General features: G+C 51.9%; 111 protein-coding genes, 1 tRNA gene and 1 riboswitch (2 of these 113 running past the window's edge). Of the genes, 57 read left to right on the forward strand and 55 right to left on the reverse strand.

Going from position 1 to position 115,343, the window contains the following annotated elements:
• Both ftsI and rlmA read left to right on the forward strand, forming a co-directional pair.
• Positions 1 to 719: the 3' portion of a peptidoglycan glycosyltransferase FtsI gene (ftsI, locus tag FHD02_RS05640; protein ID WP_137371182.1), read on the forward strand. It extends 1,027 nt beyond the left edge of the window; 719 of the gene's 1,746 nt are visible here — the last part of the coding sequence; the start codon falls outside the window, past its left edge; the stop codon is at positions 717 to 719.
• Between the two features lie 63 nt (positions 720 to 782).
• On the forward strand, positions 783 to 1,592 hold the full coding sequence (rlmA, locus tag FHD02_RS05645; protein ID WP_220393676.1) for a 23S rRNA (guanine(745)-N(1))-methyltransferase: 810 nt from the start codon (positions 783 to 785) through the stop codon (positions 1,590 to 1,592).
• Here the strand turns inward: rlmA and mntP are convergent.
• The 5 genes from mntP to manX all read right to left on the reverse strand — a co-directional run bounded on the left by mntP (position 1,589) and on the right by manX (position 5,792).
• On the reverse strand, positions 1,589 to 2,155 hold the full coding sequence (mntP, locus tag FHD02_RS05650) for a manganese efflux pump MntP (RefSeq protein WP_020996621.1): 567 nt from the start codon (positions 2,153 to 2,155) through the stop codon (positions 1,589 to 1,591). The two genes, rlmA and mntP, sit on opposite strands and share 4 nt — an antisense overlap.
• Positions 2,156 to 2,290: 135 nt before the next feature.
• Positions 2,291 to 2,390: riboswitch (yybP-ykoY riboswitch) on the reverse strand.
• Between the two features lie 197 nt (positions 2,391 to 2,587).
• The gene (locus FHD02_RS05655) at positions 2,588 to 3,046 is read right to left on the reverse strand and encodes a DUF986 family protein (protein ID WP_042307852.1); all 459 of its coding nucleotides are present in this window, start codon (positions 3,044 to 3,046) and stop codon (positions 2,588 to 2,590) included.
• Between the two features lie 60 nt (positions 3,047 to 3,106).
• Positions 3,107 to 3,958, reverse strand: a complete 852-nt coding sequence (locus FHD02_RS05660; RefSeq protein ID WP_003833769.1) for a PTS mannose transporter subunit IID — start codon at positions 3,956 to 3,958, stop codon at positions 3,107 to 3,109.
• Between the two features lie 12 nt (positions 3,959 to 3,970).
• Entirely contained in the window at positions 3,971 to 4,771 is an 801-nt protein-coding gene (locus FHD02_RS05665; RefSeq protein WP_005122174.1) for a PTS mannose/fructose/sorbose transporter subunit IIC, read from the reverse strand.
• A 58-nt stretch (positions 4,772 to 4,829) separates the two neighbouring features.
• Positions 4,830 to 5,792, reverse strand: a complete 963-nt coding sequence (gene manX / locus FHD02_RS05670) for a PTS mannose transporter subunit IIAB (RefSeq protein ID WP_005122176.1) — start codon at positions 5,790 to 5,792, stop codon at positions 4,830 to 4,832.
• 313 nt (positions 5,793 to 6,105) lie between these two features.
• Between manX and FHD02_RS24850 the strand changes: the two genes are divergently transcribed.
• Both FHD02_RS24850 and yoaE read left to right on the forward strand, forming a co-directional pair.
• The gene (locus FHD02_RS24850) at positions 6,106 to 6,264 is read left to right on the forward strand and encodes a hypothetical protein (RefSeq protein ID WP_371924024.1); all 159 of its coding nucleotides are present in this window, start codon (positions 6,106 to 6,108) and stop codon (positions 6,262 to 6,264) included.
• On the forward strand, positions 6,252 to 7,811 hold the full coding sequence (gene yoaE, locus FHD02_RS05675) for a CNNM family cation transport protein YoaE (protein ID WP_042307853.1): 1,560 nt from the start codon (positions 6,252 to 6,254) through the stop codon (positions 7,809 to 7,811). Before FHD02_RS24850 ends, yoaE begins: the two co-directional genes overlap by 13 nt.
• Positions 7,812 to 7,816: 5 nt before the next feature.
• Here the strand turns inward: yoaE and FHD02_RS05680 are convergent, their stop codons facing one another.
• The 4 genes from FHD02_RS05680 to pabB all read right to left on the reverse strand — a co-directional run bounded on the left by FHD02_RS05680 (position 7,817) and on the right by pabB (position 13,043).
• Positions 7,817 to 9,418: an EAL domain-containing protein gene (locus FHD02_RS05680; RefSeq protein ID WP_061381168.1), complete on the reverse strand. Its 1,602-nt coding sequence runs from the start codon at positions 9,416 to 9,418 to the stop codon at positions 7,817 to 7,819.
• Positions 9,419 to 9,548: 130 nt separating this feature from the next.
• Positions 9,549 to 10,913: an L-serine ammonia-lyase gene (gene sdaA, locus FHD02_RS05685; RefSeq protein WP_042307858.1), complete on the reverse strand. Its 1,365-nt coding sequence runs from the start codon at positions 10,911 to 10,913 to the stop codon at positions 9,549 to 9,551.
• Between the two features lie 183 nt (positions 10,914 to 11,096).
• Positions 11,097 to 11,675: a CoA pyrophosphatase gene (locus FHD02_RS05690; protein WP_038641269.1), complete on the reverse strand. Its 579-nt coding sequence runs from the start codon at positions 11,673 to 11,675 to the stop codon at positions 11,097 to 11,099.
• Between the two features lie 3 nt (positions 11,676 to 11,678).
• Complete coding sequence (pabB, locus tag FHD02_RS05695; RefSeq protein WP_220393717.1) at positions 11,679 to 13,043, reverse strand: aminodeoxychorismate synthase component 1; 1,365 nt, start codon at positions 13,041 to 13,043, stop codon at positions 11,679 to 11,681.
• An 80-nt stretch (positions 13,044 to 13,123) separates the two neighbouring features.
• Between pabB and FHD02_RS05700 the strand changes: the two genes are divergently transcribed.
• Positions 13,124 to 13,303: a YoaH family protein gene (locus FHD02_RS05700; RefSeq protein WP_003020986.1), complete on the forward strand. Its 180-nt coding sequence runs from the start codon at positions 13,124 to 13,126 to the stop codon at positions 13,301 to 13,303.
• 6 nt (positions 13,304 to 13,309) lie between these two features.
• Here FHD02_RS05700 and FHD02_RS05705 read toward each other — a convergent pair whose 3' ends face one another.
• Entirely contained in the window at positions 13,310 to 13,654 is a 345-nt protein-coding gene (locus FHD02_RS05705) for a RidA family protein (RefSeq protein ID WP_042307863.1), read from the reverse strand.
• A 140-nt stretch (positions 13,655 to 13,794) separates the two neighbouring features.
• Here FHD02_RS05705 and FHD02_RS05710 point away from each other — a divergent pair, with 140 nt between their 5' ends.
• The 5 genes from FHD02_RS05710 to rnd all read left to right on the forward strand — a co-directional run bounded on the left by FHD02_RS05710 (position 13,795) and on the right by rnd (position 20,228).
• Complete coding sequence (locus FHD02_RS05710) at positions 13,795 to 15,705, forward strand: ATP-dependent DNA helicase (RefSeq protein ID WP_061381170.1); 1,911 nt, start codon at positions 13,795 to 13,797, stop codon at positions 15,703 to 15,705.
• Positions 15,706 to 15,763: 58 nt separating this feature from the next.
• Positions 15,764 to 16,459 (forward strand): tRNA (adenosine(37)-N6)-threonylcarbamoyltransferase complex dimerization subunit type 1 TsaB, encoded by a 696-nt coding sequence (gene tsaB / locus FHD02_RS05715; protein ID WP_079223765.1) that lies wholly within the window; start codon positions 15,764 to 15,766, stop codon positions 16,457 to 16,459.
• A 94-nt stretch (positions 16,460 to 16,553) separates the two neighbouring features.
• Entirely contained in the window at positions 16,554 to 17,138 is a 585-nt protein-coding gene (locus FHD02_RS05720; protein ID WP_042307869.1) for a Slp family lipoprotein, read from the forward strand.
• 204 nt (positions 17,139 to 17,342) lie between these two features.
• A complete protein-coding gene (gene fadD, locus FHD02_RS05725; RefSeq protein ID WP_123261005.1) occupies positions 17,343 to 19,028 on the forward strand; it encodes a long-chain-fatty-acid--CoA ligase FadD in 1,686 nt (561 codons plus the stop codon).
• 84 nt (positions 19,029 to 19,112) lie between these two features.
• Entirely contained in the window at positions 19,113 to 20,228 is a 1,116-nt protein-coding gene (rnd, locus tag FHD02_RS05730; protein ID WP_038641255.1) for a ribonuclease D, read from the forward strand.
• 48 nt (positions 20,229 to 20,276) lie between these two features.
• Here rnd and FHD02_RS05735 read toward each other — a convergent pair whose 3' ends face one another.
• Positions 20,277 to 21,362 carry a tartrate dehydrogenase gene (locus tag FHD02_RS05735; RefSeq protein WP_220393677.1) on the reverse strand — a complete coding sequence of 362 codons (1,086 nt, stop codon included), beginning with the start codon at positions 21,360 to 21,362 and terminating at the stop codon, positions 20,277 to 20,279.
• Between the two features lie 103 nt (positions 21,363 to 21,465).
• Here FHD02_RS05735 and FHD02_RS05740 point away from each other — a divergent pair, with 103 nt between their 5' ends.
• A complete protein-coding gene (locus FHD02_RS05740; protein WP_042307874.1) occupies positions 21,466 to 22,383 on the forward strand; it encodes a LysR family transcriptional regulator in 918 nt (305 codons plus the stop codon).
• 86 nt (positions 22,384 to 22,469) lie between these two features.
• On the opposite strand, the gene minE is transcribed toward FHD02_RS05740, so the two are convergent.
• From minE to minC, 3 genes are read right to left on the reverse strand one after another with little or no spacing between them, the layout of a single operon-like run.
• Positions 22,470 to 22,736, reverse strand: a complete 267-nt coding sequence (minE, locus tag FHD02_RS05745) for a cell division topological specificity factor MinE (RefSeq protein ID WP_003833739.1) — start codon at positions 22,734 to 22,736, stop codon at positions 22,470 to 22,472.
• Between the two features lie 3 nt (positions 22,737 to 22,739).
• The gene (minD, locus tag FHD02_RS05750) at positions 22,740 to 23,552 is read right to left on the reverse strand and encodes a septum site-determining protein MinD (protein ID WP_042307876.1); all 813 of its coding nucleotides are present in this window, start codon (positions 23,550 to 23,552) and stop codon (positions 22,740 to 22,742) included.
• A 23-nt stretch (positions 23,553 to 23,575) separates the two neighbouring features.
• Positions 23,576 to 24,283, reverse strand: a complete 708-nt coding sequence (gene minC / locus FHD02_RS05755; RefSeq protein ID WP_042307878.1) for a septum site-determining protein MinC — start codon at positions 24,281 to 24,283, stop codon at positions 23,576 to 23,578.
• 126 nt (positions 24,284 to 24,409) lie between these two features.
• Here minC and FHD02_RS05760 point away from each other — a divergent pair, with 126 nt between their 5' ends.
• From FHD02_RS05760 to FHD02_RS05770, 3 genes are all read left to right on the forward strand, one after another.
• Positions 24,410 to 24,703, forward strand: coding sequence for a YcgL domain-containing protein (locus FHD02_RS05760; protein WP_220393678.1), 294 nt, complete (start codon positions 24,410 to 24,412; stop codon positions 24,701 to 24,703).
• 69 nt (positions 24,704 to 24,772) lie between these two features.
• Positions 24,773 to 25,432 (forward strand): fumarylacetoacetate hydrolase family protein, encoded by a 660-nt coding sequence (locus FHD02_RS05765; RefSeq protein WP_042307880.1) that lies wholly within the window; start codon positions 24,773 to 24,775, stop codon positions 25,430 to 25,432.
• A gap of 92 nt (positions 25,433 to 25,524) precedes the next feature.
• Positions 25,525 to 25,971, forward strand: a complete 447-nt coding sequence (locus FHD02_RS05770; protein WP_003020944.1) for a YcgN family cysteine cluster protein — start codon at positions 25,525 to 25,527, stop codon at positions 25,969 to 25,971.
• Between the two features lie 29 nt (positions 25,972 to 26,000).
• On the opposite strand, the gene FHD02_RS05775 is transcribed toward FHD02_RS05770, so the two are convergent.
• The 3 genes from FHD02_RS05775 to nhaB form a co-directional block, all read right to left on the reverse strand.
• Positions 26,001 to 26,342: a DUF1971 domain-containing protein gene (locus tag FHD02_RS05775; protein ID WP_042307882.1), complete on the reverse strand. Its 342-nt coding sequence runs from the start codon at positions 26,340 to 26,342 to the stop codon at positions 26,001 to 26,003.
• Positions 26,343 to 26,452: 110 nt separating this feature from the next.
• Entirely contained in the window at positions 26,453 to 26,983 is a 531-nt protein-coding gene (gene dsbB, locus FHD02_RS05780) for a disulfide bond formation protein DsbB (protein WP_137348913.1), read from the reverse strand.
• A 141-nt stretch (positions 26,984 to 27,124) separates the two neighbouring features.
• The gene (nhaB, locus tag FHD02_RS05785; RefSeq protein ID WP_137370532.1) at positions 27,125 to 28,669 is read right to left on the reverse strand and encodes a Na(+)/H(+) antiporter NhaB; all 1,545 of its coding nucleotides are present in this window, start codon (positions 28,667 to 28,669) and stop codon (positions 27,125 to 27,127) included.
• Positions 28,670 to 28,905: 236 nt separating this feature from the next.
• Between nhaB and fadR the strand changes: the two genes are divergently transcribed.
• Positions 28,906 to 29,625, forward strand: coding sequence for a fatty acid metabolism transcriptional regulator FadR (gene fadR / locus FHD02_RS05790; protein ID WP_038641229.1), 720 nt, complete (start codon positions 28,906 to 28,908; stop codon positions 29,623 to 29,625).
• Positions 29,626 to 29,656: 31 nt separating this feature from the next.
• Here fadR and FHD02_RS05795 read toward each other — a convergent pair whose 3' ends face one another.
• Complete coding sequence (locus tag FHD02_RS05795; RefSeq protein WP_006684212.1) at positions 29,657 to 31,189, reverse strand: SpoVR family protein; 1,533 nt, start codon at positions 31,187 to 31,189, stop codon at positions 29,657 to 29,659.
• A 322-nt stretch (positions 31,190 to 31,511) separates the two neighbouring features.
• Between FHD02_RS05795 and FHD02_RS05800 the strand changes: the two genes are divergently transcribed.
• Positions 31,512 to 32,810: a D-amino acid dehydrogenase gene (locus FHD02_RS05800; RefSeq protein WP_220393679.1), complete on the forward strand. Its 1,299-nt coding sequence runs from the start codon at positions 31,512 to 31,514 to the stop codon at positions 32,808 to 32,810.
• Positions 32,811 to 32,822: 12 nt separating this feature from the next.
• Positions 32,823 to 33,893, forward strand: a complete 1,071-nt coding sequence (gene dadX / locus FHD02_RS05805; RefSeq protein ID WP_137350167.1) for a catabolic alanine racemase DadX — start codon at positions 32,823 to 32,825, stop codon at positions 33,891 to 33,893.
• 101 nt (positions 33,894 to 33,994) lie between these two features.
• Here dadX and FHD02_RS05810 read toward each other — a convergent pair whose 3' ends face one another.
• Positions 33,995 to 35,728, reverse strand: a complete 1,734-nt coding sequence (locus FHD02_RS05810) for a potassium/proton antiporter (protein ID WP_220393680.1) — start codon at positions 35,726 to 35,728, stop codon at positions 33,995 to 33,997.
• 97 nt (positions 35,729 to 35,825) lie between these two features.
• Positions 35,826 to 36,740: a muramoyltetrapeptide carboxypeptidase gene (ldcA, locus tag FHD02_RS05815; protein ID WP_220393681.1), complete on the reverse strand. Its 915-nt coding sequence runs from the start codon at positions 36,738 to 36,740 to the stop codon at positions 35,826 to 35,828.
• 98 nt (positions 36,741 to 36,838) lie between these two features.
• On the opposite strand from ldcA, the gene emtA reads away from it, so the two are divergent.
• On the forward strand, positions 36,839 to 37,450 hold the full coding sequence (gene emtA, locus FHD02_RS05820; protein WP_151225551.1) for a membrane-bound lytic murein transglycosylase EmtA: 612 nt from the start codon (positions 36,839 to 36,841) through the stop codon (positions 37,448 to 37,450).
• Positions 37,451 to 37,461: 11 nt separating this feature from the next.
• On the opposite strand, the gene FHD02_RS05825 is transcribed toward emtA, so the two are convergent.
• Entirely contained in the window at positions 37,462 to 38,196 is a 735-nt protein-coding gene (locus FHD02_RS05825) for a flagellar brake protein (protein WP_220393682.1), read from the reverse strand.
• 198 nt (positions 38,197 to 38,394) lie between these two features.
• Here FHD02_RS05825 and FHD02_RS05830 point away from each other — a divergent pair, with 198 nt between their 5' ends.
• On the forward strand, positions 38,395 to 38,649 hold the full coding sequence (locus tag FHD02_RS05830) for a GlsB/YeaQ/YmgE family stress response membrane protein (RefSeq protein ID WP_006684222.1): 255 nt from the start codon (positions 38,395 to 38,397) through the stop codon (positions 38,647 to 38,649).
• 780 nt (positions 38,650 to 39,429) lie between these two features.
• On the opposite strand, the gene FHD02_RS05835 is transcribed toward FHD02_RS05830, so the two are convergent.
• The 13 genes from FHD02_RS05835 to FHD02_RS05895 all read right to left on the reverse strand — a co-directional run bounded on the left by FHD02_RS05835 (position 39,430) and on the right by FHD02_RS05895 (position 55,205).
• Positions 39,430 to 41,400, reverse strand: a complete 1,971-nt coding sequence (locus FHD02_RS05835) for a TonB-dependent siderophore receptor (RefSeq protein ID WP_220393683.1) — start codon at positions 41,398 to 41,400, stop codon at positions 39,430 to 39,432.
• A 22-nt stretch (positions 41,401 to 41,422) separates the two neighbouring features.
• The gene (gene modD / locus FHD02_RS05840) at positions 41,423 to 42,280 is read right to left on the reverse strand and encodes a ModD protein (RefSeq protein WP_137370528.1); all 858 of its coding nucleotides are present in this window, start codon (positions 42,278 to 42,280) and stop codon (positions 41,423 to 41,425) included.
• Positions 42,277 to 43,089, reverse strand: coding sequence for a class I SAM-dependent methyltransferase (locus tag FHD02_RS05845; RefSeq protein WP_220393684.1), 813 nt, complete (start codon positions 43,087 to 43,089; stop codon positions 42,277 to 42,279). The genes modD and FHD02_RS05845 overlap by 4 nt, the downstream gene beginning before the upstream one ends.
• Before the next feature lie 9 nt (positions 43,090 to 43,098).
• Positions 43,099 to 43,860, reverse strand: coding sequence for an ABC transporter ATP-binding protein (locus FHD02_RS05850; RefSeq protein ID WP_043016073.1), 762 nt, complete (start codon positions 43,858 to 43,860; stop codon positions 43,099 to 43,101).
• The gene (locus FHD02_RS05855; protein WP_370867277.1) at positions 43,857 to 44,816 is read right to left on the reverse strand and encodes a FecCD family ABC transporter permease; all 960 of its coding nucleotides are present in this window, start codon (positions 44,814 to 44,816) and stop codon (positions 43,857 to 43,859) included. The genes FHD02_RS05850 and FHD02_RS05855 overlap by 4 nt, the downstream gene beginning before the upstream one ends.
• Positions 44,817 to 44,842: 26 nt before the next feature.
• Entirely contained in the window at positions 44,843 to 45,865 is a 1,023-nt protein-coding gene (locus FHD02_RS05860; RefSeq protein ID WP_137370526.1) for an ABC transporter substrate-binding protein, read from the reverse strand.
• Positions 45,866 to 46,073: 208 nt separating this feature from the next.
• Complete coding sequence (locus tag FHD02_RS05865; protein WP_137370525.1) at positions 46,074 to 47,786, reverse strand: alpha,alpha-trehalase; 1,713 nt, start codon at positions 47,784 to 47,786, stop codon at positions 46,074 to 46,076.
• Between the two features lie 167 nt (positions 47,787 to 47,953).
• Positions 47,954 to 49,384 carry a dihydroxyacetone kinase phosphoryl donor subunit DhaM gene (dhaM, locus tag FHD02_RS05870; RefSeq protein WP_137370524.1) on the reverse strand — a complete coding sequence of 477 codons (1,431 nt, stop codon included), beginning with the start codon at positions 49,382 to 49,384 and terminating at the stop codon, positions 47,954 to 47,956.
• Positions 49,385 to 49,394: 10 nt separating this feature from the next.
• Entirely contained in the window at positions 49,395 to 50,027 is a 633-nt protein-coding gene (gene dhaL, locus FHD02_RS05875; RefSeq protein ID WP_137370534.1) for a dihydroxyacetone kinase subunit DhaL, read from the reverse strand.
• Positions 50,028 to 50,038: 11 nt separating this feature from the next.
• On the reverse strand, positions 50,039 to 51,109 hold the full coding sequence (gene dhaK / locus FHD02_RS05880; RefSeq protein ID WP_061381208.1) for a dihydroxyacetone kinase subunit DhaK: 1,071 nt from the start codon (positions 51,107 to 51,109) through the stop codon (positions 50,039 to 50,041).
• A gap of 326 nt (positions 51,110 to 51,435) precedes the next feature.
• Positions 51,436 to 52,710 (reverse strand): Glu/Leu/Phe/Val dehydrogenase, encoded by a 1,275-nt coding sequence (locus FHD02_RS05885; protein WP_042307917.1) that lies wholly within the window; start codon positions 52,708 to 52,710, stop codon positions 51,436 to 51,438.
• A 330-nt stretch (positions 52,711 to 53,040) separates the two neighbouring features.
• Positions 53,041 to 53,772: a MerR family transcriptional regulator gene (locus tag FHD02_RS05890; RefSeq protein WP_042307920.1), complete on the reverse strand. Its 732-nt coding sequence runs from the start codon at positions 53,770 to 53,772 to the stop codon at positions 53,041 to 53,043.
• 221 nt (positions 53,773 to 53,993) lie between these two features.
• Entirely contained in the window at positions 53,994 to 55,205 is a 1,212-nt protein-coding gene (locus tag FHD02_RS05895) for a diguanylate phosphodiesterase (protein WP_137370523.1), read from the reverse strand.
• A gap of 311 nt (positions 55,206 to 55,516) precedes the next feature.
• Here FHD02_RS05895 and ycgZ point away from each other — a divergent pair, with 311 nt between their 5' ends.
• The 5 genes from ycgZ to FHD02_RS05920 all read left to right on the forward strand — a co-directional run bounded on the left by ycgZ (position 55,517) and on the right by FHD02_RS05920 (position 57,290).
• The gene (ycgZ, locus tag FHD02_RS05900; protein ID WP_042307924.1) at positions 55,517 to 55,753 is read left to right on the forward strand and encodes a regulatory protein YcgZ; all 237 of its coding nucleotides are present in this window, start codon (positions 55,517 to 55,519) and stop codon (positions 55,751 to 55,753) included.
• A gap of 45 nt (positions 55,754 to 55,798) precedes the next feature.
• Positions 55,799 to 56,071 carry a hypothetical protein gene (locus tag FHD02_RS05905; protein ID WP_042307926.1) on the forward strand — a complete coding sequence of 91 codons (273 nt, stop codon included), beginning with the start codon at positions 55,799 to 55,801 and terminating at the stop codon, positions 56,069 to 56,071.
• A 34-nt stretch (positions 56,072 to 56,105) separates the two neighbouring features.
• Entirely contained in the window at positions 56,106 to 56,372 is a 267-nt protein-coding gene (locus FHD02_RS05910; protein WP_038641176.1) for a biofilm/acid-resistance regulator YmgB/AriR, read from the forward strand.
• Positions 56,373 to 56,494: 122 nt separating this feature from the next.
• On the forward strand, positions 56,495 to 56,788 hold the full coding sequence (locus FHD02_RS05915; protein WP_042307929.1) for a hypothetical protein: 294 nt from the start codon (positions 56,495 to 56,497) through the stop codon (positions 56,786 to 56,788).
• Positions 56,742 to 57,290 (forward strand): LuxR C-terminal-related transcriptional regulator, encoded by a 549-nt coding sequence (locus tag FHD02_RS05920; RefSeq protein ID WP_227255169.1) that lies wholly within the window; start codon positions 56,742 to 56,744, stop codon positions 57,288 to 57,290. Before FHD02_RS05915 ends, FHD02_RS05920 begins: the two co-directional genes overlap by 47 nt.
• 90 nt (positions 57,291 to 57,380) lie before the next feature.
• On the opposite strand, the gene ychF is transcribed toward FHD02_RS05920, so the two are convergent.
• Together ychF and pth are read right to left on the reverse strand one after the other, a co-directional pair.
• Positions 57,381 to 58,475, reverse strand: a complete 1,095-nt coding sequence (ychF, locus tag FHD02_RS05925) for a redox-regulated ATPase YchF (protein ID WP_061381215.1) — start codon at positions 58,473 to 58,475, stop codon at positions 57,381 to 57,383.
• 115 nt (positions 58,476 to 58,590) lie between these two features.
• Positions 58,591 to 59,175 (reverse strand): aminoacyl-tRNA hydrolase, encoded by a 585-nt coding sequence (gene pth, locus FHD02_RS05930; RefSeq protein ID WP_016153302.1) that lies wholly within the window; start codon positions 59,173 to 59,175, stop codon positions 58,591 to 58,593.
• Between the two features lie 274 nt (positions 59,176 to 59,449).
• On the opposite strand from pth, the gene ychH reads away from it, so the two are divergent.
• Positions 59,450 to 59,731, forward strand: coding sequence for a stress-induced protein YchH (gene ychH, locus FHD02_RS05935; protein WP_003833480.1), 282 nt, complete (start codon positions 59,450 to 59,452; stop codon positions 59,729 to 59,731).
• Between the two features lie 123 nt (positions 59,732 to 59,854).
• Here the strand turns inward: ychH and lysC are convergent, their stop codons facing one another.
• Positions 59,855 to 61,216 carry a lysine-sensitive aspartokinase 3 gene (gene lysC / locus FHD02_RS05940; protein ID WP_220393685.1) on the reverse strand — a complete coding sequence of 454 codons (1,362 nt, stop codon included), beginning with the start codon at positions 61,214 to 61,216 and terminating at the stop codon, positions 59,855 to 59,857.
• 608 nt (positions 61,217 to 61,824) lie between these two features.
• Between lysC and FHD02_RS05945 the strand changes: the two genes are divergently transcribed.
• Complete coding sequence (locus FHD02_RS05945) at positions 61,825 to 63,210, forward strand: diaminobutyrate--2-oxoglutarate transaminase (RefSeq protein WP_220393686.1); 1,386 nt, start codon at positions 61,825 to 61,827, stop codon at positions 63,208 to 63,210.
• Positions 63,211 to 63,225: 15 nt separating this feature from the next.
• The gene (locus FHD02_RS05950; protein WP_137370519.1) at positions 63,226 to 64,689 is read left to right on the forward strand and encodes an aspartate aminotransferase family protein; all 1,464 of its coding nucleotides are present in this window, start codon (positions 63,226 to 63,228) and stop codon (positions 64,687 to 64,689) included.
• 99 nt (positions 64,690 to 64,788) lie between these two features.
• On the opposite strand, the gene dauA is transcribed toward FHD02_RS05950, so the two are convergent.
• The 4 genes from dauA to lolB form a co-directional block, all read right to left on the reverse strand.
• Positions 64,789 to 66,471, reverse strand: coding sequence for a C4-dicarboxylic acid transporter DauA (dauA, locus tag FHD02_RS05955; RefSeq protein ID WP_137370608.1), 1,683 nt, complete (start codon positions 66,469 to 66,471; stop codon positions 64,789 to 64,791).
• A 124-nt stretch (positions 66,472 to 66,595) separates the two neighbouring features.
• Positions 66,596 to 67,543 carry a ribose-phosphate diphosphokinase gene (gene prs, locus FHD02_RS05960; RefSeq protein WP_001518537.1) on the reverse strand — a complete coding sequence of 316 codons (948 nt, stop codon included), beginning with the start codon at positions 67,541 to 67,543 and terminating at the stop codon, positions 66,596 to 66,598.
• A gap of 265 nt (positions 67,544 to 67,808) precedes the next feature.
• Positions 67,809 to 68,660: a 4-(cytidine 5'-diphospho)-2-C-methyl-D-erythritol kinase gene (ispE, locus tag FHD02_RS05965; RefSeq protein WP_061381218.1), complete on the reverse strand. Its 852-nt coding sequence runs from the start codon at positions 68,658 to 68,660 to the stop codon at positions 67,809 to 67,811.
• Positions 68,657 to 69,280 carry a lipoprotein insertase outer membrane protein LolB gene (gene lolB / locus FHD02_RS05970; RefSeq protein WP_137370609.1) on the reverse strand — a complete coding sequence of 208 codons (624 nt, stop codon included), beginning with the start codon at positions 69,278 to 69,280 and terminating at the stop codon, positions 68,657 to 68,659. The genes ispE and lolB overlap by 4 nt, the downstream gene beginning before the upstream one ends.
• 211 nt (positions 69,281 to 69,491) lie before the next feature.
• On the opposite strand from lolB, the gene hemA reads away from it, so the two are divergent.
• From hemA to kdsA, 6 genes are read left to right on the forward strand one after another with little or no spacing between them, the layout of a single operon-like run.
• Positions 69,492 to 70,748: a glutamyl-tRNA reductase gene (gene hemA / locus FHD02_RS05975; RefSeq protein WP_042307946.1), complete on the forward strand. Its 1,257-nt coding sequence runs from the start codon at positions 69,492 to 69,494 to the stop codon at positions 70,746 to 70,748.
• 41 nt (positions 70,749 to 70,789) lie between these two features.
• On the forward strand, positions 70,790 to 71,872 hold the full coding sequence (prfA, locus tag FHD02_RS05980) for a peptide chain release factor 1 (protein ID WP_003020786.1): 1,083 nt from the start codon (positions 70,790 to 70,792) through the stop codon (positions 71,870 to 71,872).
• Positions 71,872 to 72,705 carry a peptide chain release factor N(5)-glutamine methyltransferase gene (prmC, locus tag FHD02_RS05985; protein WP_220393687.1) on the forward strand — a complete coding sequence of 278 codons (834 nt, stop codon included), beginning with the start codon at positions 71,872 to 71,874 and terminating at the stop codon, positions 72,703 to 72,705. Before prfA ends, prmC begins: the two co-directional genes overlap by 1 nt.
• Positions 72,702 to 73,094: an invasion regulator SirB2 gene (gene sirB2, locus FHD02_RS05990; protein WP_079223840.1), complete on the forward strand. Its 393-nt coding sequence runs from the start codon at positions 72,702 to 72,704 to the stop codon at positions 73,092 to 73,094. Before prmC ends, sirB2 begins: the two co-directional genes overlap by 4 nt.
• Before the next feature lie 3 nt (positions 73,095 to 73,097).
• Positions 73,098 to 73,907, forward strand: a complete 810-nt coding sequence (gene sirB1, locus FHD02_RS05995; RefSeq protein WP_006684256.1) for an invasion regulator SirB1 — start codon at positions 73,098 to 73,100, stop codon at positions 73,905 to 73,907.
• Between the two features lie 35 nt (positions 73,908 to 73,942).
• Positions 73,943 to 74,797, forward strand: a complete 855-nt coding sequence (kdsA, locus tag FHD02_RS06000; RefSeq protein ID WP_038641145.1) for a 3-deoxy-8-phosphooctulonate synthase — start codon at positions 73,943 to 73,945, stop codon at positions 74,795 to 74,797.
• A gap of 46 nt (positions 74,798 to 74,843) precedes the next feature.
• On the opposite strand, the gene bdcA is transcribed toward kdsA, so the two are convergent.
• The gene (bdcA, locus tag FHD02_RS06005) at positions 74,844 to 75,557 is read right to left on the reverse strand and encodes an SDR family oxidoreductase (RefSeq protein WP_220393688.1); all 714 of its coding nucleotides are present in this window, start codon (positions 75,555 to 75,557) and stop codon (positions 74,844 to 74,846) included.
• A gap of 72 nt (positions 75,558 to 75,629) precedes the next feature.
• Here bdcA and FHD02_RS06010 point away from each other — a divergent pair, with 72 nt between their 5' ends.
• Both FHD02_RS06010 and FHD02_RS06015 read left to right on the forward strand, forming a co-directional pair.
• Positions 75,630 to 76,220: a TetR/AcrR family transcriptional regulator gene (locus FHD02_RS06010; protein WP_137365415.1), complete on the forward strand. Its 591-nt coding sequence runs from the start codon at positions 75,630 to 75,632 to the stop codon at positions 76,218 to 76,220.
• A 28-nt stretch (positions 76,221 to 76,248) separates the two neighbouring features.
• Positions 76,249 to 77,940 (forward strand): amidohydrolase, encoded by a 1,692-nt coding sequence (locus FHD02_RS06015; protein WP_220393689.1) that lies wholly within the window; start codon positions 76,249 to 76,251, stop codon positions 77,938 to 77,940.
• 56 nt (positions 77,941 to 77,996) lie between these two features.
• Here FHD02_RS06015 and chaA read toward each other — a convergent pair whose 3' ends face one another.
• Entirely contained in the window at positions 77,997 to 79,097 is a 1,101-nt protein-coding gene (gene chaA, locus FHD02_RS06020) for a sodium-potassium/proton antiporter ChaA (RefSeq protein ID WP_042307955.1), read from the reverse strand.
• A gap of 274 nt (positions 79,098 to 79,371) precedes the next feature.
• On the opposite strand from chaA, the gene chaB reads away from it, so the two are divergent.
• Both chaB and FHD02_RS06030 read left to right on the forward strand, forming a co-directional pair.
• Positions 79,372 to 79,602 (forward strand): putative cation transport regulator ChaB, encoded by a 231-nt coding sequence (gene chaB / locus FHD02_RS06025; protein ID WP_038641135.1) that lies wholly within the window; start codon positions 79,372 to 79,374, stop codon positions 79,600 to 79,602.
• Positions 79,603 to 79,798: 196 nt separating this feature from the next.
• Positions 79,799 to 80,494, forward strand: a complete 696-nt coding sequence (locus FHD02_RS06030; RefSeq protein ID WP_038641133.1) for a gamma-glutamylcyclotransferase — start codon at positions 79,799 to 79,801, stop codon at positions 80,492 to 80,494.
• A gap of 54 nt (positions 80,495 to 80,548) precedes the next feature.
• On the opposite strand, the gene FHD02_RS06035 is transcribed toward FHD02_RS06030, so the two are convergent.
• Both FHD02_RS06035 and FHD02_RS06040 read right to left on the reverse strand, forming a co-directional pair.
• Positions 80,549 to 80,794 (reverse strand): DUF1883 domain-containing protein, encoded by a 246-nt coding sequence (locus FHD02_RS06035; RefSeq protein WP_038641131.1) that lies wholly within the window; start codon positions 80,792 to 80,794, stop codon positions 80,549 to 80,551.
• 260 nt (positions 80,795 to 81,054) lie between these two features.
• A complete protein-coding gene (locus tag FHD02_RS06040) occupies positions 81,055 to 81,408 on the reverse strand; it encodes a DsrE/DsrF/TusD sulfur relay family protein (protein ID WP_220393690.1) in 354 nt (117 codons plus the stop codon).
• A 204-nt stretch (positions 81,409 to 81,612) separates the two neighbouring features.
• Here FHD02_RS06040 and FHD02_RS06045 point away from each other — a divergent pair, with 204 nt between their 5' ends.
• Complete coding sequence (locus FHD02_RS06045; protein WP_220393691.1) at positions 81,613 to 82,998, forward strand: YchO/YchP family invasin; 1,386 nt, start codon at positions 81,613 to 81,615, stop codon at positions 82,996 to 82,998.
• A gap of 21 nt (positions 82,999 to 83,019) precedes the next feature.
• On the opposite strand, the gene narL is transcribed toward FHD02_RS06045, so the two are convergent.
• A complete protein-coding gene (gene narL / locus FHD02_RS06050) occupies positions 83,020 to 83,670 on the reverse strand; it encodes a two-component system response regulator NarL (RefSeq protein WP_038641125.1) in 651 nt (216 codons plus the stop codon).
• Entirely contained in the window at positions 83,663 to 85,459 is a 1,797-nt protein-coding gene (gene narX / locus FHD02_RS06055) for a nitrate/nitrite two-component system sensor histidine kinase NarX (RefSeq protein WP_137370615.1), read from the reverse strand. Before narX ends, narL begins: the two co-directional genes overlap by 8 nt.
• A 339-nt stretch (positions 85,460 to 85,798) precedes the next feature.
• On the opposite strand from narX, the gene FHD02_RS06060 reads away from it, so the two are divergent.
• From FHD02_RS06060 to narI, 5 genes are all read left to right on the forward strand, one after another.
• Complete coding sequence (locus FHD02_RS06060; protein ID WP_042307965.1) at positions 85,799 to 87,190, forward strand: NarK family nitrate/nitrite MFS transporter; 1,392 nt, start codon at positions 85,799 to 85,801, stop codon at positions 87,188 to 87,190.
• A gap of 395 nt (positions 87,191 to 87,585) precedes the next feature.
• Entirely contained in the window at positions 87,586 to 91,329 is a 3,744-nt protein-coding gene (locus FHD02_RS06065) for a nitrate reductase subunit alpha (RefSeq protein ID WP_220393692.1), read from the forward strand.
• The gene (gene narH, locus FHD02_RS06070; RefSeq protein WP_061381228.1) at positions 91,326 to 92,864 is read left to right on the forward strand and encodes a nitrate reductase subunit beta; all 1,539 of its coding nucleotides are present in this window, start codon (positions 91,326 to 91,328) and stop codon (positions 92,862 to 92,864) included. The genes FHD02_RS06065 and narH overlap by 4 nt, the downstream gene beginning before the upstream one ends.
• On the forward strand, positions 92,861 to 93,571 hold the full coding sequence (narJ, locus tag FHD02_RS06075) for a nitrate reductase molybdenum cofactor assembly chaperone (protein ID WP_137370617.1): 711 nt from the start codon (positions 92,861 to 92,863) through the stop codon (positions 93,569 to 93,571). Before narH ends, narJ begins: the two co-directional genes overlap by 4 nt.
• Positions 93,571 to 94,248, forward strand: a complete 678-nt coding sequence (gene narI, locus FHD02_RS06080) for a respiratory nitrate reductase subunit gamma (protein WP_038641116.1) — start codon at positions 93,571 to 93,573, stop codon at positions 94,246 to 94,248. Before narJ ends, narI begins: the two co-directional genes overlap by 1 nt.
• Positions 94,249 to 94,459: 211 nt before the next feature.
• On the opposite strand, the gene FHD02_RS06085 is transcribed toward narI, so the two are convergent.
• From FHD02_RS06085 to FHD02_RS06095, 3 genes are all read right to left on the reverse strand, one after another.
• A tRNA-Tyr gene (locus FHD02_RS06085) sits at positions 94,460 to 94,544 on the reverse strand.
• A 156-nt stretch (positions 94,545 to 94,700) separates the two neighbouring features.
• On the reverse strand, positions 94,701 to 95,543 hold the full coding sequence (gene purU / locus FHD02_RS06090) for a formyltetrahydrofolate deformylase (protein ID WP_003020737.1): 843 nt from the start codon (positions 95,541 to 95,543) through the stop codon (positions 94,701 to 94,703).
• A 55-nt stretch (positions 95,544 to 95,598) separates the two neighbouring features.
• Entirely contained in the window at positions 95,599 to 96,054 is a 456-nt protein-coding gene (locus FHD02_RS06095; protein WP_137370618.1) for a YchJ family protein, read from the reverse strand.
• A gap of 111 nt (positions 96,055 to 96,165) precedes the next feature.
• Between FHD02_RS06095 and rssA the strand changes: the two genes are divergently transcribed.
• The 3 genes from rssA to galU all read left to right on the forward strand — a co-directional run bounded on the left by rssA (position 96,166) and on the right by galU (position 99,293).
• The gene (rssA, locus tag FHD02_RS06100) at positions 96,166 to 97,077 is read left to right on the forward strand and encodes a patatin-like phospholipase RssA (protein WP_061381231.1); all 912 of its coding nucleotides are present in this window, start codon (positions 96,166 to 96,168) and stop codon (positions 97,075 to 97,077) included.
• A gap of 89 nt (positions 97,078 to 97,166) precedes the next feature.
• On the forward strand, positions 97,167 to 98,180 hold the full coding sequence (gene rssB, locus FHD02_RS06105) for a two-component system response regulator RssB (protein WP_038641109.1): 1,014 nt from the start codon (positions 97,167 to 97,169) through the stop codon (positions 98,178 to 98,180).
• Positions 98,181 to 98,384: 204 nt separating this feature from the next.
• Positions 98,385 to 99,293: a UTP--glucose-1-phosphate uridylyltransferase GalU gene (gene galU, locus FHD02_RS06110; protein WP_038641107.1), complete on the forward strand. Its 909-nt coding sequence runs from the start codon at positions 98,385 to 98,387 to the stop codon at positions 99,291 to 99,293.
• Positions 99,294 to 99,430: 137 nt separating this feature from the next.
• Here the strand turns inward: galU and hns are convergent, their stop codons facing one another.
• Positions 99,431 to 99,844, reverse strand: coding sequence for a histone-like nucleoid-structuring protein H-NS (gene hns / locus FHD02_RS06115; protein ID WP_003020723.1), 414 nt, complete (start codon positions 99,842 to 99,844; stop codon positions 99,431 to 99,433).
• A 629-nt stretch (positions 99,845 to 100,473) separates the two neighbouring features.
• Between hns and tdk the strand changes: the two genes are divergently transcribed.
• Positions 100,474 to 101,091 (forward strand): thymidine kinase, encoded by a 618-nt coding sequence (tdk, locus tag FHD02_RS06120; RefSeq protein ID WP_220393718.1) that lies wholly within the window; start codon positions 100,474 to 100,476, stop codon positions 101,089 to 101,091.
• Positions 101,092 to 101,330: 239 nt separating this feature from the next.
• On the opposite strand, the gene adhE is transcribed toward tdk, so the two are convergent.
• Positions 101,331 to 104,009: a bifunctional acetaldehyde-CoA/alcohol dehydrogenase gene (gene adhE / locus FHD02_RS06125; RefSeq protein ID WP_038641104.1), complete on the reverse strand. Its 2,679-nt coding sequence runs from the start codon at positions 104,007 to 104,009 to the stop codon at positions 101,331 to 101,333.
• Positions 104,010 to 104,496: 487 nt separating this feature from the next.
• Here adhE and ychE point away from each other — a divergent pair, with 487 nt between their 5' ends.
• The 8 genes from ychE to FHD02_RS06165 all read left to right on the forward strand — a co-directional run bounded on the left by ychE (position 104,497) and on the right by FHD02_RS06165 (position 112,422).
• Positions 104,497 to 105,144 (forward strand): NAAT family transporter YchE, encoded by a 648-nt coding sequence (ychE, locus tag FHD02_RS06130; RefSeq protein ID WP_038643209.1) that lies wholly within the window; start codon positions 104,497 to 104,499, stop codon positions 105,142 to 105,144.
• A 364-nt stretch (positions 105,145 to 105,508) separates the two neighbouring features.
• Positions 105,509 to 105,808 carry a hypothetical protein gene (locus tag FHD02_RS06135; RefSeq protein ID WP_220393693.1) on the forward strand — a complete coding sequence of 100 codons (300 nt, stop codon included), beginning with the start codon at positions 105,509 to 105,511 and terminating at the stop codon, positions 105,806 to 105,808.
• A 109-nt stretch (positions 105,809 to 105,917) separates the two neighbouring features.
• Positions 105,918 to 107,549, forward strand: coding sequence for an oligopeptide ABC transporter substrate-binding protein OppA (gene oppA / locus FHD02_RS06140; RefSeq protein ID WP_137370621.1), 1,632 nt, complete (start codon positions 105,918 to 105,920; stop codon positions 107,547 to 107,549).
• A gap of 120 nt (positions 107,550 to 107,669) precedes the next feature.
• On the forward strand, positions 107,670 to 108,590 hold the full coding sequence (gene oppB / locus FHD02_RS06145) for an oligopeptide ABC transporter permease OppB (protein WP_061381234.1): 921 nt from the start codon (positions 107,670 to 107,672) through the stop codon (positions 108,588 to 108,590).
• A gap of 14 nt (positions 108,591 to 108,604) precedes the next feature.
• Entirely contained in the window at positions 108,605 to 109,513 is a 909-nt protein-coding gene (oppC, locus tag FHD02_RS06150; protein ID WP_008784950.1) for an oligopeptide ABC transporter permease OppC, read from the forward strand.
• 11 nt (positions 109,514 to 109,524) lie between these two features.
• A complete protein-coding gene (oppD, locus tag FHD02_RS06155; RefSeq protein ID WP_038641097.1) occupies positions 109,525 to 110,538 on the forward strand; it encodes a murein tripeptide/oligopeptide ABC transporter ATP-binding protein OppD in 1,014 nt (337 codons plus the stop codon).
• Positions 110,535 to 111,539: a murein tripeptide/oligopeptide ABC transporter ATP-binding protein OppF gene (gene oppF / locus FHD02_RS06160; RefSeq protein ID WP_061381235.1), complete on the forward strand. Its 1,005-nt coding sequence runs from the start codon at positions 110,535 to 110,537 to the stop codon at positions 111,537 to 111,539. The genes oppD and oppF overlap by 4 nt, the downstream gene beginning before the upstream one ends.
• Positions 111,540 to 111,585: 46 nt before the next feature.
• Positions 111,586 to 112,422, forward strand: coding sequence for an ion transporter (locus tag FHD02_RS06165; protein ID WP_042308053.1), 837 nt, complete (start codon positions 111,586 to 111,588; stop codon positions 112,420 to 112,422).
• A 33-nt stretch (positions 112,423 to 112,455) separates the two neighbouring features.
• Here FHD02_RS06165 and FHD02_RS06170 read toward each other — a convergent pair whose 3' ends face one another.
• A complete protein-coding gene (locus FHD02_RS06170; protein WP_003020691.1) occupies positions 112,456 to 112,785 on the reverse strand; it encodes an HI1450 family dsDNA-mimic protein in 330 nt (109 codons plus the stop codon).
• Between the two features lie 34 nt (positions 112,786 to 112,819).
• The gene (gene cls / locus FHD02_RS06175) at positions 112,820 to 114,280 is read right to left on the reverse strand and encodes a cardiolipin synthase (RefSeq protein ID WP_220393694.1); all 1,461 of its coding nucleotides are present in this window, start codon (positions 114,278 to 114,280) and stop codon (positions 112,820 to 112,822) included.
• Between the two features lie 142 nt (positions 114,281 to 114,422).
• Between cls and FHD02_RS06180 the strand changes: the two genes are divergently transcribed.
• Positions 114,423 to 114,596: a YciY family protein gene (locus FHD02_RS06180; RefSeq protein WP_094301000.1), complete on the forward strand. Its 174-nt coding sequence runs from the start codon at positions 114,423 to 114,425 to the stop codon at positions 114,594 to 114,596.
• 50 nt (positions 114,597 to 114,646) lie between these two features.
• Here the strand turns inward: FHD02_RS06180 and FHD02_RS06185 are convergent, their stop codons facing one another.
• On the reverse strand, positions 114,647 to 114,943 hold the full coding sequence (locus tag FHD02_RS06185) for a YciI family protein (RefSeq protein WP_006684292.1): 297 nt from the start codon (positions 114,941 to 114,943) through the stop codon (positions 114,647 to 114,649).
• A gap of 352 nt (positions 114,944 to 115,295) precedes the next feature.
• Between FHD02_RS06185 and FHD02_RS06190 the strand changes: the two genes are divergently transcribed.
• Positions 115,296 to 115,343, forward strand: partial view of a hypothetical protein gene (locus FHD02_RS06190; protein ID WP_220393695.1) — the beginning only. Its footprint extends 630 nt past the window's final position; only the first 48 of its 678 coding nucleotides appear in the window; its start codon is at positions 115,296 to 115,298; the stop codon falls past the right edge of the window.

Consider the following 115,343-nt stretch of genomic DNA (forward strand, 5'->3'; position numbering starts at 1 on the left):
TGTCGCTTACCGGCATTTTGCAGAAATCAAGCGATACGGGAGTATCACACCTGTCGTTAGCTATGCCGGTGCAGAAATTGCTGGATACCTATAAACGTTTTGGCTTTGGCGATCCAACCGGGTTGGGATTAACTGGTGAAAGCAGTGGTTTAATGCCCCAACGCCGCTACTGGAGCGATTTGGATCGCGCGACCTTCGCATTCGGTTATGGGCTGATGGTGACGCCGCTCCAGTTGGCACATGTCTACGCCACTATCGGTAGCTTTGGCATCTATCGGCCTCTTTCTATAACGCGTATTGATCCGCCGGTAATAGGAACGCGGGTGATGCCAGAGGCTCTGGTTCATCAGGTTGAACATATGATGGAAAGCGTTGCGTTACCCGGCGGTGGGGGAACTAAGGCGGCGGTCAGGGATTATCGGGTTGCGGTGAAGACCGGGACGGCGAAAAAAATTGGCGATGATGGTAAATATGTTGATAAATACGTGGCTTATACGGCAGGCGTTGCGCCAGCGAGCGACCCGAAATTCGCCTTAGTCGTGGTTATTAATAATCCACAAAACGGTGCTTACTATGGGGGCGCCGTCTCCGCGCCGGTATTCAGCCAGATTATGGGAGATGTTTTACGCCTGGAAAATGTTAAACCAGACGGCATGCCTGCCGACTCCGATCACCTGCTGGTGATGCATGGCGACAGCGTATCCTCGCCGACGCTGTAAGTTATTTTCCCGGGGCGCAATTCGCGTTACACTTGCGCCCTCAAATCACCTGCCGGAGTTGTCATGTCGTTTTCCTGTCCTCTTTGCCACCAGCCTCTTACTCAAACGAAAAACAGTTTTATCTGCCCTGAGCGGCACCAGTTTGATGTGGCGAAAGAAGGGTATGTCAACTTACTGCCGGTTCAGCATAAGCGGTCGCGCGATCCGGGTGACAGCGCTGAGATGATGCAGGCGCGCCGGGCGTTTCTTGATGCCGGACACTATCAACCGCTGCGTGACGCGATTGTGAATGTGCTTGCGCAGACGCTGAGTTCAGCGAACGCGGCGATTCTGGATATCGGCTGTGGAGAAGGGTATTACACCCATGCCTTTGCCGATACGCTGACTGGCGGCAAAACCGTTGGCCTCGACGTCTCTAAAGTGGCGATTAAGGCCGCAGCCCGCCGTTATCCGCAGGTCACCTTTTGCGTGGCTTCCAGCCATCGTCTGCCGTTTGCCGATGCGTCCATGGATGCCATCATCAGGATCTACGCGCCCTGTAAAGCGCAAGAGCTGGCTCGCGTGGTTAAACCGGGTGGATGGGTAATCACCGCCACACCAGGGCCGCGGCATTTAATGGAGCTGAAAGGGCTGATTTATGATGAGGTGCGTTTGCATGCGCCACATACCGAACAGCTGGAAGGTTTTGTTCTGCAGCAGAGTATTGCGCTGGGCTATCAGATGCAGCTCCAGGGCAGCGAAGCCGTTGCATTACTGCAAATGACACCGTTCGCCTGGCGGGCAAAACCGGAAGTGTGGGAAACGCTGGCAGGAAAGACGAAGTTTGACTGCCAGACAGATTTTAGTATTCATATCTGGCAGCGCCTGAATTAACCGTGGAAGTGTGCCCAGAGGATCTGGGCGCCGATACCAATCAGTACCACCCCGCCCAAAATTTCAGCTCGTTTGCCCAGCATCGGACCAATAAAACGACCGATCATCATGCCGAGCGTGGACATAATTAACGTGGCGCAGCCGATGGCCAGCGCAGTCGCAATGATGTTAACTTGCAGGAAAGCCAGACCCACCCCGACGGCCATCGCGTCGAGACTGGTGGCAATGGCGGTTGTGACCAGCAGCCAGAATCCATGACGACGCTGCGGCTCTTCATCTTCATCACCGTTGTCGCGAAAACCTTCGATTATCATTCGCCCACCTAAGAAAATCAGCAGAATGAAAGCGATCCAGTGGTTCCACTCCAGTACAAATTTGCTGGCCAGCATGCCCATACCCCAGCCAATCAGCGGGGTCAGGGTTTCAACTGCGCCGAAAATAAGACCGGTGCGCAGCGCTTCAGAAAATTTGGGTTTATGCAGAGTGGCACCTTTGCCAATTGACGCAGCGAAAGCATCCATCGACATGCCAAAAGCGAGAAGTACAGTAGCGGTGAGATTCATAACAGCGTCCTGACCGGGGTATCCATAAAACACATCACTGCCCCCAGTAACCATGCATACAGATTGAAAACACGAAATATATCGTGCCATTCAGGTATGCATTGCAGTTGATGTGCCTATGGTCTCGCCTGACTGAAACTGTATGTTCAGTCCGTACGCGCCACGTTTTTCAACGAGTATGTTGACACGTACATTTCCGGAGTCTGGAAATCGGCTACTCCCCAACGACGGGCGCAACCTTAACATATTTTGAGAATATAAAACAAGAAACAGGGAAATAATATTTGACTTTTAATTGAAAACGATTTTCATTTAGATTTATTTATAAATAGAACGTTAAAATAAATAACATTACGGGCGGGGTAATATAGCCTTAGCTATGTTTTGTTTTCATTAATATATGAAAAACATAGTTCAGGCTATCTTGTTAACTTACTGATTTGAAATAAGAAGCTTATATATTTTTTCGAGATCGTCTATATTTCGTACGCGAACAAGCAATCTACGCTGTTCTAATTGCATCACCAGCACGCCGTCTTCTGATAAATTCATCTCTTTAATGCGGTTATATTCAATCCAGACGTTAGCAAAGAAAAAACCTTTTTGCTTGAAGATGATTTTCGGCGTACGGATCCAGAACAGATACAACCCCATCAACACCAGTGCACATAATAACCATGTGGTGAATTGCGCCCCGTGACTGGTGACGTTGTTGTAGATAAGAATAGCTACCAGGCCAATGAAGATAACACTGTCAACACGGCTGCGAGGAAGCAGGGCGACCGTCAGCAGAGTGGGGCCATTACGGCGGGGCATGATGAACTGATCGTAAATGGCATACGCCAGCAGCGAAAAGATAAAAAGAACCAGCACCAGGTCCGTGATAGTCATGAATCCTCAACCCTCTAAATAGAAAAACCGGGGGCAAGCCCCCGGTGATGTACAACAGTCTTACAGGCCGAGCAGGCCGACAGCGTAGCCCGCGATACCGATGACGAAGAAGCCAACGATAATCCACAGCGGGTTCACTTTCTTACGCAGTAGCCACATACAAGCGAAAGTCAGCAGCAGAGGAACCAGGCCCGGCATCAGCTGGTCAAGGATAGTCTGCACGGTGGTAACGCGAGTCTGGCCATCCTGACCGGTGATAGTGGAGACCACCAACGGGATGTTCACGTGCGTCCACTTGTTAACCAATGCCCCCATGACAAACAGGCCGAGGATTGACGCCCCCTCAGTCAGTTTCTGCAGGAAGCCGCCGCCCATATCTTTAACGATATCGACACCTTTACGGTAGCCGTATGCCACACCGTAGTAACGGGTAGCCAGACGCACCAGGTTAAACAGGATGAAGAACAGCAGTGGCCCAAGCAGGCTGCCGCTCATCGCGATACCTGCACCAAGCGCGGCAAATACCGGACGTACGGTACCCCAGAAGATTGGATCGCCAACGCCTGCCAGCGGTCCCATCAGACCCACTTTGATACCGTTGATAGCACCATCGTCAATCTCTGCGCCGTTGGCACGCTGTTCTTCCATCGCCAGCGTAACGCCCAGCACAGGTGCGGCTACGTACGGATGGGTGTTAAAGAATTCCAGGTGACGCTTAATAGCCTGCTTACGTGCATCGTTGTTTTCCGGGTACAAACGGCGGATAGCCGGTACCATGGAGAAACAAAAACCCAGCGCCTGCATACGTTCGAAGTTCCATGAACCCTGAAACAGGTTAGAACGAATGAACACGCCACGAATGTCACTCGGAGTGAGTTTTTTCTCGGTGGTAGTTTTAGTCATATCAACCATTTCGCTCACCTGCTAGTCCAGTTCGTTATCAAGATCGTTGTTACCAGCTGCCTGAACTGGCGCACCGGCGACGCGGTTATATTTCGGGCTCAGCTGAATGTAGAGGATTGCCATCACAGCGCCAATCACACCCAGAGCAACCAGGTTGAAGTTAGTAAATGCCGCGGTGACGAAGCCGAGATAGAAGAACGGCATCAGGTAGCCCGCGCGCATCATATTGATGACCATCGCATAACCAACCACTACGATCATGCCACCTGCGATGTTCAGGCCGCCGGTGACGACTTCCGGAATGGCGTTAAGCATGCTCTGAACTTCACTGGTACCTACAGAAATCGCCACGATTACCGCCGGGATAGCGATACGCATAGCCTGCAGGAACAGTGAGGATACGTGCAGCCAGGAGAGCGCCGTCAGGTTGCCGTTTTCGGCCGCCTTATCCGCTGCGTGCTGGAATGCTACGGTGATAGTACGAACGATGATGGTCAGAACCTGGCCTGCAGCTGCCAGCGGGATAGCCAGCGCGATACCGGCACCAATACTTTGGTGACCCGCGATAACCAGAACGGTAGAGATAATTGACGCCAGTGCGGCATCTGGTGCAACCGCAGCACCGATGTTCATCCAGCCCAGGGCGATCATTTCCAGGGTACCACCGATGATAATACCGGTTTTCATATCCCCGAGAACGGCGCCAATAAGCGTACAGGCCACCAACGGACGGTGGAACTGAAATTCATCGAGTACCGACTCCATACCCGCGATACATGCGACGATGAACACCAGCACAATCTGAAGAGTGGTAATCTCCATTGTACTTCTCCTATTGCTATACAGACTTAAGTGTGAAAACTAAGTAAATGCCAGGGAATTATTTCGCCTTGGCAATCAAATCCATCATTTTCAGTTTCTGATCGGTCGAAACTTTACGCGCTTCGAGCTCAATACCGCGTTCGTTGAGTTTTTTGAAGGCTTCGATGTCTTTTTCATCAACAGAAATTGCGTTGTTTACCTGTGTTTTACCCTGACGGAAAGCCATACCGCCAATATTTACAGAGGTAATTTTCACACCGCCTTCAACGATACGTTCCACATCGGTCGGGTTGGTGAACAACAGCATCACACGCTCGCCTGCATATTTCGGGTTGTTGTAGACGCGGATCATTTTCGCGACATCAACCACATGCGCCGTCACACCCGGAGGTGCTACCTGAGTCAGCAACGTTTTACGCACGGTATCGGCGGCAACTTCATCGCTGACGACGATAATGCGTGTTACGTTGGTTTCTTTGGTCCAGCGAGTGGCTACCTGACCATGAATTAAACGGTCATCGATACGCGCCAGGCCGATCTGCATATAATCGTTCGGGCCCATCGGTTTCGCCGGTGCTGCTGCTTTGGGTGCCGCAACGGGGGCAGGAGCGGCTTTTTCCACTGGTTTCGCTTTCAGCGCTTTCACGCCTTCGCTACCGGTTTCAACGGCCAGTGCCACTAATTCATCGAAGCTCGGGTTGTCATCACGCGCCATGAAGGTCTCGACCAGCATGGGAATGTTCACACCGGCGATAACTTCGTAATGCTCTTTATCGACGACAATGCGGCTCGCAGCGTTAAACGGGCTGCCTCCCCATGTGTCAACGAGAAACAGCACGCCTTTACTGGTATCGAGTTTTGCCAACTGAGCGTTGTACTTTTCGATCAGCGTTTCGGCATTTTCGCCTGGAACGAAATCGATCCAGCCGACGTTTTCCTGCTCGCCTAACAGCATCTCTGCTGTCTTAAGTAACTGCTCTGCAGCCCAACCATGTGTGCCTATTACAATAGCAATGGTCACTTGCTACCTCCTTTATTATCGTTAACACATCAACGTGAAGATGTATTTGAATCGTCGTCCGCAATCGAATCGATTCAGATAAGGGTTACAAAGAAAAACCTATGATTTTCGTGAATTATTTTAGATATCGAAAAAAATATTTTATGTGATGAAGATCCGTAATTTAACTTCCGATGAAAAGAAATTTCGAAGGGTAAAATATCTCCGAAACAACTTATTGCAAAGGAAGGTAAATCTTTGCTAAAAACCGGTTGTCTCTGTTATGTTTAGCATCTGTTTAATTACTCAGGAGTATAGGGCAGTAGCCCACCATATGGATCGTCACCGACGTCATTTCACCCTCAGGCCGCTTTGCGCCTGTCAGATTGGCACTTTTTGCCACAAATTTTCTCTGCATAATGCTTTAACGCCTGAGATCCTCAGCGCGCAGTTTGGTCATTCCTTAAGCAGGAGCTTGTCATGGAATTATTAATGGACCCGCAGATTTGGGTGGGTTTGCTCACGCTTGTCGTTCTCGAAATTGTTCTGGGTATTGATAACCTGGTCTTCATTGCGATCCTGGCTGATAAGCTGCCGCCGAAACAGCGAGATAAAGCGCGTTTAATCGGTTTATCACTGGCACTGATTATGCGTCTGGGCTTGTTGTCCGTGATTTCGTGGATGGTGACGCTGACAAAGCCGCTGTTTACGGTAATGGACTATGCGTTTTCAGGGCGCGATCTGATTATGCTGCTGGGCGGTATCTTCCTCTTGTTCAAGGCTACGACAGAGCTGCATGAGCGGCTGGAAAACCGTGAACATGATACCGGGCAGACGAAAGGGTATGCGAGCTTTTGGGTTGTCGTGACGCAGATTGTCATCCTCGATGCGGTGTTCTCGCTGGATGCGGTGATTACTGCGGTCGGTATGGTCAACCATCTGCCGGTCATGATGGCGGCGGTCGTGATTGCTATGGCCGTGATGCTGCTGGCGTCCAAGCCGTTGACGCGATTTGTGAACCAACATCCGACGGTGGTGGTGCTGTGTCTGAGCTTCCTGTTGATGATTGGTCTGAGTCTGGTTGCCGAAGGGTTTGGCTTCCACATTCCGAAAGGCTATCTGTATGCGGCGATTGGCTTCTCGATCATTATCGAGTTGTTTAACCAGATTGCGCGTCGTAACTTTATTCGCCACCAGTCGGCACTACCGCTGCGTGCGCGGACTGCCGATGCAATCCTGCGTCTGATGGGGGGTAAACGTCAGGCCAGCGCGCAGATGGAATCCGACAATCCGGTACCTGTGCCCGTTCCGGAAGGCGCATTCGTGGAAGAAGAACGCTATATGATCAACGGCGTACTCTCCCTGGCCTCGCGTTCATTACGTGGCATTATGACGCCTCGTGGCGAGATTAGCTGGGTTGATGCGGACCTGAGCGTAGCGGAAATTCGTGAGCAATTGCTTTCGTCACCGCACAGCCTGTTCCCGGTATGTCGCGGTGAGCTGGACGAAATTATCGGTATCGTCCGTGCCAAAGAACTGCTGGTAGCGCTGGAAGAGGGTGTGGATGTGGCGGCGATTGCCTCTGCTTCTCCGGCTATCGTGGTCCCGGAAACGCTGGACCCGATTAATCTGTTAGGCGTTCTGCGTCGTGCCCGCGGCAGTTTCGTGATCGTCACTAACGAATTTGGTGTCGTGCAGGGGTTGGTTACTCCGCTGGACGTATTAGAAGCTATCGCCGGTGAGTTCCCGGATGCCGATGAAACGCCTGAAATTATTGCTGATGCAGGCGGTTGGTTGGTGAAAGGCGGTACCGATCTGCATGCGTTGCAACAGGCGCTGGACGTGGATACGCTGGTGAATGAAGACGAAGATATCGCGACGGTGGCAGGTTTAGTCATCGCGGCTAACGGTCATATTCCACGCGTCGGCGATGTTATCGAGGTTGCGCCGCTGAGCATTACGATTGTCGAAGCGAATGACTATCGTGTGGATTTAGTTCGCATTGTTAAAGAACGACCCGCTCACGACGAAGACGAGTAACCGGGCTAGCGAAACGGCATAACGGGCATACTATGTCGCCCGTTATGCCGGGCGGGCGGCGGGGTGCTGCCCGCCAGCCATTTCGGAAAATCTCGTAGCGGCATTGGCTTCGCATACAGAAAACCTTGCAATAAATGTACACCGTGCCGGCGCAAATGCTGTGCCTGCGCCTGCGTTTCAACCCCTTCTGCCACCAGTTCTATATTCAGTCTTTTTCCCAGCGCGATGATGATGTCTGTAACGGTTGAGTTCACGGCATCGGTACCGATTGCAGAAGTAAATGATTTATCAATTTTCAGTACATCCGGGCGGAGTTTTTCCAGCCAGGAGAGCGAGCTGTTGCCGGTGCCAAAATCGTCAATCGCCAGTTTTACGCCAAGGCGATTTAGCTCGCGTACAATCCGATAATCCACATCCAGTAACGCATCTCGCTCGGTAAGTTCGATGACTAACTGCTGAATGGGATGCTGGCTAAACCAATACTGGTTGAGATCTTTTAACAGCGTGCCATGGCGAAAATGGCTGGCGGCGACATTGATCCCGATATGAAACTGACTGCTCATGGGGAAGACGTGTCGCTGCTGAATGGTTTCTGCGATGACATGACGCGTCAGGGGCACGATCAGGTTGTGCTCCTCGGCGATGGGAATAAACACTTCGGGAGAGATCCAACCCTGACGCGGATTATTCCAGCGTAAAAGGATTTCCACCCCCATGCATTGCTGCGTTTGCGCATTGAGCAGCGGCTGGCAGAACAGCTCGAATTCTCGGGCGGCAAGGGCCAGATTAATCTCCCAGGAGAAACTCATTCTGTTGGCGGTTGCCAGCCACGCCAGGTACCCCATTAACAGACTGAGGATCACCGCCAGCGGCAGCTGTGTGGGCAGATGCTTAATCGCCAGTTCGCTGGCGCCCGGACCGGTAACGCTGATAGTAAACGGGAAATGCTGTGATGAAAGCTGGTAGCGTTTTTCATTCTTTAGCTCAGGTAGCGTATCGACAACACCTTGTCCGTAGAGCAGATGGCGATTGCCGACGCTTAAGCTGGCATGGGTGATTTGTGGCGGTTGGGGTTCAAGCAGCATCGACGACAATAAATCAATATTAACGATCTCCAGCACGCCATCTTCACCATCGGCAGAGGATGGATACCATTGCGCCAGAATCGGACTGCCTTTAATTAGCGAATGGTCGGTAGACAGCAGCAGCTGCGGCTCCCGGCTGGGTAATTCAGGCTCCAGTTGACGAACAGGCACATTGCGATAACCAAAAATGCTGGAGCAATACAGAATCCCGCTTTGAATAAGGCTGATAGAGCGTACCGTTTGCAGCCTGGCAGCATGCTTGCTCAGCGGTAAACGCGCAACTGAGCAGGGAAGACCAATCAATGGCAACAGCACATCGCGTCCGGTCTGTAGGGGCAAAAGTACATGATCCAACTCTTCAACGGCGTGGTTGGCAAAGGTTACGGTATTCCGATGATTTAAATTACGCTCCGAAATAAATCGGGCCGTTAAAGTGAGGATAAGCGTCAGTAGGGCACATAGTGTGCAAACAATTAAGCGATTCCGGCGATAGTTTTTAATGATCCGTTGTGCTGTATGCATGCGGGCCGCCCGATAAGCCGTTGGTCACAAAAGCCAAAAGCAACAGAGCAAGTGTAGTGGGGAAAATTACAGTAGACGAGGAAGGGGAGATAAATTCGCCCATCCGTCGCAGATGGGCGAAAATTAAGTATTAGTCACATTGAACTTTGATTGCCAGACCACCACGTGACGTTTCGCGGTATTTGGCGTTCATGTCTTTACCCGTTTCGTACATGGTCTCAATGACTTTATCCAGCGAGACGCGTGGCGCACTGGTACGGCGCATTGCCATACGTGCGGCGTTAATCGCTTTCACGGAAGCAATGGCGTTACGTTCGATGCACGGAACCTGAACCTGACCGGCAACCGGGTCACAGGTTAAACCGAGGTTATGCTCCATACCGATTTCTGCCGCAACACACACCTGTTCAGGACTTGCACCCAGCAGTTCAGCCAGACCGGCAGCCGCCATGGAGCAGGCCACGCCCACTTCACCCTGACAACCTACTTCTGCACCGGAGATTGAGGCGTTCATTTTGTACAGCGCGCCAATTGCACCGGCCGCCAGGAAATAGCGGGTGTAGATATCCGGGCTGACGGACTCAATGAAATGATCGTAATAAGCAAGGACCGCAGGTACGATACCGCAGGCACCGTTAGTTGGCGCAGTGACAACGCGACCACCCGCGGCGTTTTCTTCGTTAACAGCCAGCGCAAACATGTTCACCCAGTCGATTACGTTCATCGGATCGTTGGAGAGCTTGTCGCTGGAGACCAACATACGACGCAGGGCAGAGGCGCGACGCGGAACGCGTAGCGGACCTGGCAGCACACCTTCGGTGTTCATCCCACGATCGATACAGGCCTGCATGGTTTGCCAGACATGGCCAAAGTACTCTTCAATCTCTTTTTTGCTGTGCAGAGCAAGTTCGTTCTGCATCGCCATGCCAGAGAGAGACAGGCCGGTGCTGTTGCAGTATTCCAGCATTTCGGTCGCGGATTTGAACGGATAAGGGACGCTGACCTCGCCCGCGGTATCCTGACCAAAATGTTCTTCATCAACGATGAATCCACCGCCGATTGAGTAGTAGGTTTTGCTATAAATGACGGTTTCGCCATTGTACGCATGGATCTGCATGCCGTTTTCATGCAGCGGCAGGTTGCCGTTGTGAAAACGCATTCCGTCATTCTGCGGGAAATCCACTTCGTGTTGACCCTGCGCAAGCAGCAGGCGTCCACGCGTTTCTACGTCGCGGATAAATCCGGGAATGCTGTCAATGTCTACGGTAGCAGGCTCGTTGCCCGCCAGACCCATAATAATGGCGATATCGGTGTGGTGACCTTTACCCGTGAGCGACAGTGAACCATACACGTCGACGGCAACACGAGTAACGCTGTCCAGTAATCCTTTTTCGACCAGGTCATCGACGAACTGTTTACCCGCCTTCATAGGCCCTACGGTATGGGAAGATGAGGGACCAATCCCCACCTTAAACATGTCGAATAGACTAATCACGATAATACTCCTACAGGGCGACTGGGCTTTCCAGTAACGATGTTATAACTGCGCATAGTGTAAGAGGGAACGCGGCGATCGGCTTAACTATTCACATGAATTAAACTAATAGATAACCGCGGTTTTACTAATGTTGTGACCTGAGTTTCAAGTTGTCTATGGCGTGCGTAAAGATAAGTATAGTCAGGGCTTGACGCCAATTTGCAGAGCCAGCTCACGAATTATTCCGGCGGTCATTCCCCAGACGAAATATTGCTCATACCAGGAAAGCCAAACGCGGTGTGAATCACCACGGCGATAAATATCGAGCGGATGGTAACGCCCTAAATGCAGAGCCTGCGCCAGCGGCATTTCAAACACCGCGGAAACCTCATCTTCACTGGCGCGATACGGCAGATTAGGCGGGATAATGCCGACGACCGGGGTAACCTGGAAACCGGTGACGCTGTCGACCGGCGGCAGGACGCCGATCACCTCAACGCATGACGGCGGAATTGCCACTTCTTCATGCGCCTCGCGAAGGGCGGCGGCGATCAACGAGGCATCGGTGCTGTCCACCGCGCCGCCGGGAAAGGCGACCTGGCCGGCATGTTTGCGTAGATGAACGGATCGCTGGGTTAGCAGCAGACCCGGCTGTGGTCGGCGGACGACTGGGATCAGTACGGCCGCCTGACGCTGGTTTAACGCGGCATGATTGACCTGCGGGCGCAGGAGTTGGAAGCGCGATAAAAAATCATCAAGCGTCAGGCTGCTGTATTCCACGTGTCAATTCTCCAGTTGGTGCAAAATACGATTCACTTTATCAAATGTTTCCTGATACTCCGCGTCTTCCTGACTGTCCGCCACAATGCCACCACCTGCGGAACAATAAATGTGTCCGTTTGTGGCCGTCAGGGTGCGAATGGTGATGCTGGTGTCCATATTGCCGCAAAAGCTCAGGTAACCAATGCTGCCACACCAGGCATTACGTCTGTGCGGCTCCAGCTCATCTATAATTTCCATCGCCCGCACCTTCGGCGCGCCGGTAATGGAGCCGCCGGGGAAGGCGGCGCGCAGCAGGTCGCTGGCGTGCAAAGATTCTGGCAGACGTGCGGTAATGGTGCTGACTAAATGATGAACGGCAGGGAATGGCTCGACCACAAACAGCTCAGGGACCTGTACCGACCCCGGCACGGCAACGCGACCGATATCATTGCGCATTAAATCCACGATCATCAGGTTTTCCGCACGATCCTTTGGTGAATTCGCCAGCAGTTGGGCCTGCTCACGATCGGCATCAGCATCTTCACGTCTTGGCAGCGTCCCTTTAATAGGACGCGTCTGGATGTGCTGGTTTTCCAACAGAATAAACCGTTCGGGTGAAAGGCTGAGGATTGCGCCTTCCTCAAGACGAATGAACGCACTAAACGGCGCTCGATTAGCGTGATTGAGTCGTACAAATGCCAGCCACTCATCGCCCTGATAATGCGCCTGAAAACGCTGGGCGAGATTGACCTGATAACAGTCGCCGCTGTGCAGATAGCGCTGTACCTGGCGGAATTTTTCGCCATACTGCGCGCGACTCATATTGGATTGCCACGCAGAGGTTAAGGCAAACGGTTCACGCGTTGGCGGTTGTTGTGTGTTGAGCCACTTCCGCCGCGCCTCGACATCGGTATGGCTGAGCAGGGATACGGTTTGCAACTGATGATCGACAATCAGCGCCCAGTCGTAAATGCCGACGGCCATATCCGGCAGGGCAATATCGCGCGTGGCAATCGTGGGCAGCGATTCAAATCTTCTGCCAAGATCGTAGCCAAACAGACCTAACGCGCCGCCCTGAAACGGCAGATTGGGGTGATTGCTCGGCTGAATCCCCCGTGCGCTGAGCGCTGAATGTAATACCGTCATTGGGTCATCAAGCGTGCGTACGGTTGCGTGTCCGTCATGGACAACGGTCTCTTCAGCGTGCGTAACCAGCGTGGCGACGGGATCCGCCACCAGAATATCAAAACGGTTATGTGGATGGTCAGCATGACCCGAATGCAACAGCATCGCCCAGGGGAGATGGCTTAAGGTCGAAAAATAGCGTTCAGCGGCGTCCTGACGCCAGGGTAAAGTGATTACAGCGGGAGATAACGTCTTCATCAGTCCTGACTCGTTGCTACTCTACTGGCTAACTGCCCGGTAGCATGAAATAATTAGCGCAGACAATTTAGCAGGAGTTAACAATGTTTGCAGGTTTACCTTCACTCAGTCATGAGCAGCAGCAAAAAGCGGTCGAGCGTATTCAGGAACTGATGTCGCAGGGGATGAGCAGCGGACAAGCGATTGCTCTGGTAGCTGAAGAGTTACGCGCCAGCCATACCGGCGAGCGGATCGTGGCGCGTTTCGAAGATGAAGACGAGTAACGTTGCTTAAACTGCAGCGATAATCTTGATCTCTACTTTGTATTTCGGGTTCATCAACCCGGCCTGGACCGTACAACGTACTGGCGCATGACCGGCAACGACCCACGCGTCCCAGGCTTTGTTCATCGCGGCAAAGTCACTTTTGTCTGCCAGAAAAAGGGTGGCATCAAGAATACGTGACTTGTTGCTGCCCTGTTTTTCCAGAACTGCGTCAATTTGCGCCAGCGTATTCGCCGTTTGTTCAAAGGCGTCAGCATCCAGGTTTTCCGGTACACCGGTGTAATACAACGTGTTGTTATGGATAACCACGTCGGACCAACGCGCTTCGGCATCAATGCGCACAATCGTCATAAATCATTCCTCATTTACGTTTTTCATAATGGCTTCAGGTTGCGCCAAGACTGCCATAATGTTGTGCCTACGTCACCTCTTCAACTGGCGAAAGACCCGCTGGCCTGACATAATCCCTGTTCAAATGAACAGGGGGCAGTGTGACGGACGATTTTGCAGCAGACGGTCAGTTGGCTAAAGCGATACCGGGTTTTAAACCGCGTGAACCACAGCGGCAGATGGCCTTCGCCGTTAGCCATGCCATTGAAAAATCACAGCCGCTTGTTGTCGAAGCCGGAACCGGAACGGGGAAAACCTACGCTTATCTTGCACCTGCGCTGCGTGCGGGTAAGAAAGTCATCGTCTCTACCGGTTCAAAAGCGTTGCAGGATCAGCTTTACAGCCGCGATCTCCCGACCGTCGCTAAGGCGCTGGAATTTACCGGCAAATTGGCGCTGCTGAAAGGGCGCTCCAACTATCTGTGTCTGGAACGCCTTGAACAGCAGGCGCTGGCGGGCGGCGACCTGCCGGTACAAACTTTAAGCGACGTCATCCTGCTGCGCTCCTGGTCAAATCAAACCCTTGATGGCGACATCAGTACCTGCGTCAGCGTGGCGGAAGATTCTCAAGCCTGGCCGCTGGTAACCAGCACTAACGACAATTGTCTGGGCAGCGACTGCCCACTGTACAAAGAGTGTTTTGTCGTCAAAGCGCGTAAAAAAGCGATGGATGCAGATGTGGTAGTGGTCAATCACCATCTGTTTCTCGCTGATATGGTGGTGAAAGAGAGCGGGTTTGGCGAACTGATCCCCGAAGCTGACGTGATGATTTTCGATGAAGCGCATCAGTTACCGGATATCGCCAGCCAGTATTTTGGTCAATCGCTCTCCAGTCGTCAGCTGTTAGACCTGGCGAAAGACATCACCATCGCCTATCGCACCGAGCTGAAAGACACTCAGCAGTTGCAGAAATGCGCCGACCGCCTGGCACAAAGCGCCCAGGATTTCCGCCTGCAACTTGGCGAGCCGGGCTATCGCGGCAATCTGCGCGAACTGCTGGCTGACCAGCGCGTACAGCGCGCGTTTTTGCTGCTCGATGACACGCTGGAACTGTGTTACGACGTGGCGAAACTGTCTCTTGGGCGTTCGGCGTTGTTGGATGCCGCGTTTGAGCGCGCCACGCTTTATCGCACCCGTTTGAAGCGCCTGAAAGAGATTAACCAGCCAGGCTTCAGCTATTGGTATGAATGCACCTCCCGCCATTTCACCCTCGCGCTGACGCCGCTCACCGTGGCGGATAAATTCAAAGAAGTGATGGAACAAAAGCCGGGCTGCTGGATTTTTACCTCCGCGACGCTATCGGTAAACGATGATCTTCATCATTTCACCGCGCGGCTGGGTATAGATGACGCCGAATCGATGCTGTTGCCGAGTCCTTTTGATTACACACGTCAGGCGTTGCTCTGCGTGCCGCGCAATCTTCCGCAAACCAACCAGCCGGGAGCCGCGCGCCAGTTAGCGTCTATGCTGCGTCCCATTATCGAAGCAAACAATGGTCGCTGCTTTATGCTGTGTACCTCACACGCGATGATGCGCGATCTGGCAGAACAATTTCGCGCCACCATGACGCTGCCGGTCCTGTTGCAGGGTGAAACCAGTAAAGGGCAACTGTTACAGCAGTTTGTCAGCGCAGGGAATGCGTTACTGGTTGCCACCAGCAGTTTCTGGGAGGGGGTAGACGTGCGTGGCGATACACTGTCGCTGGTGATTATCGATAAACTGCCGTTCACTTCGCCGGATGACCCGCTGTTAAAAGCCCGGATGGAAGACTGTCGCCTGCGTGGCGGCGATCCCTTCGACGAGGTTCAACTCCCGGATGCGGTGATCACCCTGAAACAGGGGGTAGGGCGACTGATTCGTGACGCAGACGATCGCGGTGTGCTGGTAATTTGCGACAACCGCCTGGTGATGCGGCCCTATGGTGCTACCTTCCTGGCGAGTCTTCCGCCTGCGCCACGAACGCGTGACATTGCGCGCGCGGTTCGTTTTCTTGCCATACCATCGACTGAGTAATTTGTTACGGAGTGTGGTAAGATGCGCGCCAAATTTATTGATCTGATCACAAACACCCATGCGAATTCTGGCTATCGATACCGCCACAGAGGCGTGCTCTGTTGCCCTGTGGAATGACGGTACTATCAAGGCTCATTTCGAGCTTTGCCCACGAGAACATACCCAACGAATTTTACCGATGGTTCAGGAGATCCTGTCCGCTGGCGAATTAGCCTTATCCGATATCGACGCCCTGGCGTTTGGTCGCGGTCCCGGCAGTTTCACCGGCGTACGTATCGGAATTGGCATTGCTCAGGGGTTGGCGCTAGGCGCGAATTTACCGATGATCGGCGTCTCCACCCTGGCGACCATGGCGCAGGGGGCCTGGCGTAAGTCTGGCGCCACCCGCGTACTGGCGGCGATTGATGCGCGAATGGGCGAGGTTTACTGGGCCGAATACCAGCGTGATGAAAATGGCATCTGGCGCGGTGAAGAGACCGAAGCCGTGTTAACGCCTGAACAAGTACATGAACGCTTGCTGCAACTATCTGGCCAATGGGTCACTGTCGGGACGGGCTGGCCTGCCTGGCCTGAACTCGGTAAAGACAGCGGCCTGACGCTGAGCGATGGCGGTGTTCTGCTGCCGGCGGCTGAAGACATGCTGCCTGTCGCCACGCAAATGCTGGCTGCCGGTAAGACCGTGGCGGTTGAACATGCTGAACCGGTTTATTTACGTAACACCGTAGCGTGGAAGAAACTTCCCGGTAAAGAATGAATCTTAGTAGTACATCCCCGGTTAATTCGCGCAGTCGTCAGTGACCCGCATTGTGAGTTTCCCGGGGCAGGCGCTAAGAAGAGGGAGTCGCAATATGGCGGTGCAAAAGCAGGTAGTGAAAGGTGTGTTGGCGGGCGTATTGGCGTTAATGCTAAGCGGCTGCGTCACCATCCCGGATGCGATCAAAGGCTCAAGCCCTACGCCGCAGCAGGATCTGGTGCGGGTGATGAATGCGCCGCAGCTGTATGTCGGACAGGAAGCGCGCTTCGGCGGCAAAGTGGTGGATATTCAGAACCAGCAGGGGAAATCCCGTCTGGAAATCGCCACCGTGCCTCTCGATAGCGGTGCGCGACCCGTGCTGGGCGAAGCCTCTCGCGGGCGAATTTATGCTGATGTAAACGGCTTTCTCGACCCGGTGGATTTCCGGGGTCAACTGGTTACCGTCGTCGGTCCGATTAGCGGTACAGTGGACGGAAAAATTGGCAGTACGCCGTATAAATTCATGCTGATGCAGGTAACCGGTTATAAACGCTGGCATATTACTCAGCAGATTATTATGCCGCCTCAGCCGATCGACCCTTGGTTCTACGGTGCGCGTGGCTGGCCTTACGGTGGCTACGGCGGCTGGGGATGGTACAATCCCGGCCCGGCACAGGTTCAGACCATAGTAACCGAGTAACTCTTTGTTTTATTAGTAAAAGAAACAGCGGCTCGTCCGCTGTTTCTGCATTAACGTGGATATAAGAAAAATAAATAGTGACGTGCTTCGCAACCTTGTCGTTGTGTAATAAACAAACTGGTACGCTGAGTTAATATTATGTTAACAGTTTGTTTATTGCCTGGGGTTGTGATGACGACGAATATGCATTTTAGAGGTGATGTATTGAAAAAGGTTTGGCTTAACCGTTATCCCGCTGGTGTCCCTGCGGAGATCAATCCTGACCGTTATCAATCCCTGGTGGAACTCTTTGAACACTCAGTAAGGCGCTATGCCGATCAGCCCGCGTTTGTAAACATGGGGGAGGTGATGACCTTCCGCAAGCTTGAAGAGCGCAGCCGGGCGTTTGCGGCCTATTTGCAACAAGGGCTCGGGCTGAAAAAGGGCGATCGCGTCGCGCTGATGATGCCGAACCTGCTGCAATATCCGGTCGCCCTGTTTGGGATTTTACGTGCCGGCATGATCGTCGTGAATGTGAATCCCCTGTACACGCCGCGCGAGCTGGAACATCAGCTCAATGACAGCGGCGCGTCGGCGATTGTCATCGTGTCTAACTTTGCTCACACGCTGGAAAAGGTGGTCGATAAAACGTCGGTGCAACATGTGATTCTGACGCGTATGGGCGATCAACTTTCTACCGCCAAAGGGACGCTGGTTAACTTTGTCGTCAAGTACATTAAACGCCTGGTGCCGAAATATCACCTGCCGGATGCCATCTCGTTTCGCAGTGCGCTGCAAAACGGTTATCGCATGCAGTATGTGAAGCCCGAAGTGGTGTCGGAAGATCTGGCGTTCCTGCAATATACCGGCGGGACAACCGGTGTGGCGAAAGGCGCGATGCTCACGCACCGCAACATGCTGGCTAACCTTGAACAGGTTAACGCCACCTATGGACCGTTGCTGCATCCGGGTAAAGAGTTGGTGGTAACGGCCTTACCGCTGTATCACATTTTCGCGCTGACAATGAACTGCCTGCTGTTTATTGAGCTGGGTGGTCAAAACCTGCTGATTACTAATCCGCGTGATATTCCGGGACTGGTAAAAGAGCTGGCGAAATATCCATTCACCGCGATGACCGGCGTCAACACGCTGTTTAACGCGCTGCTGAATAACAAAGAGTTCCAGCAACTGGATTTCTCCTCGCTACATCTTTCGGCAGGCGGTGGCATGCCGGTTCAACAGGCGGTGGCCGAGCGTTGGGTGAAGCTGACGGGTCAGTATCTGCTGGAAGGCTATGGCCTGACGGAGTGCGCCCCGCTGGTGAGTGTTAACCCTCACGATATCGACTATCACAGCGGCAGTATCGGTTTACCGGTTCCTTCCACCGAGGTCAAACTGGTGGATGACGACGATAACGAAGTGCCGCCGGGTGAGCCGGGCGAACTGTGCGTGAAAGGCCCACAGGTGATGCTGGGTTACTGGCAGCGACCGGATGCGACCGATGAAATCGTCAAAGACGGCTGGTTGCACACTGGCGATATTGCGGTGATGGATGATGAAGGCTTCCTGCGGATTGTCGATCGTAAGAAAGATATGATCCTGGTGTCCGGCTTTAACGTTTATCCGAATGAAATTGAAGACGTGGTGATGCAACATTCTGGCGTACAGGAAGTCGCTGCGGTTGGCGTTCCATCGGGCAGCAGCGGTGAGGCGGTAAAAATCTTCGTGGTGAAGAAAGATGCCTCATTAACCGAAGAAGCGCTGGTCACTTTTTGTCGTCGCCATCTGACGGGCTATAAAGTACCGAAGCTGGTGGAGTTTCGTGATGAGTTGCCAAAATCTAACGTTGGTAAGATTTTGCGACGAGAATTACGTGACGAAGCACGCGCCAAAGTGGACAATAAAGGCTGAGCGTTAAGTCAGCCAGCAGAAAACGCCGGGTAATCCGGCGTTTTTTTTGGCGTAAACCTAAGAGAGCACGATTTGAATTATCAAATGATCACTACGGACGACGCGTTGGCCACGCTGTGCGAAGCCGTCCGTGAATTTCCGGCGATAGCCCTGGATACCGAATTTGTTCGCACGCGTACCTATTATCCGCAGTTGGGGTTGATCCAGCTGTTTGATGGCAAACACGTTGCTCTGATTGACCCACAGGGGATCACTGACTGGTCACCACTACGCGATATTTTACGTGATACGGCGATAACCAAGTTTCTGCATGCCGGTAGTGAAGATCTGGAGGTGTTTCTCAATGCCTTTGGGGAACTCCCTCAGCCATTGATTGACACACAAATCCTCGCCGCTTTTTGCGGTCGTCCGCTGTCGTGGGGGTTTGCCGCGATGGTGGAAGAGTTTACCGGCATAGCCCTGGACAAAAGCGAATCCCGTACCGACTGGCTGGCCAGGCCGCTGACCGAGCGCCAGTGTGAATATGCGGCGGCTGACGTCTGGTATCTGTTACCGATCACCACAACGCTGATGGCTGAAACCGAAGCCAGCGGTTGGCTGCCCGCCGCGCTGGACGAATGTCGCTTAATGCAGCAGCGTCGCCAGGAGATTCTGGCACCCGAGGATGCCTGGCGCGAGATCACCAACGCCTGGCAACTGCGTACCCGTCAGTTGGCCTGTCTGCAACTGCTTGCCGACTGGCGGCTGCGTAAAGCGCGCGAGCGCGATCTGGCGGTAAACTTTGTGGTGCGTGAAGAACACTTATGGGCGGTGGCGCGTTATATGCCGGGCAGTCTGGGCGAACTGGACAGCCTGGGTCTTTCGGGCAGCGAAATTCGCTTCCACGGCAAGACGCTGATTTCTCTTGTCGAGAAAGCACAGGCTTTACCGGAAGCGTCGCTGCCGCAACCGCTACTGAATTTGATGGATATGCCAGGCTACCGCAAGGCGTTCAAAGCCATTAAGGCGCTGGTTGCCGAAGTCAGTGCGGAGCAAAATCTCAGCGTCGAACTGCTGGCTTCACGCCGCCAGATCAACCAGTTGCTCAACTGGCACTGGAAATTAAAGCCGCAGCAATCCCTGCCTGAGCTGATTTCCGGCTGGCGTGGCGAACTGATGGCTGAGCGTCTCAACGCGCTGCTGTTGGAGTATCCGCAGTAAGCAAGCTAAAACGGGAGCCAGGTGCTCCCGTATTTAATGGCACGGAGGTTAACCGCGCAGTGCCCGACTAATGGCCTCGCCAACCTGCTGTGTGGTGGCGTTACCTTTCATATCTGGCGTTTTCGGACCGCTGGCAATAACTTGCTCAATTGCCGCCAGAATGCCGTCGTGGGCGGCCTTATAGTTGGCATCACCGTTGCCAAGAAAGTCGAGCATCATCGCGCCAGCCCAGATTGTCGCGATTGGGTTGGCGATATTTTTACCGTAGATATCAGGGGCTGAACCATGTACCGGCTCGAACAGTGACGGAAAGGTGCGTTCCGGGTTTAAGTTGGCAGATGGCGCAATGCCAATTGTACCAGTACAGGCCGGACCGAGATCGGAGAGAATATCGCCAAACAGATTGGAAGCAACTACGACGTCAAAACGTTCCGGCTGCATCACAAAGCGAGCACAGAGAATATCAATATGCTGTTTATCCCAGCGGATCTCGGGATAGTTAGCCGCCATCGCTTCGACACGCTCGTCCCAGTAGGGCATGCTGATGGCAAGACCGTTTGATTTAGTCGCTGAAGTTAGCGTTTTGCGCGGGCGGCTTTGCGCCAGTTCAAAGGCATAACGCAGTATACGATCGACACCACGACGAGTGAAGACCGACTCCTGGATCACCATCTCGTGTTCGGTACCTTCGCTCACGCGTCCGCCGAGGGAAGAGTACTCCCCCTCGGTGTTCTCACGCACGACATAGAAATCAATGTCGCCCGGCTTTTTGCCTGCCAGCGGACAAGGGACGCCGGGGAACAGCCGCACCGGGCGCAGGTTAACGTACTGATCGAATTCACGGCGAAACTTAAGCAGCGAACCCCAGAGTGAGATGTGGTCCGGGACGGTGTCCGGCCAGCCCACGGCACCAAAATAGATAGCATCGAAGGATTGCAACTGTTCACGCCAGTCATCCGGCATCATCTTGCCGTAATGTGCATAGTATTCGCAACTGGCCCATTCCATTTGTTCAAAGCTGAGCGACAAACCCCAGCGTTCGGCGGCTGCCTGTAACACATGAATGCCTTCAGGCAGGACTTCTTTACCAATGCCATCTCCGGGGATAGCGGCAATACGACAGGTTTTCTTCATAGCAGCTCTCACTTGTACGCCATCAAAATTGACTTTCCCCTCATCCTATAATTGACTGAACGATAGTTAATCCCCCTAACTGGTGAAACATAAAACACAGATCATGAATAATCTGCCGCTGTTAAATGATTTGCGCGTCTTTATGCTAGTTGCGCGTCGCGCGGGTTTTGCTGCCGTCGCCGAAGAGTTGGGTGTATCACCGGCTTATATCAGTAAGCGTGTAGCGATGCTGGAGCTGACGCTGAACGTGGTGCTGTTACACCGCACAACACGGCGGGTGACCATCACAGAAGAGGGAGAGCGGATATACGAATGGGCGCAGCGGATCCTGCAGGATGTCGATCAGATGATGGATGAGCTGTCCGATGTCAGGCAGATCCCGCAAGGGATGTTACGTATTATCAGTAGCTTTGGTTTTGGCCGCCGGGTGGTGGCTCCTGCGTTGTCTGCGCTGGCGAAAGAGTACCCACAGCTGGAGCTGAGGTTCGATGTTGAAGACCGTCTGGTGGATCTGGTGAATGAGGGAGTCGATCTTGATATTCGTATCGGGGATGATATCGCACCTAATCTGATTGCCCGTAAACTGGCGACAAACTATCGCATTCTTTGCGCCTCGCCGGAGTTTGTGGCGCAGCATGGAATGCCGAAGCAACTGAACGATCTCTCTACTTTTCCCTGTCTGGTCATTAAAGAGCGTGACCATCCGTTTGGTATCTGGCAAATGCGCAATAAAGAGGGGACTCACTCAATTAAAGTCACGGGACCTCTGTCATCTAATCATGGCGAAGTGGTGCATCAATGGTGTCTTGACGGTCAGGGAATTGCTCTGCGTTCATGGTGGGATGTCTGTAACAACATTGCCAGCGGACATCTGATACACATATTGCCTGAGTATTATCAACCAGCAAATATTTGGGCGGTTTATGTTTCACGTCTGGCAACGTCGGCAAAAATCCGTATTACCGTTGAGTATTTACGCCGCTATTTTGCCGAAAACTACCCGAAGTTTACTTTGGAATAAATGTGTTGCTGGTTGGCAAAGGACTGAAATTAAAAAAGGCAGAATACTCTGCCTTTTTTGCAATCATGACGTAGTTACACAAAAGGTTATTTAGACTCTTCTGCTTCCGGTAATGTCACGTTGAGTTCAAGGATCGAAATATCGCCGTCTTTTTGTTCAAGCTGTACGGTGACCATTTCTGGATCGATTTGTACATACTTGCAGATAACGTCGAGAATATCCTTCCTCAGTTGCGGTAAATAATGTGGCTCGGCGTCACTACGACGGCGTTCCGCAACAATAATCTGCAGTCGCTCTTTAGCGATGTTTGCTGTGCTCTTTTTCCGCGAGAGAAAAAAATCCAGTAATGCCATAACTTATCCTCCGAACAGGCGTTTGAGGAAACCTTTCTTCTCTTCTTCAATGAAGCGGAAAGGACGTTCTTCTCCCAACAGACGGTCTACGGTATCAGCATAGGCTTTACCGGCATCAGCATTGATGTCGAGAATAACCGGCTCACCCTGGTTAGACGCGCGCAGGACTGACTGATCTTCAGGAATCACGCCAACCAGCTTGATTCGCAGAATTTCCAGTACGTCTTCCATGCTCAGCATGTCACCTTTATTTACGCGGCCAGGGTTGTAGCGCGTAAGCAACAGATGTTCTTTAATCGGCTCTTCACTGTTTTCTGCGCGACGGGATTTCGACGCCAGAATACCCAGAATACGGTCAGAGTCACGTACAGAAGAGACTTCCGGGTTAGTGGTGATAATGGCTTCATCGGCAAAATACAGGGCCATCAGCGCGCCGGTTTCAATACCCGCCGGGGAATCGCAGACGATGAAGTCAAAGTCCATCGCTTTCAGATCGTCGAGAACTTTTGCGACGCCTTCACGGGTCAGCGCGTCTTTATCGCGGGTCTGTGAGGCCGGAAGAATAAAGAGATTCTCGGTACGCTTATCTTTGATTAACGCCTGATTTAACGACGCATCGCCCTGAATAACATTGACGAAGTCGTAAACGACGCGGCGTTCACAACCCATAATCAGATCAAGGTTACGCAGGCCGATATCAAAATCAATAACGACAGTTTTCTTTCCCTTCTGGGCCAAACCTGTAGCGATGGCCGCGCTGGAGGTGGTTTTGCCAACGCCCCCTTTACCCGAAGTAACAACAATAATGCGTGCCATAGAAATTCCTTGTTAAAAAGGGATCAATTCAACGGTTGAACTGTCAAAGCGTTCTCTGCTAATTGCAGACGAGCCGCTTTGCCATAAAATTCTGCTGGGATTTTATCACTCAGCCAATAAACACCTGCGATAGACACCAGTTCTGCCGTCAGATGGGTACAAAAAATTTGCGCTTCCCGGTCACCGCTTGCCCCTGCCAGCGCACGGCCTCTCATCATCCCATAAACATGAATATTGCCATCAGCGATAAGCTCTGCGCCCGCACTGACGTGGCTTGTAACAATCAGATCACATTGTGGAGCATAAATGCGCTGACCGGAACGAACCGGTACATTTATTAATCGTGTTTTTGTGACGGGAGTAACGTTTTGCGGCGGCGGGACGGGAACGGGAGCCTCAACAGGCGCGGGACGAAGAGCTTTTTCTTTACCTTCAGTCAGTAAAGGAAGTCCCATTTCGTCAATTTCAGCCTTTAATCGGGCGTCTTTGCATCCGCTAACGCCGATAATGCGCAAGCCGGTAGACGCGACAACTTCCTGCAGCGCCGACCAGTTTACCGGGCTTTCGAGACCACTCACGTTAATCACCACGGGAGCATGTTTTAAAAATGCAGGTGCCTGCGCGATTTTGTCTTCCAACGCCTGACGAATAACCTCGGGTTCTGCTTCATGTAAATGAACCACTGATAAGGTGAAGCTACTGCCTTTAAGCTCGATTGGCGTGTTTGACATCCTGGCCTTACTCAATTTGCTATTTATCATCCCCAGTGCGGGGTGATATTCCGAAGACTATAAGGCATGTTATAGTCAGTATTATATTGAGGCAAGCCACCATTCCGTGAATTCAGAGTAAAAGATATGTTTTGTGTGATCTACCGAAGCAGCAAACGTGACCAGACTTATTTATATGTCGAAAAAAAAGACGATTTCTCGCGAGTTCCTGAAGAACTGATGAAAGGATTTGGGCAGCCAACGCTGGCGATGATGCTGCCGCTTGATGGTCGAAAAAAACTGGTTAATGCCGATCTTGAAAAAGTAAAACAGGCGCTAACCGAGCAGGGCTATTATTTACAAATACCGCCAGCGCCAGAAGATTTACTCAAACAACATCTGGCAGCGGCCAAACAAAATACATCAGACGCTAAACGTTAAACTGCATCCGGCAGCAGCACGTTCCATCGATGCAGTACCTGAAATCTATGACTACGTTAGGGGAAAGTAATGTATCAACATCACAACTGGCATGGTGCTCTGCTGGATTATCCGGTGAGTAAGGTAGTTTGTGTAGGCAGTAACTATGCCAACCATATAAAAGAGATGGGGGGAACCACCCCAGAAGAGCCGGTACTGTTTATCAAACCGGAAACTGCGCTGTGTGATTTGCGTCAACCGCTGGTGATCCCATCCGATATGGGGGCGGTTCACCATGAGGTTGAGCTGGCCGTACTGATTGGCGCGACCTTGCGTCAGGCGACCGAAGAACATGTGCGTAAAGCCATTGCTGGCTATGGTGTAGCGCTGGATCTGACTCTGCGCGATATTCAGGGGAAAATGAAGAAAGCCGGGCAGCCGTGGGAAAAAGCCAAGGGCTTTGATAACTCTTGTCCGCTGTCAGGATTTATCCCTGTGGCAGAATTTGATGGTGATCCGCAGGATACGATGCTCGGCCTGACGGTAAACGGCGAAACGCGCCAGCACGGCTCGACGGCAGATATGATCCATCCCATTGTTCCTTTGATTGCCTATATGAGCCGTTTCTTTACGCTCAAAGCGGGCGATGTTGTGCTGACGGGGACGCCAGCAGGTGTTGGGCCGTTAAGCAGTGGTGATGAACTGGCTATCAGTTTCCACGGACAAACTCTGACCACCCGCGTGCTGTAATCTCTGCTTGCCGCCTTTTTGGGCGGCAAAACTTGCATCAGCGTGCCAGACTGGTTATAAGGTGCAGCTTTATTACGATAGCGGATACCCTGATGAGCGACATACCTTTCTGGCAAAGTAAAACCCTTGATGAAATGACCGATGCCGAGTGGGAGTCATTATGTGATGGGTGTGGTCAATGCTGCCTGCATAAGCTGATGGATGAAGACACCGACGAAATCTATTTTACCAACGTCGCCTGTAAGCAGCTCAATATTAAAACCTGTCAGTGCCGTAACTACGAACGTCGGTTCGAATACGAGCCGGACTGCATCAAGCTCACGCGTGATAATCTGCCTACCTTTGAATGGTTGCCGATGACCTGCGCCTATCGTCTGCTGGCGGAAGGAAAAGGGTTGCCAGAATGGCATCCGTTGCTGACCGGGTCGAAAGCGGCAATGCATGGCGAACGTATTTCGGTACGTCATATAGCGGTGAAAGAATCAGAAGTGCGTGACTGGCAGGATCATATTTTGAACAAACCTTCATGGGCGGACTGAGCCGCCCATCGATTAGCAGGTGTTAAGGGTTAAGCCTTTTTCGCCTGATACATCTCATCTCCATGGTTGTCGTCTTCAACCCAAAAATTGATGTTGAACTGCGCATCGTCGCTTAATTCAACGCGATGCCAGTACTGCGGTGGGCTGGTCGCGAACTGACCGGCATTAATCACTACTTTCACTTCGGGCTCTTTTGCGTCTTCATTGGCAAAGCCATAATACGTTACCGTACCTTCCATTACACAGAGCTGACCAAACACGCCTGCTGCGGTGTTATGGTGAGAAAGAAGTGCTGCCGGGACGTTGTCTTTGGTAAAGAAGGGAGTAGAACGTTTCACTTTCCAGTTTGCCGGGATGCGTAAATGGGACATAAGACATCTCCTTCGTGTGGCATCCATAAGATGTATTTAATATACATCTTATGGATGCCAGCAGGCAATGGATTTAAGGCAAAAAAAACGCTCCCGGAGGAGCGTCTCTGTTAGCGACCGAAAAGGTCACGTTTTTTCGGTTTGAACGGTTGTGCTATGACGACCAGTATTGCCACAACAAGATATGCGGCGAAGATCCCTAGCAGCCACTGCGGCATTTCGAGGGTTAAAAACGACCACTGACGCTCAGCGCAGTCGCCGGATGCCACAAACACCTGCGGCAGCCATTTATCCAGCGGTAACCAGCTCGGGAAGCGCGCGGCAAAATCACAGGTCATAAATGGTGACGGGTGAAGCTGAATCATGGTGTGCTCATATGCTAACTGAAGACCGCGCCAGGCACTGTAAATCCAGATAACCATCGCCACATAGCGCAGCGGTGTTTTTGGCGCGACAGCCCCCACCAGTCCCGCACCCATTACGCCAAATAATGCGCTACGTTCGTAAATACACAACACGCAAGGTTTTAGCAGCATGACGTGCTGGAACCACAGCGCGACGAGTTCCAGCGCAAAGGCGGTAAACGCCAACAATAACCATGCTCCACGACCACGGGAACACTGGTTTAAAAATCGCAACATAATAATTTCCCTGCAACATGCGTAGAGACCGCAGTTTAAACCAATTCACTTTATGCGCCACTAGCGGGAATTGAAAATTTGCGTAATCGGATAATTATCATGCAAAAAGTCAAACCGGGCAGTGATTTGCCCGGCTAATTGTTATGAAAGTGTAGCTAACCAGCCCGACTGGGTCATCCATTCTGTCATTGGTACAAGCGTGAACTCCACGCAAAGCAACCCGACGAGCGTCAGGACAAGGGTATAAGGTAGAGCCATCCATACCATGCGACCATAAGAGAGGCGAATCAACGGTGCCAGGGCGGAAGTCAGCAGAAACAGGAACGCCGCCTGACCGTTTGGCGTGGCCACGGAAGGCAGGTTGGTCCCGGTGTTAATCGCCACCGCTAACAGTTCATACTGATTAAGGCTGATGGTCCCATGCTCCAGGGCTGCTTTGGCTTCGTTGATGTAGATAGTGCCGACAAAAACGTTATCAGAAATAGACGACAGCAGACCGTTAAACAGATAGAACAGCGTTAATTGCGCGTGCTCAGAGGCTTGTAAAACGAACTGAATAATCGGAGAAAAGAGCTGCTGATCGATGATCACCGCAACAACAGAGAAGAACACGGTCAGCAGGGCGGTGAAGGGCAGCGACTCGGTAAAGGCTTTGCCAATAGCATGTTCGTCGGTAACGCCGGTTAACGATGTTGCCAGAATAATCACTGACAGACCAATTAATCCCACTTCCGCCAGATGCAGTGCCAGGGCGACCACCAGCCAGACGCCGATAATCGCCTGGATAATCAGTTTGATCTTGTCCTGGCGGGTTCTCTGCTGACGGCTCTGATCGTCAAATTTTTGCAGGACATCGCGGACGGTCTCCGGCAGCGTTTCGCCATAGCCAAACCAACGTAACTTCTCGACCAGCACGCAGGTTAGCAGACCGCAAATCAGTACCGGAACGGTGACTGGCGACATGCGCAGGAAGAAGTCGCCAAAGTGCCAGCCAGCTGCTTTGGCGATAATCAGGTTTTGCGGTTCGCCAACCATGGTCATTACGCCGCCTAACGCTGTACCGACGCCTGCGTGCATCATCAGACTACGCAGAAAACCACGGAACTGCTCCAGAACGACCTTATTGTGCTGATCGATATGGCTGTCATCGAGCATATTGTTATCTTCCCCTCGGGAAGAGGCCACGCGATGGTAGATGCCATAAAAACCGACCGCTACGCTTATCACCACGGCAACGACGGTCAACGCGTCAAGGAACGCGGAGAGGAAAGCGGCAGCAATACAAAAGGAGAGCGACAGCAGTGACTTGGAACGAATGCTGAGCAGAAGACGGGTGAAAATAAACAACAGCAGCTGCTTCATAAAGTAGATGCCTGCCACCATAAACATCAGCAGCAATAACACCTCAAGGTTGGCGGCAACTTCTTCGCGCACATGCGCGGCGCTGGTCATGCCAATGATGACGGCTTCGATGGCTAACAGCCCACCCGGCAGCAACGGATAACACTTGAGTGCCATCGCCAGCGTAAAAATGAACTCGGCCACCAACAGCCAGCCAGCAATAAAGGGATTGATGAAAAAGATAATCGGGTTAACGACTAAGAAGACGAGCAGTGCAAGTTTGTACCAGTCTGGCGACTGGCCTAAAAAATTGCGCCACATCGCGCGGCTCCATGATAGCTCCATGGTGATTTCCCTACCTTTAAAAATGAAATCATGTTGTTATGTTTGACCGCAAAGCTTAGCGGGAGGAGGGAGCACAGGCAAGCTCTTCACGTGAATGGCAAGGGTGAGTGTGCATCAGCGTTATCTGTAAAATGAAGCCTTGATCCACTTTTTCTTCATTTCGTCAGCTATCAGCTATGAAACCCGTCTGGTATGATAACTGTAACTATGTTTTGCTGTGTAATGGAATTATTACTATGGTCATTAAGGCGCAAAGCCCGGCGGGGTTCGCGGAAGAGTACATCATTGAGAGTATCTGGAATAACCGCTTCCCACCTGGCACTATTTTGCCCGCTGAACGTGAACTCTCTGAACTGATCGGAGTGACACGTACTACGTTGCGCGAAGTATTACAGCGTCTGGCGCGGGACGGCTGGTTGACCATTCAACACGGCAAACCGACGAAGGTGAATAACTTCTGGGAAACCTCCGGGTTGAATATTCTTGAAACGCTGGCGCGCCTCGATCACGAGAGCGTACCGCAGTTGATCGATAATCTGCTGTCTGTGCGCACCAACATTTCAACCATCTTTATCCGCACCGCGTTTCGCCAGCATCCTGATAAAGCGCAAGAGGTGTTGGCGACAGCTAATCAGGTAGCTGACCATGCTGATGCGTTCGCTGATCTGGACTATAACATTTTCCGCGGTCTGGCATTTGCGTCCGGTAATCCGATTTACGGTCTGATCCTCAACGGAATGAAAGGGTTATATACCCGCATTGGTCGTCATTATTTTGCCAATCCAGAAGCGCGTGGTCTGGCGCTGAGCTTCTATCGTAAGCTGTCAGAACTGTGCGAGCAGGGTGCTCATGAGCAGGTTTATGAAACGGTGCGCCGCTACGGTCACGATAGCGGCGAGATTTGGCATCGCATGCAGAAGAACCTGCCGGGCGATTTAGCTATTCAGGGACGCTAATTAAAAACCCCTCATTCGAGGGGTTTTGTTTTTACAGACCGTTCATCCTCGGCGGGCAACGCTCCAGCAGCTCCACGCTGCCATCTTCATTCTGCTGCTCCAGCATCACGTCAAAACCCCATAACCGGTGCACATGTTTCAACACCTCTTTGCGGCCTTTATCCAGCGGGGCGCGGTTATGCGGAATATAACGCAAGGTGAGTGACCGGTCGCCACGCAGATCAACATTCCAGATTTGAATATTCGGCTCCAGATTGCTGAGGTTATATTGCGACGACAGTCGGCTACGAATTTCACGATATCCTTCCTCATTATGGATAGCGGAAATCTCCAGGTAATTGTGGCGATCGTCATCCAGCACGGTGAACAGGCGGAAATCGCGCATCACTTTTGGTGACAGGAACTGACTGATAAAGCTCTCATCTTTAAAATCGCGCATTGCGAAATGCAGGGTTTCCAGCCAGTCGGAACCGGCAATATCCGGGAACCAGTATCTGTCTTCTTCGGTGGGGGACTGACAGATACGCTTGATATCCTGGAACATCGCAAAGCCCAGCGCGTAAGGGTTTATCCCGCTATACCACGGGCTATTGTACGGCGGCTGGAATACCACGTTGGTGTGGCTATGCAGAAACTCCAGCATAAAACGTTCGGTAACTTTACCTTCATCATAAAGGTGGTTCAGAATGGTGTAATGCCAGAAGGTGGCCCAGCCTTCGTTCATCACCTGCGTTTGTTTCTGCGGATAAAAATACTGGCTGACCTTGCGCACGATGCGTAACACCTCACGCTGCCAGGATTCCAGCAGCGGCGCGTTTTTCTCCATAAAATACAGCAGGTTTTCTTGTGGCTCGGAAGGATATCGCCGCGCTTCGGAAATGGTTTTCTCTTCCTCTTTTTTCGGCAGCGTGCGCCACAGCATATTCACCTGGCTTTGCAGATACTCTTCACGGCTTTTCTGCCGGGCTTTCTCTTCCTGTAGCGAGATTTTTTGCGGTCGTTTATAACGGTCCACGCCGTAGTTCATCAGCGCATGGCAGGAGTCGAGGAGCTTTTCGACTTCATCCACACCGTAACGCTCTTCACACTGGGTAATGTAGTTTCGCGCGAAGATCAGATAGTCGACAATGGAACTGGCATCCGTCCAGCTACGGAACAGGTAGTTATTTTTGAAGAAAGAGTTATGTCCGTAGCAGGCATGCGCCATCACCAGCGCCTGCATGGTGATAGTGTTCTCTTCCATCAGATACGCGATACATGGATTGGAGTTAATGACGATTTCATAGGCCAGTCCCTGCTGACCATGCTTATACAAGCGCTCGGTTTCAATAAACTTCTTACCAAACGACCAGTGCGGATAGTTGATTGGCATCCCGACGCTGGAGTAGGCATCCATCATCTGTTCGGAGGTGATCACCTCGATTTGGTGCGGGTAGGTATCCAGTCTGTAGAGTTTCGCCACGCGGTCTATTTCCGCCAGATAGACATCCAGCAGATCAAACGTCCAGTCGGGTCCATCGCTTAACCGTGTGCTGTCCTTGTTCATGGAATCAATCGTAGCCATTCGCGCACCCTCATTGTTGGCGGCACTCTCTGTCTGGAGTACCTCATTTCAAGCATAGATCATGGTGTTAAAAAACGTGCTGCGGCAGAAATTTTTTCTTTGCGATTTCACGATAGCGAGGCGTGGAAAAAAGGCGTGTCCGCAAAATTTTATGCTGGATAAAAATAACGCACAGCATGAGATTCCAAAGCAGGGAGCTCCCTGCAATCACCGCTATATGTGAGATAAGTCACCATAAAAAAGCCATATGTTGAATAATATTTTCAACTGAGTTATCAAGATGTAATTAGATGATTGTTCTTTTACTGTTAACGGAGTGGCTATGCGAGTTGTCATACTGGGAAGTGGTGTCGTTGGCGTGACCAGCGCCTGGTACTTAAGTCAGGCTGGACACGATGTCACCGTCATTGATCGTGAGCCCGGTCCGGCACTGGAAACCAGTGCGGCAAATGCCGGACAAATCTCGCCAGGTTATGCAGCACCATGGGCGGCGCCAGGCGTACCGCTTAAAGCAATTAAATGGATGTTTCAGCGCCATGCCCCGCTGGCCGTCCGTCTCGACGGGACCCAGTTCCAGTTGAAATGGATGTGGCAAATGCTGCGCAACTGCGACACCAGCCACTACATGGAAAACAAAGGTCGCATGGTGCGGCTGGCGGAATACAGCCGTGATTGTCTGAAAGCGCTGCGCGCCTCTACCGGTATTGAGTATGAAGGACGTCAGGGCGGAACGTTACAGCTGTTCCGTACGGCTCAACAGTATGAGAACGCCACCCGCGATATCGCCGTGCTCGAAGACGCGGGCGTGCCATATCAGTTGCTGGAAGCAAACCGCCTGGCTGAAGTCGAACCGGCACTGGCAGAAGTCGCGCACAAGCTGACCGGCGGTCTGCGTTTACCGAACGACGAAACCGGTGACTGCCAACTGTTTACCCAGCGCCTGGCGCAGATGGCCGAGCAAGCGGGCGTTACGTTCCGCTTTAACACCCCAGTTGATAAGCTGCTCAGCGAAGGTGAGCAAATATATGGCGTTCAGTGTGGCGAGGAAATCATTAAAGCCGATGCTTATGTGATGGCGTTTGGCTCTTACTCCACGGCGATGCTCAAAGGGATCGTGGATATTCCGGTCTATCCGCTGAAAGGTTATTCCTTGACCATTCCAGTGGCGCAGGATGACGGGGCACCGGTTTCTACTATCCTTGATGAAACTTACAAGATCGCCATTACTCGCTTTGATAACCGCATTCGCGCTGGCGGCATGGCGGAGATTGTTGGCTTCAATACCGAATTGCTGCAGCCACGCCGCGAAACGCTGGAGATGGTCGTACGCGATCTTTTCCCGCGCGGCGGTCATGTGGAACAGGCCACATTCTGGACCGGACTGCGCCCGATGACCCCGGACGGTACGCCGGTCGTGGGACGAACCCGCTTTAAGAATCTGCTACTCAATACCGGTCATGGCACGCTGGGCTGGACCATGGCCTGTGGATCCGGCCAGTTGCTGAGCGATATTTTGTCTGGCCGTACCCCAGCCATTCCTTACGACGATTTGAGCGTGGCGCGTTACAGTCCGGGGTTTACCCCCTCTCGTCCACGGCATTTACACGGCGCACATAACTGATAAGGACGAGAGATGACCCGCCCGATACTGGCCAGCATTGACCTGCAGGCGTTGAAACAAAATCTGGCCATTACGCGCCAGGCCGCACCGGACGCCCGCGTCTGGTCGGTAGTGAAAGCCAATGCCTACGGACACGGCATTGAACGAGTATGGAATGCGCTGGGCACAACCGACGGTTTTGCCATGCTCAATCTTGAAGAGGCGATAACCCTGCGCGAGCGGGGATGGAAAGGCCCGATATTAATGCTGGAGGGTTTTTTCCACGCCGACGACCTGACGGTATATGACAAATATCGTCTGACAACGTGTGTGCATAGTAACTGGCAGCTTAAAGCATTGCAGAATGCGCGTCTGAATGCACCGCTCGATGTTTATCTGAAGGTGAACAGTGGCATGAACCGTCTGGGTTTCCTACCGGACAGAGTTTCCACGGTCTGGCAACAGCTGCGGGCAATGCCCAACGTCGGTGAAATGACGCTGATGTCGCACTTCGCGGATGCAGAACACCCGAATGGCATTCAGGAAGCGATGACGCGTATTGCGCAGGCGACAGAAGGGCTGGAGTGCAGACGGTCACTGTCCAATTCAGCTGCCACGCTGTGGCATCCTGAAGCGCATTATGACTGGGTTCGCCCTGGCATCATCTTGTACGGTGCTTCGCCGTCGGGGCAATGGCGAGACATCGCGAATACAGGTCTCAAACCTGTGATGACGTTAAGCAGCGAAATTATCGGCATACAAACGCTGAAAGCCGGCGATCGGGTCGGCTACGGTGGGCGTTACACCGCCAGTGGAGAGCAACGCATCGGCATTGTGGCGACCGGGTATGCAGATGGTTATCCGCGCCATGCGCCGAGCGGCACGCCAGTGCTGGTGGACGGTGTGCGCACCAAAACGGTCGGAACGGTCTCAATGGATATGCTGGCGGTTGATCTGACGCCATGTCCTCAGGCGGGGATCGGCACGCCGGTAGAGCTGTGGGGCAAAGAGATTAAAATTGACGATGTGGCCGCTGCTGCGGGTACGGTGGGCTACGAGCTGATGTGTTCGCTGGCGCTGCGCGTACCGGTTGTGACGGTGTAACTTTGTAAAATTGCCTGATGGCGCGCAGCTTTCAGGCCTGGAGAAGCAGTGTATTTTGTATGCCGGGTAGGCGCCGCCGCCACCCGGCAAAAACAGCTACGTTACTCATCCTCATCTTCAGCAACGCGAACACCAACCTTCAGCACCGCATTATCTTCTTTCTCTGCCACCGTCCAGATCATGCCAGCAAATTCCACCTGGTCACCGACGACCGGCGCGGCGCCTAACAGGTGCTGAACAATTTCACCCAGCGTTTGCTGTTTATCGCGATACTCTGTGCCATCGTCGAGGCCATATATCAGCGCCACGTCGGCATATTTTGCGCTGGCTTCGAGAATAAAATCCCCAAAGAAGCGCTGGTCTAACGATACCGGCGGCGACTGGCTGAATAGCTTGCCGAGAGCGGGGAGATCGCGCTCGCGACCAATGACGCACAACACGTCGCCTTCACGCAGGCGCGTGCTGCCCGACGGATGAAACAATACATTGTCACGAAACAGGGCGGCAATTCTCGTTTCTTCCGGCATATGCAGATCGCGCAATGCGGCTCCCACACACCACTTATCCGCGCTGAGCTGATAAACAAACTGCTCCCAAGGGTTATCCGGGTGAATATCCAGACCAATACGCGAAACGGGCCAGCCGACCGGCGGAACCACCACTTTGGCCTTTTTAGCCGCCCAGGAAAGCGACGTTCCCTGAAACAGCAGGGAGATCAGAACCACGAAGAAGGCCACATTAAAGAACAGACGCGCATTCTCCAGGCCCGCCATCATCGGGAAGACGGCAAGGATGATCGGCACTGCCCCGCGCAAGCCCACCCAACTGATAAAAATACGCTCGCGCAGATTGAAGCCACGGAACGGCAGCAGTCCGGCGAAGACCGACAGCGGACGTGCCACGAAAATCATCCACGCGGACAAAATCAGCGCCGGAATCGCGATAGGCAGCAGGTCGGACGGTGTGACCAGTAGCCCCAGCACCAGGAACATGGCTATTTGCGCCAGCCAGGCCAGGCCATCGAAGTTTTGCAGAATACCAAATCGGTTGCGGATCGGGCGATTACCCAGCAGGAAACCGCACAGATAAACCGCCAGAATACCGCTGCCTTCCAGCGCGGTAGTCAGAGCAAAAATGAGGATCCCGCCGCTTAAGGCCAGTAACGGATACAGCCCGGCAGGCAACGAAATGCGGTTAATCATTTGCTGCAGCAGGTAGCCGCCGCCGAGTCCCAGCACAATCCCTAAGCCAAACTGTTGGAGAATATGCACCGCGAACATCCAGCTTAAACCGGTCTCGTGGTTTTGGATCATGGCGATAAGCGTGATAGTCAAAAACACCGCCATCGGGTCATTACTCCCGGATTCAATTTCCAGTGTGGAGCCAACACGTTCGTTAAGCCCCTTACCGCCAAGCAGGGAAAAGACCGCCGCCGCGTCGGTGGAACCGACTATCGCGCCAATCAATAGTCCCTCAATGAGATCCAGATTAAACAACCATGCGGCCATCATGCCGGTAAGTCCGGAGGTAATCAGTACCCCGACGGTCGCCAGCGATAGTGCCGGACCCAGCGCGACGCGAAAAGAGCTGGCCTGGGTACGCATGCCGCCGTCGAGAAGGATAACCGCCAGCGCCAGGTTACTCACCATGTAGGCAAAAGGGTAGTTGTCAAAAGGAATACCGCCGACACCGTCCACACCGGCTAACATCCCGATAGCGAGAAATATCACCAGAATAGGGATGCCAAGACGTGATGAGAATGAACTGAGTAAGATACTGCAGGTGACGAGAACGGAACCCAAAATAAAAAGGCTAAAAATTGCTGCGGCATCCAACGTTCGTTTACTCCTGAATTACGCTGTTTCGTATTAACAAACCCTAACATAATAACGACAGAAACAGCGTTTTACTTAGCCCTGTTGGCAGCTTTTTTTACGATTTAAGTACCGGATGACCATTTATGGTGAGCTGAGCGCCATTTTTATCGTTTTTCAGCATCGCATTGGCCCCCAAAGGCAGGGTGACGGTACGTTGTTCATGACCAAAATCGAGACCGCTGATTAACGGAACTGACAATCTGTCGCGTAGAAAAGCGCAAACCGAATCAAGGCTGTAACCGGCGTCATAGTCATTGGGCGCACTGCCGCTAAAACTGCCAAGAATAATGGCGTTCTGCCGGGCCAGTATTCCCGCATGGTATAGCTGCAGCAGCATGCGTTCAATACGGAATGGGTGCTCATTAATGTCTTCCAGCACCAACACACCGTTTTCGATAGCGGGCATCCACGGTGTGCCCATCAGCGAAATGATCATCGCCAGATTTCCGCCCCATAGCGTACCTTCGGTCGCACACGCCGGGCCGTTACTCTGCCATTCAAGGGTAAATTGGGGATGACGCAAAGCCTGCCAGAAATGGTGCTCGGTAAACGCGTTCATCTCCTCGGCCCCGAAGTTAGCCGCCAGCATTGGGCCGCTGAAGGTAATCACATTGCCCTGCGCCAGCAAACCGCACTGAATCGCCGTAAAATCGCTGTGCCCGCACAGCAGTAGCGGGTTTTGTTGCTGACGAGCAGCCAGTCCCTGCCAGTCGATCCCTTCCAGTAAACGGCTCGCGCCATAGCCGCCGCGTACCGCCATGACAATAGTATCAGGCGTGTGCAGATTAACGAGCGAGTTCACATCTGCCAGACGTTCTGCTTCTGTGCCCGCAAAACGCTGGCATCGGCGCGCAATGACCGCTGAATTATCGACCTGGTGACCGGCCTCAGTAAGCCGCGCAAGCCCACGTAATGCAGCCTGCTGGTTGATACAGTAGCCCGAAGGGGCAATTAAGTGAAACCGGGACATGGCATTTCCTTGCTACAACTAAAACCAAATGTATATCATGCCGCGTAGGTATGTCGTTGTCACCTCAGCGACAGGTTCCGGCTATAAGGATAGATGACGTGAAATTGAGATGGTTTGCTTTTTTGGTTGTATTACTTGCGGGTTGTAGTTCAAAACAGGATTACAAAAATCCGCCATGGAATGCTGAAGTTCCGGTCAAACGCGCAATGCAATGGATGCCGATCAGTGAAAAAGCCGGTGCGGCCTGGGGTGTCAGCCCACAATTGATTACCGCTATCATCGCCATTGAATCTGGCGGAAACCCGAATGCGGTCAGTAAATCGAATGCGATTGGTCTGATGCAGTTAAAAGCGTCCACGTCAGGACGCGATGTTTACCGTCGTATGGGATGGAGCGGAGAGCCGTCGACCAGCGAGCTGAAAAATCCTGAGCGTAATATTTCGATGGGAGCCGCCTACCTGAGTATTCTTGAGACCGGGCCGCTGGCCGGAATTGAAGATCCTCAGGTGATGCAATATGCGCTGGTGGTGTCGTACGCTAACGGGGCGGGCGCACTGCTGCGAACATTCTCCTCCGACAGAAAAAAAGCCATTAATAAGATCAACGATCTCAGCCCGGATGAATTTATTGAACATGTGGCTGATAATCATCCGGCGCCGCAGGCTCCGCGCTATATCTGGAAGCTTCAACAAGCGCTGGATGCGATGTAATTCAGGTGATGTTAATCGCGCACCTTGTTTGCTTTTTCCCGGGCTTCGCGCTCAAGGGAAAAAATAATCCGCTGTAAATTCCGCTCCACCGCCGGGCCGACGTTGAGAAAACGAAAGCTCAGGCGGGGAGTGGTAATGGTTTCGTTTTTGCTGTCGATAACTTTGCGCTCGCTAATAGAAATGAGTTGGGCGTCCACGTGGTACACCCCCCATTGCGCCATGTTCAGTTCAACGTGTGAGAAGCGCATGCCTTCTACCAGTCCCTCTGGTTTTGCCGTTTCTAACAGTCCACCCATGCCGCCGAGAGACAAATCGAACAGGCGAAAATGCAGAATGCTGTTGTCCGGCATCTTTGCCGCGCAGCGATAGGGGGGGTGCAGCGGCGCACCGATACGGAAATATTCCCGGCGCTGAATAAACCACAGTGAAGGCGGCAGCGTTGAGATAAATGCCGGTAGCCGCTGATACTCGCCTTTTTTAAGCTGCGGCAGGGTGAATTCCACTTTGGCACCCTGCGTTTCGGCGATAACTGAGATCTGGCTGGCCCGCTGCACGGCCTGGTTTTCATATTCCTGACTGCCAAAGTCCATGATCAGTTCGTCCGGGGTGACTGCCAGTATTTTGCTGATGAACTGGCCACCAGACCAGGAGATACGCAGTGGAACCTGCTGCGAATTTAAGTCCCTGAGTACGCCTAACACCGCTAACGGATTTTGCTTCAGGAACTGCTCATTGTAGATACTCACACCTAATGACTCCTGGATGCCGGGTTTATCGTTGGATTATCGGCATCAAACGACAGAACTTAAGACAAATGGATGAAATTTTTTACTAAAGCCAATGAATTAAGTCTGCGCGTAAAAGCGTCATCCAACAGCTTGCCTATACTTAATGCACTGGCGCGGGAATAACGAGCGCACATTCACTGGAAAGAGGGCCTGAAAATGGGAATTATTGCCTGGATTGTTTTTGGTCTGATTGCGGGTGTTATCGCCAAACTGATTATGCCGGGGCGCGATGGCGGCGGTTTTATCCTGACCTGTATCCTCGGTATCGTCGGTGCTGTGGTCGGCGGATGGCTGGCAACAATGTTTGGTATCGGCGGTGATGTCAGCGGATTTAATCTCCACAGCTTCCTGGTGGCCGTGGTCGGCGCGATTGTCGTGCTGGGTGTCTTCCGGCTTGTACGACGAGATTAATCGAACGGCCCCCGAGCGGTAATGCCGTTCAGTTAAGCATGTAAGGTGAACATGTGATTCTTGCTCAGGGTTTCGTTCACCTCAACGGTGTCATTTCTCTGAACCGCAGACACCCGTGAACGTGCAAGGGAGGCTCGCCGCCACCTCCCTTGCATCCCAGGTTCCCGGCGGGAAAATCGTCGCTGCGTGAGCTATTCGTCTTATTCCGTCTGCCTGTTGGGTCGGGGCCGAGCCTACGTCCCTGCAGGCCGTCCTCTCTGTCCGCATCCCTGCGGACAGACCCGGTCAGCCGTCAACGCCTCATCGATTTTCAGCCGGATACGGGTCATCGCTTCAACTCTCTGACTTTCAGTTAAATCTCTTTTGCTGTTCAGACATAATCAGATAAAAATACAGGTGGTCAGGTGTGGTTGGTCCGGCTGAAAATTGCCGACGTGTTTCCGTAAGGCCGGGAGAACCCGCATGGATGCGGGGTCAGGGCGCGCTTTGCATGGATGCTACCTCGCGCCCGGCCCGATAGCCTGAAGGAATAAGCGGAGGGAACCACGAAGTGGCAATTTTCCCGCCGGGAGCCGGGATTGTAAAGGGCGTGGCGAAGAACGCCCTTTACACGTTCACAGGAATCGGCGTTTCAGAGAAACTATGGATATGAGGTGAACGGAACCCTTTATCTGAGAGTGCATATTCATAACTTCTACCCACACAGGCGATACTTTCTGAAACTAAGGCGTTAACTGAACAGCATTACTCCGAGTGGGGCCGTTTCTCTGCATCGCTATGTCAGAATTGATACTCAATTCCCGCCCAGTAATTACGGCCTTCTTCGATAAATCCTTCGCTGTACACGTATTGTGTATCGAACAGGTTATTGACTGAAGCGTTGACGCTGAACCCGTGACCGATGGCGTAGTCGGCGCGTAAATGGGTAATGGCGAAACCTGCGGCTTTCTGCGAGCCGTCGCTATTGCTATAGCTCGATGAGCGGGCCTCTTCAGACAGCGTAATGCTCAGCGGATCCCACGGTTTCAGCGTCATCCATGCGGTGAGGGTTTGCGTCGGCAAATCGGTTATTTTGCCGATGTCGCTGCGTTTGACATCCGCATGAATCAGGCCATAGCTCAGCCCAACATCCAGCATATCAAAGACTTTACCTTTAACGCCTGCATCCAGACCGGTGTAATCCACCCGGCCGCTGTTCTGATTCTGGATGGTATCGGCATCAATATTGTGTGAAAGAATGGCATCGCTGATGCGGTTGTAATAGACGCTGGCTTCGAATCCCCAGTCTTTACCAAGTGAACCATTCCAGGTCAGATCCACGCTGCGGGCGCGTTCCGGTTTAAGCTGCGGATTGACCAGCGCCACCTGGTTATAGGCCGGTTTCGAGGTGGTGTAGCGCTCTTTCAGTGTTGGGAAACGTGTTCTGTCAGAGTAGGACAGCGCTAATGTGTCTGAATTTTCAAAGTGATATTTGGTCATCATCTGCCAGTTGAAGGCCGACTGATTGTTGTCATCATAGTGGGTGACGCTACCATTTTTTTCGTGCTTCATGCCTTCCAGACTGTCGCGCCAGTCATAGCTTATTCCAGCTACTACATCGACGTTATCCGCCGCTGCCCACTGGTATTCGCTGGCAACGGACCAGGTGCGGTCTTCGTAGCGATCGTAAGCCGCATTCGGAGCGCCTTTCTCGCGGTGAACATCATCTTTCCAGTTCACGGCGAAAGAGAGTAGGTCGTTTTCACGCATATCCGCAGCAAGTTGCAGGCCAGCGCCATCGCTATAGTCTGAATAATGACTGTAGTTGCCTTTCTTGTTTTTCAGATCGGCAAGTGAGTTGTACATCATCAGCGTATTTTCAAAGGTATCGCGATACAGACGGCTTTTCAGGGTGAAACGATCGCCCAGATGGGTGGTGCCCTGATAGTAATAGCTCTCTTTATCGTACTGTGGCCATTGCCAGTAGCGTGATTTCTGACTGCTGGTTCCAGCGTACGGCGGGTTATCTTTTTCACCGTCCTGATTAATATAGGTCAGCACATATTCGTCATTACCACCTGGGGTAAAGCCCAGCTTCACGATGCCGCGTTTGTCATCTGCGGAGGAGTTAATCATCTTGCCGTTGCTGCCCGCAATAGGGTTGTCCACGCCGTGCGGTAAGCCAAGGAAATCCTGCTTCAACTGACTGCCGCTGAGCTGGATGTAGCCGAGATCGTTGCTGGCGCCAAATGAAGCGTGCATATCGTGGGCATTGTCTTTGCTACGACTCCAGCCCTGGCGATAGCCAATGCTGCCTTCAATCGGTTTGGTGGGCTTTTGGGTGGTGATATTGATGGCACCGCCCATCTGGTTCGGCCCTTGTAACAGCGACGAGTAGCCTTTGGAGACTTCAACCGAAGCGATATCGGAGGTCAGAAAACGGCCTAAATCGAGGTTGCCATCATAGGGGATGTATACCGGCACGCCGTCAAAATAGACGGGAACCTGACGGCTGTCAAAACCGCGGACTTTCACCTGCTGTTCATTGCGGTTGCCTGACTTTTGCAGCACGACGCCGGGAACAACGCTCAGTGCCTGCGCCACGTTTTGCTTATCCAGTTGCTGCATCGTTTCCTGGCCGAGAACCGTAGTGGTTGCCGCGGAGGCCGGGCTTGACCAGACTGTCATGGTTTCGCTTTCCTGCCCAGCAAAAGCACTATGCGCGAAAGCAAACGACAGGGCTGTGTAAAGACAACTTTTGTTGAAATTCATTCTTTTAGTCCATTTATAAATGTTATATGCCACGTGCGTCCGGGCTCAGGCTAACTTTGATATCCGCAGGCGGAGCGTAGTAAGGCGCGGAGGTGATAAAGAGTCTGATGCCACAGTCGAGATAACTCGCCAGCGAGGCGAGGGTAATGCCGCCAGTCAGCGCCAGCGTGCAATGGGGGGCCAGAGAAGGGGCCAGACGGACAATTTCTGTTGCCTGCTCAGGGGTAAATTTGTCGAGCTGCAGGACATCGGGGGCGGCGCGTAGTGCGGCTATTGCTTCAGCTGGCGTATCCGCTTCGACGACGATCTTTTTTTCTGGCGCATGACTGCGTAAGCTCGCAATAACACTTGTCCAGTCGTCTGGGTTGGTCAGAAAACGACGGTGATTAGCAAACAGCAGTACCGTTTCGGCGCATCCTCCCCGGTGGATGATGCCTCCGGCGGCGAGTATTGCCTGAGTCGCCAGCAAACGCGTACCGGGGATGGCTTTGCGGGTGCAGGCTATCTGTCCATCGGGATAGCGCTGACGCAGTTGGCTCAACATGCTCTCAAGATAGCCCGAAACCCCGCAGCTCCACTCCAGGACATTTTGTACCGCTTTCCAACCCTGGTGCAGCGCCGCCGCATTTCCGTGCGCGCGAATCAATTGCTGTCCGGCGCTGACCTGTTCACCATCGGCCACCCCGTCGCTGACGGTTAAACCTAATGAGGTGAGCATTTGTCTGGCAACGGCGGTGCCGCTAACGCATCCGCCCTGGCGATGGTAAAACGTCATAACACCAGGTTGCGCGCCGATACCCAGCGCGCGGGTGGTCAGATCCCCGCCCTGGATATCTTCCAGCAGCAGCGCGTCGGTTTGCGCCTGCGAAAAGTAGATCATCTCAGCGCCTCCTGCGGAACGCTGTCCCACCAGATAAGCGCCCAGTCACGACTGGCGGGGGCAATCGCGCGAGGATCCTGCTGCTGATACCAGGCTTCCAGACGTTCGATCTCGTCGGCGCTCAGGTCCCCCATACTCCAGCGCACGTTTTCGAGAAAATGTGTCCAGGTGCTGTTGTCCTGCTGGCAGTTGGGTCCGCGGATAAAATCAACGTGCGCGTGGATCCCCATCTGATACAGGACATTAAGCGCATAGATATAGTTGGGAAGCTCAATCACTTCGCGGCCCAGCACACGTTGAATGGTGGGAGAAACGAAAGATGAACTGACGAGATGAGTGGTATAAACCCGCAGCCGGGCCTGATTATTCAGTTTGGTCATCGCCTGGCGCATATCGGCAACCAGCGTGGAGCGCGAGGCGACGGCGATATCGCACTGGGGTAAATCATCCCAGTGCTCTTCCCAGGCCCTCTGCACCCACTGTACGTGATGGGCATTCATTTGTACGGCGCGGCGGGTAGCTACGCTCAGCATTCCCTGGCTGTAATCTACGCCGTAAATTATTGGCATCTTTTTAGCCAGCGCCAGCGAGACCGTACCGGGCCCGCAGCCCATATCAAACAGCGACTCTGCGCCTTTCAGGTCGATCTTCCCCAACAGCTGCAGCAGATAGCTGTCGGTTAATGAGGCGCAATTCTCCGCCATTTTTTCCGCACGTTTATCCCAGTGCTCCGGCTTTTTCTCGGTTCTGTTCGCCAGTTGTAACTGTTTACGGTAAAGATCGGCAAAATCAATGTCGTCAATGAGCATTCTTATCCCTTAATTATGTGAGCCAAAGAGGTGGTGAGCAATTTGTGACGGTGTAACGCGATACAATTCAGCCAGACGATCGGCGGCGAGCTGGTGTTCAGGACGTCCCTGCGACACTTCACCGTCTGGCTCGACGCGTACCACGCTGTCGGCGATTGCCCGGGCATGCAGCGGGTGATGGGTCGACATCAGCAGGGCCATACCCGAATTTTTCAGCGTCACCAACGTGTCGAGCAGGCGGATTTGATGCCCAAAATCCAGGCTGGAAGCAGGTTCATCCAGCAATAAAAGGCGCGGACGTTGCGCCAACGCGCGGGCAATTAACACCAACTGCCGCTCTCCGCCGCTCAGTGTGTTCCAGCGTCGAGACGCCAGGTGAGAGATCCCCAGCATCGCCAGCTGTTGATGGGCAATTTCATGTTCTTTAGCCCCGGGAACCGCAAATGCCGCCAGTTGCGGGGCCAGTCCCATCATCACCATGTCCAGCGCGCTGAAGGCAAATGCGCCGTCATGCGCCTGAGGAACCCAGGCGATGGCCGCGGCGCGTTGCCGATCGTTGAGATGATTCACCGCGATGCCATCAAGAAGAATGTCACCGTGAAGCGGCGGAAGAACCCCGAGAATGGTGCGCATCAGGGTCGTTTTTCCACTGCCGTTGGCGCCAATCAGACAACAGACGGAGCCGGGCGAAACCTGAAATGAGACATCGCGTAACACAGGTTGTTGACTGTGGTACCCCAGCGACGCGTGGCGCACGATTAATAGCGTCATGACCGGTTTCCCCGCAGCAAAAGCAGCAAAAAGAACGGCGCCCCAATAAATGCAGTCAGGATCCCCAGCGGAATTTCCGTGCTGCTCAGCGTACGGGCGAGGGTATCGGTAAGCAGCAGCAAAATGGCGCCGATCCCCATGGACACGGGGAGCAACTGCTGATGGTTATTGCCACTGATGAGTCTGCCAATGTGCGGCACAACCAGTCCAATCCAGCCGATGATGCCCGCGATGGCGACGGTACAGGCGGTAATTAACGTTGCGCAGACGATCAGCCCCAGTCGCAATCGGGAGACGTTGATCCCAAGCGATCGTGCTTCATCATCCGACAGGGTGAGCAGGTTCATGCGCCAGCGCAGCAGCAATAGCGGGACCAGTCCTGCGAAGATCAGCGGTGCCGAGAACCACAGATCGTGCGAAGTGATCGTCGATAAACCGCCAAGCAGCCAGAAGGTGATAGACGGGAGTTGGGTATACGGGTCGGCCAGCGTTTTGATGAGTGAAATCCCCGCGCCACATACCGTACCCAGCGCAATCCCGACCAGAACCAGCGTTAAAACTGGGTCGTGGCGCTTGACTCGCCGGGTAATCAACCAGACACCGGCGACCACGAATAAACCGCCCGTGAACGCATACAGTTGAATAAACAGGATCGGTAATCCGAACAGGATTGCCGTACAGGCACCTAAACCGGCACCCGCCGCCACGCCGAGGATATCCGGCGAGACTAGCGGGTTGCGGAACATGCCCTGATAGGTGGTTCCTGCGCCTGCCAGCGCCGCGCCAAGCAGCAATGCAGCCAGAATGCGCGGCAGACGGATTTGCCAGAAGACGATTTTGTCCTGCATCGGGACGCTATCTGTACCGGCAATAAGATTCACGACCTGCTGTGCATCCAGGCGATACGCGCCCGATACTGCAGCGACGCTCGCGCAGAGCACCACCGCCGCGATCATCAGAAAACCGAGGGTAGATGTTTTCATCAGACAGCCACCAGACGTTGATACTGTGCATCGCTTAGCGTGGTATGCCAGAAGAGTTCGCTGTAGCGCTTCATATCGGCTTTAAAGCTCGCGTTAACCTGAGGATCAAGCCAGGCGTGCAGGCGGCGTAATCCCAGTAAACGGTTGATGCCAGGAGGCGCATCCAGCCAGCCAAACGGTAGACCGCTGAGAAACAGAATGCGTTGGTTGGCAACCGCTTTAACTCCTTGCCAGACCGGATCTTCCCTCAGGTACTGCGCCGTCACCGCATCCTGCACCAGAATAATATCGGGCTGCCAGCTCAGCAGATTTTCCATTGAAACCTGCGTGAGTCCCTGTCGCCCAGGGATTTGCGCCACATTGTGTAAGCCCAGCAGTTCTGCCGCTTCGGTATGCAGTGAACCTTGTAACCCTGTCTCAAGCCCTCTGGCGCCGCGCGCGGCATAAAAACGCAGCTTTGCTCCGTAAGAGTGGGAAAACGCGAGTGCTTCATCAATAAACCGACGAGCCAGTCTGGCCTGAGCTCTGGCCCACGAGTCGACTCCCAGTGCTTCACCGGCGGCGAGTAACTGTTCCGGGGTACGTCGCAGTTCACCGTTAATCAACAGCCAGGGAATTTGCGTTTGCGCGCTCACCTGTCTGGCCTGAGAAAGCCAGGTTTCATCGGCATTGCCGCAGTCAACAACCAGGTCGGGTTTAAGCGCCAGTAACGCTTCAAGTGAGAGGGTACTGGCGCGCCCAGCCAGCCTGCCCAGTTTCGGCAATGCCCGAATATCATCGTGGAACGGGATGGCGGTCTGGCGAGATAAATCAAAGGAGGAAAGCCCTACCAGTTTTTCCGGCGCGACGGCCAGCAGCAGTATGTCGGCGGGCGCCCCCGCGCTGACCACGCGTTGGGTTATATTCGGCCCTGGCGTGCCTCCAACGGCAACGGTTAGCGGCGTTTGCGCCAATGCGGGAAGATGGCGTAGCAGCAGTGCAGATGCCACAAGCTGGGCAAACATCCGTCTTGTCAGTGCCATTATCGGTATCCTGAAGGTTACAAATTCGCTATATATTTACATATATAGCGAATAAAAACATGTTCAGAATCAAATTCTCACGGATGAAAACCCCGGATACCCCATAAGGGCTAGGGGGCATAGAGACAGCTTAAATGGCGGAAAATAAGACAGAAAAAATCCGCGGCATAGCGCGGATTAAGGGCGTAAAACGGCTCAGGTAATGACCTTAAGGCGTCGGTTGAGTCTGCTTTTTAGGCTCGGCAGGGGTTGTACTGTCCGGGGTTGGTCGTGATGCGGGTACGCTGTCGCAGGGTTTTTCTTTGGCACAAATCAGGTCGAGCATTTTCAGCGTTACGCCGTTGGTCCAACCGAAACCATCCTGTAACGGATATTCACCGCCACCACCGCCTGTGCCTGTGGTGCTCACGTCATACTTCTCAACCAGCTTTTTCTCGCGATCGTAAGTGTGCTGCACGTTGGTGAGAAATCGCCAGGTGACGTCCATGGCGACGTTATCCTGACCGTAATTCTGTAACCCTGATGCCGCGACCCACTGGAGCGGGGCCCAGCCGTTTGGCGCATCCCATTGTTGGCCGCTTTTCACCGAGGTGGTAGCAAGACCGCCGGGCTGCAGTAGATGCGCCTGGGTTGCCGCGGCGACCTTACTGGCGCGATCTTTTGCCGCCGCATTAACGTACAGCGGGAACAGGGCGGCGGCAGTAAGCTGATTACGTACTTTATGACTCTTCAGATCGTAGTCGGCATACCAGCCCTCTTTGTCATTCCACAGGTGTTTTTCGATCCCTTTTTGCCGGGCATTGGCGAAGCCTTCGTACTGCGCGGCTTTGGCATCATCACCGGCGGCTTTACTGGCGAGGGCGATCATTTTTTCCATTTTGTACATCAGCGCATTGAGATCGACCGGCACGATGCTGGTGGTACGCAAGGTGCCTAGCTGGTTGGGGTTATCCATCCAGCGGGAGCTAAAATCCCAGCCAGATGCGGCGGCGGAACGCAGGTCACGGTAGATTTCGGTAGCCGGGCGGTTCGGGTTACTTTTGGCGGTGGCGATATCCTCCACCCATGACTCTGGCCGCGGCGTATCGCGGTCATCCCAGTAGCGGTTCAAAATGGTGCCGTCATCCAGCTTAACCACGCGCTTATTTTGCTGACCGGGCTGGAGCGTTTCGACGCCTTCCATCCAGTAGGTGTACTCTTTGAGCATTTGTGGAAGGTATTTTTTCAGCGCATCATCCCCGTCGTGCTGCGCCAGCAGTTCAACCATAAAGGCAAAGAACGGCGGTTGAGAACGGCTCAGATAATAGGTGCGGTTGCCATTTGGAATGTGTCCCCAGGCATCAATCTCGTAAGCGAAGTTTGCCACCATGTCGGAAACCTTGTCCCAGTGATTACTTTCGGCAAGCCCCAGCATGGTGAAATAGCTGTCCCAATAATATATTTCGCGAAAACGTCCGCCTGGTACCACATATGGCTCCGGAAGCGGTAGCAGCGAGTCCCATTTTTCAGCATCGGTTGTCGAGCGGGTTAGCACTGGCCACAGCCCATCAATATGCTCGCGCAGCGATTGCCCGGCTGGTGGGACGTATTTCTCACCTTCTTTCGGTAAGGTAAAATTCACCCCGACAAAATGACGTAAATCGAATCCAGATTGATTCTTTTGCATTCGATAATCGGCGAGGATCATTAACGGATCGCTATTGGGAACCGCGTCAGCAAAGGTTTTCTGGTCAGGGAAAAGTTTGGCCGTTTGTACATCATTAAACAAAGGGCCAAGCAGAATATCAGGCGGTTGCGGTGTCGTTGCTGGCGCGTCCTCCGCATTGACGGTAAAAGAGGTAAAGGCAAAAAGGGTACTGGCAAGCGTCAGTTTTATCGCGACAGAAAGCAGGCCGGGATGGCGAATTTCTGGTGTTATCATCGGTTAATCTCCTTAGCGGCGTGCCGAAGCAGCGGCATTTACCATGAGAAAACCTTAGTTCAGGATCGACCGTTGCGCGTGATCGGCTCCCCATTTTGCGAATAAACAGACATTTCCCGACGAACGCAGAAGATGCACACCCTGTCGAGAAGGGTGTGCTGATGACATTAACCTGTATGGGTTATCCGATGTGCCACGCAGTCAACAGTGAGGGTATCTCCCATCTTTATGCTATCGAGTGTCTCCCCTTGCTGACACATCCAGCAAAGTCCCATTTCATGGGCGATAATCGCCGGGTGAGAAGCCTCGCTGCCGGCACGCAGGCAGATCCCTTTGATGGTCAGCGGATCGAGTTGCAATACCGTAGACGGATAAATGACGTCCGCGACCAGGATTGTCGGGCGGGTGAACGTCGGGATTTGCGCCGTCACTCCAGTCAAATGCTGCAGCGAACGAGACAGTAAATCTTCAATGTCGATGTATCGTGCCTGTAAGTAGGGATCGTCGAGCTGTAAATACTGCTGGCTGAGTTCGCTCAGCACCTGCTGCCAGGCCCAGGCGGCGCTACACTGCTTTTCACGCATTACGTCGCAGGCCATATCGAACAGCTCGGGATCGTCCAACAGCGTGTGGTGACCGGAGAAGATCGCGGCGATATCGGCGGAATACTTCTCTTCAGTAAGCGCGGTTAGCTCGCTTAAATCATTCAGCGTGCTCTGGATGGCGGCCTGTAATCGCTGCTGCTCAGTCTGCAATGATGCAGCAGGCTGCTGGCTTATTTCGGGTGAGAATGGCGCGTAACAAAATACCGTCCCCGTCGCTCGTGACGGGACCTGAGTCGCCGCGTTTTTCGCTTGCGTTGGCTCAAGCGATTCGCCAAAATTCTCTGCCGCCAGCTGTTTGAATGCGGCCAGCGCATCTTCTGCCTGTTCTCCTTGGGCAATGAGGCGCAGCGTGTCGTTACAACGCACCTGCAGTAAGGCTATCTGATTGAGGCTATCAGGGACGACGCACTTGCCGTTTTTCTCCAGCCACATTTCGGCATTAAAGCCAGACAGCGTAGATACCAGTCGCGAGGCCGGACGAACGTGGATGCCGTTGGGGTTTTTCACCACAATGGCAATCGAACGGGCATCTGTGTCGGGGGAGTGTTCAGCAGAAGTGGACTTTGCTGCCGAGGGCGAAGGTAAACCCAGTTGCTCACATTTGGCGTCGAGGGCGTTCATGGCATCACGGATGACCCGCTCGATATCGGCACCCGCAGCGGCGCTAACAGTCGCGGCCAGCGTGCCTTCAACCAGCGGGGCGGCGCACAGACGGACTTTCGCGGCGATACCAGGGTCAAGCAGCTCAAGGGCGGTTTCCGCACTCAGTAACGCGCTGCCGATATCCATCATCACTAACACGTGATCCGTATCAGCCACGGACTCGATGGCTTCCATCACCTTAACAGGATCGGTGCCAATCGGATTCTCGGGATCGTCAATGCCTGCGGCAATAGCGAGTTTGCAGCCATCGCCCATTAACATTTGTCGGGCTAACGCGCCGACGCCTTCGCCCAGTTGGGCGCTGTGAGACACAATAACCAGGTTTACCATCGCTTTATCCTTACTCTCTGGACGCCTGAGCCAGCATTTGCATCATAAACATGACGGACGTTGCGCCAGGATCCTGATGGCCAATGCTGCGTTCACCAAGGTAGCTGGCGCGGCCTTTGCATGCCTGCATGGTGATGGTGCTTTGCGCCGCAGCTTCCGCTTGTTGGCTTGCAGCTTCCAGCGCTGCCTGTACGCTTAACTTTTGCTCGCAGGACTGACGTAAAGATTCGACCACCGGTAGCCAGACGTCGCACATGGTTTTGTCGCCAGGCTCAGCTTTACCACGGCTAATGACGCCTTCTGCGCCATCGCGGATCATTTGATACAACTCGTCCAGCGTCAGGCTCTGGTGGGCTTGAGTGACCTGGGCGGCACGGATGAAAAATGTACCGAACAGTGGGCCGCTGGCTCCGCCAACGCTTGAGAGCAATACCATGCCGGTATTTTTTAAAATAAAACCGATGTCTTTATCGGCGATGGACGGCAGTTTTTCGACCACTTTACTAAAGCCACGGTGCATATTCAGACCGTGGTCGGCATCGCCGATTTCCCGGTCCAGTCCGGTGAGAAAATCACTTTCGGTAGTGAATATTTCGCCGCAGTGATAGAGCCAGTTAACAATTTGCGTTCTGGTGAGGGACATCATGAATCTCCTTATTTACCCCAGTTGAGAGCAGGGGTGTGAACCGGTGCATCCCATAAATTCAGCGTTTCGTCATCCACCTGTAATAGGGTGATTGAAAAGCCGGTCATATCCAGAGAGGTGCAGTAAGAACCGATCAGGTTTCGCTCAATGACAATCCCCGCATCCTGGCAACGGCTTTCGAGGCGGTTATACACGCCGAAGAGTTCTGACAACGGCGTTGCACCGAGATTATTGACCAGCGCAATGACGCGATCGCCGCTTTGCAACGCCCGCTTGCTTTCTTTGCCTTCCTGCCATGCGCCCTGGACGTTGTCCCAATGACGCAGCGTGCGGCTGTAGTTGCCGTTTTCCAGCAGCGTGTTGAACATTTCATCTACGGTTTGGTCGAGAGACGTGAAGGCTCGGCGGTCAATGCCCGGTTCCCCGTGGATACCCACGCCAAATTCCATTTCGTTATCCTGCAGCGTGAACGACGGTTGCCCGGCGGCCGGAACGGTACAGGCACCAATGGCGATTCCAATGGAGTGCCCCTGGTTATTCAGTTGACGCCCGAGTGCCGCGCAGGCTTCCAGCGAGTCACCGCGTTCGGCGGCCGCGCCGACCAGTTTTTCTATCAATACGGTATTCGCCACGCCACGACGACCGGCGGTATACAGACTGTCTTTCACCGCGACGTCGTCATCCACCACCATGGTCGTGACTTTTATACCGCTGTCGTGCAGCAACTCGGTGGCGGTTTCGAAGTTAAGAATGTCACCGGTGTAATTCTTGATGATCAGCAGGACGCCTTCACCGCCGTCAATTTGCATGGCGCATTCGAACATTTTATCCGGCGTAGGTGAGGTAAAAATTTCACCCGGGCAGGCCCCGGCGAGCATGCCCTGCCCAATATAACCGCAGTGCATTGGTTCATGTCCGCTGCCGCCGCCCGAGAGTAGTGCCACTTTGCCCATCACCGGCGCATCTGCGCGAGTGACATAGACCGGGTCCTGATGCAAGGCCAGGGAAGGGTAAGCTTTCGCCAGTCCGGCGAGTTGTTCATTCAGTACGTCTTCAACACGGTTAATCAATTTTTTCATTATTTATGCTCCGCAGACAGTCCTGGATGCTGCCAAAATTCTGCAGCCATCTGATGTAGGGTATCGGTTTGTACAACGCTACGGCGACCGCTCGCTGCCGATAAGGTAATTTTGCACACAGGTATGCAAAAAAAAATTGTGTGAGTTAGTGTTTCAATACGAAACATTGCCACCTCAATACGTTCCATATTGAAACGTATAGCTGCAAAAAACAGCGGAAATGTGAGATTGGGCAGTATCAGGCGGGAAAGCGATTACGCGCTGGGTTTTGCTGAAAAAAAACCACCTGCCCGGCAGGTGGTTTATGAACAGGAAAAGATCCAATCTTAGCCCGGATAAATTCCGCGATCTTTACGTGCCAGCAAAATACGCTCGCAGGCAACAATATAGGCGGCAGTACGCAGAGAGCAGGATTTCTCGGCCGCTTTTTCCCATACGTGTACCATCGCATCGGTCATGATTTTGTCCATGCGTTGGTTGATCTCTTCTTCGCTCCAGAAGAAGCTTGCCATGTCCTGAACCCATTCGAAGTAGCTGACGGTAACGCCGCCAGCGTTACAAACCACGTCAGGTACAACCACAATACCACGGCTAGCCAGAACATCATCTGCATCAGGATAGGTTGGACCGTTGGCGCCTTCGAGTACTAGTTTACAGGTTAGCGTTTCAGCGCGGTGACGCGTGATCTGACCTTCGAGCGCTGCAGGGATCAGTATGTCCATCTCCAGGCTCCAGAACGCCTCGCTGGCGATGGTTTCAGCTCCCGGGAAACCTGCAATCTGCTTGTGTTCCAGTTGCCAGGCTGACAGCGCGGACATGTCGATACCGGTAGCGTTAAACAGCGTCGCGGTGTGATCCTGAATAGCAACGACACGTGCGCCTGCTGCCGCGAAAAGACGGGCGGCTTCACTGCCGACGTTACCAAAACCTTGCACTGCAACACGAGCGCCTTCAACTTCGATATTAGCACGACGAGCCACTTCCAGACCGCTGACAAAAACGCCGCGACCGGTGGCTTTATCACGGCCTAACGAGCCGCCAAGGTGAATAGGTTTACCGGTGACAACACTGGTCACGGTGGTGCCGTGGTTCATGGAATAGGTATCCATCATCCAGGCCATCACTTTACCGTTTGTACCCACATCCGGCGCAGGGATGTCTTTCTGCGGTCCTATAATAATGCCGATTTCGCTGGTATAGCGACGGGTCAAACGCTCCAGTTCGCCCTCAGACAGTGAGAACGGATCGACGCGCACACCCCCTTTGGCACCGCCGTATGGCAGATTCAATGCCGCGCATTTGATGGTCATCCATGCGGACAGGGCCATCACTTCATTAAGATCAACATCAGGATGAAAACGCACACCACCTTTGCCCGGACCGCGCGAAAGGTTATGTTGCACACGATACCCTTCAAAATGACGGATAGTCCCGTCATCCATTTGTACCGGGATATCGACAATCAATGCGCGTTTTGGGTGACGCAGGGTATCCACCCAATGGGAAAGTTCGCCCAGGTAAGGGGCCACACGCTCGATTTGTTGCAGGTAGGTATTCCAGGCAGATGTGCTGCTATCTGAAGCGTAAGATAACTTATCCATGATAAACCTTAGTTATAAAAGTAATATGTTCTTAATTTGGCCGTGGTATACAGTGAATCTCACCATATAAACCTAAATTTAACATTTTTTTCGACAGGTGGCCTGTCCAGCCAACACGGCTTATCGGTATGGATAGTATGGGCTTTATCTGGAAAATGAATAATTATGCTTTTCTTTAACTATTTTGCGGTTTTTATTGCGATATGGGTGATTTGATATGCGTGTTTTGCAAAAAACACATTTTGTCAGATTTATGACGCACCTCTAAAAGTAAACAATATGATAATAAAATGTGTTTGCCTTATTGCGTTGAGCTGGGCGTCTGTCGGGTCAAGGCCCGTGGAAAATGACTTTGTATCCTTGCTCATTCCAGTGTTGCAGCAGTTCATTTTGTCTTCTGGTTGGCGTCGTACCGGTCCAGACAAAAAGTGTTTGTCCGGGGAATAGCTCAGGACGTGGTGTTTCAATAGGTTCTGCAAGAATGGCGATATGCCACCCGGATTGCGATAAGCGCCAGGCCTCCAGCCATAAGCGGGTTCTGTCTTCAACATCCCAGGCCATCAGAATGGCATCTTTCCCTGACTTGCGACGTGTTTCTGACAGGAGTACCGCAACATATTCAATCAGCGCGCCGTCAAGCATACTGTTCATTATGCGAGAGGTATTATGATCAAGTATGAGCCGCTGACGTACAGGGAGATAGACTCGGTCAATCAACGCATCTACCGGATACGCGCGGCCAAGAGAGAGCATTTTGGCCCGCAGTTTCGGCGGATGCGCCATCCGCAGAATGCTCATCATCTCTTCCTGCAGCTGATTCCAGTCATCGTCAGTTTCACGGGTACTGGTTTCCAGTAATGCTTTAACTTTCCCAACAGGCGTACCATTGCTAATCCAACGTTTGATTTCTTCAATACGTTGAATATCCTCTTCATCAAAGAGTCGATGGCCGCCTTCACTTCGTTGAGGTTTGAGTAAACCGTAGCGTCGTTGCCATGCCCGAAGGGTCACAGGATTTATCCCGCAACGCTCTGCGACGTCGCCAATGCTGTAATAAGCCATAGTTCCCCCCAACACGCCTGATTCTCCGTTACCGATATGCGGTTCCTGTCACTTTGTACAACATGCATAAAATTGTACAAAACATACAGAGCATTCTAGCAAAATTAAGATTTACTTTACTATCACGCGTGAGAATCTTACTGCATTCAACATCAAATAGCGGAGCGGGGTAACAAAATTTTTTCATAATGTCATTAAGTTACAGCTTACTCTAAGCGAGTTTATTTTTTCTCAGGCCATGCTACTGAAGGGGTACCATTCAGCAAGGCTGCTGCAAATAAGTTACCCTGGAAAAGCTCGATCCCGGCGGATTCAAGCCACATCCATTCTTCGGGTTTTTCAATACCAACGGCGGAAAGTTGAATCTCAAGTGAAGTACAGCATTTAATGATCGCCTGAATGATAGCTTGCCTCGGGCCACTTTTATGGACATCAGCAATGAGTTCACGGCTTATCTTTATTCTGTCCGGCTGGAAACGAGACAGGAGCAATAGCCCGGCATAACCCGCGCCGAAATGATCAACTGCCACACAAATCCCCGATGCTTTAAGTGATTTTACCGCCTGTGCAAAAGCATCAAAGCGTGAGATGACTGCGCTCTCGGTAAATTCCACAATGATTTGTTCAGGGACCAGCCCATTTGCGGCTATTTCATGAATCAGAAAGTTAACAGCGTCGGGTCTGTTCACCAGCGTCATAGGTAACAGGTTGACTGACAACATTTTTTCACCAAGGTTCAGCGCGCTGGCCATGGCAAATGCCGTCTTTTTACTTTCCAGATCCGCTGTGTACATCTCTTCCGTGCTTAATTTGTCAAAGTACGCTGCCGGAGTTTCCCCATCTTTACCACGAATCAGCGCTTCCAGAGCGATAACGCGTTGTGAGAGAGGATCGATAATTGGTTGAAAGGCAAAGGTGTAGTCGGTATTTGACGCAAGCTCTGCTTTATTAAGGGTGGTACCACTATTATCGGTAATAAAATCCCAGAAATTGGCAGCAGGGATTTCGAAATAAGTCGATTTTTCTGTCGCCAGTACGAATGTCCGGAAAAACTGCAATGCCCGGTCATCATACGTGAGCTGGAATTTTGACGTTCCCTGATTCAGTACAGCTTGTAAGACCTCAGCCCGTTCATGTTTTTGTAAATCAAATAACTCCATCCCGACCTTCCCGAACCGGCGCGCTGGGGCATAATCGCACATCAGTTCGACAATATTGTAGTGCCGTGGGTCGTTACAAATACAACGATAAATCTCCTTCACCTGCTCCTCTGGGCCTTCAAGTAGTTGGAAAAAATGCCGACCGTTAAAGAGCAAGATCCCCGTAACATCAGATCGCCTGTTTTTCAGATTTGCGGCCACCACCATATCCTCAATCGCATAGAGGGGGGCGTCATCACGTAGATGGCTACGGTAAATAATGGTCGTGAGCATGGAAAGTCCGGGATTAAGGGATGAGGTGAGGACAGTATCAGACAAACGCGGTTATGTCCTGATTTTCAATACATTATTTTAACTGTAATTTTACATAATAAGGTTCAACAAAAATCGTAACTGCCCTGGTTCATAGAGGTTGTACAATGGGTGGAGATATCGTGTTTCTCTTTTTCTTCGTAACATATTGATAAATAAAATATAGCACTTTATGTTAAAATTTGCCTGATCTCAATGTACACATTTTTGGTACAACTTTGCTACTGTTATAAAACTTAATACTCACCAGCATTTTGTTACAGGAGCAACATATGCAGCAGCACAGAGTTCTCACTGATTCCGCACACGCAATCTCTCGTTACTTTGCAAAAGCGCATCTTCCTACACAGCAGGAAACATTGGGAGAGATCGTCACTGAGATATTGAAAGATGGACGTAACCTGAGCCGAAAGTCACTCTGTGCCAAGCTTCTGAACCGTCTTGAAAAAGCATCCGGAGAGGATGAACAGAAGCATTACAATGCCTTAATCGGCCTGCTCTTCGAATAAAGGGATGCCCTAAAACATCTAAATGGGGAAAGTAGTGAAGTAGTTATGAAGAAAACTGACCATGAACGCTTGAAACACGAAATTACAGGTTTAGCTGTTATACAGATTTTGCGCATGAACACGGCAATATCACTACCCGCATTGATTAAGCAATTACGTCTTATGAAGGTGAGTGAAGCGGATGCCGGGCGTAGACATCTTATTGATAGCATAATTCATGATTTCACAGATTCTAATCCGGCAAGGATGAACCCCAAACCGGAAAGAACTGGTGATGAGAGTGTATTCAGTGGCAGTAAAAAGCCTAAATTACATTAGAGACCATCTTTCATACTATACAAGCGAGGTGACTATGCTTCAGGAAATGAATGTTCACAGAGCAATAGCAGATAAGGCTTTGTCGAGTTACTTCCGTAATGCCGGTGAGCTATTAGCAGATGAATCCGTTGTATTGGGACAGGCAGTAACAAATGTGATTTTAGCTGGTGATAATGTTAATAATAAAAATATCATTTTAAGCCTGATCGCTTCACTGGAATCGACAACCGATGTTGTTCAGGCTGATATCATCAGAAAAACACTGGAAATAGTGTTGCGCTATACCGCTGACGACGTCTAATAAAGTTATTTTATAATCATGAAGCTCCAGCATCCATAGTATGTGCTGAGTATTTGTATACTTTGAATTAAGACTACACATAGCATCTTCTCATTCTTAGACTGCATTATTATGGGCTTGATATGATTAATTCAATTCCGGAAAATTATATTTTCCAGTGCGCTTTATACAAGAATTTAGAGCGCAATGTGATGTTGAAAATGGGTTATGTCAGTGATGACATTCTTGTTCAGGCACTTAGTGTACAGCTGAAGAATGAGAAGAATGCTATATTAACCGATCTCTATATGCAGATTATGCGTCACCTTCAACCAGGTATTCGTTCTGAACCCCGTCAGATTAATTGTGATTTTTTAGAGGTCATAAATAATGAATACAGTTCAGGAACACGCCAGACATGCAGAATTGTGGATTGATGATGTCTATATCAGACAAGGCCTGGAGATTATTCTCGCTGATATAGAATATAAAGATAAGAACGTGCGTCTTGTTTTCTTTACGATTAACTACTTCAACACTGTCAAAAAGCAAAACTATGATCTCAGGACGCATCGGCTGGTGCTTCTGATTGATGGTCATCTGTATCAGTATCTCAATGAACTTTCGTTCTACAGACTTCCTGTAGACAGTGGAGTAGCCTCAATCAAAAAATTTATCGCTGAAATTATCAGCATTGATACTGAACACGACCAGCAATCTGAAATAAATATCGTCCTGACTGAACGGGATAAATTTATCTTAACGCAATTAGGGGAAGGGCGGACTATTTCTGAAATTTCTGGCTTGCTTAACCTGCACTTAAAAACGATTTACCTGAGCAGGCAAAATCTGATCAAGAAACTTGGCTGTTCGGGGTTGATTGACTTTCAGGGAATACTGCAAACCCCAATATTCAGGAACTGGCTGAAACATGCCTGAGTAAATCACAGGATGTGAACTCTAAAAAATCCATAAAATGAAAAATCCACGCCGTGGCGTGGATTTTGGAATTACAGAGTTAAACGTGAATTAGACGTTGAACAGGAAATTCATCACATCGCCATCTCTCACGATGTAATCTTTCCCTTCCGCACGCATCTTACCGGCTTCTTTCGCGCCTTGCTCACCTTTGTAGGTAATGAAGTCTTCAAACGCGATAGTTTGTGCACGGATGAATCCTTTCTCGAAGTCGGTGTGGATTTTACCTGCCGCCTGCGGAGCGGTAGCGCCGACAGGGATAGTCCATGCACGTACTTCTTTCACGCCCGCGGTGAAGTAGGTCTGCAGATTCAGCAGCTCGTAGCCTGCGCGGATCACGCGGTTCAGCCCCGGCTCTTCCAGACCCAGCTCGGCCATGAACTCTTCACGGTCGGCGTCATCCAGCTCAGCGATGTCGGCTTCAACGGCGGCGCAAACAGCTACCACCACGGAACCTTCGGCAGCGGCGATTTCACGCACCTTGTCGAGGTACGGGTTGTTTTCAAAACCGTCTTCGTTGACGTTGGCGATATACATGGTCGGCTTCAGCGTCAGGAAGCTCAGGTATTTGATGGCCGCTTTATCTTCGTCAGTCAGATTTTTCAACGCACGCAGCATGCCAGCGTTTTCCAACTGTGGCAGACATTTTTCGAGGGCAGCCAGTTCTGCTTTGGCGTCTTTGTCGCCGCCTTTGGCTTTCTTCTGTACGCGGTGAATAGCGCGTTCACAGGTATCCAGATCGGACAGCGCCAGTTCGGTATTGATAACATCGATATCGTCAGCCGGATCCACTTTGTTATTAACGTGGATGATGTTGTCGTTTTCGAAGCAGCGCACCACGTGGCCGATCGCTTCGGTTTCGCGGATGTTAGTCAGGAACTGGTTACCCAGACCTTCACCTTTGGAGGCGCCTTTTACCAGGCCCGCGATATCAACGAATTCCATCGTGGTCGGCAGGATACGCTGCGGTTTGACGATTTCGGCCAGCTGATCCAGACGCGGATCGGGCATCGGGACAACACCCGTGTTCGGCTCGATAGTACAGAACGGGAAGTTTGCCGCTTCAATACCCGCTTTTGTGAGCGCGTTGAACAGGGTGGATTTGCCTACGTTTGGCAAACCGACGATACCGCATTTGAATCCCATGTTTAAATCACCTTAATCTTTTGATATTCAATCTGTTATAGAAAACAGATTGTAGAAAAGTAAATAACTCTGCCTATTATACACAGCACGCGAGCAAAATGCCGCACATCGCTGCTTATTGCGCTTTAAAGGTATGTAACCGGCTCGTTGCTTTTGTCAGGCCATCTTTGAACAAAATCTCGGTACAACGGGCCGCTTCGTCAATCGCTTCATCAATTAACTTCTGTTCAGAAACAGGTGGTTTGCCTAAAACAAACCCGACAACTTTGTTTTTATCGCCCGGATGACCAATTCCAACGCGTAAACGATGAAAGTTAGGGTTATTGCCTAACTTGCTGATGATGTCCTTCAGGCCATTATGTCCGCCATGACCACCGCCAAGCTTAAATTTGGCAACACCTGGCGGCAGGTCTAGTTCGTCATGTGCAACTAAAATTTCATCGGGATTGATGCGATAAAAACTAGCCATCGCGCCAACGGCCTTGCCGCTCAGATTCATAAATGTGGTCGGCACCAGCAGGCGGACATCTTCGCCTTCTAGCGTAACCCTGGAGGTGTAGCCGAAGAATTTCGGCTCATCGCGCAGGGGAGCGCGTAATCTCTCTGCCAGTAGATCAACATACCATGCGCCGGCGTTGTGCCGCGTTGCCGCATACTCTGCGCCGGGGTTCGCCAGACCGACAATCAATTTAATCGTCACGTGTTTTGTCCTGAGTGTATCTATAAACGACGGGTAGTTTACTGTCTGGCGCTGCGCTTGACAAAAAACTGCGTGCTTATCCTCGAAAACTGAATAATTGCGAAACTGGACTATTAGAAATTGAGTGTGTTCAGTAGCTTATTTGTAAAGTTTTGTTGCGCGGGTGTTTGTAATTGTGATCGCTCCCGCACTTGCGAACGGCAGTGTTGTCTATACTTTACACATAAGGATTAGGGGTATTCCCTGTAACAACCCAAAGTTCCGGAGGTGACACATGAAACGCAAAAACGCTTCGTTACTCGGTAACGTGCTCATGGCTTTAGGGTTGGTGGTGATGGTGGGTGGCGTTGGTTACTCTATTTTAAACCAACTGCCGCAATTTAATCTGCCACAGTTTTTCGCGCATGGTGCTGTGCTCAGTATTTTTGTCGGCGGTGTTCTCTGGTTAGCGGGGGCCAGAGTCGGCGGGCACGAACAAATCAGTGACCGTTACTGGTGGGTACGTCATTATGACAAACGCTGCCGTCGCGGTGATACCAATCATCGTCACAACTAAATAGTCTCTCCACTGCGAGTGCCACTGTTTGCAGGCAGAGTCCTGGTTGAAAACCAGTCCTCTGCTTGTTCACGCATATCCCGGATAAAATGCACTCATCATCGCTGCGCAATTGCAGAGGCGTTATTCGAATAATCGATAATGTAACGTCTTAACCACGCTATCCGCCGCGTCAGCCGGTAACAGAATGCACAGGTTATCGTTTGATGCGCCGTGGCAAATCATGCGTACCGTATGCTCTTCGAGCCAGGCAAAAACGTCTTTGCAAACCCCCGCAGCCTGGGTCAGTTGATTGCCCACCAAAGTGACTAATGCCAGTCCGGTTTCCACTTCCAGCCGACAGTGGGAGGACAATGCGGTAAACAGTGCCGTGGTCAGTATATGGTCCTCACCCGATGTCGCATGAGTGGCGTCCAGCGCCAGCGCAATACAATTTTCTGATATCGTGACCAAATCTACTGCCACCGCGTGGTGGGATAAAATGGCAAATACCTGCGCCAGAAAAGCACAGGGCGGTTGTGTCTGCAGACTGTGTAATCGCAATAGCGTCTGTTTACGGCGCACGGCGAGCGCCCGATAACGCGGTGGATTATCGGTGGTGTTGTGCACCAGCGTACCACCGGCGGCCGTATCTTTACTTGAGCCAACAAAGACCGGAATGCTTTTCCGCATTGCCGGGAGCAGTGTAGCCGGGTGAAGAACCTTCGCACCGTAGGCGGCCATATCGCTGGCCTCGGAAAATGAGATATGGTCGATCCGTTTGGCCCGTGGCGCAATGCGCGGATCTGTGGTGTAGATCCCGGCAACGTCGGTCCAGATGTCCACGCGTGCGGCGTGCAGTGCTTCACCAAGTAGCGTGGCGGTGTAATCACTCCCGCCGCGTCCCAGCGTCGTGGTATGTCCGCCTGCATCGCGGCCAATAAATCCCTGGGTAACCATAATAGCCTGCTCAAGACGCGGGCGCAGATGAGTCTCCACCTGGTGGTGCAGGGTGCTGAGATCCGGCTCAGCGCAGCCGTAGTTCGAATTGGTACGCATCACGCTGCGGGCGTCAAACCACCCTGCTTCGGCGTGCCGTTCACGTAATACTTCAGTAAACAACAAAGAGGACATCAGTTCGCCGTGGCTGACTAACTCATCGCTTAGTGCATCGGACGGTGAAACCGTCGCCGTTTGTGCAAGGCGGCGTATATTGTTGAGAAGATTATCGATTTCCGTGCTGATAACGGACGGCTGCTTCAGGCGGGAAATAATGTTGTATTGGATGGCGCGTAACGTCTCAAGCTTATCTAATTGTTGGTGCGTTTCCAGACCTTCAGAAAGCTCGACCAGTAAGTTTGTCACGCCTGCTGAAGCAGACAGAACGACTAAACGGACATCTTGATCAGCAAGAACAATGCTGGCGCTGCGGTTCATCGCATCAAAATCAGCGACGCTGGTGCCGCCAAATTTGGCAACGACGGATGGTGGATAAATGCGAGTCATAACAATCTCATATCAGGGCGCCATAAAAGTATGGCTAGAAAATTTTCATTCTCGGCATAAGGGAACGACGTTCGCCTTACGAAATGTCCGCCCGCGAACATTTCTGCTGACAACCCAGGGAATTCCTGTTGTCGATAACGCGTGTCGCCTGTACGCGTGACCGGGTGCTGCGCATTAAATTTATCTACATAGCCTGTAAATAAGCGCGCCATACTAAGTGATTTATATTTAGGGATCGACTTTTTTATTCGATTTATCGAAAAATAAGTGAAAAATCATGTCGTAAAGAAAAAACGCGCACATTATTAATAGTAAAAACATGTAAAAAAATAATAAAAACATGAAAACCTCATGGTTTCTATTACATCGTACAGGTTGCAACTGGCTACAGCATTGTAAAATAAATAGCTATATTTGTTTATGATTTCGTAATGCGGGATGTGCTTTATGCTTTGAATTATAAGGTAAAAATGCTCATTTAAGGCGGCGTAAAATAAATGATTGAGTCCAGTGCTAAAACAACATATATTAGCCGCGCTTTTTTACAGGTAATCCTTATAACCATTTATTCAATCAGGCGTTAATCTACACCTGGTTGTAGGAGTGATATGATGACGGATAAAGTCCGTATTGATACTTTAAGTGCTAATTCATTACCGCAGAGCAATGATACCTTTTTAGCAAGACAGGCTGAGTTTGAATCTAATGTCCGCAGCTATCCGCGTAAACTGCCATTAGCGATTGCGAAAGCGCAGGGCGTCTGGATTACTGACGTAGAAAATAATCAATATCTTGATTGTCTTGCAGGTGCCGGTACCCTGGCGCTCGGTCACAATCATCCTGAAGTGCTCCAGAGCATTCAAAGTGTCATCACAAGCGGCTTACCGTTACATACGCTTGACCTTACCACGCCGTTAAAAGATGAATTTTCATCTTATTTACTGTCTTTATTGCCGGGCCAGGGCAAAGAGTATTGCCTGCAGTTCACCGGGCCGTCTGGCGCAGATGCCGTTGAAGCGGCGCTGAAGCTGGCGAAGAAAGTGACCGGCCGTTCCAGCATTATCAGCTTCTCCGGCGGCTACCATGGGATGACCCACGGCGCGCTGTCCGTGACTGGCAACCTGTCGCCGAAAGAAGCCGTCAGCAACATGATGGCGGAAGTGCAGTTTATGCCGTATCCGCATCAGTACCGCTGCCCGCTGGGTATTGGCGGTGAAGCTGGCGTGAAAGCATTAACTTACTACTTCGAAAACCTGATCAACGACGTTGAAAGCGGCGTGCGTAAACCGGCTGCGGTGATCCTCGAAGCCGTGCAGGGCGAGGGCGGCGTGAACCCGGCGCCGATCGAATGGTTACAGCGTATTCGTAAAGTGACGCAGGAACACGGCATTCTGCTGATTATCGATGAAGTTCAGGCTGGCTTCGCGCGTACCGGTAAGCTGTTCGCCTTCGAACACGCCGGTATTGAGCCAGACATCATCGTGATGTCCAAAGCGGTTGGCGGCGGTCTGCCGCTGGCGGTACTGGGCATTAAAAAGCAGTTCGATGCGTGGGCTCCGGGCCACCATACCGGTACCTTCCGCGGCAACCAGCTGGCGATGGCCACCGGTCTGACAACACTGAAAATCCTCAAAGACGACGAGATTGCCGATAAAGTTGCCGCTCAGGGCGAGTGGCTGAAAGGTAAACTGACCGACCTGCAGAAACGCTATCCGGTGATTGGCCAGGTACGCGGTCTGGGTCTGATGATCGGTATTGAAATTGTTAAGCCGAACGAAGCGCAGGATCACATGGGCTGCTATCCGGCCGATGGCGAGCTGTCCGCGCTGCTGCAGAAAAAATGCTTCGAAAATGGGCTGATTCTGGAGCGTGGCGGCCGTAACGGTTGCGTACTGCGCCTGCTGCCGTCTCTGCTGATCACTAACGCTGAGCTGGAAGTGTTCCTCGATAAATTCGAAAACGCCCTGTTGGGCGCTGGTGTAAAGCCGGTTTAAACGGAGTTGGAGCGAATGTCAGACGTAAACCCGATTTTGTCCGGCTCGGCGCAGAGTATTGCTGCCTATCAGGACGCTATCGAGCAGAGTACGAAAGCGGTCGTTGAATGGTTGCAACAGCCTGAGATGTATCAGGGCAAAACCGTTGAACAGCTGCGCGAACGTATCAACCTGAACTTTACGTCTCAGGGCCTGGGCAACCAGGCCGCTATTGAGCGTGCGGTTGAATACTTTCTCAAAGACAGCCTGTTGGTTCACCATGCGCAGTGCGTGGCGCACCTGCACTGCCCAAGCCTGGTGATTAGCCAGGCGGCGGAAGTGCTGATCAACGCCACTAACCAGAGCATGGACTCCTGGGACCAAAGCCCGTCGGCCACGATCATTGAGATCAAACTGATCGAATGGCTGCGTGAGCAGGTAGGTTATGCGGCGGGCGACGCGGGCGTGTTCACCAGCGGCGGCACCCAGAGCAATCTGATGGGCCTGATGCTGGCGCGCGACGCTTTCTTCGCTCGCCAGGGGCACTCCATTCAGCAGAATGGTCTGACCGGTGACCTGAGCAAAATTAAAGTGTTCTGCTCTGAAAGCGCACACTTCTCCGTGCAGAAAAACATGGCGCTGATGGGACTGGGTTACCGTTCCGTCACTCAGGTGAAGACCGATGCGTTCTCACGGATGGATCTGACTGACCTGAAAGCTAAGCTGGCCCAGGCGCAAGCCAACGGCGAGCAGGTGATGGCGATTGTCGCCACGGCCGGCACCACCGACGCAGGCGCTATCGATCCGTTAGCGGATATTGCGGCGCTGGCGGCAGAGCACCAGATCTGGATGCACGTGGATGCGGCATGGGGCGGGGCGTTACTGCTGTCTGAGAAGTATCGTCACTTCCTGAACGGTCTCGAACTGGCGGATTCCGTAACCCTGGACTTCCACAAACAGTTCTTCCAGACCATCAGCTGCGGCGCGTTCCTGTTAAAAGACGCGCGTCACTATGAGCTGATGCGCTATCAGGCGGCATACCTGAACTCTGATTTCGATGAAAGACACGGCGTGCCGAACCTGGTGTCGAAGTCGCTGCAGACCACGCGCCGTTTCGACGCGCTCAAGCTGTGGATGGGCCTCGAAGCGCTGGGTAAAAAGCAGTATGCCGAAATCATCGATAACGGCGTGACGCTGGCCCGCGATGCGGCTGAGTTTGTCAAAACCCAGCCGCATCTGGAACTGGTTATGGAGCCGCAGCTGGCAAGCGTGCTGTTCCGCTTCCGTCCGCAAAGCGATGACATCGCGTTCGTTGCGCTGCTGAACCAGCGTATTGGCGACGTGCTGCTGGCTTCCGGTAGCGCCAACGTCGGCGTCACCGAAGCTGATGGCGTCACCTGCCTGAAGCTGACGCTGTTGAACCCGACCGTGTGCCTGGAGGATGTGAAAGTCCTGCTGGCGAGCGTGAAGGCGACGGCTGAGCAACTGCTGAAAGCGTAAGCATAAATAAGCTTGATATAAAAATGGCTCCCACTCACGGGAGCCATTTTTTTGCCTGTCATGTGTAGCCCGGGGCGCTTCGCCGGGTAGGGCTGGGCGTCAGCTGATATCCGCCAGTGCGGCGTCTTTATTCGGGAAGAACGTCAGGCGTCCTGGAATAGGCTGAATACCCGCGCGGGCCATGGTACGTAGCGGCTGGAACTCCAGGTTACTGATACGTAATTCGCAACCTTCCGGCAGACGTTTTACAAAACGTTGGAAGGCGTCCAGACCACCAGCATCCAGTACCGGGACTGCGTCCCACTTCAAGACCACAATGCGTTTACCCGCAATGCGCGACTCGAGATCGGTAAATAATCCCTCCGCCGCGGCAAAGAACAGCGGGCCGATGACGCGTAGCACCAGAACATCGTCTGCTACATCAACGTTGACCGGTGCCAGCCGCGTCATGCGCGCAATACGGCGCATAAACAGCAGAGAAGCGAGAACGATCCCGACGCTGATGGCGATAACCATGTCGAACAGCACCGTCAGCGACATACACATCAGCATGACGATGATGTCGTCTTTTGGCGCATGACGCAGCAGATCCACCACTTTGTGGGCTTCACTCATGTTCCATGCCACCATCAGCAGCAGGGCGGCCATGGCGGAAAGCGGTAGCCATGAAAGCAGCGGTGCTAAAACCAATAGCGCCAGGATCACCAGAATCGCGTGGATGACCGCCGAAACGGGTGAGGTTGCCCCGGCGCGGACGTTGGCCGCAGAACGGGCAATTGCCGCCGTGGCGGTGATACCACCAAAGAACGGCGCAACAATGTTACCCAGCCCCTGACCAATCAGCTCGCTGTTGGCTTTATGCTTGGTGCCGGTCATGCCGTCGAGGACGACGGCGCACAGCAGAGATTCAATTGCCCCCAGCATCGCCATTGAGAAGGCTGCCGGTAACAGCGCCTGTAATGAACTCCAGCTCAGGGTAAAGTTTGACTCGGGCATATTCCACGGTAATACCAGTTGCGGCAGCAACTGCGGGATACCGTTACCCTGTGAGCCGTCAGCCAGAATGTAGTGGAACTGGGAACCGATGGTCGCAACGTGACCACCGGTCAGGTTCACAATTCCCATTACCGCACAGCCTGCCAGCAGTGCAGGAAGGTGACCCGGCAGTCGGATCCCCAAACGAGGCCAGAAAATCAGGATCCCCAGCGTTACCACGCCAATGGCGGCATCGCCGAAGTTGATGGTTGGCAAGGCCATAAACAGCGCACCAACTTTTTGCAGGTAGTGCTCCGGTACATGGGCCATTTGCAGGCCAAGAAAATCTTTAATCTGCATGGTACCGATAGTGATACCAATACCCGACGTAAAGCCTAACGTAACCGACACGGGAATATATTCGATCAGGCGACCAAAACGGGCGAGGCCGAAAAGGATCAGAAATATCCCGGACATGAGCGTGGCAACCAGCAGGCCTGCCAGCCCAAACTGTTGCGACACCGGATACAGGATCACCACGAAGGCGGCGGTCGGGCCAGAGACGCTAAAGCGCGACCCCCCGGTGAGGGCGATAACAATCCCAGCGACGGCGGAGGTATACAGACCGTACTGCGGCGCAACGCCACTCCCTATTGCCAGGGCCATTGCCAGCGGAATGGCAATGATCCCCACCGTTATCCCGGCGATCAGGTCACGGGTAAAGCGAGAAGCGGTATATTTTTCTTTCCAACAAGCGTCGATGAGGGCGCGGAAAGGCATCACATGTGAGGAAAATAATCTGTTCACAATAATGTTTCATCCATGAGCGCATCATCTGTCAACTAAATGGCAGGTGAAGTAGGCAAAAGTCATACAAATAAGTATTACAGATAAAAAAACCCGCCGCAGCGGGTTTTTGAGCCGGGCTCGATTAATGCTCGAACATAGCAGAGATGGATTCTTCGTTGCTGATACGACGAATCGCTTCGGCCAGCATACCCGACAGGGTCAATGTACGCACGTTTGGCAGCGCTTTGATTTCGTCAGTCAGTGGAATAGTGTCACAGACAACGACTTCATCAATCACTGAGTTGCGCAGGTTGTTTGCCGCATTACCTGAGAAGATCGGGTGGGTTGCGTAAGCAAATACGCGTTTTGCACCACGTTCTTTCAGTGCTTCTGCTGCTTTACACAGCGTACCGCCGGTATCGATCATGTCATCAACCAGCACGCAGTCACGACCTGCAACGTCACCAATGATGTGCATCACCTGAGAAACGTTCGCACGCGGACGACGTTTGTCGATGATAGCCATATCGGTATCGTTCAGCAGTTTAGCGATAGCACGGGCACGCACGACGCCACCGATGTCCGGAGAAACCACGATCGGGTTGTCCAGATTCAGTTGCAGCATGTCTTCTAACAGGATTGGGCTACCGAATACGTTATCAACCGGTACGTCAAAGAAGCCCTGGATCTGTTCAGCATGCAGGTCAACGGTGAGGACGCGGTCAACGCCAACGCTGGACAGGAAATCAGCGACGACTTTAGCGGTAATCGGTACACGAGCGGAACGTACGCGACGATCCTGACGTGCATAGCCGAAGTAAGGAATAACGGCGGTGATACGGCCTGCGGAAGCACGGCGCAGCGCATCAACCATAACGACCAATTCCATCAGGTTGTCGTTAGTAGGGGCACAAGTGGACTGGATGATGAAAATATCACCACCGCGTACATTTTCATTAATTTGTACGCTGACTTCGCCGTCGCTAAAGCGACCTACAGCGGCGTCGCCGAGTGAAGTGTACAGGCGGTTGGCAATACGTTGTGCTAGTTCCGGGGTGGCGTTACCAGCAAAAAGCTTCATATCAGGCACGAGAAGAACCTCAGGCATGCGTCCATTGGTGGAAAGAATCTGCCGAAAACTGTGCGGGCCAGGCAGTATCCTCTCCATGCGGTGTATTAAAGAGCGCGATGCAACGTCTGGAACAGGGTGACGTTGTCACCGCAACTCAGCTTGCCCGGTTTACTCTTCATCCTTCGGGTTTCATGTGCGTTGGCGTTAATTCCTCACACCAGCACATACTGTTGTATGCGCCAGGTGTTCCGTCATCTCGCCATCTTCCTGAAACCCGAATGATTTAGAGTAACGCTCTATGCAAAGGGGAGAGGTTGACGCCTTTCGCCACAAAGCCTTTGAGCCATTCCGGGGCTTGCTCAAGCACCTGGCGAGCACGAGACTCTGTGTCAAATTCAGCAAAGACACAAGCCCCTGTACCAGTCAGGCGCGACGGCGCGTATTCTAACAGCCAGGAAAGCGCCGCATCAACCTCGCGAAAACGTTTTCTTGCGATAACCTCGCAATCATTGCCGAATTCACATTTTAGTAACGTTTTTATTGACCTTTTTGGCGTGTTACGCGGGAGGTCAGGATCGTTAAAAATGACCGGCGTTGGAATACTGACTCCCGGATGAGCGACCAGATACCATTTTTCAGGTGGATCGACCGGCGTCAGAATTTCTCCCACGCCTTCGGCAAAAGCCGCGTGGCCGCGCACGAACACGGGAACATCCGCCCCCAGCGTCAAGCCGATTGCCGCCAGTTCATCAACCGAAAGCCCACACCGCCAGAGATGATTCAACGCCACCAGAACGGTGGCCGCATTTGACGAACCGCCGCCCAGGCCGCCACCCATCGGCAGACGCTTTTCGATACTGATGTCCGCGCCGCTTCCTGCGGGCAGGCGATCGCTTGTCGACGCTGTCTTCATCAGCAAACGCGCCGCGCGCACGATCAGGTTATCTTCATGCGCAACGCCTTCCACCGGGGTTAGGAGGTGTATTTCGCCATCGTGGCGCAGATTGATGCCAATCTCGTCGCCATAGTCGAGAAACTGGAATAACGTCTGTAGCGTGTGGTAACCGTCCGCACGCTGCCCGGTGATATATAAAAACAGATTCAGTTTTGCCGGAGAGGGCCAATGGCTCATCATTTCACAATCCAGTTATCCATTTTCAGCTTAATACGCTGGGAGCCGTCGGACAGCTCCATGTTGGCTGGCATCGCAGGCTGCGTTTTGCTGTCGTAGGCGCTATAGACCACTTTCCAGCTTTTACCGTCTTTACTGTAGTTCACTTCGCTCAGACGATATTGGTCGTCGAGCTTGTAATCGGTGGCGTCACCCGGCAGGCCAAGGATCCACTGGCGCAGGCTATTCAACGGAATAGGCATGCCGGTCAGTTTACCAATCATCTCTTCGGCGTTGTCGGCGGTGTAGTGCTTACCTTTGTTATCGACAAGCTCAACGTTGCCCGGCTGCGCATTGAGTTCCAATTCCGTGCTGCCCAGCGGGTTGGTCAGCAGCAGACGATAGCGATCCTGTCCGGTTTGCTGCCAGAAAAAGCGGGCATACACTTTCTGTTGATCGGAGATATAAGCGAACGCACCGCGCGTCTGATATTGGTTCAGGGCGCGTACTTCCTGCTGGTGCTGGCGCCACTGCGGGGAATCGGGGCTTTTGCCGGGACCTTTCGGTGCGTTGAGGGTACAGGCACTAAGAACCAGGGCTGCAAGGGGCAGCAGGCGAATCAGGCGAAAATCAGGCAGGGTCATAATGATGACAAATCCTTGAGATACGTTGCAGTTATAACTCTCAATGCTAGCGCCACCATCTGACATCGTCTACGTTCAAGTTATCTTAAATCGCTTAAATTTGTGCGCTAAGCTATTACTCCAAAAGGGGGCAGTCTCTTTTATTGACCGCACGCATCCTGTATGATGCACCCAGTCTAACCTTATCAACGCTGGTACTATTCCCGCTCACATGACCCTTTTAGCGCTTGGTATTAACCATAAAACGGCACCTGTATCGCTGCGAGAACGCGTCACGTTTTCGCCGGATACGCTCGATCAGGCGCTGGACAGCCTGCAAGCGCTGCCAATGGTGCAGGGCGGGGTAGTGCTGTCGACGTGTAACCGCACAGAGATTTACCTCAGCGTGGAAGAGCAGGACAACCTGCAAGAAGCACTGATTCGCTGGTTGTGTGAATACCATAACCTTAATGAAGAAGACCTGCGCAATAGCCTGTACTGGCACCAGGACAATGACGCCGTCAGCCATCTGATGCGCGTTGCCAGTGGTCTGGATTCGCTGGTGCTCGGCGAGCCGCAGATTTTGGGACAGGTTAAAAAAGCCTTTGCGGATTCGCAGAAAGGCCACCAGAACGCCAGTGCGCTGGAGCGCATGTTCCAGAAATCGTTCTCTGTCGCTAAACGTGTCCGTACCGAAACTGATATCGGCGCCAGCGCTGTTTCCGTGGCTTTTGCTGCCTGTACGCTGGCGCGGCAGATCTTTGAATCGCTCTCCACAGTAACCGTACTGTTAGTCGGCGCAGGCGAGACCATCGAATTGGTGGCGCGTCATTTGCGCGAACACAAAGTGAAGAAGATGATCATCGCCAACCGCACGCGTGAACGCGCGCAGGTGCTGGCGGATGAAGTCGGCGCTGAAGTGATTTCATTGAGCGATATCGATGCCCGCTTGCAGGATGCCGATATCATTATCAGTTCAACCGCCAGTCCGCTGCCGATTATCGGTAAAGGAATGGTAGAGCGTGCGCTTAAAAACCGTCGTAACCAGCCTATGCTGCTGGTGGATATCGCCGTACCGCGCGATGTCGAGCCGGAAGTGGGCAAATTGTCCAACGCCTACTTGTACAGCGTTGACGATCTGCAAAGCATCATTTCGCATAACCTGGCCCAGCGCAAAGCGGCGGCCGTGGAAGCCGAAACGATCGTGGCGCAGGAAACCAGCGAGTTTATGGCCTGGCTGCGTGCCCAGGGCGCAAGTGACACTATCCGCGAGTATCGCAGTCAGTCAGAACAGATCCGTGATGAACTGACCGCCAAAGCGTTGGCCGCTCTTCAACAGGGCGGTGATGCGCAAGCCATTATGCAGGATCTGGCCTGGAAACTGACTAACCGTCTGATCCACGCACCAACCAAATCACTTCAACAGGCCGCCCGTGACGGGGATAGTGAACGCCTGAATATTCTGCGCGACAGCCTCGGGCTGGAGTAGCAACACACCAATCTTATTTTTTACAGGGTGCATTTACGCCTATGAAGCCTTCTATCGTTGCCAAACTGGAAGCCCTGCATGAACGTCATGAAGAAGTTCAGGCGCTGCTCGGCGATGCGGGTACTATCGCAGACCAGGACCGCTTTCGTGCACTGTCGCGCGAATATGCGCAATTAAGCGATGTATCGCGCTGTTTTACGGACTGGCAACAGGTTCAGGAAGATATCGAGACAGCTCAGATGATGCTCGACGATCCTGAAATGCGTGAAATGGCGCAGGATGAACTGCGCGAAGCAAAAGAGAAATGTGAACAGTTGGAACAACATCTGCAGGTTCTGCTGTTACCGAAAGATCCTGATGACGAACGTAACGCCTTCCTTGAAGTGCGGGCGGGAACCGGCGGTGATGAAGCCGCGTTATTTGCTGGCGATCTGTTCCGTATGTACAGTCGTTACGCTGAATCGCGCCGCTGGCGGGTTGAGATCATGAGCGCCAGCGAAGGCGAGCATGGCGGTTTTAAAGAAGTTATTGCCAAGATCAGCGGCGAAGGCGTTTACGGCCGACTGAAATTTGAGTCCGGTGGTCATCGCGTGCAGCGCGTACCGGCGACGGAATCACAGGGCCGTATTCATACCTCCGCCTGTACGGTCGCGGTTATGCCGGAGCTGCCGGATGCTGAACTGCCGGACATCAACCCGGCCGATCTGCGTATTGATACATTCCGCTCATCAGGCGCAGGGGGTCAGCACGTTAACACCACCGACTCTGCAATCCGTATTACCCACTTGCCAACCGGCATCGTGGTGGAATGTCAGGACGAACGTTCACAGCATAAAAACAAAGCGAAAGCGATGTCGGTGCTGGGGGCGCGCATTCGTGCGGCCGAAGTGGCAAGACGTCAACAGGCGGAAGCCTCTGAGCGTCGCAACCTGCTGGGCAGCGGCGATCGCAGCGATCGCAACCGCACCTATAACTTCCCTCAGGGGCGCGTAACCGATCACCGCATTAACCTGACGCTCTACCGTCTGGATGAAGCGATGGAAGGTAAACTGGATATGCTCATTGAGCCAATTGTCCAGGAATACCAGGCCGATCAACTGGCGGCGTTGTCCGAGCAGGATTAATGGACTATCAGCACTGGCTGCGTGAAGCGATAAGCCAATTACAGGCAAGCGAAAGCCCGCGCCGTGACGCCGAGATTTTACTCGAGTTCGTTACCGGCAAGGGGCGCACCTTTATTCTGGCTTTCGGTGAAACGCTGTTAACCGAGGCGCAGCATCAGCAGCTCGACACATTACTGGAGCGGCGTCAGCGGGGCGAGCCGGTGGCGCATTTGACCGGCGTGCGCGAGTTCTGGTCGCTGCCGCTGTTTGTATCGCCGGCCACGCTGATTCCGCGTCCGGATACCGAGTGTCTGGTAGAGCAGGCGCTGGCTCGCCTGCCGGCCTCGGCATGTCGCATTCTCGATCTGGGAACCGGTACGGGCGCGATTGCGCTGGCGCTGGCAACCGAGCGTCCGGATTGCGCGGTGACGGCGGTTGATCGGATGCCGGATGCCGTGGCGCTGGCTATGCGCAATACGCAGCACCTGGCTATCGACAATGTTCGCGTGCTGCAAAGCGACTGGTTTAGCGCTTTGCAGGGGCAGCAGTTTGACATGATTGTCAGCAATCCGCCGTACATCGACGAACAGGATCCGCATTTGGCACAGGGCGATGTGCGCTTTGAGCCGCTGTCGGCGCTGGTGGCGGGCGATCAGGGGCTGGCGGATATCGTCCATATTATTGACCAGTCTCAGCACGTGTTAACGCCCGGCGGCTATCTTTTGCTGGAACATGGCTGGCAGCAGGGCGAGGCCGTGCGCGATGCCTTTACTCGCGCGGGTTATCTGGCGGTTGAAACCTGCCGTGATTACGGCGGCAACGAGCGAATTACGCTTGGACGCCTCCCATCATGAGTACCATCAGTCTGTTACTCAACGTTCATCTCATTAGCATTGCGCTTTCTGTTAGTCTGCTGACGCTGCGTTTTTGGTGGCGTTACACCGACGCGCGTCTAGCCCGTGCCCGCTGGACGCGCATTGTGCCGCCGGTGGTGGATACCGTTTTATTACTCAGCGGCGTAGCGTTAATGGTGAAAACGCACATCCTGCCATTCACCGAACAAGGGACATGGCTGACTGAAAAGCTGTTTGGGGTTATCATTTACATCGTTTTGGGTTTTATTGCGCTCGATTACCGTCGGGCGCGCAGCCAGCAGGCGCGATTAGTCGCATTTCCGCTGGCGTTGGTGGTGCTGTACATCATCATTAAACTCGCCACCACAAAAATACCGTTACTGGGGTAAGTCATGAGGTCGTTAGCTGATTTCGAATTTAATAAAGCGCCATTGTGTGATGGGATGATCCTGGCGTCGGAGTCTATCCGTCTGGATTTTCCAACACAAACTGTCTATGACGAACTGGAACGTCTGGTCAGTCTGGCGCAAGAAGAAATTAGCCAGCTCCTGTCTCAGGATGAGCAACTGGAAAAACTGCTGGCACTTTTTTACGGCGAATGGGGATTTACGGATACCCACGGCGTCTATCGTCTTTCTGATGCACTATGGCTCGACCAGGTTCTGAAAAATCGTCAGGGCAGTGCGGTGTCGTTGGGCGCGATCTTATTGTGGATTGCCAACCGACTGGATCTACCGCTGGTACCGGTGATTTTCCCGACACAACTCATCCTGCGCATTGAATCGCTCGATGGCGAAATGTGGCTAATCAATCCGTTCAATGGCGAAACGTTAAATGAACACACGCTGGAAGTGTGGCTGAAGGGAAATATCAGCCCGGTCGCGGAACTGTTTAATGAAGATCTGGACGAAGCGGATAACGCAGAAGTGATCCGTAAACTGCTCGACACACTGAAATCATCGCTGATGGAAGAGCGGCAAATGGAACTGGCGCTGCGTGCCAGTGAAGCATTATTGCAGTTTAATCCTGAAGATCCGTATGAAATACGCGATCGGGGATTGATATATGCGCAACTGGAGTGTGAACATGTTGCGCTGACAGATTTAAGTTATTTCGTTGAGCAGTGTCCGGAAGACCCGATCAGCGAAATGATTCGTGCGCAGATTAATACGATTTCGCACAAACAAATTGTATTGCATTGATTAATGACACTTTACCTACCGTTTAAGGCGATCCTATGAAACAAAAAGTGGTTAGCATTGGCGACATCAACGTGGCAAATGACCTGCCGTTCGTGCTGTTTGGCGGAATGAACGTGCTGGAATCCCGCGACCTGGCGATGCGCATTTGTGAGCACTACGTAACCGTTACTCAAAAACTGGGTATCCCTTACGTGTTCAAAGCCTCCTTTGATAAAGCCAACCGTTCTTCCATCCACTCTTACCGTGGACCGGGCCTTGAAGAAGGGATGAAAATCTTCCAGGAACTGAAGCAAACTTTTGGCGTAAAAGTGATCACCGACGTTCACGAAGCCAGCCAGGCTCAGCCTGTTGCTGATGTGGTGGATGTGATTCAACTGCCGGCATTCCTCGCTCGCCAGACCGATCTGGTGGAAGCGATGGCGAAAACCGGCGCCGTTATCAACGTGAAAAAACCGCAGTTCGTAAGCCCGGGTCAGATGGGTAATATCGTGGATAAATTCCATGAAGGCGGTAACGATAAGGTTATCCTGTGTGACCGTGGCGCAAACTTCGGTTATGACAACCTGGTTGTGGATATGCTGGGCTTTAGCGTGATGAAAAAGGTCTCTGGCAATTCGCCGGTGATTTTCGACGTCACCCATGCGCTGCAGTGCCGCGACCCGTTTGGCGCCGCAAGCGGCGGCCGTCGTGGTCAGGTGACTGAACTGGCGCGCGCGGGCATGGCGGTAGGTCTGGCAGGCTTGTTTATTGAAGCGCATCCGGATCCAGCCAATGCGAAATGCGATGGCCCATCCGCACTGCCGCTGGCGAAACTGGAACAGTTCCTCACGCAGATCAAAGCGATTGATGATCTGGTGAAAAGCTTCGACGAACTCGATACTGAGAACTAAGTTCGCTGAACAGGCCGGGGCATTTGTCTCCGGCCTGTTATTACTGTCAGGCGCCAAACGCCCCATCAATGGTATGCATAGCTCCCGTCACAAACCCGGCCTCCGGACCTGCCAACCAGGCAACCATTCCGGCCACTTCTTCTGGTCGACCGTGTCGTTTTAGCGCCATAAAGCTGTGCATCAGCTCTTTCAATGGACCTTCTGCTGGATTAGCGTCAGTATCAATGGGACCCGGTTGCACCACGTTGACCGTAATACCGCGCGCGCCGAAATCACGCGCCAGCCCTCGTGCCAGGCCTTGCAGAGCAGACTTACTTAACGCGTAGGAAGCCATACCGGCAATTGGCATACGATCGCCGTTTACTGAACCAATAATGATAATCCGTCCGCCATCAGGCATTTGTCGTGCCGCCTCGACTGCCGCGTACCAGGGGGCATGTATATTAATGCGGAACAGGCGCTCAGCGTCATCGGGATCCTGCTCCAGTGCGTCGCCGAACAGTACAATTCCTGCATTCACCACTAACACATCCAGCGGGCCGCTTTCCCGTACCCGGCTAATGACGGCATCGCGATCGGCGCTATCGGTTTGCGCCGTGTGGGCCCCTGTTTCATCCGCAAGCGCTTTTGCTGCGTCTGCTGAGCCTGAATAGGTAAAGGTCACCGCTGCGCCATCTGCGGCGAAACGGCGCACAATAGCCGCGCCAATCCCACGACTGCCGCCAAGAACCAGAACTGACTTGCCGTTAAATGGGGACATGAGATACTCCTTGAACAATTATGTAGTGATCGATATATAATGGGCGCATGGTTTTCTGTCAATGGATTTGTAATGAGCACTACAAAATGTTCGCGCGCCCCAGGGCGACCACGTAATTTTGATCCGGAACTGGCTGTTGCCAAAGTACAGCCCTTATTTCACGCGCATGGATACGACGCTGTGAGCGTAGCGGATGTTACGCAGGCCCTGAACATCAAGCCCCCGAGTTTCTATGCCGCTTTTGGGAACAAAATCGGTCTTTATGAACGCGTGCTTGGTCGCTATGTACAAACCGATGCGATCCCGTTTGATGACATTTTGCGTTCTGATAGGCCGGTTGCCGAGTGCCTTGCTGCATTGCTTGAAGAGGCGGCGCGACGCTACGCCGCGGATCCGCATGCGCCTGGTTGTTTGGTTCTGGAGGGCACGCATAGCAACGATCCGCAGGCACGGCAGGTGGCAAGGACTTTCTACTCGGTTGCTGAATATAAAATTCATGACTTTATCGCCGCGCGCCATCCCGAAGTGGCTGACAGCCTGACCGATTATGTCAGTACCACTATGCTCGGTCTGTCGGGAAAAGCCCGTTGCGGGCATACGCTCGAACGTTTGCTATCCAGCGCACACATCGCCAGCCTGGCGGTGCTGCATCAGCTTTCCTGATTTTCATCACGTGAAAAGGTAGATAAATATGATGGGTAAACTCGGACTTTGCTTTAATACTCCCCCTCCGGCTATTCGCAACGCAACGTTGGCCGCAATTCTGATCGGAACTTCATTTCTGGCGCATTCTCAGGACAAGGCCGATGTTATTTTGTATAACGGCAAGCTGATTACCATGGATGAACAACAACCCAACGCGCAGGCGCTGGCGGTAAAAGGGCGGCATATTATTGCGGTGGGTAATAATGAAACGGTGAAAAAATGGTCCGGACCGAACACGAAGGAAATCAATCTTACGGGGCAAACCGTTATTCCGGGATTAATTGATGCGCATCTGCATGGCATTCGGGGTGGCAGGACGTTTTTATTTGAAACCTACTGGTTTGATACTAAAAATTTACCCGATGCGTTAAATAAATTGTCGCAATCTGCGGCACAGAAAAATACTGCGCAATGGGTGGCGGTGGCTGGCTCATGGATACCTGAACAATTTGCTGAAAAACGGGATCCGACGGTTCAGGAACTGAATCAGGCGGTGCCTCATCATCCTGCGTATATACAAAGTCTTTATGACTATGCCCTGTTAAATCAAAAAGCTATCGAGATCCTAAAACTTAATAGTCCACAGCCGGATGTTCCGGCAGAGATCGTGATAGAACGCGATGACAAAGGGCTGGCAACGGGGAAATTGCGCGGGACCATTGGCAGTTTTAACCAGCTTTTCGCCCAGATTAGCCAGACTTCCGATGTTGAAAAGAACCTTAACGCCTTTGTTCGTTATTTAAATAAACGCGGCGTGGTCGGGTTTATCGATCCTTCTGCCGGGCATGAGCAAGCTTATCGTGATTTCTTTAAACTTCAGCAGCAGCAACCTCTCAGGATACGCGTTGGATATCGTTTATCCGCACCGCCTGGTAATGAAACGGAATGGTTTAAACAACGTCTGGCATTTCGCCCGGCAATACACGATGACGGCAGAATAGCCTTTCTGGGCTTCGGTGAAAGCCTGGTGATGGCAATGAATGACGGCGTACGGATGTCATCTGGATTTAAGTCTTCTGCACAATCCCAACAAGAACAATTTAAGGTGCTCCAGCTTGCCGCCCAGGAAGGGGTTGCCGTAGAAATACATGCCTATACCGATGACAGTGCAGATGCGATTTTAGATCTCATTAGCGAGGTGGCTAAATCGTATGACATTGCTCCGTTACGCTGGTCTATTGCGCATCTCAATACCGGTACGCCAGAAACAATTGCCCGCATGAAGAAACTCGGCTTGGCCTATTCTGTCCAGATGGGGCCATATTTTGAATCTCCCGCCATTGAACGCGCAAATGATAAAACGGTGGCGGCACTCTCATCGCCAGTTCAACCCGCGTTAGAGCAGGGGGTAATCGTTGCCGGCGGTACAGATGCGACGCGGATTGGCGTTGCGGGAGTGTGGCATGCCATTGAGTATCATGTCATAGGTAAAGCACTCGACGGCTCGATACGCCATGACTCGCGCCAGTTAAGCCGGGAAGATGCGTTAAAAATGTATACCCGAAATGCCGCCTGGCTGGCTTTTGCTGAGCAGCAAAGAGGAAGTTTGCAAGCAGGTAAGCTCGCCGATTTTGCAGTGCTGAATCAGGATATTATGGCTATTCCGCCAGACAAACTGCATCAAACGGAATCGTTATTAACGTTTGTCGATGGCCAACAGGTTTATCCGGAACAATAAACGCGGTAAAAGAAAACGGCCCTGAAACAGGGCCGTAGGTTCCACTAAAATGATAATCAGGCAAATATCGTCATCAGATAGGCGATAAATAGCGCCAGATGCGCCGCACCGTTAAGTACATTGGTACGTCCGGTGGAGAAAGAGATATGGCACAGTACCAGCGACGAGACCATGACAATCATCTCTGGCGCGCCCAAAGCAAACACCAAATCATTGCCTGTTGCCCAGGCGATCAGCGTCACTACCGGTACGGTGAGTGAAATAGTGGCTAATACTGAACCGAAGAACAAATTCATTGCCCGCTGTACCTGATTGTTCAGAACCGCTTTCAGCGCCCCCAGCCCTTCAGGCGAGAGGATCAACAGCGCCACCAGGAAACCGGTAAATGCCACGGGGGCATTGAGTTCAGTCAGCAAGGTTTCCAGCGGACTGGCGTTCATCTTGGTGACGGCGATAACGGCGATCAGGTGAATGATGAGCCAGGCAGCGTGCCATATATTGCTGTGCGCCGACGGCTTACCGTGATGCGGGTCGTCGTCGTCACCCTCATCTTCATGCTCGTAAATGAACAGGCTTTGGTGCGTTTTTGTTTGAATCAGCAAAAAAACGCCGTACATTGCCGCAGAAATGAGAGCCACCAGTAGCGCCTGGGCGGTAGTAAAATTGGCTCCCGGTAACGCCATTGGAAACACCAGCACAATAATGGCCAGCGGAAACAGGGCGATTAAATACTGCTTAATACCAAACAGGTTCATATACTGAGTGGCAAATTTACGGCCGCCCAGCAGTAATGAAAAACCGACTAAACCGCCGGTGACGATCATAATGATCGAATACAGCGTGTCGCGCATTAGCGTAGGCGCGGCATCGCCGGTCGCCATTAATGCGGAAATTAAACTGACTTCAAGAATAACAACGGACAGACTGAGGATCAGCGAGCCGTAGGGTTCGCCAAGTCGATGTGCTAATACGTCCGCATGACGGACAACGCTGAATGCGCTACTTAATATACCAATAAGGGCAAGCGCATTAATGCCGATGACCACTGGTAGTGACTGACTGCTCCCCCATAAGAACAGTACTACCAGCGCCAAAATCGGGAAGACGAGAGAGGTCTCCTTGTGGCGGGTTTTTACCGCCTCATGTACTTGTGTCATTAAGCTAATTCTCCATCTCTGCAGGTATTTATAATTATAAAAGTATTAAAGAATGTAAAAAATAACAGAAAAAGCGGTTTTGTAGGTGACATTTTACGAAATTTTACCGCATCGCTTATTTTTCTCCTCTAAGTGGTCAAAAACAAACTTCTTGTTTATAGAGTATTTAATTAACAGAAGGTTAGATGAGGAAATATTTTAAAAATGTTCATTATTGGCGCATCGCAGCATTGTTAACCACACTTAAGGTTTAGCCCAAAAAGAGGAGTTCACAATGCCCTATAAATCGAAAAGCGATCTGCCTGACAGCGTACAGCATGTTCTGCCATCCCATGCTCAGGACATCTATAAAGAAGCCTTCAACAGCGCCTGGGAACAGTACAAAGATAAATCTGACCGTCGCGATGATGCTACCCGAGAAGAGACGGCGCACAAGGTGGCGTGGGCCGCGGTGAAAAATGATTATCAAAAAGGTGATGATGATAAATGGCATAAAAAGACGTAACAGTATCAATTATAATGCCTTTATCAATTAGCCCGAATCAGCCGTTAGCGAATCGTGCTACGCCGCGTCGCTGCTGGCTTGCAAGCGAGCGGTGAATTGCCTATTGTCCAGCTATTGGTTTCAAAATGAGCAGTAAAAAGGCCTGGAAGGCGTCAAAAAAGTTGTCGCAGGGAAGCAGCAGTGGCGGAGGTGTAAGGTGTTAACGCGTGATTTTTTATTGAATGCCGACTGTAAGACGGCATTTGGCGCTATTGAAGAATCACTACTCTGGTCAGCGGAACAACGGGCAGCCTCACTGGCCGCCACGCTTGCTTGTCGACCAGATGATGGACCGGTGTGGATCTTCGGTTATGGATCGTTGATGTGGAACCCGGCCTTAGAATTTGAAGAGTCCTGTACCGGGACATTGGTCGGTTGGCACCGTGCATTTTGCCTGCGTCTGACGGCGGGGCGTGGAACGGCCTGTCAGCCGGGACGGATGCTGGCTCTGAAAGAGGGGGGACGCACTACAGGTGTGGCTTATCGCTTACCGGACGCGTCGCTGGAACAAGAACTTTCTCTGCTGTGGAAGCGTGAAATGATCACCGGTTGCTACCTGCCGACCTGGTGTCAGTTGGCGCTGGATGACGGACGGACGGTAAACGCGCTGGTCTTTATTATGGATCCGCGCCATCCACTGTTTGAGTCGGATACACGCGCGCAGGTGATTGCGCCGCTTATCGCTGCGGCCAGTGGACCTTTAGGCACCAATGCCCAATATCTGTTCTCGCTGGAACAAGAACTGGTGAAACTGGGAATGCAGGATGATTGTCTTAACGATCTGGTGATTACGGTCAAACGGTTGTTGGGAGAGAACCTGCCGGAAGGGATTATACGACCAGGTTTTGCATAGCGTCGGTGGAGTGTAGTGTGCCCGACAGCCAGGTGCTTATCGGGCATTTCACGATTACGCTGCAATAAAACTAATCGAATGCTCAAGCGACTGACTGTGGCTGTCGATCAGCACGTTCCAGACGCCGGTATAAGGTACGGTCAACCATGCGTTATCACGATCCTGCACGCTTAAGATGTCGGACTGCGTGTCTTTGACGTGATTTTTCTCGCTCATCAGGTGGATGTGGCAGCGCTCGGAACAGCGCACTACCACCGTATCGCCACCAAATAACTTTAAACTCGCTTTCACTAATGCCATTTTTCACCCCGTTCTTGAAAACAACGTACTTTCTGTCGAAAGTGCTGCGTGATGTTGTTCACATTTCACTCATTGCATAACACCAAAGGGGGAGCAACAGGATGCTGATTTTGATCAAAAAATGGCATAACGATTAAACAAAAGTGACAAAATTCCTCAAGACGGTTGAAAGGGCGTGCTAACGTTCAACGAAACCGCGCCCATCTAAGATAAAATCCGGAAATTTCCGGCACTTTCAGTGCGCGTGCCTGCAAGCGCTGTCAGAAGGTCAATACTTTATCTGCAGCCAGCGTCCATTGCGCCAGTTCTGGCAGCGTGCCCACGGCTACACCATCAATTAAAGGCAGGTCGGTGATCCCACGGCCATCAGTGCAGGTTTTGCACAGTTTTACCGGAACGTTTTGCGCTGTCAGGATCTCCAGCATTTGCTGGATATTGTATCCTTCCGCCGGTTTCTGACCGCGTAATCCCGCCGTAACCGCATCCGACATTAAAAACAGACGCAGATCGAGACTGGCTTCTTGTTCACGCAAGGCGATGGCCAGACGCAGACTGTTAAATAACGATTCGCTTCCATAGGCCGCACCGTTCGCGACGATCACTATCTTTTGCATTTTGACTCCTGTTGTCGGATGGGAGGGATAATTCCTGGTGTGTATGGTACTCCCTGTACCAGATATCGAAAAGAAAGCATGTGAGGGCCCCTTATTATTCGGGTCAGAAAATCCCGAAAACAGGGATAAAGGCTGCAATTAATTGCTGAAGACGTTATGGTTTAGGTTAAGTGTGCCTGATTGATTTAAGAAATAACTAACGATTTGAGCCGTATTATTTATTTTCCTTTCGCCGTATTTGCACTCTTGCCATTGGCAGGGGGTAATGCCAACGCACAATCCTCTTTTGTTCACCAGGCTGAAAACCCATTCGATAACAATAGCGATGGCTTGCCTGATCTCGGTATGGCGCCGGAATCGCGAGCAGGCGAAAAGCATTTTGCCGAAATGGTGAAAGCATTTGGTGAAGCCAGTATGACCGATAACGGCCTTGATACCGGCGAACAGGCGAAGCAGTTCGCGTTTGGTCAGGTACGTGACACGGTTAGCGAACAGGTGAATCAACAACTGGAATCCTGGCTCTCTCCCTGGGGAAACGCCAGCGTCGGGTTGCAGGTTGATAAAGAGGGCAGCTTTACCGGCAGTCGGGGAAGTTGGTTTATTCCGTGGCAGGACAATCAACGCTATCTTACCTGGAGCCAGTTAGGCTTAACGCAACAGGATGAGGGCTTAGTCAGTAATGCGGGAATTGGGCAGCGCTGGGTACACGACGGCTGGCTACTGGGTTACAACACGTTTTATGACAATCTGTTGGATGAAAATCTGCCCCGGGGTGGCTTAGGTGCAGAAGCGTGGGGCGAGTATTTACGTTTATCCGCTAACTACTATCAACCGTTTTCCTCATGGCAGGAGCGTTCCACCACGCAGGAACAACGGATGGCCCGCGGCTACGACCTGACCGCGCAAATGCGGATGCCGTTCTATCAACATCTCAATACCAGCGTCAGCGTTGAACAGTATTTTGGCGACCGGGTGGATCTGTTTCATTCAGGAACCGGGTATCATAATCCGGTGGCGGTGAACCTCGGGCTGAGTTATACGCCGGTGCCGCTGATTACGATGACTGCCCAGCATAAGCAAGGTGAAAATGGCATCAGTCAGAATAACGTCGGATTAACGCTGAATTATCGTTTCGGTGTCCCGTTAAAAAAACAGCTGATGGTTAGCGAAGTGGCAAACAGCCGCTCGCTGCGCGGCAGTCGTTATGACGATCCGCAGCGGAATAGTTTGCCGACGATTGAGTATCGCCAGCGTAAAACCCTGTCGGTATTTTTGGCTACGCCGCCCTGGGATCTCAAGCCTGGAGAAACGGTGGCGCTGAAGGTACAAGTGCGCAGCCTGCATGGGATTCGCCATCTTGCATGGCAGGGCGATACTCAGGCGCTGAGCTTAACCGCTGGCAGCAGTACCCGAAGCGCACAGGGCTGGACGATTATTATGCCGAAGTGGGACAGTAGAGAAGGGGCGACAAATCGCTGGCGGCTGTCGGTAGTGGTAGAAGATGAACTGGGCCAGCGTGTCTCTTCCAATGAGATCACGCTATCACTGACCGAACCGTTTATCAGCGTTTCGGCAAATGATCCTCGTTAACCATGATGCACGACTGCGTTATCAGAAAATGCGTTCCTGATGCACCCAAACCGCCGCTTCTACGCGTGATTTGAGCTTCATTTTCTTCAGCATATGCTTCACATGAACTTTAACCGTGCTTTCGGTGATGTCCAGGCGGCGGGCAATCATCTTGTTAGGCAGGCCCTGGGCAATAAGCTTGAGAATATCGCGCTCGCGCGGCGTCAACTGGGTGACATCACGGTCAGACGTTGCGCGGTTGGCGCGCAGGCTGGCGGCCAGAACCGGCGTTAAGGCTTCACTCAGCACCATTTCACCAGCGGCTGCCTGCTGTAATGCTTTCAGTAAATCTTCCGGCTCCATATCTTTCAGCAGGTAACCGTCCGCACCGCGTTTCAGTGCGGTAACGACATCTTCTTCATGATTGGATACGCTAAATACCACGATGCGGCCAGACAGGGACTTTTCACGCAGCTTGTCGAGGGTTTCCAGACCGTTCATGCCGGGCATGTTGAGATCAAGCAGGATCAGATCGGGATCAAGAGATTCAGCCAGCTCGATACCCTGTTCGCCATTGCTGGCTTCACCGACAACGGTGATATCCTGCGCCATGCTGACAAGCTGTTTTACACCGGTTCGCAGCATCGGATGATCGTCGATCAACAGGATGGTTGCCGGTTCCAGATTACTCATGGGTATCTCCTTGGACTTCTGTGAAGTTTGTTTCGGGAATAAAAGTGACAGTAACTTCAGTACCGCCTGTCTCACGACGGCGTACTCGGCAATCGCCGCGCAAGCTCTGCGCACGGTCGCGCATTATTATCATGCCGTAGTGGTTACTGCGTTCGGCGTTTTCCGGTACGCCACAGCCGTTATCTTGTACTGTGAGTTTGATCTGCTTACCATTTTGCACCACCGTCACGACGACTTCATCGGCATGGGAGTGCTTCAGGGCGTTGCTCAGGGCTTCACGAGCAATTTGTAATAAGTGAATCGCCTGATGCGAAGGGACCAGGCGCGGCGGCAGCTGATAATCCAGCTTAACCGCAAAACCAAAGCGGGCGCTGTATTCCTGACAGCTGGCTTCCAGCGCGGGTCGCAATCCGGGTTCGGTGAGCTGTAAACGGAAGGTCGTTAACAGCTCACGCAGTTGCGCCCACGAGGCGTTCAGTTCATTACGAATCTGGCTAAGCAGTTCGCGGCTATTTTCGGGCAGCGCATCGCCCTGCATCTGCAAACAGCTAACCTGCATCTTCATACATGAAAGCGATTGTGCAATAGAATCATGGAGTTCGCGCGCAATGGTGGCACGCTCTTCCATCACGATCAACTGCTGCTGGCGTTCCTGATGTCTGTCGAGCGCCAGCGTCGAGGTCAGTTGTTCAACCAGGGTATCGACCAGTTGTTGCTGATCGTGGCTGAGATGGCGTCCGTTCGGCAACGTAGCGAGCAGGATACCATACTGGGTATGCGCGTCGGTCAGCCGCCATTTCAGCGTGATACCACCGTCTATCGTGGGCAGCGTACCGCGTGGGCACAGATGACATCCTTTCTCATCGCAACTGACATTGGACTGACAGGTAAATTCCTGATGATTATCTTCATCTTCCAGATCATAAACCCGCAGCTCAATATCATGCAGCAGGGTCAAATTTTGCAGGCCGTTCAGCACCGGAGAGAGGCGTTCGCACAATGGCACCTGAGAATGCAGGCGGCGGTTGGCTTGCCACAGAAAAGAGAGGATCTGATTTTTATGCTCCAGCCCGGCCGTTTTCTCCTGTACCCGCTGTTCCAGTACCGCATAACTTTCAGCCAGCTCTTCCGACATATTATTCAGCGCCGAGCCCAGAGCCGCCATCTCATTACGCCCGCTGATATGCGCACGTTGGGTAAAATCACGTTGGCTGACGGCTCGCGCCATCGCCAATAGCTGTTTCCACGGCTCCAGCAGGCGTACGCGTAGCCAGATAATAGTGAAGACCAGCAGTAAGGCCATAAATGCCGCCATCAGGCGATGTAACAGGACGACGCGTTCAATCCGCAATTCGGTGGTATGGTCGAAGGCGGTAACCAGCTTATCCAGCCCAACGACAAAGCGCGTTACATCTTGCGCCACCGCATCAGGCGTTTGCGCGTGGGCAAGCCCTGGCGCCAGCTCAGTGTGCCAGTAATCCTGTAATGCTTTTAACTGCGCCTGTTGTCCATCGCGCTGTGCGGCCCGCGTTAACTCTGGACTAAACGCCGTTTTCTCCATTTCATCCAGTAGCGGTTGATCGTCGGCTTCCAGTGGAACCGCCGCCAGCAGACGATAACTCTGCATACGCAGCGAGCCGGCTTTGTTAATTGCATGGGCGCTACCCTGAACGCCCTGAACCAGCCAACCGGAGACAGCCATACCTGCCACGCCGATGGCAGTAGACAATAAAACAATCAGCGCCACCTGGTTGACCAGCGTAAGCGGGGAGAGACAACGTTTAAACATGGTGACTTGTTCCTTCGGGTCTTCGTAGAACAGAAACCCTTTTGAATAACGGTTCTGCTGCAGGCAGTGGCGTTATTCTCGGCGATACACTGGAGTATACCCATACCTCAAACGGGCTACCTCTTAATTGCCAGCTGAGGGGGAGGTCATGGGTCAGGGGGAGTAGAAGACGACAGAAGCGTGAAAAACCACATCTTTTTTACCGAAGTAATGTACTCATTTAGGGTGATGACAAATTTTAGGCATGAATAATGACACCTTTTCCTTTGATTTATATCAACTTACCTCCAGCTGTAAACCCTAAGGTTGCAGGCATCGAAACAAGTATCAGAGGTGTCTATGAGTCACTCATCTGCCCCGGAAAGGGCATCTGGAGCTGTAATTACAGAATGGCGGCCGGAAGATCCTGTCTTCTGGCAACAGCGTGGTCAACGAATCGCCAGCCGTAACCTGTGGATTTCCGTCCCTTGCTTACTGCTGGCGTTTTGCGTGTGGATGTTATTTAGCGCCGTGGCGGTGAACTTACCGAAAGTTGGCTTTAATTTCACCACGGAGCAATTGTTCATGTTGACGGCGTTGCCGTCGGTTTCCGGCGCGCTGCTGCGTGTGCCGTACTCCTTTATGGTTCCCCTGTTTGGTGGACGTCGCTGGACAGCATTCAGCACCGGCATCCTGATCATCCCATGCGTATGGTTAGGTTTTGCGGTGCAGGATACCACCACGCCATTTAGTACCTTTATTATTATCTCCTTGCTGTGCGGTTTTGCCGGTGCGAACTTTGCATCAAGCATGGCGAATATCAGCTTCTTCTTTCCAAAACAAAAGCAGGGCGGTGCGCTGGGTCTGAACGGTGGTCTGGGCAATATGGGTGTCAGCGTAATGCAGTTGGTTGCTCCGCTGGTGGTCTCACTGTCAATCTTTGCTGCATTTGGTAGCCATGGGGTTGAACAACCGGATGGTACGCAGTTGTATCTGGCGAACGCCGCATGGATTTGGGTTCCGTTCCTGGCTGTGCTGACGCTGGCTGCATGGTTTGGTATGAACGAACTGGCAACCTCAAAAGCGTCACTGAAAGCGCAATTGCCGGTGCTTAAACGCGGGCACCTGTGGATCATGAGCCTGCTTTATCTGGCAACCTTCGGTTCATTTATCGGCTTCTCAGCCGGTTTCGCGATGCTGTCAAAAACGCAGTTTCCTGAGGTACAGATCCTGCATTACGCCTTCTTTGGCCCGCTGATTGGCGCGCTGGCGCGTTCCGCTGGCGGTGCAATTTCTGACCGTCTGGGCGGAACTCGCGTGACGCTGGTGAATTTTGTGCTGATGGCTCTCTTTAGTGCCTTGCTGTTCCTGACGCTGCCAACCAATGGCGTAGGGGGCAACTTTACCGCTTTCTTCGCGGTGTTCCTGGCGTTGTTCCTGACGGCCGGTCTGGGCAGTGGTTCAACCTTCCAGATGATCTCCGTTATCTTCCGCAAGCTGACGATGGACAGAGTGAAAGCGGAAGGCGGGTCAGAAGAGAAGGCGATGCGTGAAGCGGCAACCGACACTGCGGCGGCGCTCGGTTTTATCTCAGCCATTGGCGCGATTGGCGGCTTCTTTATCCCCAAAGCATTTGGTACTTCCCTGGCGTTAACGGGATCACCTGTTGATGCGATGAAAGTCTTTGTGATCTTCTATGTCGCCTGCGTGGTTATCACCTGGGCGGTGTACGGACGTCATTCTAAAAAGTAAAAAAGTGGTAGCAGTTGATTATCCATTGCGCGGCGTTAGACCGCGCTTTTTTTTGCCTGTAATTAGTTACAACATACTTTTGTATTGAGACATGATAACAGCCTGTGAGAACTGTGCTCGCAATATGCTAAGCAGGGGGGATACCCCTTAATACCCACTTATAAAGAATTTAACATTTGTATGATAAGTGAATTTGAAAAAGTTATTTAAATTCATGATGTTAATTGATTTTTTGATATCCCACTTAGGGGGTATGTGAAAATTGACCCTCATTTTTCATCCCTGCCTGCCTTGATCGTTATCAATTCTCACGCCCTTTCAGAGCGTTACCTTCGCTCTCAATCAAGCAATGTCGATTTATCAGAGAGCCGTCAGGCTCCTACAGGAGAAAACCGATGAGTAAATTCCTGGACCGGTTTCGCTACTTCAAGCAGAAGGGCGAAACCTTTGCCGATGGGCACGGCCAGCTTCTCAATACCAACAGGGACTGGGAGGACGGATATCGCCAGCGTTGGCAGCATGACAAAGTCGTGCGTTCAACCCACGGTGTAAACTGCACCGGTTCATGCAGCTGGAAAATCTATGTGAAAAATGGTCTGGTGACCTGGGAAACCCAGCAAACTGACTACCCACGCACGCGTCCAGATATGCCAAACCACGAGCCTCGCGGCTGCCCGCGTGGTGCGAGCTATTCCTGGTATCTCTACAGCGCTAACCGTCTGAAATACCCATTGATGCGCAAACGTCTGATGAAGATGTGGCGTGAAGCCAAAAAACTGCACAGCGATCCGGTAGATGCCTGGGCATCCATCATCGAAGATGCCGACAAAGCAAAAAGCTTCAAACAAGCGCGTGGTCGTGGTGGCTTCGTTCGCTCTTCCTGGCAGGAAGTCAATGAACTGATTGCCGCTTCTAACGTGTACACCATCAAAACCTATGGTCCTGACCGCGTCGCAGGCTTCTCGCCGATCCCGGCGATGTCGATGGTTTCTTACGCGTCCGGCGCACGCTATATGTCGCTGATAGGCGGTACCTGCCTGAGCTTCTATGACTGGTACTGCGACCTGCCACCGGCTTCTCCGCAGACCTGGGGCGAACAGACCGACGTCCCTGAATCCGCTGACTGGTATAACTCCAGCTACATTCTTGCATGGGGTTCTAACGTACCGCAGACCCGTACTCCGGATGCGCACTTCTTTACTGAAGTTCGCTATAAAGGCACCAAAACGGTAGCGATTACCCCGGACTACGCGGAAATCGCCAAACTGTGCGACCTGTGGCTGGCGCCAAAGCAAGGGACCGATGCGGCGATGGCAATGGCGATGGGCCATGTCATGCTGCGCGAGTTCCACCTCGATAATCCGAGCCAGTACTTCACTGACTACGTTCGTCGTTATACTGACATGCCAATGCTGGTGATGCTCGAAGAGCGCGACGGTTATTATGCTGCCGGTCGTATGCTGCGAGCAGCGGATCTGGTTGACTCTCTGGGCCAGGAAAATAACCCGGAATGGAAAACCGTCGCTATCAATAGCAACGGTGAAATGGTTGCGCCAAATGGTTCAATTGGTTTCCGTTGGGGTGAAAAAGGCAAATGGAACCTCGAACAGCGCGACGGCACGTCGGGTAATGAAACCGAACTGCAACTCAGTCTGCTCGGTAGCCAGGATGACATTGCTGAAGTCGGCTTCCCATACTTTGGCGGCGAAGGTACCGAACATTTCAATAAAGTTGAACTGGAAAACATTCTGCTGCACAAATTGCCGGTTAAACGTCTGCAACTTGCCGACGGTTCTACCGCGCTGGTGACGACCGTTTACGATCTGACCATGGCCAACTACGGTCTGGAACGTGGTCTGAACGATGAAAACTGTGCAACCAGCTACGATGACCTGAAAGCGTATACGCCGGCATGGGCAGAAAAAATTACCGGTGTATCGCGCGCTCAAATCGTGCGCATCGCCCGCGAATTTGCGGATAACGCCGATAAAACGCACGGCCGTTCGATGATTATCGTCGGTGCGGGTCTGAACCACTGGTACCACCTCGATATGAACTATCGCGGCCTGATCAATATGCTGGTGTTCTGCGGCTGTATCGGCCAGAGCGGTGGCGGTTGGGCCCACTATGTCGGGCAGGAAAAACTGCGCCCGCAAACCGGCTGGCAGCCGCTGGCGTTTGCGCTGGACTGGCAGCGTCCGCCTCGTCATATGAACAGTACCTCTTACTTCTATAACCACTCCAGCCAATGGCGCTATGAGACGGTTACCGCACAGGAATTGCTGTCCCCGATGGCAGACAAATCCCGTTACAGCGGTCATTTGATTGACTTTAACGTTCGCGCTGAACGTATGGGGTGGTTACCGTCTGCACCGCAGTTAGGGACTAACCCGTTGCGTATCGCTGAAGAAGCGCAGAAAGCCGGCATGACGCCGGTGGACTACACCGTGAAATCTCTGAAAGACGGTTCTCTTCGCTTTGCGGCGGAACAACCGGAAAACGGCAAAAACCATCCGCGTAACCTGTTTATCTGGCGTTCCAACCTGCTCGGGTCTTCTGGTAAGGGCCACGAGTACATGCTCAAGTACCTGCTGGGTACTGAACACGGTATTCAGGGGAAAGATCTCGGCCAGCAGAGCGGCGTGAAGCCAGAAGAAGTGGAATGGCAGGACAACGGACTGGACGGCAAGCTGGATCTGGTGGTGACGCTGGACTTCCGTCTGTCGAGTACCTGTCTGTATTCCGACATCGTGCTGCCGACCGCAACCTGGTATGAAAAAGACGATATGAATACCTCGGATATGCATCCGTTTATTCATCCGTTGTCTGCTGCCGTTGACCCGGCCTGGGAATCGAAGAGCGACTGGGAAATCTATAAAGCCATCGCGAAGAAATTCTCTGAAGTGTGCGTGGGCCACCTCGGTAAAGAAACCGACGTTGTTACGCTGCCGATTCAGCACGACTCCGCCGCCGAGCTGGCGCAGCCGCTGGACGTGAAGGACTGGAAAAAAGGTGAGTGTGACCTGATTCCTGGCGTTACCGCGCCGCACATCATGACCGTAGAGCGTGATTATCCGGCAACCTATGAACGCTTTACCTCCATCGGCCCGCTGATGGAAAAAATCGGTAACGGCGGGAAAGGGATTGCCTGGAATACCCAGAGCGAAATGGATCTGCTGCGTAAGCTCAACTACACCAAGGCTGAAGGCCCGGCGAAAGGCCAGCCCTGGCTTAATACCGCCATTGATGCCGCCGAGATGATCCTCACCCTGGCACCGGAAACTAACGGTCAGGTAGCCGTTAAAGCCTGGGCAGCGCTGAGTGAATTTACCGGTCGTAACCATACGCATCTGGCGCTGAATAAAGAAGACGAAAAAATTCGTTTCCGCGATATACAGGCGCAGCCGCGCAAAATTATCTCCAGCCCGACCTGGTCAGGCCTGGAAGATGAACATGTGTCTTATAACGCCGGTTATACCAACGTTCATGAGCTGATCCCATGGCGTACGCTGTCTGGTCGCCAGCAGTTGTATCAGGATCACCAGTGGATGCGTGATTTCGGTGAAAGCCTGCTGGTTTACCGTCCGCCAATCGATACCCGTTCAGTGAAAGCGGTGATCGGCGAGAAGTCTAACGGTAATCCGGAAAAAGCGCTCAACTTCCTGACGCCGCACCAGAAATGGGGTATCCACTCCACCTACAGCGACAACTTGCTGATGCTGACGCTGTCACGTGGTGGTCCGATTGTGTGGATGAGCGAAGTCGATGCGAAAGACCTGGGAATCGAAGATAACGACTGGATCGAAGTCTTCAACAGCAACGGTGCGCTGACGGCGCGTGCAGTTGTCAGCCAGCGTGTACCGGCCGGGATGACCATGATGTACCACGCGCAGGAACGTATCGTTAACCTGCCGGGTTCAGAAATTACCCAGCAGCGCGGCGGGATCCACAACTCGGTGACCCGTATTACGCCGAAACCGACCCATATGATCGGCGGCTATGCGCAGCTGGCCTACGGCTTTAACTACTACGGTACCGTCGGTTCAAACCGTGATGAGTTCGTGGTTGTACGTAAGATGAAGAACATTAACTGGTTGGATGGCGAAGGCAATGACCAGGTACAGGAGAGCGTAAAATGAAAATTCGTTCACAAGTCGGCATGGTGCTGAATCTCGATAAGTGCATCGGCTGCCACACCTGTTCAGTGACCTGTAAAAACGTCTGGACCAGCCGTGAAGGTATGGAATACGCCTGGTTCAATAACGTGGAAAGCAAGCCTGGCGTCGGTTTCCCGAATGACTGGGAAAATCAGGAAAAATGGAAGGGCGGCTGGATCCGTAAAATCAACGGTAAGCTGCAACCGCGCATGGGTAACCGTGCGCTGCTGCTGGGTAAAATCTTTGCTAACCCGCATCTACCGGGCATGGATGACTACTACGAGCCGTTTGATTTCGACTATCAGAATCTGCACACCGCGCCGGAGGGCAGCAAAGCGCAGCCGATTGCCCGTCCGCGCTCGCTGATTACCGGGCAGCGGATGGACAAAATTACCAGCGGTCCGAACTGGGAAGAAATTCTGGGCGGCGAATTCGAAAAACGCGCCAAAGACCAGAACTTCGAAAACATGCAGAAGGCGATGTACGGCCAGTTCGAAAACACCTTCATGATGTACCTGCCGCGCCTGTGTGAGCATTGCCTTAACCCGGCGTGTGTGGCGACCTGCCCAAGCGGTGCTATCTACAAGCGTGAAGAAGATGGCATCGTGCTGATCGACCAGGACAAGTGCCGCGGCTGGCGTATGTGCATCACCGGCTGCCCGTACAAGAAGATTTACTTCAACTGGAAGAGCGGGAAGTCCGAGAAGTGCATCTTCTGCTACCCGCGTATCGAAGCGGGTCAACCGACCGTTTGCTCCGAAACCTGTGTGGGTCGTATCCGTTATCTCGGCGTACTGCTGTATGATGCCGATGCGATCGAAAGCGCGGCCAGCACCGAGCACGAAAAAGATCTGTACCAGCGCCAACTGGACGTGTTCCTCGATCCGAACGATCCGGCTGTCATTGAACAGGCGCTAAAAGATGGTATTCCACTGAGCGTCATCGATGCTGCACAACAATCTCCGGTTTACAAAATGGCGATGGACTGGAAGCTGGCGCTGCCGCTGCATCCGGAATACCGCACGCTACCGATGGTTTGGTATGTGCCGCCTTTGTCACCGATTCAGTCTGCCGCCGACGCGGGCGAGCTTGGCAGCAACGGTATTCTGCCGGATGTAGACAGTCTGCGTATCCCGGTTCAGTACCTGGCGAACCTGTTGACCGCTGGCGACACCCAGCCGGTACTGTTGGCGCTGAAACGTATGCTGGCAATGCGTCACTATAAACGTGCGGAAACTGTTGACGGTAAAGTTGATACCCGTGCGCTGGAAGAGGTGGGCTTAAGCGAAGCACAGGCGCAGGAAATGTATCGTTACCTGGCGATTGCTAATTACGAAGATCGTTTCGTGGTGCCAAGCAGCCATCGTGAACTGGCGCGTGACGCATTCCCGGAGAAAAGCGGTTGTGGCTTTACCTTCGGCGATGGTTGCCACGGTTCTGATACCAAATTCAATCTGTTCAACAGCCGCCGCATCGACGCTGTTGATGTGACCAGCAAAACGGAGCCGCACCAATGATTGAACTCGTCATTGTTTCGCGTCTGCTCGAGTATCCGGATGCTGCCTTATGGCAGCATCAGCAGGAACTTTTCGATGCACTCGCGTCATCTGAGAACCTGGAGAAAGAGGATGCCCAGACCCTGGGCGTTTTCCTGCGCGATTTAACCGCGCAGGACATGCTGGATGTACAGGCCGCTTATAGCGAACTGTTTGACCGTGGCCGTGCCACATCGCTGCTGCTGTTTGAACATGTACACGGTGAATCCCGCGATCGTGGTCAGGCGATGGTTGACCTGATGGCACAGTATGAGCAGCACGGTTTGCAGCTCGACAGCCGCGAACTTCCCGATCATCTGCCGCTGTATCTGGAATACCTTGCGCAGTTGCCGAAAAGCGAAGCGTTAGGTGGTTTACAGGATATTGCGCCGATTCTGGCTTTGCTCAGCGCTCGTTTGCAACAGCGTGAAAGCCGTTATGCGGTGCTGTTCGACCTGCTGTTAAAACTGGCGAATACCGTTATCGACAGCGACAAAGTGGCTGAAAAAATTGCGGATGAAGCGCGTGATGACACCCCGCAGGCACTGGATGCGGTCTGGGAAGAAGAGCAGGTGAAATTCTTCGCCGATCAGGGGTGCGGCGAGTCGGAAATCTCCGCTCACCAGCGTCGTTTTGCCGGGGCCGTTGCGCCGCAGTATCTGAATATCACCACCGGAGGACAGCGATAATGCACTTCCTGAATACGTTCTTCTTTGACATCTATCCGTACATCGCGGGTTCTGTCTTTCTGATCGGCAGCTGGCTGCGTTATGACTATGGGCAATATACCTGGCGCGCGGCGTCCAGTCAGATGCTGGATCGCAAAGGGATGAACCTGGCGTCAAACCTGTTCCATATCGGGATCCTCGGAATTTTTGCCGGGCACTTTCTGGGCATGTTGACGCCGCACTGGATGTATGAGGCGTGGCTACCGCTTGAAGTGAAACAAAAGATGGCCATGTTCGCGGGCGGCGCCTCAGGCGTGATGTGTCTGGTCGGCGGCGTGCTGCTGCTGAAACGTCGTCTGTTCAGCCCACGCGTTCGGGCCACCACTACCGGTGCGGATATTCTGGTGCTGTCCATTCTGGTTATCCAGTGTGCCCTTGGCCTGCTGACCATTCCGTTCTCCGCTCAGCATATGGACGGTAGCGAGATGATGAAACTGGTGAACTGGGCGCAAACCGTGGTGACCTTCCACGGCGGCGCATCTGAATATCTGGATGGCGTGGCGTTTATCTTCCGTATGCACCTGGTGTTGGGTATGACGCTGTTCCTGCTGTTCCCGTTCTCGCGTCTGGTGCACATCTGGAGCGTTCCGGTCGAGTATCTGACCCGTAAATACCAGATCGTTCGTGCGCGTCATTAAGCGGTTATCTGTGTAAGATAAGACCCTGCTCCGGCGGGGTTTTTTTATGCCTGTTTGCCGGATGGCGGCGTAACCGCCTTATCCGGCCTACGCAGGCGTCAGCTCTCTATTGGCCTGATAAGCGCGAGCATCAGGCATATTGCGGGCACGTATTGAGGGCAGAATATAGTGCAGTAAGGTTTGATTTTGCTGAAGTGCGACAGGGAAATGATGGTGGTGGGGGAAGGATTCGAACCTTCGAAGTCGATGACGGCAGATTTACAGTCTGCTCCCTTTGGCCGCTCGGGAACCCCACCACGGGGTAATGCTAATTACTGGCCTGCTTCCTTTGGGAGCGGGGCGCATCATATCAGATGATGCGCCCCTGTAAAGTATTCCGTTGATAAAAAAGAACTGGTTGCCTGATTTTTACGCGTAAAGATGTAAAGGTAACCAATTATATTATCAATCGATTACAGAATAATCGTTCGGTTACCGTAAACAAATACACGTTGAGCCAGAACCTGATACAGCGCGCGGCTTAATACATTTTTTTCAACGTCACGGCCGGCACGCATCATGTCTTCTGCGGTGTAGGTGTGATCAACGTGAATCACGTCCTGCATAATGATTGGGCCTTCATCGAGATTATCATTCACATAGTGGGCCGTCGCGCCGATGATCTTCACCCCGCGCTCGTAAGCCTGGTGGTATGGGCGAGCGCCAATAAACGCCGGCAGGAATGAATGGTGAATATTGATGATCTTATTCGGGAAGCGGGAAACAAAGGTCGGTGTCAGAACACGCATGTATTTTGCCAGCACGACATAGTCCGGTTGGTGCGCATCGATAGCATCAGCCATTTTCTGGTCATGTTCATCGCGGGTTAAACCCTCGTGGCTAACCAGCTCAAACGGAATATCAAAGCGCTCAACCAAAGGACGCAGCGTCTCGTGGTTGCCGATCACCGCAGCGATTTCAACATCCAGTCCGCCATAATTTGCTTTCATTAACAGATCGCCCAGGCAATGCGCTTCCTTGGTGACCAAAATGACGATACGGCGGCGTCCTGCTGGCGTTAATTCGCGAATAGAGCCTTCGGGTAAGGCGCTATCAAGATCGGCAAGCAGCGTGACATCGTTAAAAATGCCCTCCAGTTCGGTACGCATAAAAAAGCGTCCGGTACGGTGGTCCACGAACTCATTGTTCTGCACGATATTCAGTTCATGCTTGTAACAGATATTTGTAATGCGCGCGATCAGACCTTTTTGATCCGGACAAATAGTACGCAGCACTTTTCGTTGTAATGAATGCATTTGCAGCGGTGATCCTGTTGAGAATGTTTGCAAAATTGATACTGTCGGGCGTTGATTAGCCGCAGCACTTCTTAAATTTTTTACCCGAGCCACAAGGGCAGGTGTCGTTTCGTCCAATTTGAGGGCGTGTACCGTCTATATAGTACCACTGACCGTTTTCTTTTAAAAAACGAGAGCGTTCAATAATGGCGCCAGTTTTTCCCTGTTCAGAAAACCGCGCGACAAAACTGACGTAGCCGATATTTTCTGAATCTACCGTCTGTTGCTCAAAAACGGTCAGTCCCAGCCATTCGGTATGCGTAAATCCTGCAATAATGTCGTCACGAAACGCAGCGGCATGGCAGTCCGCATGCCAGGTCTTGATAAGGTAATCTGCGTCTTTCATCACAAAAGCGCAGTAACGAGAACGCATGAGGTGTGACGGCGTAGGTGCTACTTGCGCGCTGGACACATAACGGTAGCAACATAGGCTATACTCGACAGCGCTACCACAGGGACAAAGCTGAGACACAAAGTACTCCCTGGAATAAAAAAACGGCGTAAAAACGCCACGGTGGCACTATGTTAACTGAGCGGTAGCGATGTTGCTACGTCTGCAAGCCAGGGGAAGTTTGTACGTACAATGAGAAAAATTAAAATTGGGCTGGCGCTAGGTTCCGGCGCTGCGCGCGGCTGGTCGCATATTGGCGTAATTAAAGCCCTTAAGCATATGGGGATTGATGTAGATATCGTGGCAGGGTGCTCCATTGGTTCGCTGGTTGGCGCGGCCTACGCCTGCAATAAATTGCCTGCACTCGAACAGTGGGTTTGTTCATTTAGTTATTGGGACGTCTTACGCCTGATGGATCTCTCGTGGCGCAGGGGAGGACTATTGCGCGGAGAACGGGTGTTCAACCAGTACCGTAATGTCATGCCGGTAGAATCGATTGAACAATGCACACGCCGCTTTGCAACTGTTGCAACCAATTTAAGTACGGGCCGGGAACTCTGGTTCACCGAAGGTGATTTGCACCTGGCTGTCCGGGCATCCTGCAGTATTCCTGGTCTGATGTCCCCCGTAGCGCATAATGGCTACTGGTTGGTCGATGGCGCGGTGGTGAATCCCGTGCCCGTTTCCCTGACGCGTGCGCTGGGCGCCGATATCGTTATTGCGGTCGATCTGCAACACGATGCGCACCTGATGCAGCAAGATTTACTCTCCTTCAACGTCAGTAGCGATGCTGAATCAGGTGATGGCGCTGACGAACTCTCATGGCATGGCCGTCTGAAAGAGCGTCTGAGCAACATTACGGCGAGGCGGACAGTGACCGCGCCGACGGCGATGGAGATCATGACGACCTCTATTCAGGTTCTGGAAAACCGTCTGAAACGTAACCGTATGGCTGGCGACCCGCCTGATATCCTGATTCAGCCGTTTTGTCCGCAAATATCCACGCTGGATTTCCACCGCGCCAGTGCAGCAATTGCTGCCGGGCAGTTGGCGGTTGAGAAGAAAATGGATGAGCTTCTACCTCTGGTGAAGACCAACGTCTAGGCACTTTTTATCAATACTTAAGTTAAATCTGACAGGCGTGAGTAGCAATAGCATGCCACTATTTATTAAAGCCAGTCAGGGGGGAGAATATGACGCAGCCATTGGTCGGAAAACAGATTCTTATCGTTGAGGATGAGCCGGTATTCCGCTCACTCATGGATTCATGGTTTTCCTCTTTGGGAGCGACAACAGCGGTGGCCGGCGATGGGCTTGAAGCACTGGACTTACTAGGTCACTTTACGCCTGACTTAATGATCTGCGATCTGGCTATGCCACGCATGAACGGTCTTAAACTGGTTGAGTATTTACGCAATCGAGGCGATCAAACGCCGATACTGGTGATTTCAGCGACGGAAAACATGTCTGATATAGCCAAAGCGCTGCGACTTGGTGTGGACGATGTTCTTCTGAAACCGGTGAAGGATCTTAATCGCTTGCGAGAAACGGTTTTTGCGTGCCTGTATCCCAATATGTTCAATTCACGGGTTGAAGAAGAAGAGCGGCTGTTTCGCGACTGGGATGCCATGGTGGACGATCCTGCTGCTGCAGCTAAGCTGCTGCAGGAGTTACAGCCTCCAGTATCGCAAGTGATTTCACAATGTCGCATAAACTATCGGCAATTGGTTGCCGCCGATCAACCGGGACTGGTGCTGGATATTGCGCCGCTGTCGGATCACGACCTTGCTTTTTATTGTCTGGATGTCACGCGGGCAGGGGATAATGGCGTGCTGGCCGCATTATTACTGCGAGCCTTATTTAACGGCTTGTTGCAGGAGCAGCTGACGCAACAAAATCAGCGGTTGCCAGAGTTAGGTGCGTTATTGAAACAGGTGAACCATTTGCTGCGTCAGGCTAATTTACCCGGCCAGTTTCCTTTGCTGGTAGGGTATTACCACAGCGGGTTAAAAAACCTGATTCTGGTATCAGCAGGACTGAATGCGACATTAAATACGGGTTCCCATCAGGTACAAATCAGCAATGGCGTACCGCTGGGAACGCTCGGCAATACCTATCTTAATCAGTTGAGCCAGCGCTGCGAGTCATGGCAGTGCCAAATTTGGGGGGCGGGTGGTCGCCTGCGCCTGATGTTGTCTGCGGAATGAACAATTGAGCGGGGGAGGAATGAAATTGCTTCACCTCCCTCATGCTGCGAGTGCTACTATCAGCGCCAGATTTATTCGTATTTGTCTTAATTATACCGACGTGCGTCCTTTTCAGACCAGAGGCTTACCGCTGTACTGATATACTTGGATGCGATACAGATTGATGAACACGTTCAATACATGAACAGTCCAGGAGAGTTTTAAATGGCTGCTATTAATTCAAAAGTCAAAAAGGCCGTTATCCCGGTTGCGGGATTAGGAACCAGGATGTTACCGGCTACGAAGGCAATCCCGAAAGAGATGCTACCGTTGGTTGATAAGCCATTAATTCAGTACGTGGTAAACGAATGTATTGCTGCGGGTATCACTGAAATTGTACTTGTAACTCACTCGTCTAAAAATTCCATTGAAAACCACTTTGATACCAGCTTTGAGCTAGAAGCTATGCTGGAAAAACGTGTAAAACGTCAGCTGCTGGAAGAAGTGCAATCTATTTGTCCACCGCATGTCACTATTATGCAGGTACGTCAGGGACTGGCTAAAGGTCTGGGACACGCAGTATTGTGCGCGCACCCGGTTGTTGGCGATGAACCGGTTGCGGTTATCCTGCCAGACGTAATTCTGGATGAATACGAATCAGATTTATCCCGCGAAAACCTGGCCGAAATGATTCATCGTTTTGATGAAACTGGCAGCAGCCAGATTATGGTTGAACCCGTAGAAGATGTTACCGCTTATGGCGTAGTGGATTGTAAAGGCGTTGAATTAGCGCCGGGCGAAAGCGTGCCAATGGTTGGCGTTGTTGAAAAGCCGAAAGCTAATGTAGCGCCGTCTAATTTGGCGGTTGTGGGGCGTTATGTTCTCAGTGCGGATATCTGGCCTCTGCTGGCAAAAACGCCTCCGGGAGCAGGCGACGAAATTCAGCTGACTGACGCTATCGATATGCTGATTGAAAAAGAAACGGTTGAAGCCTATCACATGAAGGGCAAAAGCCATGACTGCGGTAATAAGCTGGGCTATATGCAGGCGTTCGTTGAATATGGTATTCGCCATAATACCCTCGGCGCTGAATTTAAGGCCTGGCTGGAAGAAGAGATGGGTATTAAGAAGTAACCACCAGTAATTATCAGGTCAGAACGGTGCTGTTAATCCAGCGCCGTTTTTTTATACCTAATCCGGGTAAGGGGCCATGCGAAGTACAGGTAAAAAAAATCCCGCCAGGGCGGGATTTTAAGCAAACTATTTCTGAATTATTCCTTGATCAGGAAATCGTCCAGTTGCTTACCTTGTTCTTCCATCGCTTTTTTGATCACAGCCGGTGTACGACCCTGGCCAGTCCAGGTTTTAGTTTCACCGTTTTCGTCAACATAGCTATATTTAGCCGGACGCGCAGCGCGTTTAGCTTTGGTGCCAGATTTAACAGCAGCCATGCTATTCAACAGTTCGTTCGGATCAATGCCGTCAGCAATCAGCATTTCACGATATTGTTGCAGTTTACGAGTACGTTCTTCAACTTCAGCAGCGGCAGCGCTTTCTTCTTCACGACGCTCGCTAACTACAACTTCTAATTTTTCCAGCATTTCTTCAAGCGTTTCCAGAGTACATTCTCTTGCCTGCGCACGAAGAGTACGGATGTTGTTCAGAATTTTAAGTGCTTCGCTCATTGTAGTAATCTCAAACTTATATTGGGGGTGGTTTGTTGAGCTAATAATAGAGCGATAATTTCAGTTGTGCAATAGCCAGGAATGTAAGGAATTCAAAATTGCGCTTTATTTAGTATCAGAATTAATTCCTCTGTCTTAAATTCTCAGCGATGTTGGGCATAAAAAAGGCTTATTGGTGGGGGGGCTTCTCAACGGCTGAGAGTAAAAATTCAAGATTCAGGTCACATTTTATCGTGTGCAAATAGTATCACTTTGCAGTGATTTCAACCTTTTGTATTAGTTTTGCTTACGTGAATTCGCTATTACATGGCGGCGGTGGGGAGATTCAATAACAATAAGGGAACGGTTTCTTAATTGTCGACGCTTGATAAGCGAGGCCGATCAATTTCATGAGCACTATTTGTGAAAGAATGTGTATATACGGTACGGCTCCGGCTGTTTGGGCTAAGACGCCGCGCTATCATACTCCCACCCATAAAGGGCACCTGCATTTTCTGGTTATTAAGGCGGCACTGAGCGAGTCGGTACGCGCCTTTATACGTCTTTCGGGACAACGCTGCACCGACATGTTCGTGAAATATGATACAATCCAGCCCATATTTATTTCCCCAGATGAGGGTCTACGGTCAATGGCACAGCTATATTTTTACTATTCTGCAATGAATGCCGGTAAGTCGACTGCATTGCTGCAATCTTCGTACAATTATCAGGAGCGTGGAATGCGCGCTGTTGTATATACAGCGGAAATTGATGACCGTTTTGGCACTGGAAAAGTAAGTTCACGTATAGGTCTGTCGTCACCTGCAAAATTGTTTAACCAAAATTCATCATTGTTCGAAGAGATTCGTGCCGACAATGAGCAGCAAAGAATTCACTGCGTACTGGTTGATGAGTCTCAGTTTCTGACGCGACAACAGGTTTATGAATTATCTGAAGTTGTCGATCGGCTGGATATTCCCGTGTTGTGTTACGGTTTACGCACCGATTTTCGTGGTGAGCTATTCTGCGGCAGTGAATACCTGCTTGCGTGGTCAGATAAGCTGGTTGAATTAAAAACTATTTGCTTCTGTGGCCGTAAGGCCAGCATGGTGCTACGTCTTGATCAGGCCGGAAGACCTTTTAACGAAGGCGAGCAGGTGGTTATAGGCGGAAACGAGCGCTATGTGTCGGTATGCCGTAAGCATTATAAGCAAGCGCAGTCTGAAGGCTCTCTGACGGCAATACAAGAACGACACAGCCACGATTAACCCTATGCGCTTCTGGGCGCTTATAAACACAGGGTAGGCCACAACTATTCATGCGTGTCTCTACCCTGTCACACGCTCTTCTGACGCCATCCTGGCTTCCTCCCTGCAAGTAATCTTCATCAGGCCATATCTTACAAGTGGTTGAGTCAGGTATTACCTGATTTTGGTCGTGTAAGGCACAAAAAAAACGGTCCCGAAAAGGGACCGTTTATAGTCAGACTAAAACTTTTCTGAAGGAATTAAGCGGATTTCTTCGCTTTTTTCTCAGCTTTCGGTGCAGCTACTGCTTCAGCCTTAGCGGTGGTTTCACCTTCGCTGTACTCACGGCCGTAGTAGGTATCCAGCAGAATCTGCTTCAGCTCAGCAATCAGCGGATAACGCGGGTTAGCACCAGTACACTGGTCGTCAAACGCATCTTCAGACAGTTTGTCAACGTGTGCCAGGAAGTCAGCTTCCTGCACGCCAGCTTCACGGATAGACTTAGGAATACCCAGTTCAGCTTTGATTTCGTCCAGCCAGCCCAGCAGTTTCTGGATTTTCGCGGCAGTACGGTCGCCCGGTGCGCTCAGACCCAGGTGGTCGGCGATTTCAGCATAGCGACGACGCGCCTGCGGACGGTCGTACTGGCTGAATGCTGTCTGTTTGGTCGGGTTGTCGTTCGCGTTGTAACGAATAACGTTGCTGATCAGCAGGGCGTTCGCCAAACCGTGAGGAATGTGGAACTGAGAACCCAGCTTGTGCGCCATGGAGTGACATACACCCAGGAAGGCGTTCGCAAATGCGATACCGGCGATGGTCGCTGCACTGTGTACACGCTCACGGGCTACCGGGTTCTTGGAACCTTCGTGGTAGGACGCTGGCAGGTTTTCTTTCAGCAGTTTCAGCGCCTGCAGAGCCTGACCGTCAGAGAACTCAGAAGCCAGTACGGAAACGTAAGCTTCCAGAGCGTGAGTAACGGCATCCAGACCACCGAACGCACACAGGGACTTCGGCATATCCATCACCAGGTTGGCATCGACAATCGCCATATCCGGGGTCAGGGCGTAGTCAGCCAGCGGATATTTCTGACCGGTTGCATCGTCGGTCACAACCGCAAACGGTGTTACTTCAGAACCGGTACCGGAAGTGGTGGTGACGGCGATCATTTTCGCTTTCACGCCCATTTTCGGGAACTTGTAGATACGTTTACGGATATCCATAAAGCGCAGCGCCAGTTCTTCGAAGTGGGTTTCCGGGTGTTCGTACATAACCCACATAATTTTCGCGGCGTCCATCGGGGAACCACCACCCAGCGCGATAATCACGTCTGGTTTGAAGGAGTTAGCCAGCTCAGCGCCTTTACGAACAACGGTCAGAGTCGGGTCAGCTTCAACTTCAAAGAACACTTCGGTTTCAACGCCAGCCGCTTTCAGAACAGAGGTGATCTGGTCAGCATAGCCATTGTTAAACAGGAAGCGGTCGGTCACGATCAGCGCACGTTTGTGACCATCAGTAATCACTTCATCCAGCGCGATTGGCAGAGAGCCACGACGGAAGTAGATAGATTTCGGAAGTTTGTGCCACAACATGTTTTCAGCTCGCTTAGCAACGGTTTTCTTGTTGATCAGGTGCTTAGGACCAACGTTTTCAGAGATGGAGTTACCACCCCAGGAACCACAACCCAGAGTCAGGGAAGGTGCGAGTTTGAAGTTGTACAGGTCACCGATACCACCCTGAGAAGCAGGGGTGTTGATCAGGATACGCGCGGTTTTCATCATCTGACCGAAGTAAGCAACGCGTTCTGGCTGGTTATCCTGGTCGGTGTACAGGCAAGAGGTATGACCGATACCGCCCATCGCAACCAGTTTTTCAGCTTTGTCCACTGCGTCTTCGAAGTCTTTCGCACGATACATAGCCAGCGTCGGAGACAGTTTTTCGTGAGCAAACGGTTCGCTTTCGTCAACAACCTTAACTTCACCAATCAGAATCTTAGTTGTTTCTGGTACGGAGAAGCCTGCCAGTTCAGCAATTTTGTAGGCTGGCTGACCAACGATAGCGGCGTTCAGCGCGCCATTTTTCAGGATAACGTCCTGAACAGCTTTCAGCTCTTTGCCCTGCAGCAGGTAGCCGCCGTGAGTGGCGAAACGCTCACGTACTGCGTCGTATACAGAGTCAACCACGACAACAGACTGTTCAGAAGCACAGATTACGCCGTTATCGAAGGTTTTAGACATCAGAACAGATGCAACAGCACGTTTGATATCAGCGGTTTCGTCGATAACAACAGGGGTGTTACCTGCGCCTACGCCGATTGCCGGTTTACCGGAGCTGTATGCCGCTTTAACCATGCCTGGACCACCGGTCGCAAGGATCAGGTTGATGTCCGGATGGTGCATCAGCGCGTTAGACAGTTCTACGGAAGGTTGATCGATCCAGCCGATCAAGTCTTTCGGCGCGCCAGCAGCGATTGCCGCCTGCAGAACGATGTCAGCAGCTTTGTTAGTGGCATCTTTAGCACGCGGATGCGGAGAGAAGATGATGGCGTTACGGGTCTTCAGGCTGATCAGCGATTTGAAGATAGCAGTAGAAGTCGGGTTAGTGGTTGGAACGATACCGCAGATGATACCAATCGGTTCAGCAATAGTAATGGTACCGAAAGTGTCGTCTTCAGACAGCACTCCACAGGTTTTTTCATCTTTGTAAGCGTTGTAAATGTATTCAGAAGCAAAGTGGTTTTTAATCACTTTATCTTCGACAATGCCCATGCCAGACTCGGCAACGGCCATTTTCGCGAGAGGGATTCGAGCGTCTGCGGCAGCCAGAGCGGCGGCGCGGAAGATTTTGTCAACCTGTTCTTGAGTGAAACTGGCATATTCACGCTGGGCTTTTTTTACGCGCTCTACAAGTGCGTTAAGTTCAGCGACATTAGTAACAGCCATAATGCTCTCCTGATAATGTTAAACTTTTTTAGTAAATCATCTGCTCGATACGAGAGTATAGACAGACCGACGAAAATTTGTGTAACGGTTTGAAAATCAAACGGTTAATTAACGTCCACTTTACCTTGATTTACTAAAAGAGCTTATACGCAAGCGCCAGATAACTTTTACGCTTTACCTCCAGGGGACGTAAGCAAGGTTACTCACTTCTGAGTAGTAATTGCGTGATCTGGATCAAGATTTCGCAAAGCTGACACCTTTCAGCAGGCCCTTTTAGCGTTTCTCGGTAAGTGTTAAAAAATTGAGGTGGTGAATGCTAATCACATTAGCATATTTAATACATATTAATAACACTAAGTATTAGTAGCGTATTTACGTAGATATACGCAGATAGAAGGTGAAGTATGCTGACAAAAGGCGTATCTTCAGCGCGGATTTTTCCAATTTTTATGACTCATTTTATCCGGCTAACGCTTCGGAGCTAACCGTGATCCAAACGCTATTTGATTTTCCTGTTTATTTTAAATTTTTTATTGGGTTATTTGCCCTGGTCAACCCGGTAGGGATCATCCCTGTCTTTATCAGTATGACCAGCTACCAAACTGCGGCTGCGCGAAACAAAACCAATCTCACGGCAAACCTGTCGGTCGCTATCATCCTGTGGACTTCGCTGTTCCTGGGCGACGGTATCCTGCAACTTTTCGGTATCTCTATAGATTCGTTCAGGATTGCCGGCGGTATTCTGGTTGTGACTATCGCGATGTCGATGATTAGTGGCAAACTTGGCGAAGATAAGCAGAACAAACAGGAAAAATCAGAAACCGCCATTCGTGAAAGCATTGGCGTGGTGCCGTTGGCATTGCCCCTGATGGCGGGACCGGGGGCAATTAGCTCGACCATCGTTTGGGGGACGCGTTACCACAGTGCGATTAATCTGTTTGGCTTTTTTATCGCGATTGCGTTGTTTGCCTTGTGTTGTTGGGGGCTGTTTCGCATGGCGCCGTGGTTAGTGCGCTTGCTGGGGCAAACGGGGATCAACGTTATTACGCGTATTATGGGGCTGTTACTCATGGCCTTAGGGATTGAATTCATTGTTACTGGTATCAAATCCATTTTCCCCGGTTTGCTTGCCTGATATTCCTTCTTCAGTACAAGCGGAGCCGCTGCAGGCTCCGCTTCCTTTCATTATCAGTAAAACTTCTCACTAACGTTGATAATCAGCATAACAATAATGAAAAATGCTGATGGTTAACGACTTAGTTATTCATTGATTTTATGGATATAACACTCAGCGCTGCGTCAGAGGGAGCACGATATTGCTGTTATTTTATTAACATCATACTCTGGGGCTTGCTGTGGGATTATCGAAATGTTATTAGTTATTTCAGCGTTTTTTTTAGATGAATGTGCTAATTAATAACCAATTGTTAAATTTATGTGCATTTTGGCATGGGGTTGAGACCGGACAGGGGAGTCAACCATGCTAATCAGGCAATTAGTTGATTATTAATGTTTTATTGTTATGGATTTTCATTCGCAAGCCTTTGTTAGTAACATTTATTTCTAATAAAAGAGAATTGGTTAACAAATTTGTAAAATGTATTGGCGGTGAAGAAACGCATTTGGTACTTTCCGGCCAGGTATTTGGCAGAAGAATTGATGTTGATGAGAATGATTTTCAATTTCTTTCTCTCAACAGGGTAATAGCGTGTTTCCGGCAGGGGAGACACGTAGATAATCGACGCAAGGCGGTCGTACGAATCGCCAGAATAAATAAAGTCGGTGATAGCAAGCAGTAAAACAATAAACCACCTGACGGCAGAAAATCTCCGGTGCCGTACAGGGATCCTGACAGGATTAACAGTCTGGTTAAAAAACCAGCCATAATAATGAGGGAGTACAAACACAATGACGATCATCACTAAAAAAAGTTTAGTCGCTGCGGGGATCCTCACTGCGCTAATCGCTGGAAATGTGGCCACGGCGGCAGTTGTGCCAGCGGGTGTGCAGCTTGCTGAAAAGCAGACTCTGGTGCGTAATAACGGTTCGGAAGTTCAGTCTCTCGATCCTCATAAAATTGAAGGTGTGCCGGAATCCAACATTAGCCGGGACCTGTTTGAAGGTTTATTAATCAGCGATGTCGATGGCAAACCATCGCCGGGCGTGGCTGAGAAATGGGACAATAAAGATTTTAAAGTCTGGACGTTCCATCTGCGTAAAGATGCTAAATGGTCTGACGGTACGCCTGTTACCGCGCAAGATTTTGTGTATAGCTGGCAACGTTTGGCGAACCCAAATACTGCCTCACCGTACGCCAGTTATTTGCAGTACGGCCATATCGTCAATATTGATGACATCATCGCCGGTAAAAAGCCGGTCACCGATCTCGGTGTGAAAGCGATTGACGATCATACTTTTGAAGTCACCCTGAGCGAACCTGTTCCTTATTTCTACAAACTGCTCGTGCACTCTTCCGTTTCACCGGTTCCTAAAGCCGCCGTAGAAAAATACGGTGATAAGTGGACCCAGCCCGCGAACATTGTCACTAACGGCGCGTATAAACTGAAGGACTGGGTGGTTAACGAGCGCATTGTGCTTGAGCGTAATACCAACTACTGGGACAACGCCAAAACCGTTATTAACCAGGTGACCTACCTGCCAATTTCTTCTGAAGTGACTGACGTTAACCGCTATCGCAGCGGTGAAATCGACATGACCTATAACAACATGCCGATCGAGTTATTCCAGAAACTGAAAAAAGAGATCCCGAACGAAGTTCACGTTGACCCGTATCTGTGCACCTATTACTACGAAATCAACAACCAGAAAGCACCGTTCAACGATGTTCGTGTTCGTACCGCTCTGAAGCTGGCGATGGATCGTGACATCATCGTCAACAAAGTGAAAAATCAGGGCGACCTGCCTGCCTATAGCTTTACCCCTCCTTACACCGATGGCGCGAAACTGGTCGAGCCAGAGTGGTTCAAATGGTCACAGGAAAAACGTAATGAAGAAGCGAAGAAACTGCTGGCTGAAGCCGGTTATACCGCTGAAAAACCGTTGACCTTTGACCTGCTGTATAATACCTCAGACCTGCACAAGAAGCTGGCTATCGCCGCAGCTTCTATCTGGAAGAAAAATCTGGGCGCTAACGTCAAGCTGGAAAATCAGGAATGGAAAACATTCCTCGATACGCGCCATCAGGGCAACTATGATGTTTCACGTGCGGGCTGGTGCGCGGATTACAACGAACCAACTTCCTTCCTGAATATGGTGCTGTCCGACAGCTCGAACAACACCGTTCACTATAAGAGCCCTGCATTTGACAAGCTGATTGCAGATACCCTGAAAGTGACTGATGAAACGCAGCGTAGTGAGCTGTATTCGAAAGCGGAGCAGCAACTGGATAAAGATTCTGCGATTGTACCGGTTTATTACTATGTTAACGCCCGCCTGGTGAAACCATGGGTTGGCGGATACTCCGGTAAAGACCCGATGGATAATATCCATGTAAAAGACTTGTATATTATCAAGCATTAATGGCAAGACGTGGGGCAATCATTTTGCCCCACAGTGTCTTTTTCTTCGAACTATTAACACCTCTTTACCTGAAGATCTGGGTAGAAGAGGTGTAAAGGCACACGCCAGAAGGTACGGGCAATGTTAAAATTCATATTACGTCGCTGTCTGGAAGCGATTCCGACGCTGTTTATTCTTATTACGATTTCATTCTTTATGATGCGCCTTGCGCCGGGTAGTCCATTCACCGGTGAACGCGCATTGCCGCCAGAAGTGCTGGCTAATATTGAAGCGAAATATCATCTCAACGATCCCATCTCCACACAGTATTTCAGCTACCTGAAACAGCTGGCGCATGGTGATTTTGGACCATCCTTTAAATACAAAGATTACACGGTTAACGACCTTGTCGCTTCAAGTTTTCCGGTGTCAGCGAAGCTTGGCGCTGCGGCATTTATTCTGGCGGTGCTCGTCGGCGTTAGCGCTGGGGTGATCGCCGCACTGAAGCAAAATACGCGCTGGGACTACACGGTTATGGGGATCGCGATGACCGGGGTGGTTATTCCCAGTTTCGTCGTTGCTCCCTTATTGGTCATGATATTTGCCATAACGTTGAAATGGCTGCCCGGCGGTGGCTGGAACGGCGGGGCGTTGAAATTTATGATCCTGCCGATGGTGGCGTTATCGCTCGCCTATATCGCCAGTATCGCCCGTATTACTCGCGGCTCGATGATTGAAGTGCTGCACTCAAACTTTATTCGTACCGCGCGAGCTAAAGGACTGCCGATGCGGCGGATTATTTTCCGCCATGCGTTAAAGCCGGCGTTGCTTCCCGTGCTGTCTTATATGGGGCCCGCGTTTGTCGGCATTATTACCGGCTCAATGGTTATTGAAACAATCTATGGTTTGCCGGGCATTGGGCAACTGTTCGTGAATGGCGCTTTAAACCGCGACTATTCGCTGGTGCTGAGTCTGACCATTCTGGTCGGTACGCTGACTATTGTGTTTAATGCGATTGTCGATGTGCTGTATGCCGTTATCGATCCGAAGATTCGTTACTGATACTGGAGCTCGCTATGATGTTAAGTAAGAAAAACAGCGAGGCGCTGGAAAATTTCAGTGAGAAGCTGGAGGTTGAAGGTCGCAGCCTATGGCAGGACGCGCGTCGACGTTTTATGCATAACCGCGCGGCGGTGGCAAGCCTGGTAGTGCTGGTGATTATTGCGCTGTTTGTGACGCTGGCGCCAATGCTGTCGCAGTTTACCTACTTCGATACCGACTGGGGAATGATGTCCAGCGCGCCGGATATGGAGTCCGGGCACTACTTTGGCACTGACTCATCGGGTCGCGACCTGCTGGTGCGTGTGGCGATTGGCGGGCGCATCTCGCTGATGGTCGGTATTGCCGCGGCGCTGGTGGCGGTCGTGGTTGGCACGCTATATGGTTCTTTGTCAGGTTATCTCGGCGGCAAAATCGACTCGGTGATGATGCGCCTGCTGGAAATCCTCAACTCCTTCCCGTTCATGTTCTTCGTGATTCTGCTGGTGACCTTCTTTGGGCAAAACATTCTGCTGATTTTTGTCGCTATCGGGATGGTTTCCTGGCTGGATATGGCACGTATCGTGCGTGGACAAACGCTGAGTCTCAAGCGCAAAGAGTTCATTGAAGCAGCACAAGTGGGTGGGGTATCTACCGTACGCATCGTTATCCGTCATATTGTGCCGAACGTGCTGGGCGTAGTGGTGGTATACGCTTCATTGCTGGTGCCGAGCATGATTCTGTTTGAATCCTTCCTGAGCTTTTTGGGATTAGGTACGCAAGAACCGTTAAGTAGTTGGGGCGCGCTGCTGAGTGATGGTGCCAACTCAATGGAAGTATCGCCATGGCTGCTGCTGTTCCCGGCCGGTTTCCTGGTGGTTACTTTGTTCTGTTTTAACTTTATTGGCGATGGCCTGCGTGATGCCCTCGACCCGAAAGACCGTTAAGGAGCGCCGCCATGAGCGTAATTGAGACCGCAACCGCGCCGCTCGCGCAACAACAGGCTAACGCACTGCTGAACGTTAAGGATCTGCGCGTGACGTTCGCCACCCCCGATGGCGATGTTACTGCAGTAAACGATTTAAACTTTTCCCTGCGAGCCGGAGAAACGTTGGGTATTGTGGGTGAGTCCGGTTCGGGCAAATCGCAAACCGCGTTTGCCCTGATGGGGCTGCTGGCGGCGAATGGCCGTATCGGAGGTTCCGCTACGTTTAACGGGCGTGAAATATTGAATTTACCGGAGCATGAGCTGAACAAACTGCGCGCCGAGCAAATCTCAATGATTTTTCAGGATCCGATGACCTCTCTGAATCCGTACATGCGGGTCGGAGAGCAACTGATGGAAGTTCTCATGCTGCATAAAGGCATGAGTAAAGCAGAAGCGTTTGAAGAGTCAGTAAAAATGCTGGATGCGGTGAAAATGCCGGAAGCGCGCAAGCGCATGAAAATGTATCCGCATGAATTCTCTGGCGGAATGCGTCAGCGCGTAATGATCGCCATGGCGCTGCTGTGCAGACCAAAATTATTGATCGCCGATGAGCCGACTACCGCGCTCGATGTTACGGTACAGGCGCAAATTATGACGCTGCTGAATGAACTGAAAAGCGAATTCAACACCGCAATTATCATGATCACCCACGATCTGGGGGTTGTCGCCGGTATTTGTGACAAAGTGCTGGTGATGTACGCCGGACGAACCATGGAATATGGCAGCGCACGGGATGTCTTTTATAAGCCCGTTCATCCGTATTCAATTGGTTTGCTGAATGCCGTACCTCGTCTGGACGCTGAAGGGGAAGAGATGTTGACTATCCCGGGCAACCCACCGAACCTGCTGCGTCTGCCAAAAGGCTGTCCATTCCAGCCCCGCTGCCCGCATGCGATGGAAATCTGTAGCAGTGCTCCGCCACTGGAAGAGTTTAGCCCGGGCCGCCTGCGCGCCTGCTTTAAACCGGTGGAGGAACTGGTATGAATACGGTCATCGAACAACGAAAAGTACTCCTTGAAATTGCCGATTTAAAGGTCCATTTCGACATTAAAGACGGCAAGCAGTGGTTTTGGCAACCGTCTAAATCCCTCAAAGCGGTTGATGGCGTGACCCTGCGATTGTATGAAGGTGAAACCTTAGGCGTGGTGGGGGAGTCCGGCTGCGGAAAATCGACCTTTGCTCGGGCGATTATCGGTCTGGTGAAAGCCACTGATGGAAAGGTCGCCTGGTTGGGTAAAGATTTGCTGGGGATGAAACCTGATGAATGGCGTGAGGTGCGCAGTGATATTCAGATGATTTTCCAGGATCCGCTGGCGTCATTAAATCCGCGTATGACCATTGGTGAAATTATTGCCGAGCCGCTGCGGACTTATCATCCGAAACTGCCGGGGCAGGAAGTCCGTGACCGCGTGAAGGCAATGATGATGAAGGTTGGGTTGCTGCCAAACCTGATTAACCGTTACCCGCATGAGTTTTCCGGCGGCCAATGTCAGCGTATCGGTATTGCCCGCGCGCTGATTCTCGAACCGAAACTGATTATCTGTGATGAACCGGTTTCTGCGCTGGACGTATCCATTCAGGCCCAGGTCGTAAACCTCTTGCAGCAGCTACAGCGTGAAATGGGGCTGTCATTAATTTTCATTGCCCACGATCTGGCGGTGGTTAAGCATATCTCCGATCGCGTACTGGTGATGTATCTCGGACACGCGGTGGAATTAGGCACCTATGACGAGGTGTACCATAATCCGCTACATCCTTATACCAAAGCGCTAATGTCTGCTGTGCCGATCCCCGATCCGGATATGGAAAGGAACAAAGTTATCCAGTTGCTGGAAGGCGAGTTGCCGTCGCCGATTAATCCTCCTTCGGGCTGTGTGTTCCGTACGCGCTGCCCGATTGCCGGACCAGAGTGTGCAAAAACACGCCCGGTTCTCGAAGGCAGTTTTCGACACGCCGTTTCCTGCCTGAAAGTAGACCCGCTATAATCGTGAGGGCTGACAAAGGTCAGCCCTTCTTTTTGGTGAGGTATTTGTGTCTGGCTTAGTTTCTTCTGTTCGCCGTACGCTTTATCGTACATTATTTGATTTAGACACACGCTCGGGGCGCCGTTTTGAAGGTATGTGCGCACTGTTCGCGCTGCTCAGCGTGATTGTTATCTTCGTTGAGTCCGGGGTCGGGACGCAATACCATTTGACCTTTGAGGAATGGCGCGTATTTGTCTGGCTGGAAGTCTTTATCACTCTGGTCTTTACTATCGAATATCTGCTGCGATTATGCTGCTGGGCCAATCCCGCTAAATATGTCTTTAGCTTCTGGGGGATTATCGATCTTGCCACCATTTTGCCACTGTATGTGATGTGGTTATGGCCGGAAATCAGTCTGAGTTATGTTTTCGCCTGGCGGGCGATGCGTGTCCTGCGCGTACTGCGAATTCTCAAATTGCTGCGCTTTATGCCTTCTCTGCGTATATTCTGGAGCGCAATAAAAAGCGCCCGTCATCAGCTAATCCTGTTCTATTCATTTATTGCCATTCTGATGATTGTTTTCGGCGCGCTGATGTATCTGATAGAAGGGCCCAAATATGGCTTTAGTACGCTGAATGCGTCAGTGTATTGGGCCATTGTCACGGTAACCACCGTCGGCTATGGTGATATTACTCCCCACACGCCGCTCGGGCGCATGGTAGCGTCAGTGCTGATTTTGATCGGTTATTCCGTGATTGCGATCCCGACAGGTTTGATAACGACGCATATGAGCAGTGCGTTCCAGCATCGGCAGAATCAGCGTAAATGTCCTCAGTGTCAGCAGAGCCAGCATGAGCACAGCGCGCAGTTTTGTAACCGGTGCGGAAGCAAATTACCGGGCTAAAAGTAAAAAAGCTGCGAGAGCAGCTTTTTTTAATTATTCGCGCCAGAGAATGTGGCAGAGCTTGTGATCTTTTTCGCGACACAACAGAACGCGGGCAAAAATATCGTTAATCTCGCCGTCTTCTGTATCAGCCAGACCAATCACCACTTCGGCAAAGAAATCAGGATTCAGGTCAAAATCGACATGTTCCTGCCAGTCCTCCGCCGGGTCAAATAATTCTGCACCGCCGCGCTCTTCAAACTGCAAATTGAACAGAATGATATCTGCCGGATCGAGGTTGTCCGCAGCCAGTTCGAGAAAAATATCGTAAGCCTGCTCAAGCGTTTCGTCTTCAGTCAGACGATTGTTCAAATCCATATCCATAATGACTACCTGTTTACTGTCTGATGGGCACGTTTTACAGCAACGGGCTAAAGAAGTAAAACAGTCGCTCGGCGATCCGCTGCCAGAGAGGTCGTTTTACCCACAATCGGGCATCAAGCAGGCGGGAACGCGAAATATAATCATCCTGCACAGCGGCGAGGTCGCCCCCGAACCCGGCATCATCTATAACCAGTGTAATTTCAAAATTCAGCCATAAACTACGCATATCCAGGTTAACGGTCCCGACCAGGCTCAGTTCTCCATCAACCAGTACGCTCTTGGTGTGCAGCAAGCCGCCTTCAAACTGATAGATTTTGACGCCCGCGGCCAGCAGCTCGGTGAAAAAGGCCCGGCTTGCCCAGCCAACCAACAGGGAATCATTCTTCCGCGGAAGAATGATACTGACGTCGACCCCACGCTGTGCTGCTGTACAGATCGCATGTAGTAAATCATCGCTGGGGACGAAATAGGGCGTGGTCATAATTAAATAGTCACGCGCCGAATAAGCAGCAGTTAATAGCGCCTGATGGATCAAATCTTCAGGGAAACCAGGACCCGAGGCGATAGTGTGAATGGTGTGACCGCTGGCCTGCTCAAACGGCATGATATTGACGTCCGGCGGCGGGGGTAAAATGCGTTTCCCGGTTTCAATTTCCCAGTCGCAGGAGTAGACAATGCCCATCGCGGTGGCAACAGGACCTTCCATTCTCGCCATCAAATCGACCCATTGCCCCACGCCCGCATCCTGCTTAAAGAAGCGCGGGTCGACCATGTTCATGCTGCCGGTATAAGCAATATAGTTGTCGATCATCACCATCTTACGGTGCTGGCGCAGGTCCATTCGGCGCAAAAACACACGCATCAGGTTAACCTTGAGGGCTTCGACAACTTCAATACCCGCATTACGCATCATCGCCGCCCACGGGCTACGGAAGAATGCCACGCTGCCGGCAGAGTCCAGCATCAGGCGGCAGTGAACGCCTCTTCTGGCGGCCGCCATTAACGATTCGGCAACCTGATCGGCCATACCACCCGGTTGCCAGATGTAGAACACCATCTCGATGTTATGACGCGCCAGTTGAATATCACGGATCAGCGCCTGCATCACGTCATCGGAACTGGTGAGCAGTTGCAGTTGATTCCCCTTAACGCCGGCGATTCCCTGACGACGCTCGCACAGCTTAAATAATGAAGAAGCAACGCTGCTGTTTTCCTGTGCAAAAATATGTTCACAGGCTTTGAGGTCGTTCAGCCATTTGGCCGTGGAAGGCCACATTGCCCGGGCGCGTTCGGCGCGGCGTTTACCCAGGTGGAGTTCACCGAAGGACAGATAAGCTATGATCCCTACCAATGGCAGTATATAGATGATCAACAGCCATGCCATTGCGGAGGGCACTGCGCGTCGCTTCATTAGAATGCGTAATGTGACGCCAGCAATGAGTACCCAGTAACCCAGAATGACCAGCCAACTCACCACGGTGTAGAAGGTTGTCATAAATTTAAAAATCCTTTTGAAAGCGTATTGTTAAGAGTTTACGCATCAGGATAAATCTGGCAAATAAAAACACGGGAAAACCTCTGGTCTGCATTCGGTGTGGCGTTATAATGGCCGCTCAGTGACTGGAAGAGTAGTTAACATGAAGCGTAGTAGAACGGAAGTGGGACGCTGGCGGATGCAGCGTCAGGCTAGCCGCCGTAAAGCACGTTGGCTTGAAGGACAATCGCGTCGTAACATGCGTATCCATACCATCAGAAAGTGTATTCTGAATCATCAACGTAACTCGTTGCTGTTTGCAATCCACAGTATCTGATCTCAAAAGGGCACCGCTGGTGGTGCCCAATGTCTGCTTTCGTTCTGTTTTTAAAATACTTTCTTATAGGGTTTCACAGAAACCTGTGCGTACACGCCAGCAGCCACATAGGGGTCGGCTTCTGCCCACGCCTGCGCTGCTTCTAAAGATTCAAATTCTGCAATCACCGTCGAGCCGGTAAAACCCGCGACACCTGGATCGTTACTGTCAACGGCTGGCATCGGTCCTGCCGTGAGCAGTCGTCCTTCGTCATGCAGGAGTTGCAGACGGGCCAGATGAGCAGGGCGCACGGAAAGGCGTTTGTCGAGAGAGTCTGCGATATCTTGAGCATAAATAACGTACAGCACGGGTAGAGCTCCTTAATCGGTAAAAGTCGTTAATTACGTTATTGGAAAGGCATGTCAACTGCAACGTAAAGATAACGGATTTGTTAAGACCACATTGTCATGAAGGTTTTTTTACATAAAATCGTGTTTTAAATGCAGCTTACCGTCCAGACCTTATTGAATATGATTGCTATTTGCATTTAAAATCAGGGCCTGGTTTTTTAACTGAAACGATTATGACTTCAATGACCCTTGAATGAAGTCTATTCGGTTTTCTTTAGATGTTCATCTCACATCATCTTCAATTGATGTTCCTTACAACTCCCCAGAGCGTTAAGATAGTTAACCGATTGAGTTTTCAGGGCATGAAAGGATGAGCAACACTACCGACATCTTAAGCACGATAGCTGATATCACTATG

Origin of the sequence: Citrobacter sp. EC_71 (assembly GCF_019584005.1) — a bacterium.
Classification (GTDB): Bacteria; Pseudomonadota; Gammaproteobacteria; order Enterobacterales; family Enterobacteriaceae; genus Citrobacter; species Citrobacter werkmanii.

Coding starts and splice junctions, on each gene's coding strand:
- tdk (WP_220393718.1), top strand. CDS start 100,474: ATGGCACAGCTATATTTTTACTATTCTGCAATGAATGCCGGTAAGTCG.
- nhaB (WP_137370532.1), bottom strand. CDS start 28,669: ATGGAGCTATCATGGAGCCGCGCGATGTGGCGCAATTTTTTAGGCCAG.
- FHD02_RS05865 (WP_137370525.1), bottom strand. CDS start 47,786: ATGATAACACCAGAAATTCGCCATCCCGGCCTGCTTTCTGTCGCGATA.
- prfA (WP_003020786.1), top strand. CDS start 70,790: ATGAAGCCTTCTATCGTTGCCAAACTGGAAGCCCTGCATGAACGTCAT.
- narH (WP_061381228.1), top strand. CDS start 91,326: ATGAAAATTCGTTCACAAGTCGGCATGGTGCTGAATCTCGATAAGTGC.
- FHD02_RS05860 (WP_137370526.1), bottom strand. CDS start 45,865: ATGGCACTGACAAGACGGATGTTTGCCCAGCTTGTGGCATCTGCACTG.
- dhaL (WP_137370534.1), bottom strand. CDS start 50,027: ATGTCCCTCACCAGAACGCAAATTGTTAACTGGCTCTATCACTGCGGC.
- FHD02_RS05830 (WP_006684222.1), top strand. CDS start 38,395: ATGGGAATTATTGCCTGGATTGTTTTTGGTCTGATTGCGGGTGTTATC.
- FHD02_RS05890 (WP_042307920.1), bottom strand. CDS start 53,772: ATGGCTTATTACAGCATTGGCGACGTCGCAGAGCGTTGCGGGATAAAT.
- oppC (WP_008784950.1), top strand. CDS start 108,605: ATGATGTTAAGTAAGAAAAACAGCGAGGCGCTGGAAAATTTCAGTGAG.
- FHD02_RS06015 (WP_220393689.1), top strand. CDS start 76,249: ATGATGGGTAAACTCGGACTTTGCTTTAATACTCCCCCTCCGGCTATT.
- FHD02_RS05665 (WP_005122174.1), bottom strand. CDS start 4,771: ATGGAGATTACCACTCTTCAGATTGTGCTGGTGTTCATCGTCGCATGT.
- adhE (WP_038641104.1), bottom strand. CDS start 104,009: ATGGCTGTTACTAATGTCGCTGAACTTAACGCACTTGTAGAGCGCGTA.
- FHD02_RS06180 (WP_094301000.1), top strand. CDS start 114,423: ATGAAGCGTAGTAGAACGGAAGTGGGACGCTGGCGGATGCAGCGTCAG.
- bdcA (WP_220393688.1), bottom strand. CDS start 75,557: ATGTCCCCATTTAACGGCAAGTCAGTTCTGGTTCTTGGCGGCAGTCGT.
- FHD02_RS05660 (WP_003833769.1), bottom strand. CDS start 3,958: ATGGTTGATATGACTAAAACTACCACCGAGAAAAAACTCACTCCGAGT.
- FHD02_RS06060 (WP_042307965.1), top strand. CDS start 85,799: ATGAGTCACTCATCTGCCCCGGAAAGGGCATCTGGAGCTGTAATTACA.
- narJ (WP_137370617.1), top strand. CDS start 92,861: ATGATTGAACTCGTCATTGTTTCGCGTCTGCTCGAGTATCCGGATGCT.
- minE (WP_003833739.1), bottom strand. CDS start 22,736: ATGGCATTACTGGATTTTTTTCTCTCGCGGAAAAAGAGCACAGCAAAC.
- FHD02_RS06010 (WP_137365415.1), top strand. CDS start 75,630: ATGAGCACTACAAAATGTTCGCGCGCCCCAGGGCGACCACGTAATTTT.
- narI (WP_038641116.1), top strand. CDS start 93,571: ATGCACTTCCTGAATACGTTCTTCTTTGACATCTATCCGTACATCGCG.
- FHD02_RS05910 (WP_038641176.1), top strand. CDS start 56,106: ATGCTTCAGGAAATGAATGTTCACAGAGCAATAGCAGATAAGGCTTTG.
- FHD02_RS06065 (WP_220393692.1), top strand. CDS start 87,586: ATGAGTAAATTCCTGGACCGGTTTCGCTACTTCAAGCAGAAGGGCGAA.
- yoaE (WP_042307853.1), top strand. CDS start 6,252: ATGGAATTATTAATGGACCCGCAGATTTGGGTGGGTTTGCTCACGCTT.
- narX (WP_137370615.1), bottom strand. CDS start 85,459: ATGTTTAAACGTTGTCTCTCCCCGCTTACGCTGGTCAACCAGGTGGCG.
- FHD02_RS05920 (WP_227255169.1), top strand. CDS start 56,742: ATGAATACAGTTCAGGAACACGCCAGACATGCAGAATTGTGGATTGAT.
- narL (WP_038641125.1), bottom strand. CDS start 83,670: ATGAGTAATCTGGAACCGGCAACCATCCTGTTGATCGACGATCATCCG.
- FHD02_RS05855 (WP_370867277.1), bottom strand. CDS start 44,816: ATGATCGCGGCGGTGGTGCTCTGCGCGAGCGTCGCTGCAGTATCGGGC.
- galU (WP_038641107.1), top strand. CDS start 98,385: ATGGCTGCTATTAATTCAAAAGTCAAAAAGGCCGTTATCCCGGTTGCG.
- FHD02_RS05795 (WP_006684212.1), bottom strand. CDS start 31,189: ATGGCTACGATTGATTCCATGAACAAGGACAGCACACGGTTAAGCGAT.
- ychH (WP_003833480.1), top strand. CDS start 59,450: ATGAAACGCAAAAACGCTTCGTTACTCGGTAACGTGCTCATGGCTTTA.
- chaB (WP_038641135.1), top strand. CDS start 79,372: ATGCCCTATAAATCGAAAAGCGATCTGCCTGACAGCGTACAGCATGTT.
- chaA (WP_042307955.1), bottom strand. CDS start 79,097: ATGACACAAGTACATGAGGCGGTAAAAACCCGCCACAAGGAGACCTCT.
- rssB (WP_038641109.1), top strand. CDS start 97,167: ATGACGCAGCCATTGGTCGGAAAACAGATTCTTATCGTTGAGGATGAG.
- FHD02_RS05770 (WP_003020944.1), top strand. CDS start 25,525: ATGAGCGACATACCTTTCTGGCAAAGTAAAACCCTTGATGAAATGACC.
- FHD02_RS05765 (WP_042307880.1), top strand. CDS start 24,773: ATGTATCAACATCACAACTGGCATGGTGCTCTGCTGGATTATCCGGTG.
- modD (WP_137370528.1), bottom strand. CDS start 42,280: ATGATCTACTTTTCGCAGGCGCAAACCGACGCGCTGCTGCTGGAAGAT.
- tsaB (WP_079223765.1), top strand. CDS start 15,764: ATGCGAATTCTGGCTATCGATACCGCCACAGAGGCGTGCTCTGTTGCC.
- rssA (WP_061381231.1), top strand. CDS start 96,166: ATGAGAAAAATTAAAATTGGGCTGGCGCTAGGTTCCGGCGCTGCGCGC.
- minD (WP_042307876.1), bottom strand. CDS start 23,552: ATGGCACGCATTATTGTTGTTACTTCGGGTAAAGGGGGCGTTGGCAAA.
- FHD02_RS05950 (WP_137370519.1), top strand. CDS start 63,226: ATGTCAGACGTAAACCCGATTTTGTCCGGCTCGGCGCAGAGTATTGCT.
- lolB (WP_137370609.1), bottom strand. CDS start 69,280: ATGACCCTGCCTGATTTTCGCCTGATTCGCCTGCTGCCCCTTGCAGCC.
- dhaM (WP_137370524.1), bottom strand. CDS start 49,384: ATGGTAAACCTGGTTATTGTGTCTCACAGCGCCCAACTGGGCGAAGGC.
- FHD02_RS05850 (WP_043016073.1), bottom strand. CDS start 43,860: ATGACGCTATTAATCGTGCGCCACGCGTCGCTGGGGTACCACAGTCAA.
- FHD02_RS05740 (WP_042307874.1), top strand. CDS start 21,466: ATGAATAATCTGCCGCTGTTAAATGATTTGCGCGTCTTTATGCTAGTT.
- FHD02_RS05905 (WP_042307926.1), top strand. CDS start 55,799: ATGAAGAAAACTGACCATGAACGCTTGAAACACGAAATTACAGGTTTA.
- FHD02_RS05775 (WP_042307882.1), bottom strand. CDS start 26,342: ATGTCCCATTTACGCATCCCGGCAAACTGGAAAGTGAAACGTTCTACT.
- purU (WP_003020737.1), bottom strand. CDS start 95,543: ATGCATTCATTACAACGAAAAGTGCTGCGTACTATTTGTCCGGATCAA.
- FHD02_RS05655 (WP_042307852.1), bottom strand. CDS start 3,046: ATGACTATCACGGACCTGGTGCTGGTTCTTTTTATCTTTTCGCTGCTG.
- FHD02_RS05945 (WP_220393686.1), top strand. CDS start 61,825: ATGATGACGGATAAAGTCCGTATTGATACTTTAAGTGCTAATTCATTA.
- FHD02_RS05885 (WP_042307917.1), bottom strand. CDS start 52,710: ATGGATAAGTTATCTTACGCTTCAGATAGCAGCACATCTGCCTGGAAT.
- FHD02_RS05915 (WP_042307929.1), top strand. CDS start 56,495: ATGATTAATTCAATTCCGGAAAATTATATTTTCCAGTGCGCTTTATAC.
- sirB2 (WP_079223840.1), top strand. CDS start 72,702: ATGAGTACCATCAGTCTGTTACTCAACGTTCATCTCATTAGCATTGCG.
- ychF (WP_061381215.1), bottom strand. CDS start 58,475: ATGGGATTCAAATGCGGTATCGTCGGTTTGCCAAACGTAGGCAAATCC.
- ycgZ (WP_042307924.1), top strand. CDS start 55,517: ATGCAGCAGCACAGAGTTCTCACTGATTCCGCACACGCAATCTCTCGT.
- FHD02_RS05700 (WP_003020986.1), top strand. CDS start 13,124: ATGTTTGCAGGTTTACCTTCACTCAGTCATGAGCAGCAGCAAAAAGCG.
- FHD02_RS06035 (WP_038641131.1), bottom strand. CDS start 80,794: ATGGCATTAGTGAAAGCGAGTTTAAAGTTATTTGGTGGCGATACGGTG.
- oppB (WP_061381234.1), top strand. CDS start 107,670: ATGTTAAAATTCATATTACGTCGCTGTCTGGAAGCGATTCCGACGCTG.
- hns (WP_003020723.1), bottom strand. CDS start 99,844: ATGAGCGAAGCACTTAAAATTCTGAACAACATCCGTACTCTTCGTGCG.
- FHD02_RS06040 (WP_220393690.1), bottom strand. CDS start 81,408: ATGCAAAAGATAGTGATCGTCGCGAACGGTGCGGCCTATGGAAGCGAA.
- dsbB (WP_137348913.1), bottom strand. CDS start 26,983: ATGTTGCGATTTTTAAACCAGTGTTCCCGTGGTCGTGGAGCATGGTTA.
- oppF (WP_061381235.1), top strand. CDS start 110,535: ATGAATACGGTCATCGAACAACGAAAAGTACTCCTTGAAATTGCCGAT.
- FHD02_RS05720 (WP_042307869.1), top strand. CDS start 16,554: ATGGCGGTGCAAAAGCAGGTAGTGAAAGGTGTGTTGGCGGGCGTATTG.
- minC (WP_042307878.1), bottom strand. CDS start 24,283: ATGTCAAACACGCCAATCGAGCTTAAAGGCAGTAGCTTCACCTTATCA.
- lysC (WP_220393685.1), bottom strand. CDS start 61,216: ATGACTCGCATTTATCCACCATCCGTCGTTGCCAAATTTGGCGGCACC.
- rlmA (WP_220393676.1), top strand. CDS start 783: ATGTCGTTTTCCTGTCCTCTTTGCCACCAGCCTCTTACTCAAACGAAA.
- dadX (WP_137350167.1), top strand. CDS start 32,823: ATGACCCGCCCGATACTGGCCAGCATTGACCTGCAGGCGTTGAAACAA.
- kdsA (WP_038641145.1), top strand. CDS start 73,943: ATGAAACAAAAAGTGGTTAGCATTGGCGACATCAACGTGGCAAATGAC.
- FHD02_RS05835 (WP_220393683.1), bottom strand. CDS start 41,400: ATGAATTTCAACAAAAGTTGTCTTTACACAGCCCTGTCGTTTGCTTTC.
- fadR (WP_038641229.1), top strand. CDS start 28,906: ATGGTCATTAAGGCGCAAAGCCCGGCGGGGTTCGCGGAAGAGTACATC.
- dhaK (WP_061381208.1), bottom strand. CDS start 51,109: ATGAAAAAATTGATTAACCGTGTTGAAGACGTACTGAATGAACAACTC.
- hemA (WP_042307946.1), top strand. CDS start 69,492: ATGACCCTTTTAGCGCTTGGTATTAACCATAAAACGGCACCTGTATCG.
- FHD02_RS24850 (WP_371924024.1), top strand. CDS start 6,106: ATGGATCGTCACCGACGTCATTTCACCCTCAGGCCGCTTTGCGCCTGT.
- rnd (WP_038641255.1), top strand. CDS start 19,113: ATGATCACTACGGACGACGCGTTGGCCACGCTGTGCGAAGCCGTCCGT.
- FHD02_RS05895 (WP_137370523.1), bottom strand. CDS start 55,205: ATGCTCACGACCATTATTTACCGTAGCCATCTACGTGATGACGCCCCC.
- oppA (WP_137370621.1), top strand. CDS start 105,918: ATGACGATCATCACTAAAAAAAGTTTAGTCGCTGCGGGGATCCTCACT.
- sirB1 (WP_006684256.1), top strand. CDS start 73,098: ATGAGGTCGTTAGCTGATTTCGAATTTAATAAAGCGCCATTGTGTGAT.
- prmC (WP_220393687.1), top strand. CDS start 71,872: ATGGACTATCAGCACTGGCTGCGTGAAGCGATAAGCCAATTACAGGCA.
- FHD02_RS06170 (WP_003020691.1), bottom strand. CDS start 112,785: ATGGATATGGATTTGAACAATCGTCTGACTGAAGACGAAACGCTTGAG.
- FHD02_RS05760 (WP_220393678.1), top strand. CDS start 24,410: ATGTTTTGTGTGATCTACCGAAGCAGCAAACGTGACCAGACTTATTTA.
- cls (WP_220393694.1), bottom strand. CDS start 114,280: ATGACAACCTTCTACACCGTGGTGAGTTGGCTGGTCATTCTGGGTTAC.
- FHD02_RS05845 (WP_220393684.1), bottom strand. CDS start 43,089: ATGCTCATTGACGACATTGATTTTGCCGATCTTTACCGTAAACAGTTA.
- mntP (WP_020996621.1), bottom strand. CDS start 2,155: ATGAATCTCACCGCTACTGTACTTCTCGCTTTTGGCATGTCGATGGAT.
- ispE (WP_061381218.1), bottom strand. CDS start 68,660: ATGATGAGCCATTGGCCCTCTCCGGCAAAACTGAATCTGTTTTTATAT.
- oppD (WP_038641097.1), top strand. CDS start 109,525: ATGAGCGTAATTGAGACCGCAACCGCGCCGCTCGCGCAACAACAGGCT.
- ldcA (WP_220393681.1), bottom strand. CDS start 36,740: ATGTCCCGGTTTCACTTAATTGCCCCTTCGGGCTACTGTATCAACCAG.
- FHD02_RS05705 (WP_042307863.1), bottom strand. CDS start 13,654: ATGACGATTGTGCGCATTGATGCCGAAGCGCGTTGGTCCGACGTGGTT.
- FHD02_RS05735 (WP_220393677.1), bottom strand. CDS start 21,362: ATGAAGAAAACCTGTCGTATTGCCGCTATCCCCGGAGATGGCATTGGT.
- FHD02_RS05680 (WP_061381168.1), bottom strand. CDS start 9,418: ATGCATACAGCACAACGGATCATTAAAAACTATCGCCGGAATCGCTTA.
- FHD02_RS05800 (WP_220393679.1), top strand. CDS start 31,512: ATGCGAGTTGTCATACTGGGAAGTGGTGTCGTTGGCGTGACCAGCGCC.